At 64.8% G+C, this 115343-nt stretch carries 104 protein-coding genes, 2 tRNA genes and 2 pseudogenes (2 of these 108 only partly in view); 64 read left to right on the forward strand and 44 right to left on the reverse strand.

The features are described 5' to 3' along the window. From murA to EAV90_RS01020, 3 genes are all read left to right on the forward strand, one after another. Positions 1 to 938: the 3' portion of a UDP-N-acetylglucosamine 1-carboxyvinyltransferase gene (gene murA / locus EAV90_RS01010; protein WP_122400108.1), read on the forward strand. Its footprint begins 358 nt before the window's first position; the window shows 938 of its 1296 coding nt (coding positions 359–1296); its start codon lies beyond the left edge, outside the window; the stop codon is at positions 936 to 938. A 160-nt stretch (positions 939 to 1098) separates the two neighbouring features. Next, positions 1099 to 2493, forward strand: a complete 1395-nt coding sequence (locus EAV90_RS01015) for an MATE family efflux transporter (RefSeq protein ID WP_129142326.1) — start codon at positions 1099 to 1101, stop codon at positions 2491 to 2493. Beyond that, on the forward strand, positions 2490 to 2978 hold the full coding sequence (locus tag EAV90_RS01020) for a DUF2867 domain-containing protein (RefSeq protein WP_122400110.1): 489 nt from the start codon (positions 2490 to 2492) through the stop codon (positions 2976 to 2978). The genes EAV90_RS01015 and EAV90_RS01020 overlap by 4 nt, the downstream gene beginning before the upstream one ends. Before the next feature lie 102 nt (positions 2979 to 3080). Here the strand turns inward: EAV90_RS01020 and EAV90_RS01025 are convergent, their stop codons facing one another. Next, the gene (locus EAV90_RS01025; RefSeq protein WP_122400111.1) at positions 3081 to 4196 is read right to left on the reverse strand and encodes an FUSC family protein; all 1116 of its coding nucleotides are present in this window, start codon (positions 4194 to 4196) and stop codon (positions 3081 to 3083) included. Positions 4197 to 4314: 118 nt separating this feature from the next. Between EAV90_RS01025 and EAV90_RS01030 the strand changes: the two genes are divergently transcribed. Next, positions 4315 to 5682, forward strand: coding sequence for an MmgE/PrpD family protein (locus tag EAV90_RS01030; protein ID WP_129142327.1), 1368 nt, complete (start codon positions 4315 to 4317; stop codon positions 5680 to 5682). A gap of 242 nt (positions 5683 to 5924) precedes the next feature. On the opposite strand, the gene EAV90_RS01035 is transcribed toward EAV90_RS01030, so the two are convergent. Beyond that, complete coding sequence (locus EAV90_RS01035) at positions 5925 to 7352, reverse strand: serine hydrolase domain-containing protein (protein ID WP_129142328.1); 1428 nt, start codon at positions 7350 to 7352, stop codon at positions 5925 to 5927. 195 nt (positions 7353 to 7547) lie between these two features. Further along, positions 7548 to 8201 (reverse strand): annotated as a pseudogene (locus EAV90_RS01040) (helix-turn-helix domain-containing protein); the annotation flags it as partial. Positions 8202 to 8371: 170 nt separating this feature from the next. Between EAV90_RS01040 and EAV90_RS01045 the strand changes: the two are divergent. Together EAV90_RS01045 and EAV90_RS01050 are read left to right on the forward strand one after the other, a co-directional pair. Then, the gene (locus EAV90_RS01045; protein WP_129142329.1) at positions 8372 to 9289 is read left to right on the forward strand and encodes a pirin family protein; all 918 of its coding nucleotides are present in this window, start codon (positions 8372 to 8374) and stop codon (positions 9287 to 9289) included. Positions 9290 to 9409: 120 nt separating this feature from the next. After that, the gene (locus EAV90_RS01050) at positions 9410 to 10324 is read left to right on the forward strand and encodes a phosphoribosylaminoimidazolesuccinocarboxamide synthase (RefSeq protein ID WP_129142330.1); all 915 of its coding nucleotides are present in this window, start codon (positions 9410 to 9412) and stop codon (positions 10322 to 10324) included. Here EAV90_RS01050 and EAV90_RS01055 read toward each other — a convergent pair. Both EAV90_RS01055 and EAV90_RS01060 read right to left on the reverse strand, forming a co-directional pair. After that, positions 10321 to 10770: a nuclear transport factor 2 family protein gene (locus tag EAV90_RS01055; RefSeq protein ID WP_129142331.1), complete on the reverse strand. Its 450-nt coding sequence runs from the start codon at positions 10768 to 10770 to the stop codon at positions 10321 to 10323. The genes EAV90_RS01050 and EAV90_RS01055 overlap by 4 nt on opposite strands. Positions 10771 to 10779: 9 nt before the next feature. Continuing rightward, the gene (locus tag EAV90_RS01060) at positions 10780 to 11661 is read right to left on the reverse strand and encodes an NAD(P)H-binding protein (RefSeq protein ID WP_129142332.1); all 882 of its coding nucleotides are present in this window, start codon (positions 11659 to 11661) and stop codon (positions 10780 to 10782) included. A gap of 37 nt (positions 11662 to 11698) precedes the next feature. Between EAV90_RS01060 and EAV90_RS01065 the strand changes: the two genes are divergently transcribed. Together EAV90_RS01065 and EAV90_RS01070 are read left to right on the forward strand one after the other, a co-directional pair. Continuing rightward, positions 11699 to 12589 carry a helix-turn-helix transcriptional regulator gene (locus tag EAV90_RS01065; RefSeq protein WP_208738455.1) on the forward strand — a complete coding sequence of 297 codons (891 nt, stop codon included), beginning with the start codon at positions 11699 to 11701 and terminating at the stop codon, positions 12587 to 12589. Positions 12590 to 12806: 217 nt separating this feature from the next. Continuing rightward, positions 12807 to 13082, forward strand: coding sequence for a hypothetical protein (locus EAV90_RS01070; protein WP_129142334.1), 276 nt, complete (start codon positions 12807 to 12809; stop codon positions 13080 to 13082). 51 nt (positions 13083 to 13133) lie between these two features. Here the strand turns inward: EAV90_RS01070 and EAV90_RS01075 are convergent, their stop codons facing one another. The 3 genes from EAV90_RS01075 to EAV90_RS01085 all read right to left on the reverse strand — a co-directional run bounded on the left by EAV90_RS01075 (position 13134) and on the right by EAV90_RS01085 (position 16611). Then, positions 13134 to 14627 carry an NAD-dependent succinate-semialdehyde dehydrogenase gene (locus tag EAV90_RS01075; RefSeq protein WP_129142335.1) on the reverse strand — a complete coding sequence of 498 codons (1494 nt, stop codon included), beginning with the start codon at positions 14625 to 14627 and terminating at the stop codon, positions 13134 to 13136. A gap of 169 nt (positions 14628 to 14796) precedes the next feature. Next, on the reverse strand, positions 14797 to 15117 hold the full coding sequence (locus EAV90_RS01080) for a hypothetical protein (RefSeq protein ID WP_122400121.1): 321 nt from the start codon (positions 15115 to 15117) through the stop codon (positions 14797 to 14799). A gap of 492 nt (positions 15118 to 15609) precedes the next feature. Continuing rightward, the gene (locus EAV90_RS01085) at positions 15610 to 16611 is read right to left on the reverse strand and encodes an adenosine kinase (protein ID WP_129142336.1); all 1002 of its coding nucleotides are present in this window, start codon (positions 16609 to 16611) and stop codon (positions 15610 to 15612) included. Positions 16612 to 16736: 125 nt separating this feature from the next. On the opposite strand from EAV90_RS01085, the gene murJ reads away from it, so the two are divergent. The 16 genes from murJ to trmB all read left to right on the forward strand — a co-directional run bounded on the left by murJ (position 16737) and on the right by trmB (position 31799). Further along, positions 16737 to 18272 (forward strand): murein biosynthesis integral membrane protein MurJ, encoded by a 1536-nt coding sequence (gene murJ / locus EAV90_RS01090; RefSeq protein WP_129142337.1) that lies wholly within the window; start codon positions 16737 to 16739, stop codon positions 18270 to 18272. 110 nt (positions 18273 to 18382) lie between these two features. After that, entirely contained in the window at positions 18383 to 19435 is a 1053-nt protein-coding gene (trpS, locus tag EAV90_RS01095) for a tryptophan--tRNA ligase (RefSeq protein WP_129142338.1), read from the forward strand. A gap of 82 nt (positions 19436 to 19517) precedes the next feature. Then, positions 19518 to 20012 carry a universal stress protein gene (locus EAV90_RS01100; RefSeq protein WP_129142339.1) on the forward strand — a complete coding sequence of 165 codons (495 nt, stop codon included), beginning with the start codon at positions 19518 to 19520 and terminating at the stop codon, positions 20010 to 20012. 181 nt (positions 20013 to 20193) lie between these two features. Next, the gene (locus EAV90_RS01105) at positions 20194 to 20763 is read left to right on the forward strand and encodes a NifU family protein (protein ID WP_129142340.1); all 570 of its coding nucleotides are present in this window, start codon (positions 20194 to 20196) and stop codon (positions 20761 to 20763) included. A gap of 157 nt (positions 20764 to 20920) precedes the next feature. Further along, positions 20921 to 21613, forward strand: a complete 693-nt coding sequence (gene tsaB, locus EAV90_RS01110) for a tRNA (adenosine(37)-N6)-threonylcarbamoyltransferase complex dimerization subunit type 1 TsaB (protein ID WP_129142341.1) — start codon at positions 20921 to 20923, stop codon at positions 21611 to 21613. Next, entirely contained in the window at positions 21610 to 22095 is a 486-nt protein-coding gene (gene rimI, locus EAV90_RS01115) for a ribosomal protein S18-alanine N-acetyltransferase (RefSeq protein WP_129142342.1), read from the forward strand. The genes tsaB and rimI overlap by 4 nt, the downstream gene beginning before the upstream one ends. Before the next feature lie 37 nt (positions 22096 to 22132). After that, a complete protein-coding gene (locus tag EAV90_RS01120) occupies positions 22133 to 22588 on the forward strand; it encodes a Fur family transcriptional regulator (RefSeq protein WP_027572387.1) in 456 nt (151 codons plus the stop codon). 4 nt (positions 22589 to 22592) lie between these two features. Next, positions 22593 to 23273 (forward strand): HAD family hydrolase, encoded by a 681-nt coding sequence (locus EAV90_RS01125; protein WP_129142343.1) that lies wholly within the window; start codon positions 22593 to 22595, stop codon positions 23271 to 23273. A 192-nt stretch (positions 23274 to 23465) separates the two neighbouring features. Continuing rightward, a complete protein-coding gene (miaB, locus tag EAV90_RS01130) occupies positions 23466 to 24860 on the forward strand; it encodes a tRNA (N6-isopentenyl adenosine(37)-C2)-methylthiotransferase MiaB (RefSeq protein ID WP_129142344.1) in 1395 nt (464 codons plus the stop codon). Positions 24861 to 24924: 64 nt separating this feature from the next. Further along, positions 24925 to 25920, forward strand: a complete 996-nt coding sequence (locus EAV90_RS01135; RefSeq protein WP_122400131.1) for a PhoH family protein — start codon at positions 24925 to 24927, stop codon at positions 25918 to 25920. A 58-nt stretch (positions 25921 to 25978) separates the two neighbouring features. Further along, entirely contained in the window at positions 25979 to 26488 is a 510-nt protein-coding gene (gene ybeY, locus EAV90_RS01140) for an rRNA maturation RNase YbeY (protein WP_129142345.1), read from the forward strand. Position 26489: 1 nt separating this feature from the next. Beyond that, the gene (locus tag EAV90_RS01145) at positions 26490 to 27608 is read left to right on the forward strand and encodes a hemolysin family protein (RefSeq protein ID WP_162500040.1); all 1119 of its coding nucleotides are present in this window, start codon (positions 26490 to 26492) and stop codon (positions 27606 to 27608) included. Then, positions 27605 to 29218 (forward strand): apolipoprotein N-acyltransferase, encoded by a 1614-nt coding sequence (lnt, locus tag EAV90_RS01150; protein WP_129142346.1) that lies wholly within the window; start codon positions 27605 to 27607, stop codon positions 29216 to 29218. The genes EAV90_RS01145 and lnt overlap by 4 nt, the downstream gene beginning before the upstream one ends. 216 nt (positions 29219 to 29434) lie before the next feature. Further along, entirely contained in the window at positions 29435 to 29848 is a 414-nt protein-coding gene (locus tag EAV90_RS01155; RefSeq protein WP_024338547.1) for a helix-turn-helix domain-containing protein, read from the forward strand. Positions 29849 to 29934: 86 nt separating this feature from the next. Beyond that, entirely contained in the window at positions 29935 to 31092 is a 1158-nt protein-coding gene (locus tag EAV90_RS01160; protein WP_129142347.1) for a M20 family metallopeptidase, read from the forward strand. Next, positions 31089 to 31799 carry a tRNA (guanosine(46)-N7)-methyltransferase TrmB gene (gene trmB, locus EAV90_RS01165; RefSeq protein WP_122400136.1) on the forward strand — a complete coding sequence of 237 codons (711 nt, stop codon included), beginning with the start codon at positions 31089 to 31091 and terminating at the stop codon, positions 31797 to 31799. Before EAV90_RS01160 ends, trmB begins: the two co-directional genes overlap by 4 nt. A gap of 131 nt (positions 31800 to 31930) precedes the next feature. On the opposite strand, the gene EAV90_RS01170 is transcribed toward trmB, so the two are convergent. Beyond that, on the reverse strand, positions 31931 to 33013 hold the full coding sequence (locus EAV90_RS01170) for a DUF2336 domain-containing protein (RefSeq protein WP_129142348.1): 1083 nt from the start codon (positions 33011 to 33013) through the stop codon (positions 31931 to 31933). 358 nt (positions 33014 to 33371) lie between these two features. Here EAV90_RS01170 and rimP point away from each other — a divergent pair, with 358 nt between their 5' ends. The 8 genes from rimP (at position 33372) to pnp (ending at position 43773) form a co-directional block, all read left to right on the forward strand. After that, positions 33372 to 34127 (forward strand): ribosome maturation factor RimP, encoded by a 756-nt coding sequence (rimP, locus tag EAV90_RS01175; RefSeq protein ID WP_129142349.1) that lies wholly within the window; start codon positions 33372 to 33374, stop codon positions 34125 to 34127. A 2-nt stretch (positions 34128 to 34129) separates the two neighbouring features. Next, on the forward strand, positions 34130 to 35740 hold the full coding sequence (gene nusA / locus EAV90_RS01180; protein WP_129142350.1) for a transcription termination factor NusA: 1611 nt from the start codon (positions 34130 to 34132) through the stop codon (positions 35738 to 35740). Between the two features lie 87 nt (positions 35741 to 35827). Beyond that, the gene (locus EAV90_RS01185) at positions 35828 to 36511 is read left to right on the forward strand and encodes an RNA-binding protein (protein WP_129142351.1); all 684 of its coding nucleotides are present in this window, start codon (positions 35828 to 35830) and stop codon (positions 36509 to 36511) included. A 69-nt stretch (positions 36512 to 36580) separates the two neighbouring features. Then, on the forward strand, positions 36581 to 39262 hold the full coding sequence (gene infB / locus EAV90_RS01190; protein WP_122400140.1) for a translation initiation factor IF-2: 2682 nt from the start codon (positions 36581 to 36583) through the stop codon (positions 39260 to 39262). A gap of 155 nt (positions 39263 to 39417) precedes the next feature. Next, positions 39418 to 39849, forward strand: coding sequence for a 30S ribosome-binding factor RbfA (gene rbfA, locus EAV90_RS01195; protein WP_122400141.1), 432 nt, complete (start codon positions 39418 to 39420; stop codon positions 39847 to 39849). Beyond that, on the forward strand, positions 39846 to 40961 hold the full coding sequence (gene truB / locus EAV90_RS01200; RefSeq protein WP_164936720.1) for a tRNA pseudouridine(55) synthase TruB: 1116 nt from the start codon (positions 39846 to 39848) through the stop codon (positions 40959 to 40961). Before rbfA ends, truB begins: the two co-directional genes overlap by 4 nt. Positions 40962 to 40963: 2 nt before the next feature. Continuing rightward, positions 40964 to 41233, forward strand: coding sequence for a 30S ribosomal protein S15 (gene rpsO / locus EAV90_RS01205; protein WP_008540131.1), 270 nt, complete (start codon positions 40964 to 40966; stop codon positions 41231 to 41233). Between the two features lie 377 nt (positions 41234 to 41610). Then, positions 41611 to 43773, forward strand: coding sequence for a polyribonucleotide nucleotidyltransferase (pnp, locus tag EAV90_RS01210; protein WP_129142352.1), 2163 nt, complete (start codon positions 41611 to 41613; stop codon positions 43771 to 43773). A gap of 118 nt (positions 43774 to 43891) precedes the next feature. Here the strand turns inward: pnp and katG are convergent, their stop codons facing one another. After that, a complete protein-coding gene (gene katG, locus EAV90_RS01215) occupies positions 43892 to 46057 on the reverse strand; it encodes a catalase/peroxidase HPI (protein ID WP_162500042.1) in 2166 nt (721 codons plus the stop codon). Positions 46058 to 46171: 114 nt separating this feature from the next. On the opposite strand from katG, the gene EAV90_RS01220 reads away from it, so the two are divergent. The 3 genes and pseudogenes from EAV90_RS01220 (at position 46172) to EAV90_RS01230 (ending at position 48158) form a co-directional block, all read left to right on the forward strand. Then, on the forward strand, positions 46172 to 47098 hold the full coding sequence (locus tag EAV90_RS01220) for a hydrogen peroxide-inducible genes activator (RefSeq protein WP_129142353.1): 927 nt from the start codon (positions 46172 to 46174) through the stop codon (positions 47096 to 47098). A 7-nt stretch (positions 47099 to 47105) separates the two neighbouring features. Continuing rightward, on the forward strand, positions 47106 to 47570 hold the full coding sequence (locus tag EAV90_RS01225; RefSeq protein WP_129142354.1) for a GNAT family N-acetyltransferase: 465 nt from the start codon (positions 47106 to 47108) through the stop codon (positions 47568 to 47570). After that, positions 47567 to 48158 (forward strand): annotated as a pseudogene (locus EAV90_RS01230) (glutathione S-transferase family protein). Before EAV90_RS01225 ends, EAV90_RS01230 begins: the two are co-directional and overlap by 4 nt. An 87-nt stretch (positions 48159 to 48245) precedes the next feature. On the opposite strand, the gene fabI reads toward EAV90_RS01230, so the two are convergent. From fabI to fabA, 3 genes are all read right to left on the reverse strand, one after another. Beyond that, positions 48246 to 49046 (reverse strand): enoyl-ACP reductase FabI, encoded by an 801-nt coding sequence (gene fabI, locus EAV90_RS01235; protein WP_129142355.1) that lies wholly within the window; start codon positions 49044 to 49046, stop codon positions 48246 to 48248. A 137-nt stretch (positions 49047 to 49183) separates the two neighbouring features. Continuing rightward, positions 49184 to 50407, reverse strand: a complete 1224-nt coding sequence (gene fabB / locus EAV90_RS01240; RefSeq protein ID WP_027572364.1) for a beta-ketoacyl-ACP synthase I — start codon at positions 50405 to 50407, stop codon at positions 49184 to 49186. Positions 50408 to 50446: 39 nt separating this feature from the next. Further along, positions 50447 to 50968 carry a 3-hydroxyacyl-[acyl-carrier-protein] dehydratase FabA gene (gene fabA, locus EAV90_RS01245; protein ID WP_027572363.1) on the reverse strand — a complete coding sequence of 174 codons (522 nt, stop codon included), beginning with the start codon at positions 50966 to 50968 and terminating at the stop codon, positions 50447 to 50449. A 353-nt stretch (positions 50969 to 51321) separates the two neighbouring features. On the opposite strand from fabA, the gene irrA reads away from it, so the two are divergent. Continuing rightward, the gene (irrA, locus tag EAV90_RS01250; protein ID WP_027546833.1) at positions 51322 to 51813 is read left to right on the forward strand and encodes an iron response transcriptional regulator IrrA; all 492 of its coding nucleotides are present in this window, start codon (positions 51322 to 51324) and stop codon (positions 51811 to 51813) included. Between the two features lie 112 nt (positions 51814 to 51925). Here irrA and EAV90_RS01255 read toward each other — a convergent pair whose 3' ends face one another. Further along, on the reverse strand, positions 51926 to 52456 hold the full coding sequence (locus EAV90_RS01255; RefSeq protein ID WP_122400148.1) for an SH3 domain-containing protein: 531 nt from the start codon (positions 52454 to 52456) through the stop codon (positions 51926 to 51928). Positions 52457 to 52780: 324 nt separating this feature from the next. Here EAV90_RS01255 and EAV90_RS01260 point away from each other — a divergent pair, with 324 nt between their 5' ends. Then, a complete protein-coding gene (locus tag EAV90_RS01260) occupies positions 52781 to 53782 on the forward strand; it encodes a 2-hydroxyacid dehydrogenase (RefSeq protein ID WP_122400149.1) in 1002 nt (333 codons plus the stop codon). A gap of 211 nt (positions 53783 to 53993) precedes the next feature. On the opposite strand, the gene EAV90_RS01265 is transcribed toward EAV90_RS01260, so the two are convergent. Next, positions 53994 to 54797, reverse strand: a complete 804-nt coding sequence (locus tag EAV90_RS01265; RefSeq protein ID WP_129142356.1) for a HesA/MoeB/ThiF family protein — start codon at positions 54795 to 54797, stop codon at positions 53994 to 53996. A gap of 123 nt (positions 54798 to 54920) precedes the next feature. On the opposite strand from EAV90_RS01265, the gene EAV90_RS01270 reads away from it, so the two are divergent. Then, positions 54921 to 56282 carry a serine protease gene (locus EAV90_RS01270; protein ID WP_164936721.1) on the forward strand — a complete coding sequence of 454 codons (1362 nt, stop codon included), beginning with the start codon at positions 54921 to 54923 and terminating at the stop codon, positions 56280 to 56282. A gap of 479 nt (positions 56283 to 56761) precedes the next feature. Here the strand turns inward: EAV90_RS01270 and mutM are convergent, their stop codons facing one another. Then, positions 56762 to 57643, reverse strand: a complete 882-nt coding sequence (gene mutM, locus EAV90_RS01280) for a bifunctional DNA-formamidopyrimidine glycosylase/DNA-(apurinic or apyrimidinic site) lyase (RefSeq protein WP_122400151.1) — start codon at positions 57641 to 57643, stop codon at positions 56762 to 56764. 81 nt (positions 57644 to 57724) lie between these two features. On the opposite strand from mutM, the gene ubiE reads away from it, so the two are divergent. The 12 genes from ubiE to EAV90_RS01340 all read left to right on the forward strand — a co-directional run bounded on the left by ubiE (position 57725) and on the right by EAV90_RS01340 (position 76016). Next, positions 57725 to 58486: a bifunctional demethylmenaquinone methyltransferase/2-methoxy-6-polyprenyl-1,4-benzoquinol methylase UbiE gene (gene ubiE, locus EAV90_RS01285; RefSeq protein ID WP_129142357.1), complete on the forward strand. Its 762-nt coding sequence runs from the start codon at positions 57725 to 57727 to the stop codon at positions 58484 to 58486. Further along, a complete protein-coding gene (ubiB, locus tag EAV90_RS01290) occupies positions 58483 to 60057 on the forward strand; it encodes a 2-polyprenylphenol 6-hydroxylase (protein ID WP_122400153.1) in 1575 nt (524 codons plus the stop codon). Before ubiE ends, ubiB begins: the two co-directional genes overlap by 4 nt. Positions 60058 to 60113: 56 nt before the next feature. After that, complete coding sequence (gene coaBC / locus EAV90_RS01295; protein ID WP_129142358.1) at positions 60114 to 61565, forward strand: bifunctional phosphopantothenoylcysteine decarboxylase/phosphopantothenate--cysteine ligase CoaBC; 1452 nt, start codon at positions 60114 to 60116, stop codon at positions 61563 to 61565. Beyond that, complete coding sequence (gene dut / locus EAV90_RS01300; RefSeq protein WP_129142359.1) at positions 61562 to 62020, forward strand: dUTP diphosphatase; 459 nt, start codon at positions 61562 to 61564, stop codon at positions 62018 to 62020. Before coaBC ends, dut begins: the two co-directional genes overlap by 4 nt. Before the next feature lie 275 nt (positions 62021 to 62295). Next, positions 62296 to 64800 (forward strand): sensor histidine kinase, encoded by a 2505-nt coding sequence (locus tag EAV90_RS01305; protein WP_129142360.1) that lies wholly within the window; start codon positions 62296 to 62298, stop codon positions 64798 to 64800. Further along, complete coding sequence (gene tsaE, locus EAV90_RS01310; protein WP_129142361.1) at positions 64797 to 66329, forward strand: tRNA (adenosine(37)-N6)-threonylcarbamoyltransferase complex ATPase subunit type 1 TsaE; 1533 nt, start codon at positions 64797 to 64799, stop codon at positions 66327 to 66329. The genes EAV90_RS01305 and tsaE overlap by 4 nt, the downstream gene beginning before the upstream one ends. An 87-nt stretch (positions 66330 to 66416) precedes the next feature. Beyond that, positions 66417 to 66734, forward strand: a complete 318-nt coding sequence (locus EAV90_RS01315) for a PilZ domain-containing protein (RefSeq protein ID WP_122400158.1) — start codon at positions 66417 to 66419, stop codon at positions 66732 to 66734. Between the two features lie 119 nt (positions 66735 to 66853). After that, on the forward strand, positions 66854 to 67576 hold the full coding sequence (locus EAV90_RS01320; protein ID WP_129142362.1) for a nucleotidyltransferase family protein: 723 nt from the start codon (positions 66854 to 66856) through the stop codon (positions 67574 to 67576). Between the two features lie 247 nt (positions 67577 to 67823). Then, positions 67824 to 70970, forward strand: a complete 3147-nt coding sequence (gene addB / locus EAV90_RS01325; RefSeq protein ID WP_129142363.1) for a double-strand break repair protein AddB — start codon at positions 67824 to 67826, stop codon at positions 70968 to 70970. Next, entirely contained in the window at positions 70964 to 74473 is a 3510-nt protein-coding gene (gene addA, locus EAV90_RS01330; protein WP_164936722.1) for a double-strand break repair helicase AddA, read from the forward strand. The genes addB and addA overlap by 7 nt, the downstream gene beginning before the upstream one ends. 70 nt (positions 74474 to 74543) lie before the next feature. Continuing rightward, positions 74544 to 74864 carry a thioredoxin gene (gene trxA / locus EAV90_RS01335; RefSeq protein WP_074121876.1) on the forward strand — a complete coding sequence of 107 codons (321 nt, stop codon included), beginning with the start codon at positions 74544 to 74546 and terminating at the stop codon, positions 74862 to 74864. A gap of 144 nt (positions 74865 to 75008) precedes the next feature. Further along, on the forward strand, positions 75009 to 76016 hold the full coding sequence (locus EAV90_RS01340; RefSeq protein WP_129142390.1) for an ATP-dependent DNA ligase: 1008 nt from the start codon (positions 75009 to 75011) through the stop codon (positions 76014 to 76016). Positions 76017 to 76088: 72 nt separating this feature from the next. On the opposite strand, the gene EAV90_RS01345 is transcribed toward EAV90_RS01340, so the two are convergent. The 12 genes from EAV90_RS01345 to aroA form a co-directional block, all read right to left on the reverse strand. After that, positions 76089 to 76829 carry a metallophosphoesterase family protein gene (locus EAV90_RS01345; protein ID WP_129142391.1) on the reverse strand — a complete coding sequence of 247 codons (741 nt, stop codon included), beginning with the start codon at positions 76827 to 76829 and terminating at the stop codon, positions 76089 to 76091. A gap of 157 nt (positions 76830 to 76986) precedes the next feature. Then, complete coding sequence (locus tag EAV90_RS01350; RefSeq protein ID WP_129142365.1) at positions 76987 to 78330, reverse strand: bifunctional folylpolyglutamate synthase/dihydrofolate synthase; 1344 nt, start codon at positions 78328 to 78330, stop codon at positions 76987 to 76989. Next, complete coding sequence (gene accD, locus EAV90_RS01355) at positions 78327 to 79268, reverse strand: acetyl-CoA carboxylase, carboxyltransferase subunit beta (protein WP_122400164.1); 942 nt, start codon at positions 79266 to 79268, stop codon at positions 78327 to 78329. The genes EAV90_RS01350 and accD overlap by 4 nt, the downstream gene beginning before the upstream one ends. A 111-nt stretch (positions 79269 to 79379) precedes the next feature. After that, positions 79380 to 80216, reverse strand: coding sequence for a tryptophan synthase subunit alpha (trpA, locus tag EAV90_RS01360; RefSeq protein WP_129142366.1), 837 nt, complete (start codon positions 80214 to 80216; stop codon positions 79380 to 79382). Further along, on the reverse strand, positions 80213 to 81427 hold the full coding sequence (trpB, locus tag EAV90_RS01365; RefSeq protein WP_129142367.1) for a tryptophan synthase subunit beta: 1215 nt from the start codon (positions 81425 to 81427) through the stop codon (positions 80213 to 80215). Before trpB ends, trpA begins: the two co-directional genes overlap by 4 nt. Next, on the reverse strand, positions 81424 to 82095 hold the full coding sequence (locus EAV90_RS01370) for a phosphoribosylanthranilate isomerase (protein ID WP_129142368.1): 672 nt from the start codon (positions 82093 to 82095) through the stop codon (positions 81424 to 81426). Before EAV90_RS01370 ends, trpB begins: the two co-directional genes overlap by 4 nt. Positions 82096 to 82158: 63 nt before the next feature. Further along, the gene (locus tag EAV90_RS01375; protein WP_129142369.1) at positions 82159 to 82545 is read right to left on the reverse strand and encodes a lipopolysaccharide assembly protein LapA domain-containing protein; all 387 of its coding nucleotides are present in this window, start codon (positions 82543 to 82545) and stop codon (positions 82159 to 82161) included. 71 nt (positions 82546 to 82616) lie between these two features. Beyond that, entirely contained in the window at positions 82617 to 82922 is a 306-nt protein-coding gene (locus EAV90_RS01380; protein ID WP_008539997.1) for an integration host factor subunit beta, read from the reverse strand. Between the two features lie 172 nt (positions 82923 to 83094). Continuing rightward, positions 83095 to 84075, reverse strand: coding sequence for a signal peptide peptidase SppA (sppA, locus tag EAV90_RS01385; RefSeq protein ID WP_122400169.1), 981 nt, complete (start codon positions 84073 to 84075; stop codon positions 83095 to 83097). Between the two features lie 207 nt (positions 84076 to 84282). Further along, on the reverse strand, positions 84283 to 85989 hold the full coding sequence (rpsA, locus tag EAV90_RS01390) for a 30S ribosomal protein S1 (RefSeq protein WP_162500044.1): 1707 nt from the start codon (positions 85987 to 85989) through the stop codon (positions 84283 to 84285). Positions 85990 to 86258: 269 nt separating this feature from the next. Continuing rightward, a complete protein-coding gene (cmk, locus tag EAV90_RS01395) occupies positions 86259 to 86897 on the reverse strand; it encodes a (d)CMP kinase (RefSeq protein ID WP_129142370.1) in 639 nt (212 codons plus the stop codon). Continuing rightward, positions 86894 to 88231, reverse strand: coding sequence for a 3-phosphoshikimate 1-carboxyvinyltransferase (gene aroA / locus EAV90_RS01400; protein ID WP_129142371.1), 1338 nt, complete (start codon positions 88229 to 88231; stop codon positions 86894 to 86896). Before aroA ends, cmk begins: the two co-directional genes overlap by 4 nt. 158 nt (positions 88232 to 88389) lie before the next feature. Here aroA and EAV90_RS01405 point away from each other — a divergent pair, with 158 nt between their 5' ends. The 3 genes from EAV90_RS01405 (at position 88390) to EAV90_RS01415 (ending at position 89405) form a co-directional block, all read left to right on the forward strand. Further along, positions 88390 to 88794, forward strand: a complete 405-nt coding sequence (locus EAV90_RS01405) for a TIGR02300 family protein (protein WP_122400173.1) — start codon at positions 88390 to 88392, stop codon at positions 88792 to 88794. 96 nt (positions 88795 to 88890) lie between these two features. Next, positions 88891 to 88966, forward strand: a tRNA-Ala gene (locus tag EAV90_RS01410). Positions 88967 to 89168: 202 nt separating this feature from the next. Next, a complete protein-coding gene (locus tag EAV90_RS01415; RefSeq protein ID WP_122406301.1) occupies positions 89169 to 89405 on the forward strand; it encodes a GIY-YIG nuclease family protein in 237 nt (78 codons plus the stop codon). Between the two features lie 3 nt (positions 89406 to 89408). Here the strand turns inward: EAV90_RS01415 and EAV90_RS01420 are convergent, their stop codons facing one another. Further along, a complete protein-coding gene (locus EAV90_RS01420) occupies positions 89409 to 89870 on the reverse strand; it encodes a MarR family winged helix-turn-helix transcriptional regulator (RefSeq protein WP_122400174.1) in 462 nt (153 codons plus the stop codon). 156 nt (positions 89871 to 90026) lie between these two features. Between EAV90_RS01420 and EAV90_RS01425 the strand changes: the two genes are divergently transcribed. The 9 genes from EAV90_RS01425 to EAV90_RS01465 all read left to right on the forward strand — a co-directional run bounded on the left by EAV90_RS01425 (position 90027) and on the right by EAV90_RS01465 (position 97763). Continuing rightward, positions 90027 to 90452 carry an organic hydroperoxide resistance protein gene (locus tag EAV90_RS01425; protein ID WP_018645071.1) on the forward strand — a complete coding sequence of 142 codons (426 nt, stop codon included), beginning with the start codon at positions 90027 to 90029 and terminating at the stop codon, positions 90450 to 90452. A gap of 175 nt (positions 90453 to 90627) precedes the next feature. Then, the gene (locus EAV90_RS01430) at positions 90628 to 91830 is read left to right on the forward strand and encodes a CaiB/BaiF CoA transferase family protein (protein WP_129142372.1); all 1203 of its coding nucleotides are present in this window, start codon (positions 90628 to 90630) and stop codon (positions 91828 to 91830) included. 220 nt (positions 91831 to 92050) lie between these two features. Next, on the forward strand, positions 92051 to 93367 hold the full coding sequence (ugpB, locus tag EAV90_RS01435; RefSeq protein WP_122400176.1) for a sn-glycerol-3-phosphate ABC transporter substrate-binding protein UgpB: 1317 nt from the start codon (positions 92051 to 92053) through the stop codon (positions 93365 to 93367). Positions 93368 to 93418: 51 nt separating this feature from the next. After that, positions 93419 to 94300 (forward strand): sn-glycerol-3-phosphate ABC transporter permease UgpA, encoded by an 882-nt coding sequence (gene ugpA / locus EAV90_RS01440; RefSeq protein ID WP_122400177.1) that lies wholly within the window; start codon positions 93419 to 93421, stop codon positions 94298 to 94300. After that, positions 94300 to 95148 carry a sn-glycerol-3-phosphate ABC transporter permease UgpE gene (gene ugpE / locus EAV90_RS01445; RefSeq protein WP_122400178.1) on the forward strand — a complete coding sequence of 283 codons (849 nt, stop codon included), beginning with the start codon at positions 94300 to 94302 and terminating at the stop codon, positions 95146 to 95148. The genes ugpA and ugpE overlap by 1 nt, the downstream gene beginning before the upstream one ends. A gap of 6 nt (positions 95149 to 95154) precedes the next feature. Continuing rightward, positions 95155 to 96243 (forward strand): sn-glycerol-3-phosphate import ATP-binding protein UgpC, encoded by a 1089-nt coding sequence (locus EAV90_RS01450; RefSeq protein WP_122400179.1) that lies wholly within the window; start codon positions 95155 to 95157, stop codon positions 96241 to 96243. Positions 96244 to 96584: 341 nt separating this feature from the next. Continuing rightward, positions 96585 to 97010 (forward strand): Hsp20 family protein, encoded by a 426-nt coding sequence (locus EAV90_RS01455; protein ID WP_122400180.1) that lies wholly within the window; start codon positions 96585 to 96587, stop codon positions 97008 to 97010. A gap of 50 nt (positions 97011 to 97060) precedes the next feature. Further along, entirely contained in the window at positions 97061 to 97333 is a 273-nt protein-coding gene (locus tag EAV90_RS01460; RefSeq protein ID WP_035704148.1) for a BQ00720 family protein, read from the forward strand. A gap of 121 nt (positions 97334 to 97454) precedes the next feature. Next, positions 97455 to 97763 (forward strand): type II toxin-antitoxin system Phd/YefM family antitoxin, encoded by a 309-nt coding sequence (locus EAV90_RS01465; protein WP_129142373.1) that lies wholly within the window; start codon positions 97455 to 97457, stop codon positions 97761 to 97763. A gap of 208 nt (positions 97764 to 97971) precedes the next feature. Here the strand turns inward: EAV90_RS01465 and EAV90_RS01475 are convergent, their stop codons facing one another. The 12 genes from EAV90_RS01475 to EAV90_RS01530 all read right to left on the reverse strand — a co-directional run bounded on the left by EAV90_RS01475 (position 97972) and on the right by EAV90_RS01530 (position 111055). Beyond that, positions 97972 to 98994 (reverse strand): glycoside hydrolase family 5 protein, encoded by a 1023-nt coding sequence (locus EAV90_RS01475; protein WP_129142374.1) that lies wholly within the window; start codon positions 98992 to 98994, stop codon positions 97972 to 97974. A gap of 14 nt (positions 98995 to 99008) precedes the next feature. Further along, positions 99009 to 100301 carry an O-antigen ligase family protein gene (locus tag EAV90_RS01480; RefSeq protein ID WP_129142392.1) on the reverse strand — a complete coding sequence of 431 codons (1293 nt, stop codon included), beginning with the start codon at positions 100299 to 100301 and terminating at the stop codon, positions 99009 to 99011. Between the two features lie 421 nt (positions 100302 to 100722). Beyond that, positions 100723 to 101136, reverse strand: a complete 414-nt coding sequence (locus tag EAV90_RS01485) for a winged helix-turn-helix domain-containing protein (protein ID WP_129142375.1) — start codon at positions 101134 to 101136, stop codon at positions 100723 to 100725. 203 nt (positions 101137 to 101339) lie between these two features. After that, the gene (gene ptsN / locus EAV90_RS01490; protein WP_008141251.1) at positions 101340 to 101801 is read right to left on the reverse strand and encodes a PTS IIA-like nitrogen regulatory protein PtsN; all 462 of its coding nucleotides are present in this window, start codon (positions 101799 to 101801) and stop codon (positions 101340 to 101342) included. Positions 101802 to 102019: 218 nt separating this feature from the next. Beyond that, entirely contained in the window at positions 102020 to 102625 is a 606-nt protein-coding gene (gene hpf / locus EAV90_RS01495) for a ribosome hibernation-promoting factor, HPF/YfiA family (RefSeq protein ID WP_122400186.1), read from the reverse strand. A gap of 81 nt (positions 102626 to 102706) precedes the next feature. Next, complete coding sequence (gene rpoN / locus EAV90_RS01500) at positions 102707 to 104338, reverse strand: RNA polymerase factor sigma-54 (protein WP_129142376.1); 1632 nt, start codon at positions 104336 to 104338, stop codon at positions 102707 to 102709. A 90-nt stretch (positions 104339 to 104428) separates the two neighbouring features. Beyond that, positions 104429 to 105439 carry an LPS export ABC transporter ATP-binding protein gene (lptB, locus tag EAV90_RS01505; protein WP_129142377.1) on the reverse strand — a complete coding sequence of 337 codons (1011 nt, stop codon included), beginning with the start codon at positions 105437 to 105439 and terminating at the stop codon, positions 104429 to 104431. A 222-nt stretch (positions 105440 to 105661) separates the two neighbouring features. Further along, a complete protein-coding gene (locus EAV90_RS01510) occupies positions 105662 to 106369 on the reverse strand; it encodes an LptA/OstA family protein (RefSeq protein ID WP_162500045.1) in 708 nt (235 codons plus the stop codon). A 5-nt stretch (positions 106370 to 106374) separates the two neighbouring features. Then, the gene (gene lptC, locus EAV90_RS01515; protein WP_122400190.1) at positions 106375 to 107106 is read right to left on the reverse strand and encodes an LPS export ABC transporter periplasmic protein LptC; all 732 of its coding nucleotides are present in this window, start codon (positions 107104 to 107106) and stop codon (positions 106375 to 106377) included. Positions 107107 to 107248: 142 nt separating this feature from the next. Further along, complete coding sequence (locus tag EAV90_RS01520; RefSeq protein WP_122400191.1) at positions 107249 to 107863, reverse strand: ribonuclease D; 615 nt, start codon at positions 107861 to 107863, stop codon at positions 107249 to 107251. Positions 107864 to 108011: 148 nt separating this feature from the next. Then, complete coding sequence (locus EAV90_RS01525; protein WP_245163292.1) at positions 108012 to 109478, reverse strand: glycosyltransferase family protein; 1467 nt, start codon at positions 109476 to 109478, stop codon at positions 108012 to 108014. A gap of 62 nt (positions 109479 to 109540) precedes the next feature. Then, the gene (locus EAV90_RS01530; protein WP_129142379.1) at positions 109541 to 111055 is read right to left on the reverse strand and encodes a hypothetical protein; all 1515 of its coding nucleotides are present in this window, start codon (positions 111053 to 111055) and stop codon (positions 109541 to 109543) included. 521 nt (positions 111056 to 111576) lie between these two features. Between EAV90_RS01530 and EAV90_RS01535 the strand changes: the two genes are divergently transcribed. After that, positions 111577 to 112848, forward strand: a complete 1272-nt coding sequence (locus tag EAV90_RS01535) for an MFS transporter (RefSeq protein ID WP_129142380.1) — start codon at positions 111577 to 111579, stop codon at positions 112846 to 112848. A 238-nt stretch (positions 112849 to 113086) separates the two neighbouring features. On the opposite strand, the gene EAV90_RS01540 is transcribed toward EAV90_RS01535, so the two are convergent. From EAV90_RS01540 to EAV90_RS01545, 3 genes are all read right to left on the reverse strand, one after another. Further along, complete coding sequence (locus EAV90_RS01540; protein ID WP_245509433.1) at positions 113087 to 113428, reverse strand: hypothetical protein; 342 nt, start codon at positions 113426 to 113428, stop codon at positions 113087 to 113089. A gap of 603 nt (positions 113429 to 114031) precedes the next feature. Beyond that, positions 114032 to 114139, reverse strand: coding sequence for a DUF6538 domain-containing protein (locus EAV90_RS41385; RefSeq protein ID WP_347338793.1), 108 nt, complete (start codon positions 114137 to 114139; stop codon positions 114032 to 114034). Between the two features lie 223 nt (positions 114140 to 114362). Continuing rightward, positions 114363 to 114449: transfer RNA gene (locus tag EAV90_RS01545), tRNA-Leu, on the reverse strand. Between the two features lie 152 nt (positions 114450 to 114601). Here EAV90_RS01545 and EAV90_RS01550 point away from each other — a divergent pair. Next, positions 114602 to 115343, forward strand: partial view of a complex I NDUFA9 subunit family protein gene (locus EAV90_RS01550; RefSeq protein ID WP_129142381.1) — the 5' portion only. It continues 224 nt past the right edge of the window; 742 of the gene's 966 nt are visible here — the first part of the coding sequence; it begins with the start codon at positions 114602 to 114604; the stop codon falls past the right edge of the window.

Here is a 115343-nt window from a genome sequence, read left to right on the forward strand (position 1 = left end):
TCATCGGCCGCCGCCGTCTGGACACCCATGTGCTGGCGCTGGAGCAGCTGGGGGCCAAGGTCACCGCGACCGACCGGCTCGAGTTCCGCGCGCCAAAGCTCGCCGGCGCGGACGTGTTTTTGGACGAGCCGAGCGTCACCGCGACCGAAAACGCGCTCGTTGCAGCGGTCGCCGCCGAAGGCGTCACTTACTTGCGCAACGCCGCCTCCGAACCGCATGTGCAGGACCTCGCCAACTTCCTGGTCGCGCTCGGCGCGAAAATCGAGGGCATCGGCACCAACACCATGACCATCCATGGCGCGGCGACGCTGGGGGAAGCGAGCTACAGGATCCAGCCCGACCACATCGAGGTCGGCTCGCTGATCGGACTTGCCGCGGTGACGCGCTCGCCGCTGCGCATCACGCGCGCCGGTGTCGAGCATCTGCGCTCGATCCGCATGGGTTTCGAGCGGCTCGGCATCGTCTGCCGAATCGAGGGCGATGACCTCATCGTGCCCTCCAATCAGACATTGAAGATCCAGGACGATTTCGGCGGCCATGTGCCCAAGCTGGAGGACCAGCCCTGGCCGGCCTTCCCGGCCGACCTGATGTCGATCGCGATCGTCACCGCCACGCAATGCGAGGGCGTGATCCTGATGTTTGAGAAGATGTTCGAATCGCGGATGTTCTTCGTCGACAAGCTGATCGCGATGGGCGCGCGCATCGTGCTCTGCGACCCGCACCGCGCCATCATCGCCGGCCCCAGCCGCCTGCGTGGTGCGCCGATGACCTCGCCCGACATCCGCGCCGGCATGGCGATGCTGCTCGCCGCCGTCTGCGCCGAGGGCACCTCCACCATCAACAACGCCGACCAGATCGAGCGCGGCTACGAGCGCATCGAGGAACGGCTGAATGCACTGGGCGCGAAGATCAAGCGCGTGCCGGAAAGGAAGAGCTGAAGGCTCTTTCTTCATTCTCCCCCTGTGGGAGAAGGTGGCGCGAAGCGCACAATATCGTAGATTCCATGGGCGGTGGCTCCTGTTGGGTCCCGGCTCGCGCTTCGCGCGTCCGGGACACGTGGGCCATGTTTTCGACGTGTGGCCGTGCTATTGACCGGCGATGCTCGACACCGTGCAACATCATTCGCAGCCGCAGGCCGGCGTGCCGCCAAATCATCTCGCCGAAGAGTTCGTCCAGACGCTGCGCCTCGCCGTGCCGATGATGCTGACGCAACTCGGGCAGATCGCGATGATCACGACCGATCTCGCGATGATCGGCCACCTCGGCGAGAGCGCAGTGGCCGCGGCGGCGCTGGCGCATACGGTCTATTTCGTCAGCTTCACCTTCGGGCTCGGACTGATGTCCGCGGTGTCGCCGCTGGCCGCGCAGGCGTTCGGCGCCGGCGATATCAGGCGCATCCGCCGCTCCCTGCGCGTCGGCCTCTGGGCCGCGCTCTTGATCTCGCTGCCGATGATGGCCTCGCCGCTCTATGGCGAGCAGATCCTGCTCGCACTCGGACAAGTGCCACAATCCGCCGCGCTGGCGCAGCGCTACCTGAACGGCCTCGCCTGGGGAATCGCGCCGGCGCTGGGCTTCATCGCGCTGCGCAGCATGATGAGCGCGGTGAACCGGCCGCAGGCGCCGCTCTGGATCACGGTGGCGGCGATCCCGGTCAACGCCGCGCTGGTCTACGCCCTGATCCACGGCCTGTTCGGCCTGCCGGAGCTCGGCCTGTTCGGCGCGGGACTTGCGACCACGCTGGTCAATCTCGGCACCTTCCTCGCTGCGCTCGCCATCGCGGCATGGCGAAAACCCTTCGCCGGCTATCATCCCCTCGCCCATCTCTGGCGGATCGACTGGCCGCTGATGCGTCAGCTGGTTGCGGTCGGCGCGCCGATCTCGTTTTCCCTGCTGCTGGAATACGGCCTGTTCTCCTCGGCCGCGCTGCTGATGGGGCTGATCTCGACCACGGCGCTCGCCGCGCACCAGATCGCGCTCCAGGTCACCGCCGTGCTGTTCATGGTGCCACTCGGCATCGGCATGGCTGCGACGGTGCGGGTCGGTCATGCCTTCGGCCGCCGTGATCCGGCGGCGGTGAAGCGCGCAGGGCTCGCCGCAGCCGTTCTCGGTGTCGCGCTGGTCTTCGCGCTGACGATCGCCATCGTGATCGGGCGCTATCAGCTCGGCCGGCTGTTTTTCGGCGGCGCCAGCGAAAGCGCGGCCACCGTCGAACTGACGGGGACGCTGCTCCTGGTCGGCGCCACCTTCTTCATCGCCGACGGCCTGCAGACCATCATGGGCGGCGCGCTGCGCGGCATCAACGACACCAGGATGACACTGCTGTTCGCGGCGATCGGCTATTGGGGCGTCGCCTTTCCCACAGGCTGGATGCTCGCGTTCCACGCAGGGTTGGGCGCGATCGGCGTCTGGATCGGCTTCTCGATCGGCACATTCGTCTATGCCGGGCTCCTGGTCTTGCGCTTCCGAATGCTGACGCGCAGATTGGTGGAATGAAGGGGACGGTCCACGAAGTCACGCCTGAGGTCGATGCCAATGCATTGCTGCCCGGCGCGCAGTTCATCGACGCGTTTCGCGTCGAGATCGGCGCGGCGGCGGTCGATGCCCGCCAGGCCTGCGTCCGGATGGTGCTGCACGGGCCGCGCTGGGTCGACGGTCTGGTGCACCTGCGCAACATTCTGGTGACGCCGTTCGGGCTGAAGACCTCGGGCGAAGGCGCGCCGGCGCCGCACGGCCTGATCGGCCTTTTTCCGGTGGTGAGCGAGACGCCGGAGCGGCTCGTCGCGGGCTTCAACGATTCTCATCTCGACTTCCGCCTCGTCGTCGACGTGACGGGCGATGCCGCGAGCCGCCGGGTGACCTCGACCACGCTGGTGCGCACGCACAATCTGCTCGGCCGCACCTACCTCGCCCTCATCACGCCCTTCCACAAGCTCGTGGTCCGCGGCATGATGGGACGGATCGTGGAGCCGGCCCGTTAAAGCGCGATGAGATTTGGATGAATCGTCATCGCGCTTTAGCTTGTTGTTTACGCATGATCTTTCCGGAAAACCGCTTCGCACTTTTCCGGATCATGCTTTAGCTTACTCCGCCACCCGCGCGGACTTGTTGCGCGACGCCTCCGACCATTCGCCGACGACGCGATCGAGATCGCACAGATTCTGGTGCATCTGCTCCAGGGAGAAGCCGAGGGCGAAGAAGCGCTCGGCGGTGTCGCCGGGCTGGCCGCGGATCAGGCCGTCCTGGCGGACAGAGGCGACCGCTTCGGCGTAATGCTGGAGCGCGAGGTGGACGGGATGGATCGGCGGCGCGCCGGCGCCTTCGCGCAAGGCGGCAGCGGCCGAGCGCAGGAAGCGCGCGATCACGGTCGAGACTTCCGTGAGCGGGCCCGATAGGCGCGTCTGCACCTCGATCGGCAGTGGCACGACAGTCGCTCGGCCAATCATCACGACGTCATGGCGCAGCCGCAGGATCGTTCGCAGCAACGGGCCGGTGTCCGGGCCGCTCGACAGGCGCGCGGCGCGCTCGCGCTCGGCTTCGGAGCCGATCGCATTGAGGCTGACCATGGCCGTGCCGATGCCGTCCTGGATCCTATGCAGCGCGTCATTGTCGCGTCCACGGGTGAGACCCGCGAGCAGCTCGGTGAAAGCATCCGCGATCAATTCGAGCAGCGTCGCCGCGCTGGCGCGGATCTGCCGCACCGCGCGCGAGGGCAGCACCAGGAAGGAGACCAGCAGACCCGTGATGGCACCGACCGCGACCTCGCTGACCCGATCGATCGCCGAGGTCATGGGATCGGAGTGATGCATGGTCGGCACCAGGAGCACGATCACCGCGGTGACCGTGGCCGCGCTGAGGCTCGGATTGATCGCAGCGATGAAGGCGAGCGGAGCGACCGACAGCACGAGGAGGCCGAGAAGGCCGGCTTCGCTGGAATAGGGGATCAGGATCGCAATGGCACCGCCATAGACGGCGCCGCCGATGGTGCCGAGCATGTAGTCGCGCGTTGCCTTCAGCGAGCGGCCAACGCTCATCTGGGTCACGATCAGCGAGGTCAGCACCGCCCAGAGCGGCAGCAACAGATGCAGGGCGGTCGCGATCGCATAGGCCGCTGTCGCGGCCACCGTGACCCGGATCGCCAATCCCAGCTGGGTCCGCCGCGACCGGATGCGAGCGAACAGCGCTTTTGCGAATGCCATCGGCGGAAGTCTCGATCCTTTTGAAGCCAAGCAAAAGCATGGCTGATGCCCGCGGCCGCAAGGCCGCTTGAAAGGCCAAATCAGCCCGCTTAACTTGCGCGCCAAACGAGGAAACACGATGGCCCACGAAACTGCAACGCTCGCCGCGTACGTCTTCAACCTGAAATACCAGGATATTCCGGCGGAGGTGCTGGAGCGCGCCAAGGTGCTGACGCTGGACTTCCTCGGCAGCGCGATACGGGCTCGGCGCGAGGCCGAATCGACCCCGTCGATGCTGAAGATGCTGGAGGCGCTGGCGCTCGACACCAAAGGCGAGTCCACCGTGTTCGGCGACACCAAGACCTGGACGCCGGCGGTCGCGGCCCTGCTCAACGGCGCGCTCGGCCATTCCCTCGATTTCGACGACACCCACGCCGATTCCTCGCTGCATCCGAGCGCGCCCGTGGTGCCGGCCGCCTTCGCCGTCGGCGAGATGGTCGGGGCGTCGGGCCGCGACGTGCTGACGGCGATCGTCGTGGGCTATGAGGTCTGCTGCCGGCTCGGCAACGCGCTCGACCCGACCTCGCATTACGCGCGCGGCTTCCACCCGACCGCGACCGCCGGCACTTATGGCGCCGCTGCCGCGGCAGGAAAGCTGTTCGGCCTCAGCGAGAAGCAGCTGATCGCCGCGTTCGGCGTTTCCGGCAGCCAGGCCGCGGGCTCGCTGCAATTCTTGGTCAACGGCGCCTGGAACAAGCGCTACCAGGTCGGCGCGGCCGCGATGAACGGCGTGATCGCAGCGACCCTGGCACGCAACGATTTCGTCGGCGCGACCGAGTCAGTTGAGGGCAAGCACGGCCTGCTCGCCGGCTACACCGACGACGCGCATCCGCAAAAGGCGGTGGCCGATCTCGGCAAGACCTATGAAACGATGAAGATCGGCGTAAAGCCCTATCCGAGCTGCCGCTACACCCATGCCGCGATCGACGCGCTGATCGCCTTGCGGCGCGAGCACAATCTGACGCCCGATCAGGTCAAGCGTGTCGAGATCGGCCTGCATCGCAACGGCATCACGCTGACCGGCGATGCCGCGACCAAGCGGCATCCGCGCTCGATCGTCGGCGGCCAGTTCTCGATGTTCTTCACCGGCGCGCTCGCGCTGGACCAGGGCTCGTTCGGCTGGGACGATTACAACCGGCTCGGCGATGCAGCCATCGACGCGCTCGCCGACAAGTTCGACGTGGTGCAGGACGACCGGCTCGAGATCGGCCGCACCCATCCGTTCGGCGCGCGCGTGAGCATCACCACCGACGATGGCGTGCACGAGCGGCTCTATGCGGATCCGTCCGGCGAGCCGACGTCCTTCCCGGATACGCAGGCGATGCAGCAGAAGTTTTTGACGCTGGCTCGCCCGGTGCTGAACGCGCGCGCAGAGAAGTTTGCCGATGCGATTCTGGCGCTGGAGCGGTTCGACCGCGTGGCGAAGGCGACGGAATTGGGGAGGTAGAAGCTAAGCCGCAGCCGCATCTTACCCTCCCCTGGAGGGGTCCGGGACGAGCGTAGCTCGCCCGTGGGTCGGCACGCGATCGAGCGACGCGAGATTGCGTGACGGGGTGGGGTGATCTCTCCACTCGGGCACTGTTCGTCGCGGAGAGACCGTCACCCCACCCCGCTCGCGGTGCGCGCGATCGACCCTCCCCCTCCAGGGTCCCTCCAGGGGAGGGTAAGAAGCGGCGCGGTCCGCTCTTCTCAATCCGCCCCCGCCAGCTTCCCCTTCTCGCGCGTGGCCGCGACCACATCGTGCACGAGATCGAACACGCCGTCGGCTTGCGGCGGCCAGTTCGGCGAGCGCCCCATGCGCACGATCACCAGCTGCTCCGACGGAATCACGATGGTGTATTGCCCGATCGTGCCCTTGGCGAAGAAGGCATCGCGCGGCCAGCCGTGCTCCACGCGAAAATTTGCGCCAAAGCTGTCGCCCTGGTTGGTCCAGAAGCCGGCGCCGATGCCGACCCACGCATTCGGCGTGGCCCTCGACGAATAGTTCACCCACCCTTCCGGCAAGATGCGCTTGCCGCCGGCGACGCCGCCATTGAGATAGAGCTGGCCGAAGCGCGCCCAGTCGCGTGCGGAGGCCAGCATCTCGCTCGATCCCTCGATCGTGCCGGCGCCGTCGAGCTGGAGCACGACACGACGCATGCCGAGCGGGGCGAACAATTCGCGGCGCGCAAAGGCAAGCGCATCTGCGGGACTGCCGCCGGCCGCAGCACGGATCAGATGCGAGAGGATGAGCATATTGCCATCGTGGTAATTCCACGCCGCGCCCGGTGCGGTCTCGACCGGAATGGTCTCGGCATAGGCCACCATGTCGGTCTCCACGAACTTCATCCGGTTGACGGGCTCGAAGGCCGAGCCGAGCGAGGCTTGCAACGAACTGCCGAGCGCAAGGCCCGCGGTGTGACGCAGCAGCTGATCGACGGTGATGGCATGGCGCGGATCATCGGGGTTCTTCCAGGCTGCGATCGGCGCAGGCCCCTCGAGCTTCAGCTTGCCCTGGCGCACCAGCACACCGATCAGCGCCGATATCACCGACTTTGTCATGGAGAAGCCGAGCAGCGGCGTCTCCGGCCCGATGCCATCCGCGTAGCGCTCGGCGATGATACGGCCGTCCTTCATCACGACGATGGCACGGGTGCGGCGGTAGGGCGGCTCTGCGGGTTCGGTGAAGGCACGGTCGAGCGCGGCGGCGAGTGAGGGGCTTTGCGGCGGCACGATCGCGGGGCCGGCGATCTCGGGTAGCAACGCCGGCCGTTCGTCGTCAGGCAGCGGTTCGACGGCAGTCATGCCAGCGCCATGTTCGAGCGTGCAGCCGAGTCCCTCGCGGTAGACGGCGTGGCTGCGGCCGAGGCCGAACAGCGTCACCGTGACGTCCTTGCGGACGCTATCGACCCTGTAGTCCATCGCCCAGCTGATCAGGCTGGTCCCGGGCATGGCATCGGTGGTCTCGGCGAAGTTGCGTTGGGGATCGAGGCCGGAGACGAACGTCTCGGAGCAGAGAATGTCAGCGACGAAGCCGGTCGCGACCTCAGGCAAGTCGCGGGCCCGGGCGGCGCCGAGCGCAAGGCCGGCTGCGGCAATGGTGGTGGCGAGGAGGACGATCTTGCGGCGGCGGGTCACAGGCTTTCTCCGGCTGGGGCGTATCGCGGGAGGAAGCGGAAGGCGGACGGTGGATGCTCGCCGGATTCGGAAAATGGGCTGGCCTAAAACTGAACGAGACTGGCCGGTTCTGGAATAAGTCAGTTATTTCAGAGTAATACGAGAAATGCCGCCGCAGCTGCGGTGGCCTCCCCGGGGAGAGGCGAAGCGGGCGCGTCACGCCGCATTCACCTTGAGCCGCCGGTATTCCGTCGGTGTCACGCCGGTGACTGCCTTGAAGGCACGGTTGAATGGACCCAGCGACTGGAAGCCGGCATCCATGGCGATGGTGATGATTGGGACTTCGGCCTGGGCGGGATCGGCGAGCGCGGCCTTGGCTTCCTCGATCCGGTGGTTGTTCAGAAACACATTGAAATTGCGATAGCCGAGCCGCTGGTTGATCAGCCGGCGCAACCGGTATTCGGGAATCTTGAGCCGGGTCGCAAGCACGCCGATGGTGATGTTCTCCTGGCGATAGACGCGCTCGTCCGCCATCAGCCGCATCAGGGCGTCGATGAGCTTCTGGTCGGCGGATTCATCGCTCCTCGCGGGTTGAGGAAAAATTGCCGGCGCGGACGTTGACGCCGGAAACAGATCGGCGCCGTCGATGCGCATCATCGCACAGGCAATGGCCGCAACGATGCAGGCGAGCACACCGGCGTTGATCGTGTTGGCGACATCGCCTGCACTGCCGGCAGCAAGGATCTGAAGCAGCGCATTCAGCCCGCCATAGAGCGCGGCGGCGCACACGATGAAGACGCGCACGCGACGGCGACGCTCGACCAGATCGGCGGACCACGATCGGATGGTCTGCGCCACCGCGAGCGCGACGTCCCGGCTCCGCCAAGCTACGCCGGGCCTACACGCGCTCGGCCGGCGAAGCTTCAGCGAAGACGGCAAGCCGGGGCATGACAGCGGAATTTGAGGAGCGACCTTTGCCGCGACGACGATGCGAAACCCTGCTAGGCTCCCGCTCAACAAAGTCAAAACGGAGTCCACCCATGAGCTGGCAGCCCTCGAACGACCCCGTGCTCGGCGATCCCATGTCCTGCGATGCGCTCGATCTGGTCATCGTGCCTCGCACGCGCGATCTCGGCGACGGATTTGCGGTGCGGCGCGCGCTGCCGCATGGCAAGCGGCAAATGGTCGGGCCCTTCATCTTCTTCGACCATTTCGGCCCGGTGCAGTTCGTCTCCGGCAAGGGCATGGACGTGCGGCCGCATCCGCATATCGGGCTCGCCACCGTCACCTATCTGTTCGACGGCGCGATCATGCATCGCGACAGTGAGGGCAACGTCCAGGAGATCCAGCCTGGCGCGATGAACCTGATGACGGCCGGGCGCGGCATCGCCCATTCCGAGCGCACGCCGGATGCACAGCGCGCCTCGGGCCAGAAGATGCTGGGACTGCAAAGCTGGATCGCGCTGCCGGCCGGATCGGAAGAGATCGCGCCGTCGTTCCAGCATTATGCGGCGGGCGACTTGCCTATGATCTCCGAGCGCGATTTTACCGCACGCGTGATTGCGGGCTCGTCCTTCGGCATCGCCTCGCCCGTGTCGATGGTCTCGCCCTGGTTCTACACCGAGGTCACGGCGGTCGCGGGCGCGACGGTGCCGCTCGACCCTGATCATGAGGAGCGCGCGATCTACCTGGTTGACGGCGAGGTCGAGATCGCGAACGAACGTTACGAGGGGCCGCGGCTCCTGATCTTCCGACCCGGCGATCGCATCACCGTGAAGGCGCTCGAGGCGACGCGGATGATGTTTCTCGGCGGCGATGCATTGGAGGGCCCGCGCCACATCTGGTGGAATTTCGTCTCCTCCAGCAAGGAGCGGATCGAGCAGGCCAAGCAGGACTGGAAAACCGGCCGCTTCGCCGCAGTTCCGCAGGAACACGAGTTCATTCCGCTGCCGGAATAGGCTAATCCGGTTTCCGGCTGCGCCATCCGGCGCGTCCGGACTCTCTGCCCGAAGGCCATGTCTGCAAAGACTTGCCTGCAAAGACTTGCCTGCAAAGACTTGCCTGCGAAAGATCTGCCGATGACCACCATGCTCTCCAGTGACCTGCCCCTGCCCAAGATCGGACGCGGCAAGGTGCGCGATATCTACGCCGTCGATGATGACCGCCTGCTGCTCGTCACCACCGACCGCATCAGCGCCTTCGACGTGGTGATGGGCGAGACCATTCCGATGAAGGGCGCGGTGCTGACGCAAATCAGCGCGTTCTGGTTCAATGAGCTCGAGGGCGTGGTGCCGCATCACATGATCAGCGCCGATACCGACGAGATCGTAGCGGCCGTGCCGGCGTTGAAACCGCATCGCGCCGAGATTCTCGGCCGCGCCATGCTGTGCAAGCGGACCACCGTGTTTCCGATCGAGTGCGTGATCCGCGGCTACCTCTCGGGCTCCGCCTGGAAGGAATATGCCGCCAGCGGTACGCTGGCGGGCGAGAAGCTGAAGGCAGGCCTCGTGGAGAGCGAGAAGCTGGAGCCTGCGATCTTCAGCCCGGCGACCAAGGCCGAGAGCGGCCATGACGAGAACATCACCATTGCGAAGATGCGCGCGGTGGTCGGCGACGAGGTCGCCTACACGCTGGAGAGCATGACGCGCGCGATCTACACGCTCGGCGAGGAGCTCGCCCGCGAGCAGGGCATCATCATCGCCGACACCAAGTTCGAGTTCGGCCGCGACAAGGACGGCCGCATCATCCTGATCGACGAGGTGATGACGCCGGATTCCTCCCGCTTCTGGGCTGTCGATTCCTACAAGCCCGGCCAGCCGCAGGCGAGCTTCGACAAGCAACCCTTGCGCGACTATCTCGACGCCGAGCGCCGCGCGGGCCGCTGGAACGGCGACGCCCCGCCGCCGCCACTGCCGGCGAGCGTGGTCGAGGCGACCAGCAAGCGGTATCTGGAAGCGTATCGCCGCGTGACGGGCAAAGAGCTGAAGATTTAAGTCCGGCTGTCGTCACTCACTCCTTCATTGCGAGGAGCCCTCGCGACGAAGCAAATCCAGGCTGTTTCCGCCCGCGGATTTACGAATCCGTGGAGCCGCCCAATGCGGCCGCCATCCAGCACCGCCATGTCGATGCCTGTGGCAGCGGGTGTTGTAGCCCCCGGCGCAGCCAGCCTCCAGCCGAACAAGACCTGATCGTGATGCGCGTTCACGGGACCTGCGAGCGTGAAGCGCAGGTCCGGGACCCTCGCTTGCAAGGCTTCCACCAAGTGTTCGATTGCATCCTTTCCCGCGACCGAGTCATTCGGATCGATATAGGCACAGGCATCGTTGAAGACCGAATCGATCAGCCGCCGGCGTTTCCCGGCATCTCGTTCGTTCCACACCGCGATGTAGTCCTGAACAAGTTTTGTCACCTGCGCGCTCATGTTCTTTCCCATATCCATGCGTGCCACCTACGAAAGGGTGTCACGAACCATCGTGTCCAGGCTGCTCGCGGTGACGCCCAGCAGTTTCTCGGTCTCCCCGGCATCGAGCAGAAGCGGCTTTTCGAACAGATAGGCCATCTCGATCCCTTCGCCGAAGCCGATGCGTTCCAGATCGGTCGCGGTGAGCCGAAGCAAATCCGGAACGTCAATCTTCAGCGCGACCGCGAATCTTCGCACGAGCTCGCGCACGGACGCGGACTGCGACGGCACGTGAAAGGCGCGGCCCCATTCTCCGGTGAAGCGCGACGCCGCGATCAGCGTCCTCGCCGTGTCCTTGGTGAACGTCCAGGCGTGGGCCACATCGGGATCGCCGAGGAAAGATACCGGCTCGTTCCTGAGCAGCGACGGCAGGGCCAGCAGCGAGAAATACGCAACCGCATCCTTGCCCAGATAGTCGCTCGCGCGGACTTCGATGGCGGGAACGTTCGATCGCAACGCACGCTGCCACATGATGTGCCGGGTCGTGCCCTTGCGGCTGGTCGGGTCCGGCTCGAGCTCCGGAGTGAGAGGACTAGCGGCCGCGGCGCCATAGCCATAGACATTCCCGACTACGAGCAGTTTGGCGCCAACCTGCTCGGCCGCCTTGACGGTTCCGTCCATGATCGGGAAGAAATCGGTTGGCCATCGATGATAGGCCGCCATAGCGCACATGAAGATCGCATCCGCACCCTTGCCGAGAGCCGCCAGTTGCGCGGCGTCGGTGGCGTCGGACGAAACCGTTCGGACGTCTCCGGCATCGAGCGATCCGGCATTCCTGCTGGTCAGGATGACACTATGCCCTTCCTCCGCCAGAAGGCGCGCGGTTTCGCGCCCGACAGGGCCGGCTCCGACGATCACGTAATGACTCACTTGGCATCCTCATTGTCACGAATGACGGATGAGTTCTTTGCCGTCGGCGCGGTTGAAAATCGCGCACGATGCGCCAAATATCGAACACGTTCCGCCAAGATCTGGAGCCCGGCCCATGCGAGCGAGACCGAGTTCGGCGCCAACATCAGCCGGCGTCGCCGCCGCTGCCAGGCGGACCGAGCCTGATGCCGTTGCGCTCGAGCCGATCGGCGACCATCGGATCATCATCCATCTCAGCCCCGCGACGCGCTCGTTATGCATCGAGACCGGGGACGAGTTCCTGCGTCAGGCCGGCGACATCGACGTGATTCCCTCTGGTGCGTTCGGCGGCTTCGTCGCCGAGACACCCTACCAGTCGCTTCAGATTCGGCTGGCGCCGAGCATGCTCGACCATGCTGCAGCAAGGAGCCGGCAGCCGGCATCTGCCCGCCTCGCGCATCATCATATGCTGCGGAATGACCGCATCGTTCTGCTTGGACAGGCCCTCGAAAGCGACGTCAGGGCAGGCTCGCCGAGCGGCCCGCTATTTGCCGAAAACGTTGGCATGGCCCTGGCGGTCGAATTGCTCAACCTGGCGAACGATCCGCCAGGTGACCCCATCCGCCTCTCGGACGCGCAGCTCCAGAGAGTGCTCGCCTATATCGACGCAAATCTCGACCAGCCGCTCACCATTGACATTCTCAGCCGCGAGGCCGGCGTCAGCAACTCACATCTGCGGACCTGGTTCAAAGCGGCGATGGATGTCACGATCCATCGCTATATCCTGAGAAGGAGAGTGGAGCACGCACGTCGGCTTCTCCTTCAAGGCAACCGCAAACTAAGCGATATTGCCGCCGAAGCCGGCTTTGCCCACCAGTCTCATCTGGCGAAATGGATGCGGCACGAGCTCGGATATAGCCCCAGCGAACTGCGTCGAAGCAGGAATTGATCGAGCGAGGCCCCTAGACCCCGCCATCATCGCGTATTTGATCTCGACATACTCTTCCATGCCGTGACGCGAGCCTTCGAGGCCAAGGCTGCTTTCCTTGACGCCGAGGCGCTTTGCGACCCTGCGATATCGCCTCCATTGATCCAGATCAAACCGGGAGCCAACGATAAGAGAAAGCTGATCACCTCGGCTTGATACAACAACGAGGGAGATCGCCATGACGCTGGTCGGCACCAAGCGAATGTTACTTTTTACAGCCGTCCTGAGCTGCGGAATTTTCGGCTCGACCAACTGGTCAAAAGACGCCGGCATCGCGTTCGGCGTTCCAAGCGCTGAAGCCAGGGTCGGCCGGCCGGCAACCCCCGTGAGCGTTGCCGGCGTAGCACGTCGAACCACGCGACGCGCGGTCGTTGGGGGAGCGGCGGTGGGTGCGGCGGCTGCCGGCGCGGCATGCGTCCGTGTCTATGTGAACGGCGCCTACGTCTGCCGCTGATGCGATTCGCGCCGGCACACTCAAATCGCCGGCGCGCATCTCGATTGCCGGTTAGACCCCCGCCATCATCACGTATTTGATCTCGACATATTCATCCATGCCGTGATGCGACCCTTCGCGCCCCAGGCCGCTTTCCTTGACGCCGCCGAAGGGGGCGACCTCGGTGGTGATGAGGCCGGTGTTGACGCCGACCATGCCTGACTCCAGCGCTTCGGCGACACGCCAGACGCGGCCGAGATCGCGGGAATAGAAGTACGAGGCGAGGCCGAACGGCGAGGCGTTGCACATCGCGATGACGTCGGCCTCGTCCTTGAAGCGGATCACGGGTGCGAGCGGGCCGAAGGTCTCTTCCTGCGACACCAGCGAGTCCGGCTTGACGTCGGCGAGCACCGTCGGCTCGAAGAAGGAGCGGCCGAGCTCGCTGCGCTTGCCGCCGGTGACGACCTTTGCGCCGCGCTCGACGGCATCGGCGATGTGACGCTCGACCTTGTCGACCGCCTTCATGTTGATCAGCGGCCCTTGCGTGACGCCGCTCTCGGTGCCGTCGCCGATCTTCATCGCCGCGACCTTCTTCGACAGTTTCTGCACGAACTCGTCATAGATCCCGTCCTGGGCGTAGATGCGGTTGGCGCAGACGCAGGTCTGGCCCATGTTGCGATATTTCGAGACGATCGCGCCTTCGACCGCGGCATCGATGTCGGCGTCGTCGAACACGATGAACGGCGCGTTGCCGCCGAGCTCGAGGCCGAGCCGCTTCACGCCGACCGAGGCCTGCTGATAGAGGATCTTGCCGACCGCGGTCGAGCCGGTGAAGCCGACAAAGCGCACCGCCGGATGCTCGCACAGCACCTTGCCGATCGGCGGCGCGTCACCGGTGATGATGTTGAGCACGCCCTTGGGGATGCCGGCCTTCTCGGCGAGCACGGCGAGCGCCAGCGCCGAGAGCGGCGTCTCGTTGGCGGGCTTGAGCACCACGGTGCAGCCGGCCGCCAGCGCCGGCGAGACCTTTCGGGTGATCATGGAGTTCGGGAAATTCCACGGCGTGATCGCGCCGCAGACGCCGATCGGCTGCTTGATCGCGAGCAGGCGCGCATCGGGCCGCTGCGTCGGGATGGTCTCCCCATAGACGCGGCGAGCTTCCTCGGCGAAGAACTCGATATAGGCGGCGCCGATATCGACCTCACCCAGCGCCTCGGTGAGTGGCTTGCCCTGCTCGGAGGTGAGGATCAGCGCGAGATCCTCGCGGTTGGCGACGATCAGCTCGAACCATTTGCGCAAGATGTTGGAGCGCTGCTTGGCGGTGTGCTTGGCCCAGCCCGGAAAGGCGCGCTGGGCGGCTTCGACCGCCCTGGTGGTATCGTCAGCACCAAGCTGCGGAACCTTTGCGAGCTCGACTCCGGTGGCGGGATTGTTGACGGCAAAAACCGGCGTGCCGACCCAGGCACCGTCGATGTAGCAGGCCTCCTTCAACAACGAGGGGTCCTTCAACCGGTCGCGCAGGGAGGCGGTGGCTTGCGGGGCACGTGCAGCGGCAGTCGAGGTCATGGCGTTACTCCCTGAGACGATCGGATCGGCCCGGAATATAGGGACAGGTGGCGCGCAATGCACCGCCCGGCAACGCACATCTGCCGGGAATTATACTGAGAGCCGTGGGTCCCTTACCTCTCCCCTGTTCAGACCGGGGAGAGGTGTGGCGTCGCGATCGAGCAAGCAGTCAGGCCGCGCCGCTGATATAGGTCTCGCGGCGACCGATCATGCGCTCGGCCGCGGCCTTGGCGTCCGCCTTCGTGGAGGTCGCGCATGTCCGGTATTCGAGATCAGGCACATGAGAGGTATCCCGACGGCCGAACCAGGATTTTGAGCCGACCGGCAGCAGCGCCAGCGCCTGCGCCAGATTGTCGACGGCGCCGAAGGAATAGAGTGCGCCGGTGCCGGCGATGCGGACCTCGTAAATGCCGGGCGAAATCGGCGCCTCCAGGTTCTCGCCGCGCCCCGGACGGGGATAGCGCTTCCATTCGCTCCAGGTCGAAATCATCTGAGGTCCCCCTCGCCGCCCATCCGCGGCCGGCAACATTTTGCATCAAGTCTTAATCGGCCCATGGATCGGACCGGGTGCTGAACGCGGCAGCTCGCGAAATGTTTCAGGTGTCCGAAAACTCACGAAACATACGCCTGCAGCCCGTCTCAGGTGAGAGCGAATTCCGGCAATCCACCACAGATTGTGAGGGCGCATCACCGTTCAGCCCCGTTGTCGTCCTGCGTGGGACCAAGACCGTCAAGTCACGACATCGCGACCGGCGCAGGACCATAGATGCGCTGGCCGCGCCGGGCATGCAGGAGGACAATCGATCACTTCCAACAATAATCAAACCCGAGGAAACCCCACGCAAAGCCAAGCACAGTCCCGGCCATCCACGTCTTAGCGGCGCGAGACGTGGAACGTGGATGCCCGGGACAAGCCGGGCATGACTACCAAGCATGAAGCGCGAGCATCGATCCACCGCAATGACGGGGAACGAGCCGCGCCTTAAGCCGTCAACCCGCGCTGCTGCGCGAGCTCCTTCAGCGATACAAGCGGACGCGCACCGATGTGCTGGATCACTTCGGCGGCGGCAAGCGCGCCGAGCTCGCCGCACTGCTTGTAGCCGAAATTGCGCGCCAGGCCGTACAGGAAGCCTGCAGCGAAAAGATCGCCAGCGCCGGTGGTGTCGACCACCTTGTCGACCGGGGAGGCGGGCGCCGCGATGGCGTCTTCCGACGACACCACCATGCAACCTTTCTCGCTGCGGGTGACGACGCCGAGATTGACGTCGTTGCGCAGCTGCTTCAGCGCGGTGTCGAAATCCGAAGTCATGTAGAGCGAATGCAGCTCGGACTCGTTGGCGAAGACGATGTCGACCGTGCCGTTGCGCATCAACGAGAGAAATTCGTCGCGATAGCGGTCGACGCAGAACGAATCCGACAGCGTCAGCGCCACCTTGCGCTTGGCATCATGTGCGATCTTGGCCGCCTTGACGAACGCATCCTTGGCGTTCTTGGGGTCCCAGAGATAGCCTTCGAGATAGACGATGGCGGCGCCGGCGATCTCGGCCGGGTCGATGTCGGCGGGCGACAGGTCCTGCGCCGCGCCGAGATAGGTGTTCATGGTACGCTCGCCGTCGCCGGTGACCAGGATGTAGGAGCAACCGGTGGCGGGACCGTCCTTGGCGGCGGGCGTGTTGAAGGCGACGCCGGCGGCACGGATGTCGTGCACATAGAGATTGCCGATCTGATCGTCCTTGACCTTGCCGACATAGGCGGCGCGTGCCCCCAGACTGGCGATGCCGACGATGGTGTTGGCGGCAGATCCGCCCGAGACTTCCGTGGCCGGGCCCATGTCCTTGTAAATGGCCGCCGCGCGCGCCTCGTCGATCAGCGACATGCTGCCCTTGGTCATGCCATGCTTGGCCAGAAAGGCCTCGTCGGTCCTGACCAGCACGTCAAAGAGCGCGTTGCCGATGCCGAGAACGTCATATTTCACGTCAGCCATTCACCTTGATCCTGTTTGGCGGATTGCGATCCCTGCGGAAATCCGCTTCCTGTCGGCCTGAAATCTGAGCTCGCGGCCTATCACGACCGGGCCTTGGCGGGCAAGCAACGGTAATCTCGACGGCAATGATCCGCTCCTTCCTCACCGTGTCGACGGGAACATTGGCCTCGCGGCTGCTGGGTTTCGCCCGCGATTCCCTGATCGCGGCACTGCTCGGCACCGGCGCCGTGGCGGACGCCTTTCTGGCGGCATTTCAGCTCGTCAACGTGGTACGCCGGCTGCTCAGCGAGGGCGCGCTGAACGCGGCGCTGATCCCGGCCTGGCTGCGCGCCCGCGATCGCGACGGGGCCGCGGCCGCAGCGGCATTCGCCGGACGCGTGCTCGGCACGGTTAGCGCCGCTCTGATCGCGATCTCGATCGTCATTGCGCTTCTGATGCCGGTGATCATCGCGGTCATCGCGCCGGGATTCCTTGGCAGCGGCACGCTCGATCGCGCGGTGGAGAACGCGCGGCTGATGCTGCCTTATCTCGCCTTCGCCGGTCCCGTCACTGTGCTGATGGGGCTGCTCAATGCGCAGGGCCGCTTCGCGCTGACGGCGTTCTCACCGCTGCTGTTCAACATCGCGCTGATCGCCGCGATCGCGGTGCTGCTCGTCTGGCATGCTGACGCGGATTTCGCTGCGCGGATTCTGGCGGCCACCGTCGGCATCGCCGGCCTGCTGCAGCTCCTGATGCTGCTGTCGCAGCGAAGCGCGCGTCTTGCGACGCCGCTGCGCGCCAGTTTCGACAAGGAGATGCGCGGCTTCTTCGCCAAGGCGATCCCCGGCATGATCGCAAGCTCGGGCCCGCAATGGCTGACGGTCGCGGGCGCGATCATCGCCTCGGCGACGCCGTCCGCGGTGTCCTGGCTCTATTTCGCCAACCGCTTGATCGAGCTGCCGCTCGGCATCGTCGGCGTCGCCATGGGCACGGTGCTGGTGCCGGAGCTGACGCGCTCCGTGAGTAGCGGCGATCGCGACGCGGTGGCGCATGCCGAATCACGCGCGCTGGAGCTTGCGACCGGGCTGGCGCTGCCGGCGACGCTCGGCCTGATCGTGCTGGCAGAGCCGATCGTGAGGCTGTTGTTCGAGCATGGCGCCTTCGGCGCGGAGGACAGCACCGCCACCGCGCATGCGTTGATGTGGCTGGCGCTGGGCCTGCCGGCGCATGTGCTGATCAAGGCGCTATCGCCAGCGTTCTATGCCCGCAGCGACACGATGACGCCGCTGCTCGCAACCGCGATAGGTTTCGTGATCGCTGTGGTGCTCGCGCTGCTGCTCGGCCATGTCTTCGGCGCCAGCGGGATTGCGATGAGCATCGCGGCCGGCGCCTGGAGCAGCGCACTTTCGCTGCTCCGGAAGGGCACGAGCGAGTTCGGCTTCTCGGTCGATGCGGCCGCCCGCACGCGATTGCCACGGATCGTGCTGGCCGCGATCGCCATGGGGGCCCTGCTCCGGCTGACCACGGGTCTGGTGCCTGTCGAGACCCATGGCGTCATCAAATTCGTCGCGCTGGGCGTGCAGATCGCCGCCGGAATCGCCGTCTACGGCCTGCTGCTGCAAATCCTCGGCGCAGCCTCCTGGCGCGAAGCGGTTAACGCCTTGAAACGACCGGGTCGTTAGAGCGCTCGGCGCCGGCCTCTTCACCTCTCCCGATGGGAGAGGTGGAATTGCCCTTGACGGGGGAGCGCCGCTGTTGGAAACGACGGCCGTGTCTTCCAGGAAAGCTGACCATGCCATTCGTTGAACGGGTCTTTTCGGGCGTCCAGCCGACGGGCAATCTGCATCTCGGCAATTATCTCGGCGCGATCGTCAACTTCGTGAAGATGCAGGAAACCCACAACTGCATCTATTGCGTCGTCGACATGCACGCGATCACGCAAGGCGTCGAGGTCTGGGGCGGACCGGCCGAGCTCACGCGCAACACCCGCGAGGTCACAGCGGCGTTCATCGCGGCCGGCATCGATCCCAAGAAGCACATCGTGTTCAACCAGAGCCAGGTCTCGGGCCATGCCGAGCTCGCCTGGATCTTCAACTGCGTCGCGCGCATGGGCTGGCTCGGCCGCATGACCCAGTTCAAGGAGAAGGCCGGCAAGGATCGCGAGAATGCCTCCGTCGGGCTGTTCGATTATCCCGTGCTGATGGCGGCCGACATCCTGCTGTATCGCGCGACCCACGTTCCGGTCGGCGAGGACCAGAAGCAGCATCTCGAGCTCTCGCGCGATATCGCGCAGAAGTTCAACAACGATTTCGGCGATTCCATTCGCGCGCAGGGACACAGTGACGGCCTGTTCTTCCCGCTGCCGGAACCGTTGATCACGGGCCCGGCGACGCGCGTGATGAGCCTGCGCGACGGCACCAAGAAGATGTCCAAGTCGGATGCCTCGGACAATTCGCGCATCAACTTGACTGACGATGCCGACACCATCGCGCAGAAGATCCGCAAGGCGAAGACCGATCCGGAGCCGCTGCCGACGGAGGAAAAGGGCCTGGAAGCGCGCCCCGAAGCCGACAATCTCGTCGGCATCTTCGCCGCGCTCTCCGGCCGTTCCAAGGCCGACGTGCTCAGGGATTTCGGCGGCGGCCAGTTCTCCAGCTTCAAGAACGCGCTGGCGGAGCTGTGCGTCACCAAGCTCGCGCCGATCGCCGGCGAGATGAAGCGCCTCGTCGCCGACCCCGGCCATATCGACGCGATTCTGAACGAGGGGTCCGACCGTGCGCGCGCGATCGCCGACGAGACGATGAAGCTCTCCAAGGACATCGTCGGCTTCATCCGCCGGCGCTAGGCGCCGAGGTGCCGGCCGCGTCTCCTCTCCCCAAGCGGGAGGGAGTGTGGCAGCATGCGGCGATGCGCACGCCGGGACATGCATGACCAGCAAGCGACTTTGCTACGAGCCGGGTCACAAGCCCAAATGCCTCGTCGTCGTCGACGACAGCGCCGAATGGGATCGCGCGGTCTATTACGCCAGCCGCTGGGCGATCCGCGCCGGCGGCGGAGTGGTGATGCTGCGCATCATCGAGCCCGAACCGCAGAGCCAGGAATGGCTGGGGGTCGCCGATATCATGCGCGCCGAGGCGCAGGAGGCAGCGGAGGCCGCGCTCGACCGTGCCGCCGGGAGAGCCAACGGCATCGCCGCGATCACGCCGGAACGGGTGATTCGGGAAGGCGCCGCGATGGAACAACTGCTCGCGGTGATCGATGAGGATCCTGACATCGCCGTGCTGGTGCTGGCCGCCAATCCCGGCGCCGAGGGTCCCGGACCTCTGGTCACGCTGCTCGCGCATGAGCTGGGCACGTTTCCCGTGCCGGTGACGATCATCTCGGGCGCGCTAAGCGACCAAAGCGTGGATTCGCTGTCGTAGCCGGTGTGCGCCTTTCGCCTCTCCCCGCAAGCGGGTGCCAGCGGCGAGAAGGGAAGGAGAACCTAACCTACTGATCTAATAAGGAAATGCACTCCAACCCCCTTGATCGTGCGTTCGCCGTCGCCATCTGCTAGGGATGGAGCACGCGCCGGCCTTGAACCGGCGACGTCTGGAGAAAACCATGTTCATTCAAACCGAAGCCACCCCCAATCCCGCCACGCTGAAATTCATTCCCGGCCGCGTCGTGGTCGAGGGCACCCCGGTGGAGTTTTCGAGCCGCGAAGCCGCCGGCCGTTCGCCGCTCGCCGAAAAGCTGTTCGACGTACCCGGCGTCACCGGCGTGTTCTACGGATCGGACTTCATCACCGTGACCAAGGCGAGCGGTGAATGGCAGCAGCTCAAGCCCGCGATCCTGGGTGCCATCATGGAGCACTACATGTCCGGTGGGCCGCTGCTTGCCGACGGCACGGCCACGAGCGACGTCGATCTCGACGACGAGGACGAGTTCTTCGACGAGGCCGACGCCGAGACGGTCGACATGATCAAGGACCTGATCGAGACCCGGGTGCGGCCGGCGGTCGCCAATGACGGCGGCGACATCACCTTCCGCGGCTTCAAGGACGGCATCGTCTATCTCAACATGAAGGGCGCCTGCTCCGGCTGCCCATCATCGACCGCGACGCTCCAGCACGGCATCCAGAACCTGCTCAAGCACTTCGTGCCCGACGTGGTCGAAGTCCGGCCGATGTGAATTGCGCGGTCTGCGCACCGATTTTTCTCCGTCATGCCCGGGCTTGTCCCGGGCATCCACGTTTTTGAGGCTGCAAAGTCGTGGATGGCCGGGTCAAGCCCGGCCATGACGGCAAGAAGCTTGGGCATCATCCGATCGGCAATGCTATGATCAGGCCATGCTGATCCTTGCCATCGATACTGCGCTGGAAGCGTGCGCGGCCGCCGTGCTCGACACCGAGGCCGGCCAGCTGCTCGCTCAGGAATCGCTGCTCATGAAGCGCGGCCATGCCGAGGCGCTGATGCCGGTGATCGCGCGCGTAATGCAATCCGCCGATCTCGCTTTCACCTCGATCGACCGCATCGCGGTCACCGTCGGCCCCGGCAGCTTCACCGGCTTGCGCGTCGGCATTTCCGCGGCGCGCGGCCTTGCGCTCGCAGCCGGCAAGGCGGCCGTGGGGTTGACGACATTGTCGGCCTATGCGGCCGCCGTCGTCTGCCAGCGCAAGTCGGCACCCGTGATCTCTGCAATCGATGCACGGCACGATCACGTCTATTTCCAGATCGTCGCCGGCGACGGCAGCCAGCTGGTACGGCCGGGCGTCGCGTCCATCGACGAGGCGATCGCGGCCTCGCAATTCGGTGCGCCGCATCTGGTCGGCAATGCCGCCAAGATCCTCGCCGATCGCTGGCCGAAGGATGGACCGCAACCTGTTGCGGTCGACGCGCAGCCCGCGCCCGACATCGGCTGGGTCGCATGGCTCGGAGCCGCAGCCGATCCCGAGACGAACCCGGCGCGGCCGTTCTATCTGAAGGCGCCCGACGCAAAGCCCGCCGCAACTCCGCCGCTCGCCCAAGCCGCGAGCTCGTGATGAGATGGCTGTCGGAATGGTGGCGCGGCGGCACGGCCGCCGTCGAGCCGGCTTCCATGCACGATGCCGCACGGCTGGCGCAGCTGCACGGCGCCTCCTTCGCGCGCGGCTGGGGCGAAGGCGAGTTCGAGAGCATGATCAGCGAGCGCAACACGCTGGTGCATCGCTTGCGTCTCGGCCGCAAGACGATCGGCTTTGCGGTGTCGCGGACCGGCGCGGACGAAGCGGAAATCCTCTCGATTGCGGTGGACGGGGCCTATCGCGGCCGCGGTCTCTCCCGCACGCTGCTGATGACCCATCTCGGCCACCTCGCCGGGCGCGGCGTGCGCACAATATTTCTCGAAGTCGAGGAAAATAACCAGCCGGCGCGGCGGCTCTACGCCGGATGCGGATTCGTGGTGGTCGGACGCCGCGATCGCTACTATAAGCAGCCTGACGGGGAACAATTGAACGCCCTTCTGATGCGACGTGACTTGTCGTAACATTGGTGACAGAAAGCCCCGCCAGGCAGACAACGCTATGACCACACTGAAATCCTCCTCTGCATCCAAGGCGTCCGATATCGAGTCGCGCTGTGCCGCCACGGGTATGCGCATGACCGAGCAACGCCGCGTCATCGCCCGCGTGCTCGCGGAAGCGATCGATCATCCCGATGTCGAGGAACTGTACCGGCGCTGCGTTGCGGTCGACGACAAGATCTCGATCTCGACCGTCTATCGCACCGTGAAACTGTTCGAGGATGCCGGCATCATCGAGCGTCACGATTTCCGCGAGGGCCGCGCGCGCTACGAGCAGATGCGCGACAGCCATCACGACCATCTCATCAATCTGCGCGACGGCAAGGTGATCGAGTTCACCTCCGACGAGATCGAGAAGCTTCAGGCGGAGATCGCCCGCAAGCTCGGCTACAAGCTCGTCGATCACCGGCTCGAGCTCTATTGCGTCCCGCTCGACGACGACAAGCCGACGAATTGAATTCGTGCCCATCGACCTCATCATCTTCGACTGCGACGGCGTGCTCGTGGACAGCGAGGTGATCTCCTGTCGCGCGCATGCGGATGTGCTGACGCGCCACGGCTACCCGATCACATCGGATCAGGTGTTCGAGCGCTTTCTCGGCCGCTCGACGCGCCAGGCCAATCTCGAGATCGAGACCGAACTCGGCCGCAAGCTGCCCGAGGCCTATCACGGCGATCTTCAGGACGAGCTGTTCCGCTCGTTCGAGGCCGACCTCGAAGCGATCCGCGGCATCCATGATGTGCTCGATGTCGTCACCCAGCGCGTCTGCGTCGCCTCGAGCGGCTCGCATGAGCGCATGCGCGTGAGCCTGGGAAGCACCGGTCTCTACGAACGCCTGGCGCCGAATATCTTCTCGGCCTCGCAGGTGAAGAACGGCAAGCCGGCGCCGGACCTGTTCCTGTTCGCGGCGAGCGAAATGGGCGTGCCGCCCGAGCGCTGCGTCGTGATCGAGGACAGTCTGGCCGGCATCGCCGGCGCCCGGGCGGCCGGCATGACCGTATTCGGCTTCTACGGGGGCAGCCATTGCCGCGACGGCTACGCCGAGACGTTGCGCGAGGCCGGCGCCGACCTGCTCTTTGCCGACATGCACCAGCTGCCGGAGCTGGTCCGGCGGGTCGAGACGGACGTCCTGGCGGGCTGATTGTTGTCGTCTTGCCGTCATTCCGGGGCACGCGCGACGCGCGTGAACCCGGAATCCGGAGGTTTTGGCGCGGGATTCCGGGTTCGCGACTGTGCTGCGCCCCGGAATGACGACCTAAAGGCCCGCATTCGCTGGATTTCCGCCTCTCCAGCCTATATCTGAGGGCCGTCCTCCACCTCAATTTCGGGTTCCATGTCGCCGCCGCGCAAGCTGCACATCAAATCATATGGATGCCAGATGAACGTCTACGATGCCCAGCGCATGGTGGATACGCTGGCGCCGGAAGGATTCGTGGAGACGGCGAGCGCAGAGGATGCCGACCTCGTCATCCTCAACACCTGCCATATCCGCGAGAAGGCCTCGGAAAAAGTCTATTCCGAGCTCGGCCGGCTGCGCCTCGCCAAGGACGAGGCCGCGCGTGGGGGCCGGACGATGCAGATCGCGGTCGCGGGCTGCGTGGCGCAGGCCGAGGGCGAGGAGATCGTGCGCCGGGCGCCTGTCGTCGACGTCGTGGTGGGACCGCAGAGCTACCATCATCTGCCGGAGCTCTTGAAGCGCGCCGGCGACGAGGGCCGTGCGATCGAGACCGAGTTTCCCGCGGCCGACAAGTTCGGCTTCCTGGCCCAGCCGAAGCCCGATGCGATCCGCGCGCGCGGCATTTCCGCCTTCGTCACGGTGCAGGAAGGCTGCGACAAGTTCTGCACCTTCTGCGTCGTGCCCTACACGCGCGGCGCGGAAGTCTCCCGCCCCGTAGCGAAGATCGTCGAGGACGTGAAGCGGCTCGCCGACAACGGCGTGCGCGAGCTCACCTTGATCGGGCAGAACGTCAACGCCTATCACGGCGAAGGGCCGGACGGGAAAATCTGGCCGCTCGGCCGGTTGCTCGAACATCTGGCGGCGATTCCCGGCATCGCGCGGCTGCGCTATTCGACCAGCCATCCCCGCGACGTCGACGACAGCCTGATTGCGGCCCATCGCGATCTCGGTGCCCTGATGCCGTTCGTGCACCTGCCGGTGCAATCGGGCTCGGACCGGATTCTGGCAGCCATGAACCGCAAACATACCGCCGATGATTACCGCCGCGTCATCGACCGTTTCCGCAGTGCACGCCAAGACATTGCTTTTTCATCGGATTTCATCGTCGGCTTCCCTGGCGAGAGCGAGCAAGATTTTCGCGCCACTCTCGCGCTTGTCACGCAAATCGGCTACGCTGCGGCCTATTCGTTCAAATACTCCGCCCGGCCGGGAACGCCGGCCGCGGACATGCAGGAGACGGTGTCCCCCGCCGAGATGGACCAGCGATTGGAGCGGCTCCAGGAACTGATCGACAGCCAGCAATCGGCCTTCAACAAGGCCGCGATTGGCTCAACGGTCGACGTGCTGTTCGAGCGTCCGGCGCGCAAGGAAGGCCAGATCGTGGGCCGCACCGCCTACCTGCAGCCCGCCCATGTGATGGCATCAATCGACATCATCGGACAAATCCTGCCGGTGCGGATCGACAGCCTCGAGCGCTACAGCTTTCTCGGTGAGCTCATGACGCCGCATGGCGCGCGCGAGCCCGCTTTATCGCAAGCCACTGGAGCCTGAACCCTTGCCAAAAAGCGCATCGGATTCGTCTTCGTTCGCTCCCAGCCGCAAATTTGACCGCGACATGCAAGTTCCGCCCGAAACCCAGGTCGTCATCGATTTCGACGACAACCGCGCCGCTTCCGCGCTGGTCGGCCCGTACGGCCAGCATCTGGCGCAGATCGAGCGGCGGCTGGGCGTGATCGTCGATTCCAAGGGCAACCACATCACCATCGGCGGCACCCGCGACGGCTGCGACGCCGCGCGCCGCGTGCTGGAGATGCTCTACACGCAAGCGGTGAAGGGGCAAGATCTCGACCAGGGCGAGGTCGAAGGCGCAATCCGCGCCGTGATCGCGCAGGGCTCACTGTTCGAGTTCGACGCCAAATCGGCCAAATCGACGTTCGACAGCATCAATCTGCGCAAACGGCCGGTGCGTGCGCGCACGGCTGCACAGGACTCCTATATCCGCGCGCTGAAGCGGCACGAGCTGGTGTTCGGCATTGGTCCCGCCGGCACCGGCAAGACCTGGCTCGCCGTCGCCCATGCCGCGCAGTTGTTCGAGCGCAAGGAGGTCGATCGCATCATCCTGTCGCGTCCGGCGGTGGAAGCCGGCGAGCGGCTCGGCTTCCTGCCCGGCGATCTCCGCGAGAAGGTCGATCCTTATCTGCGGCCGATCTATGATGCGCTCTACGATCTCATGGATGCACGCATCGTCGAGCGCGCGCTGCAGACCGGCGAGATCGAGATCGCGCCGCTCGCTTTCATGCGCGGCCGCACGCTGACCAATGCCGCCATCATCCTGGACGAGGCCCAGAACACCACGTCGATGCAGATGAAGATGTTCCTGACGCGTCTCGGCGAGAACAGCCGCATGATCGTGACAGGCGATCCCTCGCAGATCGACCTGCCCAACGGCCAGACCTCGGGCCTGGCCGAGGCGACCCGCCTCTTGAACGGCGTCGAGGGAATTGCCCAGGTTCATTTCAAGGCCGAGGACGTGATCCGCCACGAACTGGTGGCGCGGATCGTCGCCGCCTACGAAGGGCCGCCGCAGCGGCCGGCCAGCGGTCAATCCTGACGAGGCAACACCGGACCCAAAGGGCGCGAACACGGCGCCTTTCGTCCCAGACAGCACAATGTCCCATCCCAATCTTCCCATGACCGAGGTCCTCGTCGTCGCCGATTGCTGGCAGCGCGAGCCTGATTCCGAAGCGGTGATCCAGCGCGCCGTGGCGGCCGCCGCCGAGAGCGTCGAAGACGACGTTGCCGACGCCGAAGTGGCTGTGATGCTGACCGATGACGCCGGCATCCGTGCCCTCAACAGCAACTGGCGCGGTATCGACAAGCCCACCAACGTGCTCTCGTTCCCCGCGCTCCAGCCGGAAGGCGAATGGAAACCGGGCGATGCGCCGCGCATGCTCGGCGACATCGCCATCGCCTATGAGACCACGCGGCGCGAGGCGGACGAGGAAGAAAAGCCGTTCGACCATCATTTGAGCCATCTCGCCGTGCATGGATTCCTGCACCTGATCGGTTACGACCATGAGAACGACGGCGACGCCGAGGAGATGGAAGCGCTCGAACGTGAGATCCTAGCTCATCTCGGCATACCCGATCCCTATGCAGACCGCCCGGGGACGCATTGAGATGCCGGATTCCGATCCGATCCAAGACAATCCGCGCAACACCGCCAATTTGCCGGCCGTGGTGACGCAAGGCGAGGTGATGCGCCCGACGGCGGACAACTGGCTGCTGCGCGCCATCCGGACGCTGTTCGGCTGGAAGGCGGGATCGGTCCGCGATGACCTGCAGGTCGTGCTGGACGCGACGACACCCGACGACACCGGCTTCTCGGCCGTCGAGCGCACCATGCTGCGCAACATCCTCGGCCTGCACGAGCGCCGTATCGCCGACGTCATGGTGCATCGCGCCGACATCGTCGCAGTGAAGCGCGACATCCCGCTCGGGGAATTGATGGACCGCTTCGAGAGCGCCGGCCATTCCCGCCTCGTGGTCTTCAACGAGACGCTCGACGATCCCGTCGGCATCGTCCACATCCGCGACCTGCTCGCTTTCATGACCGCACGCGCCCGCGTGCCGGAAGCCACCAAGACCAAGCGCAAGAAGCCGCTGCCGGCCGGGCTCGACTTGCGCACCGTCGATCTCGCGCTGCCGCTTCATGACGCGCACATCATCCGCAAGCTGCTCTACGTGCCGCCCTCGATGCGGGCGATCGACCTGCTCGCGCAGATGCAGGCCTCGCGCATCCATCTGGCGCTGGTGGTCGACGAATATGGCGGCAGCGACGGGCTGGTCTCGATCGAGGACATCGTCGAGCAGATCGTCGGCGAGATCGACGACGAGCACGACAGCGACGAGCCGCCTTCGATCGTGCGCCTGCCCGACAACGCCTTCATCGCCGATGCCCGCGCCAGCCTCGACGACGTCCGCTCGGTGATCGGCGAAGACTTCGTCACCGGCGAGGCCGGCGAGGAGGTGGAGACGCTGGGCGGCTATCTCGTGAGCTTCGTCGGACGCCTGCCGGTGCGCGGCGAGGTGATCTCGGGTCCCGGCACCTACGAGGTCGAGGTGCTCGATGCCGATCCGCGCCGTGTCAAGCGGCTGCGCATCTCGACGCGGAAGGAGCGTCCGGCGCCGCGCACCCAGCGCGAGAGCCGGCGCCGTGAAGCCACGCCCGAGAGCGGACAACCGCCGGCCAGCGACACGCCCACGCCGCCCCCGAGCGACGGGGCCGGCCCGCAGTGAGTCCATCGCAGCGACTTCGGCAGATTGCGCTCGCCATCATCCTCACCTGGGGATGGCAGCGCGCCGTCATCGCCATGGCGGCCGGGGCACTGTCGGTGCTGGCGCTGGCGCCGTTCAATCTCTTCCCGGTGCTGTTCGTCACCTTCCCGGTGCTGGTATGGCTGATCGACGGCGCCGGCGGCGGACGCTATGGCGGCGTCCCCACCGCCGCGTTGACCGGCTACTGGTTCGGGCTCGGCTATTTCGTGCCCGGCCTCTACTGGATCGGCTACGCCTTCTTCGTCGACGCCGACATGTTCGCCTGGCTGACGCCGTTCGCCGTGCTGGGCCTGCCGGCCTATCTGTCGATCTTCACGGCGATCGGCTTTGCGCTGGCGCGCCTGCTGTGGACCAAGAACGCCACGCGCGTGCTTGCGCTCGCGGCGAGCCTCACCATCAGCGAATGGCTGCGCGGTCATGCGCTGACCGGCTTTCCCTGGAACGCGTTCGGCTATGCGCTCTCCGAGCCACTGCCGCTGGCGCAGACGGCCTCGCTGATCGGCCTGTGGGGCATGACGTTCCTGACGGTTGCGATCTTCGCAAGCCCAGCGACGCTGATCGACCGCACGGCCGATCGCCGCCTGCAATGGCGGGTGCCGGCGGCCGCCGTCGCGCTTCTGGTGGCCATGGGCATCTTCGGCGCAATCCGCCTGTCGCTGCATCCGACCACGATGGTGTCCGGCGCCAAGCTGCGCCTGATGCAGCCGAACCTGCAGCAGGACGCGAAATTCAACTACGCCGCCAAGGCGGAGGTGATGAAGACGTATCTCGCACTGTCGGACCGCGCCTCCGGCCCGCAATCAACCGGCGTGCGCGATGCCACCATCCTGATCTGGCCGGAATCCGCCTTTCCGTTCTTCCTGACCCGCGAAGCCGACGCGATGGCGCAAATCGCGGACCTGCTGCCGAAGGGCACCGTGCTGATCACGGGATCGGTCCGCGCGCCCGACCTGCCGCGGGGCACGCCGATCACGCGCGCCTATAACTCGATCTACGTGATCGATCACGACGGCAGCGTGCTCGCAGTGTACGACAAGCTGCATCTGGTCCCGTTCGGAGAATTTCTCCCCTACCAGGCGCTGATGGAGAAGCTCGGTTTCGAGCAACTGACGCGTGTGCGCGGCGGCTTCATTCCCGGCACCGTGCGGCATGCACTGACGGTGCCCAGCGCGCCGCCTGCGCTGCCGCTGATCTGCTACGAAGCCATCTTTCCCGGCGAAGTGGCTGGACGCAATGAACGTCCGGGCTGGATCGTGAACCTCACCAACGACGGCTGGTTCGGCATCTCGACCGGCCCCTATCAGCATCTGGAGCAGTCGCGGATGCGCGCGATCGAGCTCGGATTGCCACTGGTCCGCTCCGCCAATACCGGAGTGTCCGCAGTGATCGATCCGGTCGGGCGCACGGTCGCGAGCCTCGGTCTCGGCATCGAAGGCATTTTGGACGCAAACCTGCCCGCCGCAATTCCACCGACCGTCTATGCACGGGTGGGTGATGCGCCCGCAGCCTTGCTCGTCGCGGTGGCCGTGCTCCTGGCGGTCCGCCGACGCGTCGGCAAGCGTCAGCCCTGATCGCGCCGCCGCCGCGGCCAGAATCCTTTGACAACCGTAGTCCCACGGTTGACAGACTGCACGCGGGCTCCCCATTCTGCACCGGCTGCGAAAGACAGCGGCGCATTGCTAAATTTCTCCGCAATGTTTCCCAATAACAGGGTTCGATTTTGACGAGTTTGCACCCGAGGCAGGCGTGATGATTGCGCCGAAGGTGATGTTTGGAGGGCTGAGGAAATGTCGAAAGCGCCCAACCCTGTTGACAAATATGTCGGCAGTCGCGTGCGCATGCGCCGCATCATGTTGGGCATGAGCCAGGAGAAGCTCGGTGAAGCTTTGGGCCTGACTTTCCAGCAGATCCAGAAATACGAGAAGGGCACCAACCGGGTCGGCGCGAGCCGCATCCAGCAGATCGCCGAGATTCTGCAGGTGCCGGTGTCATTCCTGTTCGAGGGCGGCCCGAGCGGCGTGCCGGGTCCGGAAGGCTTCAGCGAAGGCGCCTCGCCCTCCTACGTCTCGGACTTTCTCGCGACCTCCGAAGGGCTCGCCTTGACCAAGGCCTTCACGCGAATCACCGATTCAAAGATGCGCCGTTCGATCGTCGATCTCGTCGAGCAGATTGCGGCCCGCGAAGGTCCCGACAAGCGCTAAAGCGCCATCTGCATGGCGATTTGAGACTGCATCAAATCTGGCCTATGTCGTCATTTACGACCGCGCTTTGATGCGCGTCCGCTTCGATGATGCGATTCAAAGGCACAGATGCGTCCATGACTGACTCCAATTGGTTCGACTCACAAACTATTCTCGATGGCATCCGCCGCTGGGTGGAGATCGAGACGCCGACCGAAGCACCTGAACAGGTCAACAAGCTGGTCTCCCTGGTCTCGGAGCAATATCGCGACCTGCCCGTCACGCTCGAGCGCATCGCCGGCGTGGACGGCTGTGGCGATCATCTCGTGGCGCGCACGAATTGGGGGCAGCATCGGCCAGGCATCCTGGTGCTGAGCCACCTCGATACCGTTCATCCCATCGGATTCATCGAGCGCCTGCCGTTCAAGGTCGAAGGCGACGTCGCGTTCGGCCCTGGGATCTACGACATGAAGGGCGGCGCCTACATCGCCCATCACGCCTTTCGCGCACTCTGCGCCACCGGCGACGGTTCGCCGCTCGGCATCACCCACATGTTCACCTCCGACGAGGAGATCGGCAGCCCCACCTCGCGCGCGCTGATCGAGCGGGAGGGACGCAAGGCCAAATATGTACTGGTGACCGAGCCGGCGCGTGACGGCGGCAAGATCGTCACCGGACGCAAGGGCGTCGGACGCTTCCAGGTGTTCATCACAGGCGTGCCCGCACATGCCGGTACGCGTCCCGAGGACGGCCGCAGTGCCGTTCGCGAGCTCGCCAACGTGATCCTGGAGCTGGAAGGGATGAACGATCTGACGCGCGGCGTCAGCGTCAATGTCGGCGTGGTGCGCGGCGGCACGCGCCCCAACGTCACGCCGGAAGCGGCCTATGCCGAAGTCGATCTGCGCGTCGTGAGCCTCGAGGATGCGGACGAGTTCGTCGGCAAGATTCTCTCTCTGAGATCGAAGACCGACGGCGTTACCGTTGAGGTCACCGGCGAGCTCAATCGACCGCCTTACGAGAAGAGCAATGCAGGCGCCTCGCTGTACGAGCATGCGAAGGCGCTCGCCAGCGAGATCGGCTTCGAGCTGATCGATACCCACACCGGCGGCGGCTCGGACGGCAATTTCACCGCCGCGCACACCGCAACGCTCGACGGGCTCGGCGTCGACGGCAAAGGCGCGCATACCCATTATGAGCAGCTCTACGTCTCGTCGCTCGCGCCGCGCGCGCGGCTGCTCCATCGCCTGTATCAGACGCTGCGATGAGCGAACGCAAATCAGATCCCGATCGCGAGGACAGCGAGCGCGCCTTCTTCGGGCGCCGCAAGGGCCACAAGCTCAGGCAACACCAGGCCGGATTGATCGAGCAGCTGCTGCCGCATCTTGCGCTCGACATCGACCGTGAGGCGCCGGCGGACGCCCGCGAACTCTTCGACCCGGCAGCCGAAGATGTCAGGCTCGAGATCGGATTCGGCGGCGGTGAGCATCTCGCGGCCGAAGCGAAGAGCTTCCCCACGACCGGCTTCATCGGCTGCGAGCCCTATGTCAACGGCATGGCAAAGATCCTGGCGCAGATCGAGGCCGCCAACATCGGCAACATCCGCCTGTTCGCGGGCGATGCCGCCGAACTGCTGGCCTGGCTGCCGAAGGCTTCGCTGTCGCGGATCGACCTGATCCATCCCGATCCCTGGCCGAAGCGGCGGCACTGGAAGCGGCGTTTCGTGCAGGACCGGACCATCGCCGCGATGGCGCGCGTGCTCAGAAGCGGCGGCGAATTCCGTTTCGTCTGCGACATCGACGATTACTGCGCCTGGACGCTGTCGCATCTTGCGCGCTCGCCGGACTTCGTCTGGCTTGCCGAGCGCGCCGACGATTTCCGGCGGCCGTGGCCGGGCTACACCATGACGCGCTACGGCCGGAAGGCCGCGCGCGAAGGACGCAAGGCGGCTTACTTGCGGTTCAAGCGGGTGTAGATTTCGCGCGGCCCATCCGCAGTGGTCATGCCCGGGCTTGTCCCGGGCATCCACGCACTTTCTTTCGGTGGCACGAAGAACGTGGATGGCCGGGACAAGCCCGGCCATGACGGCGAAGACCTGAACCTCGATCAAATCGTCTGCCGGTTGCGCCAGAAATTCACGACCCGTTCGGCGGTCGTCGGCATAAGGCGCGTGAAGTTCAGGCGTGCGGCCTCGATGTCGGCATCGGCGGGCGTACGGTTCGATCCGTACCAGAGCAGGATCAGCGCGCGCACCGTGGGCCAGCCCAGGTTCAGCACGCGGCCAAGGATCAGAAGCGGATCGTAGCGGTCGCCCCCGATCAGGCGGTCGAGGACCTGGAGGCGAACGCCGGACATCGCCGACAGCGCGGCGATCGATTCCTCGGATTTGTTCGCCTTGGCGAAGCCGAGCAATGCGCTCTCGCCGAGATGGCCCTCGCGATGCAGGGTCAGCACGGTGCGCTGTGCCGCGGAGAAATCGCGCCGCGGCCCCGGCGGCCGAGCAGCTTCCTCCATCGCCGACATGGCGCGCTTGATCTCGGCCTGGCGCGCGGGATTGACCACGGTGGAGAGGCGGCGGCGGATGACGTCGAGCGTGCCGTCGAGCAGCCGCTTCAGGTTCTCGCCTGAGAGATCATTGCGCTGGCCGATCTTGAGCGTCAGCACGCCGTCCTGCGCCGCGCGCTTGATCAGCTCGGAATAGCTGCTTGGCGAGAACACCGCACCGGCATTGGCTGCGGCGCGCCGCACCACGTCGCGATCGCCGCGCTCGACGAGCACGTCGGTGACGACGGCAGACAGAGCGGGGCGCTCTGTCATCGCCAGGAGATGGCCCTGCCCTTTCAAGCGCGCGATCTCGACCAGAGCGACGTCGTCGAGCACGGGCGAGCGGCGCAGCACGGGACCGGCCACCATGATCTCGTTTTCGCGCGCGAGCTGATTGACGAGGTGCGGCGGCGCGTTGTTCAGGCGCGAGAAGCGCTCGGCCAGATCGATGCGCGAGGCGAGTTCGGCATGCGGGACGAGATCGATGAGGAGATTGTCGAAGAGATCGATCAACTCGGGGCGGAGCTTCTCCGCGCCCTGGAAGAACAGCTGGGCGATGGCACGCGCGATCTCGCCGCGTCGCCGCGGATCGCCGCGTTTGACGATATCGTCCAGTCCAGGAATGAGCGACGTGGCAACGGCCATGAATACGCAACTCGAACGGGGCACGCCGCGGGTGCGCCCTTGGTTCAAGCCGCCCCACAATCCGGCAATCTAGGCCTGCTTGATGAAGGAAGCGTTGCGCGGGATCCGCGGATCGGCGCAAAAAGGCCCGTTCCGGCTGCAATGGGCCTTGTCCGGGAGCTGGGAAAGCGCTATATCAGCGCCAATTCATCTTCTCATACGATCCGCGTAGTGAGAGTGGGCCCGCAAGGACCCGCTCTTTTTTATTACCTGAACGCGGCTTGGCGGAAGATGCGGCCCGACGCGTCGTCGGGAAAGTTCCGAAACGGGCTTTGACGTCGTAACCAAGCCTTAACCATCGAGCGCCCTGACCCTGGACATGACCGAACCGACCCCTGGTTCCACGGATGCCGAATTGTTGGCCGAGCCGCGGCTCGTGGTCGAGCCCGGCGTCGCGGCACGGGTGTCGGCGGTGGCGACGCCCGTGCTCCAGGGCATGGGCTACCGCCTGGTTCGAATCCGCATTTCCGGAGAGGCAGGCTGCACCGTGCAGATCATGGCCGAGCGGCCGGACGGCTCGATGCAGATCGAGGATTGCGAGGCGATCTCGCGGGCCTTGTCGCCCGTGCTCGACGTCGCCGATCCCATCGATCGCGCCTATCGCCTCGAGATCTCCTCGCCGGGCATCGACCGTCCTCTGGTGCGCCGCTCCGATTTCGAGCGCTATTCCGGACATCTGGTGAAGATCGAGATGGCGGTCGCGCATGAGGGGCGCAAGCGTTTCCGCGGCACGCTCGGCGCGGTCGAAGGCAACCGCGTGCATCTGCATCGCGACGACGTCAAGGCGGGCGACGATGCCGACGTTCTCCTGACCATGGAGGATATCGGCGAGGCACGCCTCGTGCTGACCGACGAGCTGATCGCCGAATCCATGCGTCGCGGCAAGGCCGAGGCGCGCGAGATGCGCCGCAATCTCGGTCTCGAGCCGCCGCAGGCGCCACACGCCAAGATCAGCGAGAAGACCACCAAGAACACCAAGCCGAAGAAGAAGCCGGCCCCCACCAACACGAAGAAACATCGCCTTGCCGCCGAACGCGCGCGGCGCGGCGAGACCGAGCCTGACCAAGGAGACTAGCCATGGCAGTCAGCGCCAACCGACTTGAATTGCTTCAGATCGCGGATGCCGTCGCTCGCGAGAAATCGATCGACCGCGGCATCGTCATCGCGGCGATGGAGGACGCCATCGCCAAGGCCGCCAGGGCACGCTACGGCAGCGAGACTGACGTTCATGCCGAGATCGACCCGAAGAAGGGCGAGCTGCGGCTGTCGCGCCACATGCTGGTGGTCGACAAGGTCGAGAACCATGCCAACCAGATCTCGCTGGTCGACGCGCAGCGCGCCAATCCCGGCGCCCAGGTCGGCGACACCATCGCCGACACCCTGCCGCCGCTGGAATATGGCCGCATCGCCGCGCAATCGGCCAAGCAGGTGATCGTGCAGAAGGTGCGTGAGGCCGAGCGTGACCGGCAGTACCAGGAATTCAAGGACCGCATCGGAGACATCGTCAACGGCGTCGTCAAGCGCGTCGAATATGGCAGCGTGATCGTCGATCTCGGCCGTGGCGAAGCCATCATCCGCCGCGACGAGATGCTGCCGCGCGAAGTGTTCCGCAACGGCGACCGCGTCCGCGCCTACATCTTCGACGTCCGCCGCGAGACGCGAGGTCCGCAGATCTTCCTCTCCCGCACCCATCCGCAGTTCATGGCGAAGCTGTTCGCGCAGGAAGTGCCGGAGATCTATGACGGCATCGTCGAGATCAAGGCGGTGGCCCGCGATCCCGGCTCGCGCGCGAAGATCGGCGTGATCTCCCGCGATTCCTCGGTCGATCCGGTCGGCGCATGCGTCGGCATGCGCGGCTCGCGCGTGCAGGCCGTGGTGAACGAGCTGCAGGGCGAGAAGATCGACATCATTCCCTGGTCGCCCGACATCGCGACCTTCGTCGTCAACGCGCTGGCGCCGGCGGAAGTGTCCAAGGTCGTCATCGACGAAGACCGCGAGCGCATCGAGGTCGTCGTGCCCGACACCAACAACCAGCTCTCACTGGCGATCGGCCGTCGCGGCCAGAACGTGCGTCTGGCCTCGCAGCTCACCGGCTGGGACATCGACATCCTGACCGAGCAGGAGGAATCGGAGCGCCGCCAGGCCGACTTCGAGAACTCCACCCGCGTCTTCATGGAATCGCTCAATGTCGACGAGGTGGTCGGCCAGTTGCTGGCGTCCGAAGGCTTCACCTCGGTCGAGGAACTCGCGATGGTGGACGTCAAGGAACTCGCCGGCATCGAAGGCTTCGACGAGGAGACCGCGCAGGAGCTGCAGAATCGCGCTCGCGAATATCTGGAGCAGCAGGAAGCCGAGCTCGAGGCCAGGCGCAAGGAGCTTGGCGTCGAGGACGCCCTCAAGGACGTGCCCGGCGTGACCTCGAAGATGCTGGTGAAGTTCGGCGAGAACGACATCAAGACCGTCGACGACCTCGCCGGCTGCGCTACCGACGATCTGGTCGGCTGGACCGAGCGCAAGGAAGGCGGCGAGCCGACCAAGCACGCCGGCGCGCTCGACGGCATCGACATCTCGCGTGACGATGCCGAAGCGATGATCATGCAGGCCCGTGTCAAGGCCGGCTGGATCACCGAGGGCGATCTCGCCAAGCTGGCCGAAGAGACCGAGGCGACCGAAGACCAGCCGGCCTAAGCCGGCCTAAGGCGTGTTCAGCAAAAGTGGAGACCGGCTTTGCGTAAAGATCACGCGATCTAGAAGGCCAAGGAGGATGTCGCCCGGATGCTCGCCAGCACTGACAGCGAACTCGACCATGGGCCGCGGACCGAAAGGTCCGCGACCATGCGCATGTGCGCGGTCAGTCGCGAGGTCCGGCCGATCGACGAGCTGATCCGCTTCGTCGTCTCGCCGGACGGGCACGTAGTTCCCGATCTCAAGCGCAAGCTGCCCGGACGCGGCATGTGGGTCACCGCCTCACGCAAGGTGGTTGCGGAAGCCGTGCGGCGTCACCAATTCAGCAAGGCCTTCAAGCGCGATCTGCGCGTCCCTCAGACGCTTCCCACTGACATCGAGGCGCTCCTGGTTCGGAGCGTGACGGAAGCCCTTGGGATCGCCGCCAAGGCGGGCCAGGTCGTGGCCGGCTTCGGCAAGGTCGAGAGCGCCCTTCGGGAAGGAACGGTCGAGGTCCTGATCCATGCCAGCGACGGGGCCGCGGACGGAATCCGCAAATTGGACATGCTGGCGCGTCAAAATGCCGGAAATCGCGGCGCCAAGCCGCAGATTCCCGTCGTCACCGCACTGAAATCATTAGAATTGGATTTGGCACTGACCCGGTCAAATGTGATACATGCTGCCCTGCTCGCGGGCCCGGCGAGCAAGTCATTCCTGTCACGTAGCCAGATGCTGGTCCGATACCGGATGGCGGACGATGACAAGACTGCCGACAAGCCCGGCCAGGATTTCTGAGAGACAAGACGACCCGATAGGACGGTGCGGCAACGCACAACACTGACAAATCAGGATTAGGACTGCTGAATGGTTGATACCAAGACCCCTGGCGACAAGAAGCTGAGCGTTCCGAGCAAGACGCTATCGCTCAAGCCGCGCGTCGAAACGGGCACCGTGCGCCAGAGCTTCAGCCATGGCCGCAGCAAGCAGGTCGTGGTCGAGAAGCGCGGCAAGCGCCGCATTGGCGACGGCCCCGAGCCGCACGCGCCCGAGGTGACTGCAAAGCCCGCGCCGGCCGCACCCGCCGCTCCGTCGCGTCCGGCTCCGCCCGCCCCGCCCCGCAACGCCGGTTCCGGCGTGGTGCTGCGCACCCTGACCGAGGACGAGCGTTCCGCCCGCGCCAGCGCACTGGCCGATGCCAAGCTGCGCGAGATCGAGGAACGCCGCCAGGCCGAGGAAGAGGCCCAGCGTCGCGCCGCCCGCGAGGCCGCCGAACGCGCCGAGCGCGAAGCCGCCGAAGCCCGTCGCAAGGCCGAGGAAGAGCGGCATCGCCATGAGGACGAAGCCAAGCGGAAGGCCGAGACCGAGGCCAAGAAGCGCTTTGGGGAAGGCGAGCAGCCGGCCGCCGCGCGTCCCACAACCGCGGCACCGGCCGCGCCTGCGCCGCGGCCCGGCACCACGACGGCACGCCCGGGAACAACGCCGGCGCGGCCTGCAACGACGACCGCGCAGCGTCCGGGTGGCCCCGGTCGCGGCCCCGCTGTTGCGGCCGAGCCGGACGAAGACGAGGCTCCGCGCCAGGTTCGTCGCGGCCCCGGCGGCGCGATGCGTCCCGCGGCAGCCCCGAAGACCACACACAAGCCCGGCCCTCAGAAGGAACGCGGCCGCCTCACCGTCGTCACGGCGCTCAATGCCGATGACGTGCGCGAGCGCTCGATCGCCTCGTTCCGCCGCCGCACCCAGCGCCTGAAGGGCCACGCCTCGAACGAGCCGAAGGAGAAGCTGGTCCGCGAGGTGACGATCCCGGAAGCGATCACCATCCAGGAACTCGCCAACCGCATGTCCGAGCGCGCGGTCGACGTCATCCGCCTGCTGATGAAGCAGGGCGCGATGCACAAGATCACCGACGTGATCGACGCCGACACCGCCCAGCTGATCGCCGAAGAACTGGGCCACACCGTCAAGCGCGTCGCCGCATCGGACGTCGAGGAAGGCCTGTTCGACACCGTCGACGATTCCACCGATACCGAGACGCGTTCGCCTGTGGTGACCGTGATGGGCCACGTCGACCACGGCAAGACCTCGCTGCTCGACGCGCTCCGCCATGCCAACGTGGTCTCCGGCGAGGCCGGCGGCATCACCCAGCACATCGGCGCCTATCAGGTGGTGTCGCCCGAAAGCGGCAAGAAGATCACCTTCATCGACACGCCCGGCCACGCCGCGTTCACCGCGATGCGCGCTCGCGGCGCCAAGGTCACCGACATCGTCGTGCTGGTGGTCGCGGCCGATGACGGCGTCATGCCGCAGACGGTCGAAGCCATCAACCACGCCAAGGCGGCAAAGGTGCCGATCATCGTTGCCATCAACAAGATCGACAAGCCCGACGCCAAGCCCGAGCGCGTGCGCACCGAACTGCTCCAGCACGAGGTGCAGGTGGAGTCCTTCGGCGGCGAGGTCGTCGACGTCGAGGTGTCCGCCAAGAACAAGACCAATCTCGACAAGCTGCTCGAGATGATCGCGCTGCAGGCCGAAATCCTCGACCTGAAGACCAACTCGCAGCGTCCGGCCGAAGGCACCGTGATCGAGGCCAAGCTCGATCGCGGCCGCGGTCCGGTCGCCACCGTGCTGGTGCAGCGCGGCACGCTCCGTGTCGGCGACATCATCGTCGCTGGTGCCGAAATGGGCCGCGTCCGCGCGCTGATCTCCGATCAGGGCGAGACGGTGCAGGAGGCCGGTCCCTCGGTGCCGGTCGAAGTGCTCGGCTTCAACGGTCCGCCGGAGGCCGGCGATCGGCTCGCGGTGGTCGAGAACGAAGCCCGCGCCCGTCAGGTCACCAGCTACCGCGCGCACCAGAAGCGCGAGAACGCGGCAGCCTCGATCTCCGGCATGCGCGGCTCGCTCGAGCAGATGATGTCGCAATTGAAGACGGCGGGCCGCAAGGAATTCCCGCTGATCGTTAAGGCCGACGTGCAGGGCTCGCTGGAAGCGATCCTCGGCTCGCTGGAGAAGCTCGGCACCGACGAAGTCGCCGCCCGCATCCTGCATGCCGGCGTCGGCGGCATCTCGGAATCCGACGTGACGCTGGCTGAAGGCTTCAACGCCGCGATCATCGGCTTCTCGGTTCGTGCCAACAAGGAAGCCGCTGCGGCCGCCAAGCGCAACGGCATCGAGATCCGCTACTACAACATCATCTACGACCTCGTGGACGACGTGAAGAAGGCGATGAGCGGTCTGCTCGCGCCGACCTTGCGCGAAACCATGCTGGGCAATGCCGAGATCCTGGAGATCTTCAACATCTCCAAGGTCGGCAAGGTCGCCGGCTGCCGCGTCACCGACGGCACCGTGGAACGCGGCGCCAATGTGCGCCTGATCCGCGACAACGTCGTCGTGCATGAAGGCAAGCTGTCGACGCTGAAACGCTTCAAGGACGAAGTGAAGGAAGTCCAGTCCGGTCAGGAATGCGGCATGGCCTTCGAGAACTACCACGACATGCGCGCAGGCGATGTCATCGAGTGCTATCGCGTGGAGACGATCCAGCGCTCCCTGTAAGTCCAAATCTTACCGAAGCGTTCGGATTTTTTTGAACTGAGATTGCGGGAGTGCGATGGCCGGATTTTTCCGGCCATCCACCCCACTTCGTTTCAACGGGACAAATGACAATGCCCGTGTCCCAGGCACGGGCATGACGAGGTGATTTTCGACAAATGCCACGGCATCATCAGAAGAAGAGTTCCGCGCCCGGCGGCTCGCAGCGTCAGTTGCGCGTCGGCGAGCAGGTTCGCCACGCGATGGCCGATATTCTGGCGCAAGGCAATGTGCATGATGCGGATCTCGAAGGTCACATCATCACCGTGCCGGAGGTACGGATGTCGCCCGACCTGAAGCTCGCGACGGTCTACGTGATGCCGCTCGGTGGCCGCGACACCGAGGTCGTGATCGCTGCGCTCGAGCGCAACAAGAAATTCCTGCGCGGCGAAGTCGCGCGGCGCGTTAACCTGAAATTTGCACCTGACATTCGCTTCCGCGTCGATGAGCGATTCGACGAGGCGGAACGGATCGAGAAGCTTTTGCGAACACCTGCGGTGCAGAAGGACCTGGAACAGGATCCGGCTTCGGATCGGGAAGAAGAGCAATGACGATGAACCCGGCTCACGGCACGATCGGCGGCAATGATGCCGATCAGCGCGACGTGCAGAAAAATAATCTTGCGGATCTGGAGAGCGATGCCCGGCCGCATCAGGAGCCGCGCCGCGTCAACAACGATCCGCGTGCCAAGCAGAAGGGCAACCAGGTTCGCCGCGACCGGCGCGACGTCCATGGCTGGGTCGTGCTCGACAAGCCGATCGGCATGACCTCGACACAGGCGGTCGCCGTGCTCAAGCGCCTGTTCAACGCCAAGCGGGCCGGGCACGCCGGCACTCTCGATCCGCTCGCCTCCGGCGGGCTGCCGATCGCGCTCGGTGAGGCCACCAAGACCGTTCCCTTCGTCATGGACGGCCGCAAGCGCTATCAGTTCACGGTATGCTGGGGCGAGGAGCGCGACACCGACGATATCGAGGGCCGGGTGACCGCGACCTCCGACCAGCGCCCGACGCGGGAGGCGATCCTGGCCCTCCTGCCCCGCTTCACCGGGGTGATCGAGCAGATCCCACCGCGCTATTCCGCGATCAAGGTCCAGGGCGAGCGCGCCTATGACCTCGCCCGCGACGGCGAAGTCGTGGAACTGGCGCCCCGCCCGGTCGAGATTCACCATTTAACCCTTGTAGATCAACCGGATAACGACCGGGCCGTGTTCGAGGCCGAATGCGGCAAGGGCACCTATGTCCGGGCGCTGGCCCGCGACATGGGCCGGCTTCTCGGCACCTATGGCCATATCTGCGCGCTCAGGCGGACCCTGGTCGGTCCATTTGGCGAGAACGACATGATTCCGCTGGATCAGTTGGAGGCTTTGTGCCATAGAGCCGCGTCCGGCGAGGGCAGCCTCGCCGACGCGCTTTTGCCCGTTGAGACCGCGCTGGACGACATCCCGGCACTGGCCGTCACTCGGGCTGATGCGGCAAGGCTCCATCGGGGCCAGGCCGTTTTGTTGCGCGGACGGGATGCGCCCACTTGTAGCGGCACAGTCTATGTCACGGTGGCAGGCCGTCTTTTGGCGCTTGCCGAAGTCGGCAATGGCGAAATCATCCCCAAGCGTGTGTTCAACCTGACCGGCCTGACTGCCAGCCCCGGTCGCAACGAGAGAAATTGACGATGTCGATTGCCGCAGAACGCAAAGCGGAAGTCATCAAGACGAATGCCACCAAGGCCGGCGACACCGGCTCGCCCGAGGTTCAGGTCGCGATCCTGTCGGAACGCATCAACAACCTCACCAACCATTTCAAGACCCACGTGAAGGACAACCATTCGCGTCGCGGCCTCTTGAAGCTGGTCTCGACCCGCCGCTCGCTCCTCGATTACCTGAAGAAGAAGGACGAGGCACGGTACAAGGCGCTGCTCGAGAAGCACAACATTCGTCGTTAACGGTTCCTGCGCGCGCCACCGGCGCGCGTTTTTGCGCGTGGTTTCGAACGAAAGCGCTTCCTTAAAGGTTTTTGATCGAGGCTGCGTGCGCGTCGGATGCGAGTCGTTGAGGATTCGCATCCGGGCATGAAGAGCGAAGACCGCGATTCGGTGTTCGCGTTCGTGCCGACTGACAGTCCAGCAGCAATCCGGCGGCTGGGCACAACGGGCAAGGCGCCCGTATGACCGAAAGGATGGACGCCATCCGACATCCAAAGACCATGGCAGGATCGCAGGACGCTGATAATCCGCTCCGATCAGCGCCCCGCAATCTTGCGCATGGTTTTTGTTTTTCGAGAGCCGTCCCTTCTTTCGAGAACCCATGAAAGAAGACCTCCATGTTCAATAAGCATTCAGTCGAGATCGACTGGGGCGGACGCCCACTCAAGCTCGAAACCGGCAAGATCGCCCGCCAGGCCGACGGCGCCGTCGTCGCCACCTATGGCGAGACCGTGGTCCTCGCCACCGTCGTTGCGGCCAAGGCGCCGCGCGAAGGCGTCGACTTCCTGCCGCTGACCGTCGACTACCAGGAGAAGGCCTACGCTGCGGGACGCATTCCCGGCGGCTATTTCAAGCGCGAGGGCCGTCCGACCGAGAAGGAGACGCTGGTCTCTCGCCTGATCGACCGTCCGATCCGCCCGCTGTTCGTCGACGGCTGGCGCAACGAGACCCAGGTGATCGTCACCGTGCTGTCGCACGACATGGAGAACGATCCTGATGTCGTGGCGATGGTTGCGGCCTCCGCCGCCCTGACGCTGTCCGGCGTGCCCTTCAAGGGGCCGATCGGCGCGGCCCGTGTCGGCTTCGCCAATGACGAATTCGTCCTCAACCCGACGCTCGACGAGATGGTCGACACCCAGCTCGACCTCGTCGTCGCCGGCACCGCCGACGCCGTGCTGATGGTCGAATCGGAGGCCAAGGAGCTCAACGAAGACGTGATGCTCGGCGCCGTGATGTTCGGTCACCGCCACTTCCAGCCGGTCATCAACGCCATCATCGAGCTCGCCGAGAAGGCCGCGAAGGAGCCGCGCGAAGTCACCGCGATCGACAATTCGGCGCTCGAGAAGGAAATGCTCGGCCTGATCGAGCAGGAGCTGCGCGCCGCCTATGCGATCCCGATCAAGCAGGAGCGTTATGCCGCCGTCGGCGTCGCCAAGGAAAAGGTGATGGCCCACTACTTCCCGGAGGGCCAGGAGCCGAAATACGACAAGCTCCGTGTCGCCGGCGTGTTCAAGGAGCTGGAAGCCAAGATCGTTCGCTGGAATATCCTCGACACCGGCAAGCGCATCGACGGCCGCGACGTCAAGACCGTGCGCAACATCATCGCCGAGGTCGGCGTGCTGCCCCGCGCCCATGGCTCGGCGCTGTTCACCCGCGGCGAGACCCAGGCGATGGTCGTGACCACGCTCGGCACCGGCGAGGATGAGCAGTATATCGACGCGCTGTCGGGGACGTACAAGGAGACGTTCCTGCTGCACTACAACTTCCCGCCCTATTCGGTCGGCGAGACCGGCCGCCTCGGCGGCACCAAGCGCCGCGAGATCGGCCACGGCAAGCTGGCCTGGCGCGCGATCCATCCGGTGCTGCCGCCGCACCATGAATTCCCCTACACGGTGCGCGTGGTCTCGGAGATCACCGAGTCCAACGGCTCCTCCTCGATGGCCTCGGTCTGCGGCGCCTCGCTGGCGCTGATGGATGCGGGCGTGCCGTTGAAGCGGCCGACCGCGGGCATTGCGATGGGCCTGATCCTCGAAGACAAGCGCTTCGCGGTTCTCTCGGACATCCTTGGTGACGAGGATCATCTCGGCGACATGGACTTCAAGGTGGCCGGCACCGAACAGGGCATCACCTCGCTCCAGATGGACATCAAGATCGAGGGCATCACCGAAGAGATCATGCGCGTCGCCCTTGGCCAGGCCAAGGAAGGCCGCATCCACATCCTCGGCGAGATGGCCAAGGCCCTGAACGCGGCCCGCGCCGAGCTCGGCGAATACGCGCCGCGCATCGAGAGCTTCAAGATCCCGACCGACAAGATCCGCGAAGTGATCGGCACCGGCGGCAAGGTGATCCGTGAGATCGTCGAGAAGACCGGCGCCAAGGTCAACATCGAGGACGACGGCACCGTGAAGGTCGCCTCCAGCGACGGCGAGGCGATGAAGGCCGCGATCAAGTGGATCAAGTCGATCGCGTCCGAGCCGGAAGTCGGCCAGATCTACGACGGCACCGTCGTCAAGGTGATGGAGTTCGGCGCCTTCGTGAACTTCTTCGGCTCCAAGGACGGCCTCGTCCACATCAGCCAGCTCGCGGCCAATCGCGTGCAGAAGACCTCCGACGTCGTCAAGGAAGGCGACAAGGTCAAGGTCAAGCTGCTCGGCTTCGACGACCGCGGCAAGACCCGCCTGTCGATGAAGGTGGTCGACCAGACCACCGGCGAAGACCTCGAGGCCAAGGAGAAGGCCGCAGAGGGCGAGAAGGCCCCGCGCGAAGCGGCGGGCGAGTAAATCTCGCTACGGTCCGGAAAAACGAAGGGCGGCCGAAAGGCCGCCCTTTTTGTTTGTGGCTTCGATCGGGCAGCGCGCTGATCTTCACCTCTCCCCAGCGGGGAGAGGTGAATCGGCCTCACGCCGCGATGTCGTACCGGTCGAGGTTCATCACCTTGGTCCAGGCCTTGGCGAAGTCCTTGACGAACTTCTCCTTGGAGTCCGAGGTCGCATAGACCTCGGCGAAGGCGCGGAGCTGGGAGTGTGCGCCGAAGATCAGATCGACGCGCGTGCCGGTCCACTTCACCGCATTGGTCTTGCGGTCGCGTCCCTCGTAGCTGCCGTCGGCGACGGGCGTCCACTGCGTGCTCATGTCGAGCAGGTTGACGAAGAAGTCGTTGCTCAGCGTTCCCACCTTCGCGGTGAGCACGCCGTGCTTCGAACCGTTCGCGTTGGCGCCGAGCACACGCAGGCCGCCGACCAGCACCGTCATCTCGGGGCCGGTGAGCCTCAAGAGCTGCGCGCGATCGACGAGGGCTTCTTCCTGCTGCAGGAACTGATGCTTCTTGCCGACATAGTTGCGGAAGCCATCGGCGCGCGGCTCCAGCGGTGCGAACGAGGCCGCATCCGTCTGCTCCTGCGAGGCATCCATGCGGCCCGGCGTGAAGCCGACCTTCACGTCGACGCCGGCATCCTTGGCGGCCTTCTCGACCGCGGCGGTGCCGCCGAGCACGATCAGGTCCGCGAGCGAGACCTTCTTCGCACCTGACGATGCGTTGAACTCCTTCTGGATGGCTTCGAGTTTGCCGAGCACCTTCGAGAGCTGAGCCGGCTGATTCACCTCCCAGTCCTTCTGCGGGGCAAGCCGGATGCGCGCGCCATTGGCGCCGCCGCGCTTGTCCGAGCCGCGGAACGTCGAGGCCGACGCCCAGGCGGTCGAGACCAGCTCCGGCACCGAGAGTCCCGAAGCGAGGATCTTCGTCTTCAGCGAGGCGATATCCTGCTCGCTGACCAGCTCGTGGTTCACGGCCGGAATCGGATCCTGCCAGATCAGCGTCTCCTTCGGCACCAGCGGGCCGAGATAGCGCTGGATCGGTCCCATGTCGCGGTGGGTCAGCTTGAACCAGGCGCGGGCGAAGGCGTCCGCGAACTGATCCGGGTTCTCGAGGAAACGACGCGAGATCTTCTCATAGGCTGGATCAAAGCGCAGCGAGAGGTCCGTCGTCAGCATCGTCGGCCGATGCTTCTTCGATTTGTCGAAGGGGTCGGGAATGATCGCCTCGGCGCCCTTGGCCACCCACTGGTTCGCACCGCCCGGGCTCTTGGTCAGCTCCCATTCGTACTTGAACAGGTTCTCGAAGAAGTTGTTGCTCCACTTCGTCGGGGTCTGCGTCCAGGTCACCTCGAGGCCGCTGGTGATGGCATCGCCGGCGATGCCCGACGCGTGCTTGCTCTTCCAGCCGAGGCCCTGATCCTCGAGCGCGCCCGCTTCCGGCTCCGGGCCGACCAGCGAGGGATCGCCCGCGCCATGGGTCTTGCCGAAGGTGTGGCCACCGGCGATCAGCGCGACGGTTTCCTCGTCGTTCATCGCCATGCGGAAGAAGGTCTCGCGGATATCCTTGGCCGCGGCGATCGGATCCGGCTTGCCGTTCGGGCCTTCCGGATTGACGTAGATCAGGCCCATCTGCACCGCGCCGAGCGGCTCGGCGAGCTGGCGCTCACCGCTATAGCGTTCATCGCCGAGCCAGGTGCCTTCGGGGCCCCAATAGAGCTCTTCCGGCTCCCAGACGTCGGCGCGGCCGCCCGCAAAGCCAAAGGTCTTGAAGCCCATCGATTCCAGCGCGACGTTGCCGGCCAGCACCATCAGATCGGCCCAGGAGATCTTGCGGCCATATTTCTGCTTGATCGGCCAAAGCAAACGGCGCGCCTTGTCGAGGTTGGCGTTGTCGGGCCAGCTGTTGAGCGGCGCGAAGCGCTGCTGACCGGCGCCGGCGCCGCCGCGACCATCGGTGATGCGGTAGGTGCCCGCGCTGTGCCAGGCCATGCGGATCATGAGGCCGCCATAATGACCGAAGTCGGCGGGCCACCATTCCTGCGAATCCGTCATCAGAGCGGTCAGGTCCTTGATGACCGCGTTCAGGTCGAGCGATTTGAATTCCTTGGCGTAGTCGAATTCCTTGCCCATCGGGTCGGACAGGTCGGAATTCTTGTGCAGCATCTCGATGCTGAGCTGGGTTGGCCACCAGTCGCGGTTCACGCGCGTGGGTTTTCCGCCCGAAAACGGGCACTTCGAAGTGTCATCCATGATTACCTCCTCTGGTGGCGTCCGACGGCGCCATTTGACCAGGTAGAGCCACTCTAAGCGCCAGGTCCTATCAGGTGAAGTTGACTTTAATGATCGCTGCGATAGGATTTTCTGATGATGAATCTGACGCTGCGCCAGCTCCGCTATTTCGATGCGCTGGCCCGTCACGGCCATTTCGGCCGCGCGGCCGAGGCCTGCTCGATCTCGCAGCCGGCTCTGTCGATGCAAATCAAGGAACTGGAGGAGACGCTCGGCGGCCTGCTGCTGGAGCGCAGCGCACGGCAAGTGGCGCTGACCCGTTTCGGCGAGGAGCTCGCTCAGCGGGTCCGCGACATCCTGCGCTCGGTCGACGAGCTCGGCGATTTCGCGCGGGCGTCCCAGGACCGCTTCGCCGGCCGCCTGCGCATCGGCATGATCCCGACCATCGCCCCTTACCTGCTGCCCAAGATCACCAAGAATCTCACGCGCATGCATCCGGAGCTCGACATCCGCGTGCGCGAGACCATGACGCCGCGGCTGATCCAGGAACTGGTGGAAGGCCGGCTCGACACCGCCATCGTGGCACTGCCAGTGTCGGAGCCCTCGCTCACCGAGGTCGCGCTGTTCGAGGAGAAATTTCTGCTGGTGCGGCCGGGTGCGGATGAAGGCACACCGGTGCCGTCGCGCGAGATGATGCGCGAGATGCGGCTTCTGCTGCTCGAGGAGGGGCACTGCTTCCGCGACCAGGCGCTCTCGTTCTGCAACATGCAATCGGCGCCTCCGCGCGAGATGCTGGATGCGAATTCACTCTCGACGCTGGTGCAGATGGTCAGCGCCGGTATCGGCGTCACCTTGATCCCGGAGATGGCGGTGCCGGTGGAGACGCGATCGGCCTCGGTCTCGCTGGCGCGCTTCCGCGACCCCGAGCCCTCGCGTATCATCGGCATGGTCTGGCGCAAGACCAGCCCGTTGGCGCGGCAGCTGCTGCAGATTTCCGAGGTGGTGTGCCTGTCGGCCGGCAAGGTGCGCGCGCGGCAATCCGTGCGCAGCCAGCGGGTTTGAGCGGCGTATGTCGCATCCGATCATCCGCCCCGCCTGCCCAGAGGAGTATGACGAGATCGGCCGTGTCTGGATGGAGAGCTGGGTCTCGACCGGGCTTGCCGAAGCGAGCGGCTTCCTCCTCGCCAATTTGCGTGCGCGCATCAGGCGCGAGATCGAGAACGGCTGGAGCCTGTTCGTCGCCGACGATAAGGGCACCATCGCTGCCATGCTGGCGCTGCATCTGCCCAAGCTCGATCTCGACATGCTCTTCGTTGCGCCCGCCTATCAGGGCCAATCGCTCGGCCGGCAGCTGCTCGCCTTCACGCGCACGCAGCTGCCCGACGAAATCTGCCTGCGCTGCGTCCGCGAGAACGAAAAGGCCTGGCGCTGGTACGAACGCGAAGGTTTCGTGTTCGAAAAGGAAGAGACCGAACCGTCGAACGGTTTCGTGATGAAGTATTACCGGTGGAAGAACGAACGAAATGCCCCATGATCAAGCTCTACTGGTCGCCTCGCTCACGCTCGTTCACGACGCTCTGGCTGATGGAGGAGAGCGGCCTGCCCTATGAGCGCGTGCTGACCGACATCTCGACCGGCGCGCAGAAGGCGCCGGACTTTCTCAAGATCAACCCGATGGGAAAGGTGCCGGCGCTGACCGACGGCTATGCTGCGCTCGGCGAAGCCGCGGCGATCTGCGCTTACATTGCCGATCGCTATCCCGAGACCAAGCTCGCGCCCGCCGTGACCGATCCGCGCCGCGCGCGCTATCTGCAATGGCTGTTCTTTTGCCCTAGCTGCATCGAGCCCGCCATCATCCAGATCTTCACCAAGATCGAGATCCCGACCTCGACCGCGGCCTGGGGCAGCGCGACGCAGGTCTTCGACGTACTGGAAGCCGCGCTCGCCAAGGGTCCGTGGATCCTCGGCGAGGAATTTTCCGCTGCCGACGTCACGGTCGGCTCGGGCCTGAATTTCGCGGTGCGCCTGTTCAAGATGGTGCCGTCGCGCCCGGCCTTCGATTCTCGCCCGCTGCATGGCGCGGCCGGCGTTCCAGCGCGCGGAGAAGATCGCGGCGGGATAGATGGGAGATTCGTCCGTGCCCACCGTCTCTCGACGACAGTGAGGAAGAGGTGGGCACGCTTCGCTTTGCCCACGCTACGAAGGCATCCTATTCCGACACCTTCAGATCATCCGGCCTCGGCATCAGGATGACGTTGTAGCCGGAATCCACATAATGGATCTCGCCGGTCACGCCGCCGGAGAGATCCGACAACAGATACAGCGCCGAGCCGCCGAGGTCGTCCAGCGTGACGCCGCGGCGGAGCGGCGCGTGCTTCTGCATGAAGGCGAACATCGCCCGTGCCTCGCCGATGCCGGAGCCGGCGAGTGTGCGGATGGGGCCTGCGGAGATCGCGTTGACGCGGATGCCGCGCGGGCCGAAATCAGCGGCAAGATAGCGCACGGAGGCTTCCAGTGCCGCCTTGGCTACGCCCATCACGTTGTAGTTCGGCATCGCGCGCTCCGAGGCGCCGAACGTCAGCGTGATCATGCTGCCGCCTTCGGTCATCAGCTCGGCGGCGCGCTTTGCGACTTCCGTGAACGAAAAGCAGGAGATCACCATGGTGCGCGAAAAATTCTCGCGGCTGGTGTCGGCGTAGCGGCCCTTGAGCTCGTTCTTGTCGGCAAAGCCGATCGCATGGATGATGAAGTCGAGCTTGCCCCATTTTTCGCGTAACGCAGCGAAGGTGGCATCGACGCTGGAAATGTCCTCGACGTCGCAAGGCAGCACCAGATCCACGCCAAGCGATTCAGCCAGCGGCTTGACGCGCTTGCCGAGGGCCTCGCCCTGGAAGGTAAAAGCGAGCTCGGCGCCGTGGGCATGCAGCGTCTTCGCCATACCCCAGGCGATCGAATGATCATTGGCGATGCCCATGACCAGACCGCGCTTGCCTTTCATAAATCCTTCCATTGCGAAACTACTCTCCGCTCTGCGTCATGGCCGGGCTTGTCCCGGGCATCCACGCCCTTTGCAGCCAGAACCTAAGACGTGGATGGCCGGGACAAGCCCGGCCATGACGAGAAATCACGAACGCGTCGACAACGTCGTCACGCATCCAGCCGGCTGAACACCAGCGTGGCGTTGGTGCCGCCGAAGCCGAACGAGTTCGACAGCACGGTGCCGATCTTGGCGTTGTCGATGCGCTTGCGCACGATCGGCATGTCGGCGAACACGGGATCGAGCTCCTGGATGTGCGCGCTCTCGCAGATGAAACCGTTGTTCATCATCAGCAGCGAATAGATCGCTTCCTGCACACCGGTGGCGCCCAGCGAGTGGCCGGTCAGCGCCTTGGTCGCGGAGATCGGCGGGCACTTCTCGCCAACGCCAAAGACCTTGCGGATGGCCTCGATCTCCGGCGGATCGCCGGCCGGTGTCGAGGTCGCGTGCGGATTGATGTAATCGACCTTGGTCTTCACCGTCGACATCGCCATGCGCATGCAGCGCTCGGCGCCTTCACCCGATGGCGCGACCATGTCGTAGCCGTCGGAGGTCGCACCGTAGCCGACGACCTCGCCATAGATGCGTGCGCCACGCGCCTTGGCATGCTCGAGCTCTTCCAGCACCAGCACGCCGGCGCCGCCGGCAATGACGAAACCATCGCGATTGAGGTCGTAGGGACGTGAGGCCGTGGCCGGCGTATCGTTGTACTTCGAGGACATCGCGCCCATGGCGTCGAACAGCACCGACAGCGACCAGTCCAGCTCCTCGCAGCCGCCGGCGAAGATGACGTCCTGCTTGCCGATCTGGATCGTCTCATAGGCATTGCCGACGCAATGGTTCGACGTCGCGCAGGCCGAGGAGATCGAATAGTTCACGCCCTTGATCTTGAACCAGGTCGCAAGCGTCGCGGAAGCCGTGGAGGACATCGCCTTCGGCACCGCAAACGGGCCGACCCGCTTCGGTCCCTTGGAGCGGGTGATGTCGGCGGCTTCGACGATGGTGCGCGCCGAGGGACCGCCGGAACCCATGATGATGCCGGTGCGGATGTTGGAGACTTCATCGGGCGACAGGCCGGAATCCTGGATCGCCTGCTCCATCGCGATGTGATTCCACGCCGCGCCCTGGCCGAGGAAACGCATCGCGCGGCGATCGACCACCGTCGAGGGATCGAGCGTGGGCTCACCTTGCACCTGCGAACGGAAGCCGAGCTCGGCATATTTCTCAGCCCGCGAAATGCCCGATTTCGCCTCGTGAAGGCTCGCAAGCACTTCCTGGGTGTTGTTTCCGATGGACGAAACGATGCCCATTCCGGTGACCACAACCCGCCTCATGTCAGCCTCGCCTCGTCGTTGTCTTCTTGGATAATGCGCTCAGCCCAGGCTCGTGCCCTGCTTGAACAGGCCGACCTTCAGATCCTTGGCGCGATAAATAATCTGGTCATCGACCGAAAGCCACCCGTCGGCAATCCCGAGCACGAGCTTTGAGCGCATCACGCGTTTGATATCGACGTTGTACACAACCTTGCGGGCGTCAGTCAGCACCTGGCCGCCGAACTTCAGTTCGCTCAGACCGAGCGCCCGGCCCCGGCCTTCGCCGCCGATCCAGCCGAGGTAAAAGCCGACCATTTGCCACAGCGCATCCAGGCCGAGGCAACCCGGCATCACTGGATCGTTCTTGAAGTGGCAGCCGAAGAACCAGAGGTCGGGCTTCACGTCGAGCTCGGCGCGCACGAGACCCTTGCCGAACTCACCGCCATTGTCGTTGATGTCCGTGATGCGGTCGAACATCAGCATCGGCGGCAGCGGCAGCTGGGCATTGCCCGGGCCGAACATCTCGCCGCGGGCACAGGCCAGCAGATCTTCGTATTCGTAACCGTTGCGCCTGTTCAGCATTCACGAGCCTCTGTTCAAATCCCGGTTAAGCGGCGTTTTTCTGGCGAAATGGGCCCCGTCTCGATCGGAGAGCAACGCCAATTGCCACCGCCGGCCGCGACTCGCGCAAGCCCCGAATGGACTGCGCCCAAGCTTTCATGCCCGGCTGCGCCAAAATCGGCTAAGCGGAACCGCGCGCTCTCTAACACAGGCTATTTCGGGTGGCAAAGCGCATCGATGAAGGTAAAATGACGCGCTCCCCAGGCCGGTTCCAACCCTGATTAGAACCTCTCTAGTTGCGAGAAACTTGCATCTGCATCTTTCTGTTCTTATATTACTGGGAGATATTGTTCACGCGTGCCCGAAATCTGGAAATGAGCGAGAATACCGCGCCCCATCACGACGATGACGTCCATGCCGCGGCCCTCCTGTCCGGCCGCCAGCCGGCCTTGACCGGCTGTCCCTGGCACGACGTAAACGAAATGCTCCAGTCCGCGGGGCTGCGTCCGACGCGCCAGCGCATGGCGCTCGGCTGGCTCCTGTTCGGCAAGGGTGCGCGTCACCTCACGGCCGAAATGCTTTACGAGGAAGCGACGCTGGCCAAGGTCCCGGTATCGCTGGCGACCGTCTACAACACGCTGAATCAGCTCACCGATGCCGGCCTGCTCCGCCAGGTCAGCGTCGACGGCACCAAGACCTATTTCGATACCAACGTCACCACCCATCATCACTACTATCTCGAGAACAGCCACGAGCTGGTCGACATCGAGGATCCGCATCTGGCGCTGTCGAAGATGCCGGAGGTGCCCGAGGGCTATGAGATCTCCCGCATCGACATGGTCGTGCGCCTGCGCAAGAAGCGCTGAGATCGTCTTAAACTGCTGAGATCGTCATGGCCGGGCTTGTCCCGGCCATTTCCTTTTTCCCGTCATCCCGGATTCGATGCTACGCATCGCTCCGGGATGACGCCTGTCGGCGTCAATTCACCTGCTCGTCCGCGTAGACGCCCCAGAGGCGCTCCTGCTGGATCCAGCCGTCAAAGCCGTTGCCGATGACGCGGCACCAGCTTGCGGCGCACTTCTTCACCTGCGTGACGACGCCAGCCTGGAGCCTTGCCGCAACCGCGCTGTCGGGATCGGGCCGGTCATAGATCGGGGCGAGGTCGTCCTTGTGCTTCATGGTGACGACAGCGGTGCGGCGGCCCGACAGCAGCGAGTGATACACCCAGCCCTCGGCGCCTTCGGAATCACGCACCCGGCGCCAGTTCTCGAATTCGGCGGTGATTTCGACCGGCAGGCCGGCGCGGGTGTAGACCCAGGCGACGTCATTGTCCTTGGTCGGGCCGGCGCGGACGTTCACGTGATCCGATTTGAGGCTGACATAGCGCGGTACCGGCAACCCGCTGGCGGTCTGCGGAGTATTATCCTTCGCCGAATGCGAGGGGCCGACCGAGGCGCTCAACCAGGTGCAAACGAGCGCCATCACCGAACAAAAACGCCCCAACGCCATCAACCCGTCTCCTGTCGAAGACCCGGCCAAGCCGGATCCTCACCCCAAATTCCAAAACCCTGCCGCGTCTGCCCCTGCTTCCCGCCCCACGCGGGTTCCAACCCTCGGCCCGTGGTTCTTGTCTTGGCCCGGCCTTCTGCTAGAGAGGACGAGCACTTGAACAACCAGTTTGCCCCGATTTTCCGGCCGGAAATGTCGGGAGAGCTTGGAGGAAACACCGGGGACGGACACGGCAAGGGCAGTGTCGAACAACCGGGTTAATGAGGCCTCAACGACCGGCCTTTGGCGACAGAGGCGGCTTGCTGTGCCTCATGAGAGCAGGACATGTCGGTGAAGAAAAAGCCCCTCGTCGTGGTGACGCGCAAGCTGCCGGATTCGATCGAAACGCGAATGCGCGAGCTGTTCGATGCGCGGATCAATCTCGATGACACGCCGATGTCGGCCGATCAGATCGCGGAAGCCGCGCGCACCGCCGACGTGCTGGTTCCGACCGTGACCGATCACATCAGCGCCGATGTCGTGAACCAGCCCGACTGCAAGCTCCGCCTGATCGCCAATTTCGGCAACGGCGTCGACAATATCGACGTCGCAGCCGCCCATGCCCGCGGCATCACCGTCACCAATACGCCGAAGGTCCTGACCGAAGATACCGCCGACATGACCATGGCGCTGATCCTCGCGGTGCCCAGGCGAATGATCGAAGGCGCCTCGATCCTGACCGAAGGAAAGCTCTGGGCGGGCTGGTCGCCGACCTGGATGCTCGGCCATCGCATCGGGGGCAAGCGTCTCGGCATCATCGGCATGGGCCGCATCGGCCAGGCGGTGGCGCGCCGCGCCCGCGCCTTCGGCCTGCAGATCCACTATCACAACCGCCGTCCCGTCGCGCCCGTCATCGCCGAAGAGCTGGGCGCGACCTATTGGGAAAGCCTCGACCAGATGCTGGCGCGGATGGACATCATCTCGGTGAACTGTCCGCACACGCCGGCGACCTATCACCTGCTTTCGGCGCGACGGCTGAAGCTGATCCGCAAGGACGCCTATATCGTCAACACCGCGCGCGGCGAGGTCACCGACGAGGACACGCTGATCAAGCTGATCGAGGGCGGCGAGATCGGCGGCGCCGGCCTCGACGTCTACGAGCACGAGCCCGCGGTGAACCCGAAACTGGTGCGGCTCGCCAAGGCGGGCAAGGTGACACTGCTGCCGCATATGGGCTCGGCCACGATCGAGGGCCGCGTCGAGATGGGCGAGAAGGTGATCATCAACATCCGCACCTTCCTCGACGCCCACAAGCCACCGGATCGCGTGCTGCCGAGCATGCTGTGAGTGTCTGCGCTCCGGCGGACGGATGGTGTATCCTATCTGCCCCCGGGCAAATTGAACCTAGCTCGCGATTTCAAGACTAGCCGCCACGTCCTCACCTGTACGTGCAAGTCGACGTATTCGCGTCTCCTCCATGCGTGTTTTCCAATTACTTGCGTCGAGTTCTACTGTTTGCATAGTGCTCTCGGTGCCGCCCGAATTTTGGGCCGCTGTCCTACTCGCGATGGATGCTCAGATCCTCGATCACGGGCCCATCGCCGTTGAGCGGATTGGCGGGATCGCGGGCGTAGCGCAACGTCTCGAAGCGCATCGCGCGCGCGTCGATCATCAGGAGGCGGCCGACGAGGCCGTCGCCGAAGCCGACGATCTCGCGGATCGCCTCCAGCGCCATCATCGAGCCGAGCACGCCCGCCAATGCGCCCATGACACCGGCCTCGGCACAGGCCGGAACGGTCCCAGGCGGCGGCGCTTCCGGAAACAGGCAGCGGTAGGTCGGATTGAACTCGCCCTGCTCGTTCCTCTCATGCGCGCGGATGGTGGTGAGCGAGCCGTCGAAGGTGCCGAGCGCCGCCGTGATCAGCGGCCGCTTCGCGAAGAAGCAGGCATCGGAAACGAGGTAACGCGTCGAGAAATTGTCGGAGCCGTCGAGCACGAGGTCGTAATCGCCGATCAGGCTGAGCGCATTGTCGGCGTTGAGCCAGGTGGCGTGACCGACAAAGCGGACATGCGGATTGAGCGCCGCGATCCGCTCGGCGGCGCTCTCGACCTTGTGCCGGCCGATATCGGGCGTGGCGTGGATCACCTGGCGCTGCAGATTGGACAGCGACACCACATCGTCATCGACCACGCCGAGTGTGCCGACGCCGGCAGCGGCCAGATACATCAGAGCGGGCGCACCGAGCCCGCCGGCACCGATCACCAGCACGGAGGCTCGTTTCAGCGCAGCCTGGCCGGGACCGCCGACATCGCGCAGCACGATATGGCGGGCATAGCGTTCGAGTTCGTCGGGGCTCAGCATCGTTCTTCGTTCCTCTCAACCCTCATGGTGATGAGGATCAACACCTGAACCAGCCCAACATTGTTCGCGACCAACGAGATGTGCTTCAATGGCATTGCGTTCAATGGGCTGGCTGGATTTGTCATGAGATCGACGCTTGCGGCAACACTGATGTTTGCGGCGGCCACGGCTGCGAACGCCCAGATGACGCCGCCGCAGGTCCCCAGCACCAAGCCGAAAACGGTCCAGACCGTTCCGATTCGCCCGCCAACCGTTCAGACGGCATCGGAAACAGCCGACGCCATGGCACAGGCCGAGCGCCTGTCGCTGCAATCCGATCTCGCCTGGGTCGGCCAATATAACGGGGCCATCACCGGCGACGTCAGCGAGCGCATGGTCAACGCCATCAAGGAATACCAGAAGGCCAAGGGCGGCAAGCCGACCGGCGTGCTCAATCCGCAGGAGCGTGCGGCGCTCGCCGAGACCGCAAGGCGGAAACAAGACAGTGTCGGCTGGAAGATCGTCATGGAGCCGACCAGCGGTGCGCGGCTCGGCATCCCCGGTAAGCTTGTGCCGCAGCAGGCGAGCGACGCCAACGGCTCGAAATGGACCTCGCCGACCGGAACCGTGCAGGTGCTGCTCAGCCGCCGCAAGGAGGTGAACCCGACCACCGCGAAGATCGCGGAGGCCGAGAAGAAGGAGCCCGCCGGCCGCAAGGTCGATTACACCGTGGTGAAGCCTGACTTCTTCGTGCTGTCCGGGCTTCAGGGCCTCAAGAAATTCTACGTGCGCGGCACCTTCAGAGGCGATGAGGTCCGCATCATGACCATCCTCTACGACCAGGCGATGGAGAACACGGTCGAACCGGTTGTGATCGCGATGTCGAGCGCGTTCAACGCGTTTCCGTCCAGCCCGATGGCCGGACCGCCGCCGCGCAAGACTGTCGAATACGGCACCGGCATCGTCGTCAGCGACGACGGCGCGATCGTCACGGACCGCCTCGTCACCGATGGCTGCCTAGCAATCACGATCGGCGGTCATGGCAGCGCCGACCGCCTCGCTGAGGACAAGGAGCACGATCTCGCGCTGCTGCACATCTACGGCGCGCGCGGCCTGAGGCCGCTCAGCGTCGCGAGCGGCGCGGCGAAGACGAATGTCGACGTGATCGGCATCGCAGACCCACAGGGTCAGGGCGGTGCGGCCCGCGTGTCGAGCGTGAAGGCGGCGCTGGCGCCTGTGACAGCGAGCGACTCCGCGCTGTCGCCTCCACCGTCGGTGGGTTTTTCCGGCAGCCCGGCCATCGACGCCGACGGCAAGTTCGCCGGCATTGCGCTGCTGAAGCCGGCAATGGTTGCAGGACCTGCAACGTCGGTGCCGGCCTCGCAGGCGGTAATGGTCTCCGCGGAGACGGTGCGCGATTTCCTGAAGGCGAATGGCATCACTGCGAATGGCTCATCGATGGATGCGAAAGCCGCTGTCGTGCGCGTGATCTGCGTGCGGAAGTAGGCTCGCCAACAACTACGCGCTATCGTGTCCCGGACGCGGTGCGGCGTGAAACGCCGCGCCGCTGAGCCGGTACCCATGTCACCAACAGTCGCACTTGGGGCTTTCCGGGCCCCGGCTCTGCAGCGCATCGCTATGCGCTGCGCTTCGTCCGGGGCACGGTTGCGCATCCATCCCACGTGCGACTACGCCGCGGCCAGCGCATCGATAGCGCCGCCAACACCCTCGCCGAGGGCACTGGATCGAGACCCGGCTCGAGCTCGAAGCTCCGAACGATGCCCTGATCGACCAGGTGATGTCGCCTGCGCATGACATGCTGAACGTCGCCGCGGAGCTTGCGGCGGACGAGACCACGACACTGGCAGCCCGGCCGGATTGCTTTGCTTCGCGGTTCCAGACGTTCCATCCACTGGTCATTGACGGGCGTGGTGCTGTCGTCGCCCTCACCAAGCCTCACGGCCTCTCGGCAACAAGCCTGATGGTCACTTCTGACATTTCGGACACCAGAAGGTCGACCGACCATTCTGCGTGAACCGTTTGATCGTGCCGCCACAGCGCGGCGTGGTGCATGTCTCGCCTTCGCGGTCGTAGACCTTGAACGAGTGCTGGAAATAACCGAGTTCGCCCGAGGTCTGGCGGTGATCGCGCAAGCTGGAGCCGCCAGCCCTGATCGCATCGTTCAGCACGGTATGGATCGCGCCGACCAATCGCTTGGCATGATCGGTCGGCTCGCCCTTCTTGGTCGATAGCGTCGCGGCGATCCGGCGCGGCGACAGATGCGAGCGGTGCAGCGCCTCGCAGACATAGATGTTGCCGAGTCCCGCCACCACGCGCTGGTCGAGCAGCGCGGCCTTCAGGCTCGTGGTCTTGCCTTCGCAGGAGCGCGCCAGCATCGCGGCATCGAATTCGTTGCCGAGCGGCTCGGGTCCGAGCCCGCGCAGCAGCGGTTCTTCCTCGAGCGCGTTGCGCGCAATCACTTTCATGTAACCGAAACGGCGCGGATCGTTGAACACGATGTCGGCGCCCGAGGACATCCGAAACAGCACATGATCGTGCGCGGAATCCTTGGCCTTCGGATGGTGAAACGCGCCAGGCTGCACGTCGTTGTCCGGCTTGATGACACGGAACGAGCCCGACATGCCGAGATGCATCAGCAGCACGTCGCCCGAGGCGAGATCGGCCATGAGATATTTTGCACGGCGGCCGAGGCCCGTGACAACCTGCCCCTTGAGCCGGGCCACGAAGTCCGGCTGGAACGGAAAGCGCAAATCCGGCCGGCGGGCCTCCGCATTGAGGATTTTTGCACCCTCCATGACGGGCTGAAGGCCGCGGCGGACGGTCTCGACTTCGGGCAATTCGGGCATCGTCGGGCATTCACCTTATGAGGGCGGTGTGATAGCGCCATTGCGGCGGCCGCGCTATGGTCCGCCATGCGGAGTAGAGTAATGGATCGGCCGGGCGAAACCACGCATTTTGGCTTCAGGGACGTTCCCCTCGGGGACAAGCAGACGCTGGTGAACGACGTGTTTCACAGCGTGGCGTCGCGTTATGATTTGATGAATGACCTGATGTCCGGAGGTCTGCACCGGGTCTGGAAGGACATCATGATCACCGCGCTCGACCCGCCGAGGGGCGACCGGCCGTTCGCGCTGCTCGATGTCGCCGGTGGCACCGGCGACATCTCCTTCCGCGCCGCCAGGGCGGCCGGTCCCGGCTTCCATGCCACGGTCTGCGACATCAACACCGATATGCTGGCCGTGGGCCGCGAACGCGCCGCCAAGCAGCATCTCGAGACCCAGGTCGATTTCGTCGAAGGCAATGCCGAATCGCTTGGCTTCGCCGACCGCAGCTTCGATGCCTATACGATCGCTTTCGGCATTCGCAACGTGCCGCGGATCGACCTCGCACTGCGCGAGGCCTATCGCGTGCTCAGGCCCGGCAGCCGCTTCCTGTGCCTGGAATTCTCCACCGTCGAGATGCCAGGGCTCGACAAGCTCTATGACTTGTTCTCGTTCAAGGTGATCCCGCCGCTCGGCCGCATGGTCACGGGCGACGCCGAATCCTACCAATACCTCGTCGAATCGATCCGCAAGTTTCCCAAGCCTGCCGTCTTCGCCGACATGATCCGCGAGGCCGGCTTTTCCCGCGTCAGCTGGCAGACACTCTCCGGCGGCATCGTCGCACTGCATTCGGGCTGGCGTTTGTGATCTCTGCCATCACCCACATTGCGCGCCTGATCCGCGCCGCGTTCGTCTTTGCGCGCGAGGGCGTGTTCGGCTCGGTCGATCCGAGCCTGGTGCCGCCACCGGGCCAGCTTGCGCTGAAGCTCGCGCGCCTCGTCGAACGGCGCAGCGCCAAGCACGGTCCGCGGATCTCTCGCGCGCTGACGCGAATGGGCCCGGCCTATCTCAAGCTCGGGCAATTCCTGGCGACGCGCCCCGACGTGGTCGGCGTCGTCATGGCGCGCGATCTCGAAAGTCTCCAGGATCGCCTGCCGCCGTTCTCGCAAGCCGAAGCCGAAGCGGCGATCACGACGTCACTGGAACGACCGCTGAGCGACGTATTCGCGAGCTTCGGCCCGCCGGTCGCGGCCGCCTCGATCGCGCAGGTGCATCGCGGCGAGGTGTTGCGCGACGGCATCCGCAAGCCGGTCGCGATCAAGGTGCTCCGGCCCAATGTCGCCGCACGCTTCCGCCGCGATCTCTCCGACTTCTTCTTCGTCGCGCACAAGGCCGAAGCCTATTCGGCCGAGGCGCGGCGCCTGCGCCTGATCGAAGTCATCAACACAATGTCGCGCTCGGTCGCGATGGAGATGGACCTGCGACTGGAAGCAGCGGCGCTATCCGAGATGGCCGAGAACACGCAGGGCGATCCTGATTTCCGCGTGCCGGCCGTCGACTGGGATCGCACCACGCACAACGTGCTGACCATGGAGTGGATCGACGGCATCGCGCTGAACGACCACAAGGGCCTCGCAGAGGCCCAGGTCGATTTGCCAGATCTCGGCCGCAAGGTGATCCAGAGTTTTCTGCGCCATGCACTGCGCGACGGCTTCTTCCACGCCGACATGCATCCGGGCAATCTGTTCCTGGATGATACCGGCCGTCTCGTCGCGGTCGATTTCGGCATCATGGGCCGGCTCGGCATGAAGGAGCGGCGCTTCCTGGCCGAGATCCTGCTCGGCTTCATCACCCGCGACTACCGCCGCGTCGCCGAGGTGCATTTCGAGGCGGGCTATGTGCCCGCGCACCATTCGGTCGAGAATTTCGCCCAAGCCATCCGTGCCATCGGCGAGCCCATTCACAACCGTACCGCCGAGGAGATCTCGATGGCGCGGCTGCTGACCCTGCTGCTCGAGGTCACCGGCCTGTTCGACATGAGGACGCGGCCCGAGCTGATCCTGCTGCAGAAGACCATGGTTGTGGTCGAGGGCGTGGCGCGCGGCTTCGATCCCAAGCTCGACATCTGGAAGATCGCCGACCCCGTGGTGCGCGAATGGATCGAGCGCAATCTCGGACCCCTAGGCCGGGTACAGGGCGCACTTGCCGGAACCGGCGACATCGCGCGCGTGCTGATGCGCCTGCCGGAGATCGCGGAGCGATCGGTGAAGGTCCTCGAGCAGCTCGAGACCATGACGCGGGAGGGCATAGGCCTGTCGCCGGAGAGCATCGCGGCCATGGGGCGCAGCGAGGGCCGCAAGAACCGCTGGCGCACCGTGGCGCTCTGGATCATCGCCGCGACCTTTATCGGGATCCTGGTTGCCGTCCGGAATCTTTGATTGCACTGCAATCACGCGGATGATAGCATCGCTATCATTTCGTGCTGGAGAGCGTCATGGCAAGCCTGACCATCCGCAAGCTCGACGACGCCGTCAAAACCTATTTGCGGCTGCGCTCGGCCAGGAACCGCAGGTCGGTCGAGGAAGAGGTCCGGGTCATCCTGAGGGAGCTGATCGAGGGCCGCGAGGAGCCGCTGACGCCGTTTTCGGCGCCGCCCGCTCCATCTACCGCCCCGACGCCCCAGCGCACCGGTGCCCTCCCTGAGGCCAGCGTCACCCTGATCATCGGCGGCGGGATCGCGGCCTATAAGTCGCTCGACCTGATCAGAAGACTCAAGGAGCGCCGCATCGAGGTCCGCTGCGTGCTGACCAAGGCGGCGCAGCAATTCGTGACGCCGCTGGCGGTGAGCGCACTCTCCCATGAGCGCGTCTATACCGACCTGTTCGACCCGCAGAGCGAGTTCGACGCCGGCCACATTCGCCTGGCGCGCGACTGCGACCTGATCGTGGTGGCGCCGGCGACGGCTGACCTGTTGGCGAAGATTTCGAACGGCCATGCCGACGATCTCGCCAGCGCCATCCTGCTCGCCACCAATCGAAAAATCCTGCTGGCGCCGGCGATGAATCCGCTGATGTGGAGCAACGCGGCGACGCGGCGCAACGTCGCGCAGCTCCAGCGCGACGGCGTGGCGCTGATCGGCCCGAACTCGGGTGAGATGGCCGAAGCCGGCGAAGCCGGTGTCGGTCGTATGTCGGAAGCCATCGAGATCGCCAACGCCGCCGAACGGCTGCTGCGACCGCCCATGCCGAAGCCGCTCGCCGGCAAGCGCGTGCTGATCACCGCAGGCCCCACGCACGAGCCGATCGATCCGGTGCGCTACATCGCCAATCGTTCCTCCGGCAAGCAGGGCTTTGCCATTGCAGCCGCCGCACAGGCCGCGGGCGCTGACGTGATGCTGGTGAGCGGCCCGGTCGATCTCGACGATCCCGCTGGTGTCACCGTCAAGCATGTGGAATCCGCGCGACAAATGCTGGAGCAGGTGCAGGCCGCGCTGCCCGCCGACGTTGCGATCTTCGCCGCTGCGGTCGCCGACTGGCGCGTCGCCAATGAGGGCGAGCAGAAGCTGAAGAAGACCGCGGCCGGCATGCCACAGCTTCAACTGGTCGAGAACCCCGACATTCTCGCCACGATCTCGAAGCTGACCGACAAGCGCCCGCCGCTGGTGATCGGCTTTGCCGCCGAGACCGAGCATCTCATCGAGAACGCCAAGGCAAAATTCGCGCGCAAGGGCTGCGACTGGATCGTCGCCAACGACGTTTCGCCCGCCACCGGTGTGATGGGCGGCGACCGCAACACGGTCCACCTCCTCAGCCGCAAGAACGGCGCGAAGGACGGCGAGATTGCAGTTGATTCCTGGCCGGTGATGACCAAGGAACAGGTCGCCATCGAACTGGTCGCGCACATCGCCAGAATCGCGACCGATAAATCCCGGGAGCCGGCATCTTGAGCACGAAGGTCACCGTCGAACTGCAACGCCTCGCCCATGCTGACGGCCTGGCGCTGCCGGCCTATCAGACCAGCGAGGCCGCCGGCCTCGACCTGATGGCAGCCGTTCCGGACAGCGAGCCGCTGACGCTCGCACCTAGCCAATATGCGCTGGTGCCGACGGGCCTGGCGATCGCCCTGCCGCCCGGCTACGAGGCGCAGGTGCGGCCGCGCTCCGGGCTGGCGGCCAAGCACGGCGTCACCGTGTTGAACTCGCCGGGAACCATCGACGCCGACTACCGCGGCGAGATCAAGGTGATCCTGATCAATCACGGCGCGGCGTCCTTCGTGATCAAGCGCGGCGAACGTATCGCCCAGATGGTGATCGCGCCCGTGGTGCAGGCCGTCCTGGTTCCGGTGGCCACCTTGTCGGCGACCGATCGCGGCGCCGGCGGCTTTGGTTCCACCGGCCGTTAGCGTCTTACTTCTCTCGTTTGCAAGCGGGAGAGGGAACGCCCCCGCTCGCGTGGCGATCTCGCCCAAATCTTCATTGCCGCTAACATACGACAGCTCCTGCCGAATCACCCGAAGAATTACGTGACTCCAGAACCGCGTGCCCCCGGCATTTTTGTGGGGCCGCTTTGCGTTCACGATCTGGACTCTTACCGGTGGAGTCGCGGTGAGGGTATTGTCTCTTGATTCGCGCGCGACGGGGGTCGCCGCGCGTAGATTCGTGCGGTCTTGGGGCAACTATGTCAGGCGTGATCGTGTCGATGCGTCGGACGCTGCTGTCGTGCACATCGCTGGCGCGCAACGGCTTGGTGGGAGGCGCTTTCGCGGCGCTACTGTCGGCTGCGCCGGCCAAGGCCGCCGATGTCGTCGACACCCTCTCCATCATGCTGGATTTCAACCGGCAGGAACTCGCGGTGCTCGCCACCGCGCTGGCTTTGCTCGGTTTCTCCGTGGTGGCCGCGATCCTGCTGATGCGCACGCGGGTGCGCACGGCGAACAACGAGGCGCGGCTGCGCACCCGGATCGGGGAACTGCAACTCCAGGCCGACCGCTTCGGCGCGCTGCTGTTCGCCGAGCCGCAGATCCTGATCTCCTGGCCGGCCGGGGACAATCGCGCCCAGATTTCCGGCGACATCTCGATGGTGCTGCCGCGCGACGCCTCGCCGCAGCGCGTGCTGGCGTTCGGAACCTGGCTGCCGCCGGAACCCGCGCTGCAGATGGACCATGCGGTCGATGCGCTGCGCGACCGCGGCGACGGGTTCCAGCTGACGCTGACAACGGCGCACGGCCACACGCTGGAGGCTATCGGTCGTGCCATCGGCGGCCAGGCCATTGTCCGGATTCGTGAACTTTCCGGACTGCGGCGTGAACTGGCCGAAACCAATCTGCGTTACAACGCGCTCTGCTACGAGACCGAGATGCTGCGCGGCTTTGCCGCCGCCGCACCCTGGCCGATCTGGGCCAAGGGCGCGAACGGCGCGCTGACCTACGCCAATCCGGCCTATGTCCGGGCCACCGAGGCGACCAGCGTCACCGATGCCCAGGAGCGGAAGCTCGAGCTGCTCGACAGCGCCGACCGCAGTGCGATGGAGCGGGGGCTGAAGGACACGGCCAATTTCACGTCGCGGCTGCCGATCGTGATCGGCGGCGAGCGGCGCATCTACGACGTGCGGGCCGTCAATGTCGGCAGCGGCAGCGTCGGCGTCGCCATCGATGCCAGCGAGGCGGATGCGCTGAGCGCGGCGCTGGTGCGCATGGCGGAGGCGCATCGCCGCACGCTGGACCAGCTCTCCTCCGGCGTCGCCGTGTTCGACGGCCACCGGCGCCTTGCCTTCTACAACGATTCCTACCGGCGGCTGTGGGACCTCGACCGCAACTTCCTCGACGCCAATCCCGACGATTCCAGCATACTCGACCAGCTCCGCGCCGCGCGCAAATTGCCGGAGCAGCCGGACTTCCGCGCCTGGAAAGCCAAGCTGCACGAAGCCTATCGCGCGGTCGAAACCGCCAAGGACACCTGGTTCCTGCCTGACGGCCGCGCGCTCTCGGTCGTCACCACGCCGAACCCGGAAGGTGGCGTCACCTATCTGTTCGACGACGTCACCGAGAGCCTCGACCTCGCCCGCCGCTTCGACGGCCTGATCCGGGTCCAGCGCGAGACGCTGGACAGCCTCGCCGAGGGCGTCGCGGTGTTCGGCAGCAACGGCAAGGCGCAGCTATTCAATCCGGCCTTCGTCCGGATGTGGAAGCTGTCGAGCGACGCCATGCGCGACGAACCGCATATCCAGACGGTGGAAGGCTGGTGCCATCAGCTGTTCGACGACCCCGTGGTCTGGCGCCAGATCCGCGAGGCCATCACCTCGATCGAGAACCGCGCCGACGTGCCGCTGAAGCTGGAGCGCAAGGACGGCAGCGTGCTCGACGGCATGATCCGGCCGCTGCCCGACGGCGCCACCATGCTGACGTTCCAGGACATTACCGATACCGAGAATGTCGAGCGCGCGCTGCGCGAGCGTAACGAGGCGCTGGAAGCCGCCGACCAGATGAAGGTGGATTTCGTCCACCACGTCTCCTACGAGCTGCGCTCGCCGCTCACCACCATCATCGGCTTCGCGCATTTCCTCAGCGATCCCTCGACCGGGCCGCTGACGCCGAAACAGGCCGAGTATCTCGACTACGTCACAAAGTCGACCAACGCACTGCTCGCGCTCACCAATAACATCCTGGATCTCGCCACCATCGACGCCGGTGCGATGAAGCTGGAACTCGGGCAAGTCGATGTCAGCAAGGCCATCGAGCTCGCCGCCGAGGGCATCCAGGACCGGCTCGCCACCGACCGCATCCGCCTCAAGGTCGAGATCGCGCCCGATGTCGGCAGCTTCATCGGCGACGAGAAGCGCGTGGTGCAGGTGCTCTATAACCTCCTCGCCAACGCCGTCGGGTTTTCTCCACAGGATTCCACCGTCGGAATCAGCGCCCGGCGCACCGAACGCAGCGTGGTCTTCACCGTGACAGATTCCGGACCTGGAATACCTGCCGACATGAAGGACAAGGTGTTCAACTGGTTCGAAAGCCGCTCGCAGGGCTCGCGTCACCGCGGCGCCGGGCTCGGCCTGTCGCTGGTGCGCTCCTTCGTCGAGCTGCATGGCGGCAAGGTGCGGGTGGATTCGATCGTCGGCCGGGGCACGGTCGTGATCTGCGACTTCCCGACCGACCAGGCGGCGCACCGCGACGCCGCAGAATGACAGCGCCCAGCACATTCTCCGTCGCGCTTCACAACGAGACGGCCACTGCCCAGCTGATGGCCGATCTCGCGCTGCTGGTCGGATCCGGCGATGTCATAACCCTCACCGGCGATCTCGGCGCCGGCAAGACGGCTGCCGCACGCGCGCTGATCCGCTACCTCGCCGGCGACGAGGTGCTGGAAGTGCCGAGCCCGACCTTCACCCTGGTGCAGGGCTACGAGCTGCCGCCCTTCCCGGTGCTGCATGCCGACCTCTACCGCGTCGAGGACGAGAGCGAGCTCGAGGAGATCGGGCTGTCGCCGCTGCCGGACGCCACGCTGGTTCTGATCGAATGGCCGGAGCGTGCGCCGTCGGCCATGCCCGCGGATCGGATCGACATCGCACTGACGCACCGGCCGGCACTGGGCTCGAATGCGCGCGCCGCCGACATCACCGGTCATGGCAAGTGCGCCGCGCAGGTCGCGCGGCTGAAGGCGCTGCGCGAATTCCTCGACGCATCCGGCTATATCGACGCGACGCGACGGCGTATGAATGGCGACGCCTCGACGCGTTCCTATGCCCGGCTGCTGCGCGACGACGAGATCGTCATCCTCATGAATTTTCCGCAGCGGCCCGACGGCGCGGCCCTCTACAATGGAAAATCTTACAGTGCCGCCGTGCACCTCGCCGAAAATGTAAGGCCGTTCGTCGCGATCGACGAAGGCCTGCGCGCGCAGGGAATCTCCGCGCCCGCGATCCATCATTCCGATCTGGACCACGGCTTCCTGATCACCGAAGACTTCGGCGGCGAAGGCGTGATCGAAGGCGATCCGCCGCGCCCGATCGCCGAGCGCTACGAGGCCGCCACCGATGTGCTGGCGATGCTGCACGGCAGAGCCTTGCCGGAGACGCTGCCGCTGGACGGGCAGACCTACGAGATCCCCCTTTTCGACATCGAGGCGCTGCTGACCGAGATCGGATTGATGCCGGAATGGTATCTGCCTGACCGCAACGCGCCGCTGAGCGAAGCAGCGCGCACCGAGTTTTTCGCGATGTGGCGCGAGCTGCTGAAGAAGCCGCTGGCGGCGCCGCGGACGTGGATCATCCGCGACTATCACTCGCCGAACCTGATCTGGCTCGGCAATCGCAGCGGTATCGAACGTGTCGGCGTGATCGATTTCCAGGACACCGTGCTCGGTCCGCAATCCTACGACGTGGTGTCGCTGCTGCAGGATGCCCGCATCGACGTGCCGGAGACGCTCGAGCTGACGCTGCTGTCGCGCTACATCAAATCGCGGCGCGCGCAGGACACCAGCTTCGACGCCGCCGGCTTCGCCGAGCTCTATGCAATCATGTCGGCGCAGCGGAATACGCGCCTGCTCGGCACCTTCGCCCGGCTCAACCGCCGCGACGGCAAGCCGCATTATCTGCGCCATCAGCCGCGGATCTGGACCTATCTCCAGCGCTCGCTGGCACATCCCGCGCTCGGCGCTTTGCGCGACTGGTATCTCGCCAACGTGCCGCCGCCCCAACGCCCGCCACAAGCCTGATCCGGGCTCGATTTACCGCCTGTTAGCCAAGACTCCGCTATTCTGGCGGAGAGACAGCCGGATAAATACGGGGCTGGAGCGAGGCAGATGGCGGCGAAAGCGGATCAGCGCGTCAACAACCGGGTTGTTTTCGAACGCGGGATTCCGGCCCAGATGATGGGAATCGACGGCACCTGGCGGCGCGAGTGCACCATGGAGGACGTCTCCGAGACCGGCGCCAAGCTGACCATCGACGGTTCGGTCGAGGGCCTGCACCTGAAGGAATTCTTTCTCCTGCTGTCGTCCACCGGCTTGGCGTACCGGCGCTGCGAACTCGCCTGGGTCAATGGCGACCAGATCGGCGTCAATTTCCTCAAGCTCGGCGACAAAAAGAAAAAGGTCCGTTCCGCGACCGTTGGGGCGTAACGGCAACACCCGTCGTACAACCGTCACGGCGAGTGGTTAAGGCGGTTCAGATGCGGTGCGGCTGATCGAACCTCGTGCTAGGATTTGCTGCGAACGCGAGAGGTCTGAGAAAGCGAAGGATGTCCGTCAAACCGACCAAAGCCATGGTGCTCGCTGCGGGCTTCGGCCTGCGCATGCGTCCGCTGACGGACAAGATGCCGAAGCCGATGGTGCCGGTGGCGGGCCAGCCGCTGCTCGACCACGTGCTCGACAAGCTCGGTCAGGCGGGCGTGACCGAAGCAGTGGTCAACGTGCACTATCTGCCGGACCAGATCATCAACCACACCGCATCACGTCAATCTCCGCGCGTGATCATCTCCGACGAGCGCGACCAGGTGCTCGGCACCGGCGGCGGCGTGGTCAAGGCGCTGCCGCTGCTCGGCGACGCGCCGTTCTTCCACGTCAATTCCGACACGCTGTGGATCGATGGCGTGCGCTCCAATCTGACGCGGCTGGCTGAAAATTTCGACCCGGCGCGCATGGATATCCTGCTGCTGATGGCGCCGACCGCGACCAGCATTGGCTATAGCGGCCGCGGCGATTACGGCATGCTGCCCGACGGCGCCCTGCGCAAGCGCAAGGAAAAAGAGGTCGTTCCGTTCGTCTATGCCGGCGCGGCGATCATGTCGCCGTCGATCTTCGCCGATGCCCCCAAGGGCGAGTTCTCGCTGACCAAAATGTTCGACCGCGCCAACGAGCAGGAGCGGCTGTTCGGCCTTCGCCTCGACGGCGTCTGGATGCATGTCGGCACACCCGATGCCGTGCATGCGGCGGAAGAGGCGTTCCTGGAGAGCGTGGCGTAGGTCCGCTCTCGTGTCCCGGACGCGGTAGCGGCACAAGGTGCCGCTCCGCAGAGCCGGGACCCAGTCCATCCTCACTTGCGGAACGAAGTAATCTGGGCCCCGGCTCAACAGCGCATCACTACGTGCTGCGCTGCGTCCGGGCCACGAGAGCGGATGTGTAGCAAACAGCGGGGAAAGACCTCACATGCACCCATGACCGTTCGAGTCCGCCTGCCTATATTGCCCCGATTCCCGAATCAGGCAGCCCATGCGCGTTTTCAGCGTTCCCATCTCAGTTCCGTTCCTGCGCACGGTCGTCACGGCCCTGCTCGACGGCCGGCTGGTCGAGGGATTCGAGGCGCGCAAGGAACCGGCGCGGCTGGCCGACGCCACGCTCTATCTGCCGACGAGGCGCGCCATGCGCGTCGTGCGCGAGATCTTCCTCGACGAGATGAAGGCAGATGCCGTGGTGCTGCCGCGCATCGTCGCGCTCGGCGACATCGATGAGGACGAGCTCGCTTTCGCCGACGAGGACGAGCAGTTCTCGACCGCCGCCCCGCTCGACATTCCACCGCGGCTCGGCGAGCTGGAGCGGTGGCTGACGCTGGCGCAGCTCGTCGCGGCCTGGGCCAAGGGCCCGGTGCTGGCGCCGCTGGTGGTCGGCGGCCCCGCCTCGACGCTGGCACTTGCCGGCGACCTCGCGCGTCTGATCGATGACATGGTGACGCGCGGCGTCGACTGGAGCGCGCTCGACGCTCTGGTGCCTGACAACCTCGATCGCTATTGGCAGCACTCGCTCGAATTCCTGCGCATCGCGCGCATCGCCTGGCCCAATCATCTCGCCGAGATCAACCGCATCGAGCCCGCGGCGCGGCGCGATCTCCTGATCGCTGCGGAAGCGAGGCGCTTGACCGCGCATCCGAACGGGCCGGTGATCGCGGCCGGCTCGACCGGCTCGATGCCGGCCACCGCAAAGTTCCTGCATGCGGTCGCCGCGCTGCCGCATGGTGCGGTGGTGCTGCCGGGCCTCGACACCGATCTCGATGACGACGCCTGGCGCAGCATCGGCGGCGTGCGCGATTCGCTCGGCAAGTTCGCCGAGCATCCGGCCTCGAACCATCCGCAATATGCCATGCACGCCCTGCTGCAGCGCTTGGGCATCAAGCGCAGCGACGTCGAGATTCTTCAGCCGCCGGCGGAAGGCGGCCGCGACCTGCTCGCGTCGGAGTCGATGCGGCCGTCGGCCAAGACGGAAGTCTGGCACGACCGGCTGAAGCAGCCCGAAGTCGCCGCAAAGATCGCGGGCGGCATGAGAAATCTCGCAGTCGTCGAGGCTCCCAATCCCGAGATGGAAGCCCTCGCGATCGCGATTGCGATGCGTGAGGCGCGGCATCTCGACAAATCCGCGGCGCTGGTGACGCCGGATCGCGCTTTGGCGCGGCGGGTGATGGCGGCGCTGACGCGATGGGATCTCGCCTTCGACGATTCCGGCGGCGACGTCTTGATGGAAACCTCGGCCGGCGTTTTTGCGCGCCTTGCCGCAGAGGCCGCGACCAAGGGCCTGGAGCCGCCGACATTGCTCGCGATGCTGAAGCATCCGCTGTGCCGGCTCGGCCGTGCGCCCGGCGCGTGGAGAGCGGCGATCGAAGGCCTGGAGCTGGCGGTGCTGCGCGGCACGCGCCCACCGCCGGGCACAGCCGGCCTCTTGCGCGAGTTCAACCGCTTTCGCGACGAGCTGGCAAAGCTGTGGCGCAGCGAGCTCTCCGCGCTCCACAAGGCCGAGCCCCGAGCACGTCTCAAGGCCGAGGATCTCGATCGCATCCAGGCGCTGATCAGTGCTTTGCAGAAGGCACTGGCGCCGATCGAGAGCCTTCCGACGTCGAAGCCATATGATTTCGCCGAGCTCGCGCACCGGCATCGCGAGATCATGATCGAGCTGTCGCGCGACGAGCTGGGCATTCCGCTCGCCTTCGAGGAGCGCGAAGGCCTCGCGCTCGCCAGCGTCCTCGACGATCTCCTGCGCGGCGGCACGACCAGCGGATTGATGGTGCCGCTGCCTGACTATCCAGACGTGTTCCAGACCGCCTTCGGTGACCGCGCGGTACGTCGTCGCGACAGGCCGGGCGCACGCTTGCAGATCTACGGCCCGCTGGAATCGCGCCTGATGCAGGCCGACCGCATCATCATCGGCGGCCTGATCGAAGGCGTCTGGCCGCCGGCGCCGCGCATCGATCCCTGGCTCAGCCGGCCGATGCGGCACGAGCTCGGGCTCGATCTGCCGGAGCGCCGCATCGGCCTTTCCGCACATGACTTCGCGCAGCTGCTCGGCGGCGACGAGGTGATCCTCACCCATTCGGCGAAGGCCGGCGGCGCGCCGGCGGTGGCCTCGCGCTTCCTGCATCGATTGGAAGCGGTTGCCGGCGACGAGCTCTGGAAGGCGGCCGTTCGCGCCGGCGAGAAATACGTGCAGTTCGCAGGCGCGCTGGACCAGCCCGACGAAGTCAGGCCGATCAAGCAGCCCGAGCCGCGCCCGCCGCGCGCGACGCGGCCGCTGAAAATGTCCGTGACCGCGATCGAGGACTGGCTGCGCGATCCCTACACGATCTACGCCAAATACATTTTGCGGCTCGATGCGCTCGACCCCGTCGACATGCCGCTGTCGGCCGCCGACCGCGGCTCGGCGATCCACGAGGCAATCGGCGAATTCACGGAAACCTATGCAACGCGCCTGCCCGACGATCCCGCGCGCGTGCTGCGCACGATTGGCGAGAAGCATTTTGCGCCGCTGATGGAGCGGCCCGAGGCCCGCGCGTTGTGGTGGCCGCGCTTTCAGCGCATCGCGCGCTGGTTCGGCGAATGGGAGACGGCACGGCGCGATGCAATCGAGGCGATCGTCGCGGAGACCCATGGCGAGATCTCGATCATGCTTGATCATCAGCGCAGCTTCCGTCTCTCCGCGCGCGCCGACCGCATCGAGCGGCGCCAGGGCGGCAGCTACGCCATCCTCGACTACAAGACCGGCCAGCCGCCGACCGGCAAGCAGGTCCGCATGGGCCTGTCGCCGCAGCTCACGCTGGAAGCCGCGATCCTGCGCGAGGGCGGTTTTCCCGATATCGATGCCGGCTCCTCCGTGAGCCAGCTCGTCTATGTCCGGCTCAGCGGCAACAATCCGCCGGGCAAGCAGCGTATCCTAGAGCTCAAGTATAAGCAGGGCGACGAGCCGCAGCCGCCGGATACCGCAGCCGCGGAGGCGCGCGCCAAGCTGGAAGCGCTGATCCGGGCCTTCGAGGACGAGAACCAGCCCTACACCTCGCTGAACCTGCCGATGTGGGCGAACCGCTACGGCACTTATGACGACCTCGCCCGGATCAAGGAATGGTCCGCGGCCGGCGGCCTGGGAATCGAGGAATGGTGAAGCTGCCACGTCCCATCCCCGACGAGGTGCGCGCGCGGCAGGCGCGTGCGTCCGATCCGACTGCGTCGGCCTTCGTGTCGGCCAATGCCGGCTCGGGCAAGACCCACGTGCTGGTGCAGCGCGTGATCCGCCTGCTGCTGTCGGGCGTGCCGCCCGAGAAGATTCTCTGCATCACCTTCACCAAAGCCGCCGCCGCCAACATGGCTGAGCGCGTGTTCACCACGCTCGGGCACTGGGTGACGCTGGATGATGATGCGCTCAAGAAGGCGATTGTCGCTGTCGGCATCCCGCACCCGAGCGCGAAGCTGTGCCGCGAAGCGCGAAAACTGTTCGCCTGTGCGCTGGAGACGCCGGGCGGGCTGAAAGTGCAGACCATCCACGCGCTGTGCACGCGCCTGCTCCAGCAGTTCCCGTTCGAGGCCAACGTGCCGGCGCGCTTTGCCGTGCTCGATGAGCGCGACCAGACCGACATGATGGAGCGCGCCAATCTGAAGGTGCTGCTGGACGCCGCGCGAGATCCTGACAGCGTCACCGGCCGCGCGCTGCTGACGGCGATGGCGAGCGCCGCCGATGTCACCTTCAAGGAGGTCGTGCGCGAGGCGTGTCTCAGCCGTGATCATTTCATGGCCTGGACCGACGAGGCCGGCAACGCGGAAGCCGCTGCGGCGCAGATGGCTGCGGTGCTGGGCGTTGACGTCAGCGAGCGCATCGAGGACGTCGAGACCGACATTCTGGATGGCCCGTTCCTGCCGCGCTCGCGCTGGGACGAGATCGCATTCGCGCTGGAGGATGGCAGCAAATCCGACAATGACCAGGCTGGCCGGCTCCGCGAGGCGAAGGTGTTTTCCGGCAGCGCTCAGGTCGACGCCTATCTCTGCGTCTTCCTCACCGACGACAAGCTGCCGCGCAAGGCGGTGCTTACCAAGAAGTTTTGCGACCAGAATCCGTCCGTCGCCCGCCTGTTCGAGGCCGAGGCGCAGCGGCTCGGTGGGTTGATCGAAAAGCGTCGCGCCGTGACGATTCGCGACCGCACCGCGGCCCTGCTGCAGATCGCGACCGCCGCTGCCGCGAACTACCGGCGCGAGAAGCAGGAGCGCGGGCTGCTCGATTATGATGATCTGATCGACAAGACGCTGGCGATGCTGGATCGCGTCGCCTCAGGCTGGGTGCATTACAAGCTCGACCGCGGCGTCGATCACGTGCTGATTGACGAGGCGCAAGATACCAGCCCTCGGCAATGGGACATCGTCGCGCACATCATCTCCGAATTCACCGCCGGCGAAGGCGCGCGCGAAGGGCTGAACCGCACCATCTTCGCCGTCGGCGACGAGAAGCAATCGATCTTCTCGTTCCAGGGCGCGGCTCCGCACGAGTTCGACGCGCGCCGGCGCGAGTTGCACCGCAAGTTCACCGCGGCCGGGCTGAAGTTCGATCCGGTCGCCTTCACCTATTCGTTCCGTTCGGGCGCGACGATCCTGCATTCGGTCGATCACGTCTTCCGTGACCCCGCGATCTACAAGAGCATTCATTCGGTCGAGATCGGCCATCCCCTGCACAACGCGCTCGCCGATGCCGGTCCGAGCGTGATCGAGTTGTGGGATCTCGCTGAAGCCGACGACAGGCAAGACATCGAGGGCTGGCGCGCGCCGTTCGACGGCGTCGCCGTCACCAGCCCCGAGGTCAAGCTTGCGCGCCGCATCCAGGCCGAGATCAAGCGGCTGGTCGAGAGCGGCACGCTGACGGGGCACGAGGGTGAACGTCGCCCCCTGCGTTATGGAGACATGCTGATCCTGGTGCGCCGGCGCGGTAACGCGTTCGACGCCGTGATCCAGGCGCTGAAGCACGCCGGCATTCCGGTCGCCGGCGCCGACCGGCTCAAGCTCACCGAGCACATCGCCATTATCGATCTGATGAACCTTGCGGATGCGCTGCTGCTGCCGCAGGACGATCTCGCGCTGGCGGTGGCGCTGAAGAGTCCGCTATTCGGGCTCGATGACGACGATTTGTTCCAGCTTGCCTGGGACCGCAAGGGATCCTTGCGCCGCGCGCTCGGCGAGCATGCAGGCACAAGCGGTAAGTTCGCCGCCGCGCTGCGGCGCCTTGAAGCCTGCGAGATTCGTGCGCGCGAGGAGACGCCGTTCGCCTTCTACGCCTGGCTGTTAGGGGGCGACGGGGGCCGTGCCCGCATCCTGCGCCGGCTCGGCCATGAAGCCAATGACGCGCTCGACGAATTCCTGGAGCTGGCGCTGAACTACGAGCGCAAGGCGCCGGCCTCGCTGCAGGGCTTCATGGCCTGGCTGCGCTCGGCCGACACCGAGGTGAAGCGCGACATGGAGATCTCGCGCGACGAGGTGCGCGTGATGACCGTGCACGGGGCCAAGGGCCTGGAGGCGTCCGTCGTGTTCATGGTCGACACCACGTCGTCGCCGGCGGACTCGCAGCGGCTGCGGCTGATCCAGGTGCCGCGTGGCAACGGCGGTGAGATCGTGGTCTGGGCCGGCCGCAAGGCAGACGATCCCAAGCCTGTCGCCGAGGCGCGCAAAACCATGATCGAGGAGACCGAGGACGAGTACCGCCGCCTGCTCTATGTCGCGATGACACGCGCGGCGGACCGGCTGATCGTCGGCGGCTGCATGCCCGGCAACATGAAGACGGTGCGCAAGCTGAGCTGGTACGACCTCATCGGCACCGGGCTCGCCGGCTCGGGCCTCGACAAGCAGGTGATCGAGACGCCGCTCGGCAAGGTCACCCGCTTCGCTCGGCCGGAGGATGTCGCGGCCCTGGGCACGCCCGCGACGTCGGTGCAGCAGACCATCGCGTTGCCGGACTGGCTGCGAACACCGGCTCCGCGCGAGACCATCGACGACGATCCCGTGCGACCCTCGGGCCAGTCAGCCGAAGAGGGCCGCAGCGTACGGTCAGGCGAATCAATCCAGTCGCGCGCGCTGGCGCTGCAGCGCGGCACGCTGGTGCACCGTCTGCTGCAATCCCTGCCCGACATCGCCATTGAGCGCCGGCGCGAGGCCGCGCTCGGTTTCATGGCGCGCAACGCCTCGGACTGGCCGGAGGCCGACCGCACCGCACTGGCCGACAAGGTGCTCACCTTGATCACTGACCCGCGTTTCGGCCCGGTGTTTGCCGCCGGCAGCCGGGCGGAGGTCGCCATCGCCGGCCGGCTGGAGCGGCCGGGCCGCACCCCGGCCCTGGTGTCGGGGCAGATCGATCGGCTGGTCGTGGGCCCCGATGAGGTCCTGATCGTCGATTTCAAGACCAACCAGGCGGCTCCCAAGAGCGCGGCTGAGGCGCCCGCCGCCTATGTCCGCCAGCTTGCGCTGTACCGGGCGGTGCTGACGCGGCTTTACCCCCAAAAGCCCATCCGCGCCGTGCTGCTCTGGACCGAGGCCCTTGAATATATGGAGATTTCGGCCCCCGCGCTGGACGCGGCGCTGTCATCCCTTCATCTCGATGTGAGCGTCCTTGACCCGGCAAGGAGCCGTTCATAGGTTGACCGCATGATCCCGGCCGCGATTCCGGGTCGCGCCGATTCTCTTTCAACCGAGTGAGGTATTCCCAATGGCCGTTAGCAAGGTTTCCGACGCCGATTTCGAAACCGAAGTGCTCAAGGCGAACGGCCCCGTGGTCGTCGATTTCTGGGCCGAATGGTGCGGCCCCTGCCGCATGATCGCGCCCGCTCTCGACGAGATCGCCGGTGCGATGGGCGACAAGGTCAAGATCGTGAAGCTCAACGTCGACGAGAGCCCGAAGACCGCGTCGAAGTACGGTGTGATGTCGATCCCGACCCTGATGATCTTCAAGGGTGGCGAAATGGCCTCGCGTCAGGTCGGCGCCGCGCCGAAGGCGAAGCTGCAGCAGTGGATCACCTCCGCGGTCTGATCCGCGCTGCATCCATTTATTTTCGACAACGGCCGGCGAAATGCCGGCCGTTTGCGTTGATGGGACATGTTCCGCGTGTGACGAGTCCCGCCCTTGCCAGCCTCTCCCCGAAAGCGCGATCGAAGATCGTCCCCTCTCGTTGCGATGGAGGCGCGCTCGGTCGACGAGATCCCGCGCGGCAAGCAATGGCAATACGAACCCAAGTGGGACGGCTTCCGCTGCCTGCTGTCGCGCGACGGCAGCAGCGTCGATCTGCGCTCGAAGTCTGGTGAGGATCTTGCGCGCTATTTTCCTGAGATCGTTGCCGCTGCGCTGAAGTTGAAGGCAGATCGCTTCACGCTCGACGGCGAGATCGTCGTGCCGCACCGAAAGAGCTTTTCCTTCGACGCGCTCCTGCAGCGCATTCATCCGGCTGCGAGCCGCGTGAAGAAGCTCTCGGAAGAAACACCGGCGCTCTATCTTGTGTTCGATTTGCTCGCGACGTCCCGGCAGAAAGATCTGGCCAAGAGGACGCTGCACGAGCGCCGGCCGGCGCTGGAGACGTTTGCGAAAGCCAACCTCGAGGGCAGCATCTTCCGGCTCTCACCGGCAACGGCCAGCTACGCCACGGCCAAAAAATGGTTGGCGCAATCCGGCGGCGGCTCGGACGGCGTCATCGCCAAGCGCATCGACCTGCCCTACCAGGCCGGCACGCGCGATGGCATGCAGAAGATCAAGAAATTCCGCAGCGCCGATTGCGTGGTCGGCGGCTTCCGCTATGCCAACAACAAGATGGCCGGCCGGAAAGTCGTCGGCTCGCTGCTGCTCGGTCTCTACGACGACAAGGGTCTGCTGCACCATGTCGGCTTCACCTCCGCGATCAAGGCTGAGGAGAAGCCAGCCTTGACCGGTCGGCTCGAAGCATTGATTGGCGAGCCGGGCTTCACCGGCAATGCGCCGGGCGGACCGAGCCGCTGGTCGACCGAGCGCTCGGCCAAATGGTGCCCGCTGAAGCCGAAGCTGGTGATCGAGGTCTGCTACGACCATTTCAGCGGCGAGCGTTTTCGCCACGGCACCTCGATCCTGCGCTGGCGCCCGGACAAGGCGCCGAGGCAATGCACATTTGAACAGCTGAAGCAGAAGGCGGCCGAGCCGATGAAGCTGCTCGGGTGAGGTTCGCTCTCGCGTCCCGGACTAGGTGCAGCGTGCAAGCGATGCACCGCAGAGCCGGGACACGAGGCATGACTACGCAATCCATCCCGTCGCGAGCGCGTTCGCCAGTTCAGGCTGCCCATTGCGACGGGCCAGCGCCGCCATGGCCTCGTGATCATACGCGATGTGGCGGAACGTGACCTGCCAAACACCGCTCACCAACTCGAGGATCGCATAACGCGCGTGCGGCGTGCCGGCTTCGACGACATGCGGGAATGGATGCTTGTCGCGAAAACCAGGACTGCCGACGCTGCCGGGATTGACGATCAGCCGGCCATCGCGCAAGCGCACGGCACGGGCGAGATGAGTGTGGGCGCAGAGAATCAGCGATTGCGTGATGCCTTCCGCGAATTGCTCGATCCGGTCAAGCTGCGACAGCGCCACCGCGCCGTCCGCATGCACGGTGTCGAGCCAGTACACCTCGTCGCTGCCGGGCGTCGCGTGGCAGAGGAAGACCCTGTCTCGGAACACGCGCGTCATCGGTTGCACGCGCAGCCAGTCGAGTTGTGCGGCATTGAGCTGTGCATGAGCCGGGCGATCCCACGAGCCCATCTTCTCGGGTGGGCGGTCGAGCAGATAGCGGTCGTGATTGCCGCGCACGTGCACGGCGTCGAGCGTCATCAGGATCTCGATGGTTCGGCGCGCATCGAGCGGACCGCTCAGCATGTCGCCGAGATTGACGATGTCTGTGATCCCCAGCGCGTGGATGTCGGCGAGCACGGCTTCGAGCGCGAGGTAGTTTCCGTGGATATCGGCAATCGCGGCGAAACGCATCGTTGTGCTCCCCACTCTCCTGCTCCGGACCGAGCGCAGCGCGCAGTGGTGCTGCTGAGCCGGGCCCATGCTGCGGCGTTCTGAATCCCGGATCAGCGCTCCGCCCTGGACAACGCTACGCGTTGCCAAGAGCTGCGCTTGTCCGGGACACGGAAACTCATGCAGGAGGCGTGCCGTTGATCGCCAGCACGTGGCCGGCGAGATACAGCGAGCCCGTGATCAGGATGCGCGGCGGCACCTCGTAGGCGAGTTTCGCCAAGGCGCGCAGGGCGGCCTCGATGCAGGGCGCGGGCTCGACGCGCATGCCGAGGCTGCGCGCGGCATCCGCAAGGCGGTCGACCGGCATCGCGTTCTCGATATCGGGAATCGGCACTGCGATGATGTGCCGGGTGAGACCGGCGAAGTTGGCGAGAAAGCCTTGCGCGTCCTTGTTGGCCATCATACCCGCGATCACGACCAGCGGCCGCGACACGCGCTCCTCGAGATCGCCGAGCGCGGCGGCCGCAACGCGCCCGCCTTCGGCATTGTGGCCGCCGTCGAGCCAGATCTCCGAGCCCTGCGGACCCCAGGACTGCAGCTCACCCGAGGTGAGGCGCTGCATCCGCGCCGGCCATTCGGCGCCGACGATGCCGGCCTCGAACGCGGCGTGAGGGATCTTGAAGGTCGGAATCGCGCGCAGAGTCGCGATCGCGAGCCCGGCGTTGGCGAATTGGTGGCGGCCGAACAGGCGCGGCGCCGGCAGATCCATCAAGCCGCGATCGTCGGAAAAGACCAGTCGCCCGCGCTCGACATTGACGTGCCAGCTCTCGTTTGCGGCAAACAGCGGCGCACGCATTCGCTTCGCCTGCGCTTCGATCACGGCCATCGCCTCCGGCATCTGCTCGGCGCAAGTCACGGGCACGCCGCGCTTGATGATCGCGGCCTTCTCGCCGGCAATCGACGCCAACGTATCGCCGAGAAAATCCACGTGATCCATGCTGACCGGCGTGATCACGCAGGCCGCCGGCGCATCGATCACGTTGGTCGAATCGAGCCGGCCGCCGAGGCCGACTTCGAGCAGCACCACGTCGGCCGGATTCTGCGCGAACAGCACGAAAGCGGCGGCGGTCTTCAGCTCGAAGACGGTCGCGGCCTCGCCGGCATTGACGCGCTCGACCTCTTCCAGTGCAGCGCGCAGTTCGTCGTCACCGACGAGCACGCCGCCGCCCACGCGGCCGAGCCGGAAGCATTCGTTGATGCGGACGAGATAGGGAGAGGTGTAGGCGTGAACCCGCAAGCCCGCAGCTTCCAGCGTCGCGCGCAGATAAGCGAGCGTCGAGCCCTTGCCGTTGGTGCCGGCGATATGGATCACCGGAGGCAGCTTGCGTTCGGGATGACCGAGCCGTTCGAGCAGGCGGTGCATCCGCTCCAGCCCGAGATCGATGCGCTTCTGATGCAGGGCCGACAGCCGCCCGATCAATTCACCGAGCGGTGTCTTTGCAGTGTCAGGGGAGGCGTTCACGCGTGCGGCGCGGCCGGCGCCGTCTCGGCGGCCGATACGATCTGCGCCGGACTCGTCACCGGCTGCGCCGGCTTCGAAGCGCCTTCCTGCGCCGGCGCCTTGGTCAGCAGGCGGCAGAGCCGGGCGAGGGTCGGGCGCAGCTCGTGACGGTGCACGACCATGTCGACCATGCCGTGCTCCTTGAGGTACTCGGCGCGCTGGAAACCCTCGGGCAGCTTCTCGCGGATGGTCTGCTCGATCACGCGCGCGCCGGCAAAGCCGATCAGCGCGCCGGGCTCGGCGATCTGCACATCGCCCAGCATCGCGTAGGACGCGGTGACGCCGCCGGTCGTGGGATTGGTCAGCACGACGATGTAGGGCAGTTTCGCCTCGCGCAGCATCTGCACCGCCACGGTGGTGCGCGGCATCTGCATCAGCGAGAGGATACCCTCCTGCATGCGCGCGCCGCCCGATGCGGCGAACACGATGAACGGCGACTTCTTCTCGACAGCGAGCTCCATGCCGCGCACGATGGCTTCGCCCGCGGCCATACCGAGCGAGCCGCCCATGAAGTCGAAATCCTGCACGGCAACGACGACGGCAGCGCCTTCGAGCTTGCCGTAGCCGACCTTGACCGCGTCATTCAGATTGGTCCGCGCCCGCGCGTCCTTGATACGATCGGCATATTTCTTCTCGTCGCGGAACTTGAGCGGGTCGGGCGTGACCTCGGGCAACGCGACATCGAACCAGGTCTCGTTGTCGAAGATCGACTTCAACCGGGCCACCGCGCCCATGCGCATGTGGTAGTTCGAGCCGGGAATGACGAACTGATTGGCCTCGACGTCCTTGTAGAACACGAGCTGTCCGGAATCCGGGCACTTGATCCAAAGATTCTCCGGCGTCTCCCGCCGCAGCATGTTGCGGATCTTCGGCCGGACCACGTTGGTAAGCCAGTTCATGGTTTGCTCCGATGTGCGATCCCGCCTCGCGGATCGCCTGAAGGGTTATATGGCGCCCGGGCCTCTCCCCGGCAAGCCGCCGTGCCGCCCGCTCCAAAGCGGAATTATGGCCTATTCCGCCGCCTGCTGTGCGCCCTTGACGCCCTGGGCCAGGGCCGCCGTCAATTCGGCGACGGCATTAACGGTTTTGGCGGTCGCCCGCCCCTCGGCATCGAGGCTGTTCTTGAGCGCGTCGACCAGCGCGGTCCCGACCACCGAGCCATCGGCCTTCTCGGCAATGGCGCGCGCGGCCTCCGGGGTGCGGATGCCGAAACCGACGCAGATCGGCAAGCCGGTATGCCGCTTGATGCGCGCGACAGCTTCGCCGACGGCATTGGCGTCCGCCGCCGCCGCACCGGTGATGCCAGCGATCGAGACGTAATAGACAAAGCCTGACGTGTTCGCGAGCACCGCGGGCAGGCGCTTATCGTCGGTGGTCGGGGTCGCCAGGCGAATGAAGTTCAGCCCCGCCTTCAGCGCGGGAATGCAGAGCTCGTCATCTTCCTCCGGCGGCAGATCCACGATGATCAAGCCATCGACGCCTGACGTCTTGGCATCAGCCAGAAACTTGTCGACGCCGTAGATGTAGATGGGATTGTAGTAGCCCATCAGCACCAGCGGCGTGACATTGTCGCCCTTGCGGAAGTCGCGCACCAGCTCCAGCGTCTTCTTCAGGGTCATGCCGACCTTGAGCGCGCGCAGGCCTGCAGCCTGGATCGAGGGACCATCCGCCATCGGATCGGTGAAGGGAATGCCGAGCTCGATGACGTCGGCGCCGGACTTCGGCAGCGCCTTGACGATCTCGAGCGAGGTCGCAGGATCGGGATCGCCTGCCATCACATAGGTGACGAAGGCCGCGCGGCCTTGGCGTTTCAGCTCGGCAAAACGGGTGTCGATACGCGTGGTCACTTCTTGCCCCTCAGGATGTCGCCGACCTGCGGAACGTCCTTGTCGCCGCGGCCGGAGAGATTGACGACCATCAGGTGATCTTTAGGCCGCTTCGGCGCGAGCTCCATCACCTTGGCGATGGCATGCGCCGGCTCGAGCGCGGGGATGATGCCTTCGAGCTTTGACAGCAGCTGGAATGCGGCGAGTGCCTCATCATCGGTCGCGGAGAGATAGTTCACGCGGCCGACCTCGTGCAGCCAGGAATGCTCGGGGCCGATGCCGGGATAGTCGAGGCCGGCCGAGATCGAGTGCGCGTCCTGGATCTGGCCGTCGGCATCCATCAAGAGATAAGTGCGGTTGCCGTGGAGCACGCCGGGACGGCCACCCGCGATCGAGGCCGCGTGCAGCTGCGTCAATCCGTGGCCAGCGGCTTCGACGCCGAAGATCTCGACGCTGGGATCATCGAGGAACGGATGGAACAGGCCCATCGCGTTGGAGCCGCCGCCGATGCAGGCGACCAGCGAATCCGGCAGGCGGCCTTCGATCTCCTGCATCTGCGCCTTGGTCTCGTTGCCGATGACCGACTGGAAGTCGCGCACCAGGGTCGGGTAGGGATGCGGACCCGCCACCGTGCCGATGCAGTAGAACGTGTTGTGCACGTTGGTGACCCAGTCGCGCAGCGCCTCGTTCATGGCATCCTTCAGCGTGCGCGTACCCGACTGCACCGGAAACACCTTTGCGCCCAGCATTTCCATCCGGATGACATTGGGCTGCTGCCGCTCGACGTCGACGGCGCCCATATAGACCACGCATTCCAGGCCAAAGCGCGCGCACAGCGTTGCGGTGGCGACGCCGTGCTGGCCCGCACCGGTCTCGGCGATGATGCGCTTCTTGCCCATGCGCCGTGCCAGCATGATCTGGCCGAGCACGTTGTTCACCTTGTGCGAGCCGGTGTGGTTGAGCTCCTCGCGCTTGAGGTAGATTTTTGCGCCGCCGAGATGCTCGGTGAGGCGCTCGGCGAAATAGAGTGGTGAGGGCCGGCCGACATAGTTCTTGAGGTAGCCGTTCATCTCGGCCTGGAAGGCCGGGTCGGCCTTGGCGGCGGTGTAGGCCTTCTCCAGATCGAGGATCAGCGGCATCAGCGTTTCGGCGACGAAGCGGCCACCGAAAATGCCGAAATGGCCGCGCTCGTCGGGGCCGCTGCGATAGGAATTCGGTTTGGCGATGTTCATCGGACGCTCAACTCTTGACTTGCATCTTGGGTGGCGCGCGCGGCGCGGATGAAGGCCTGGATCATCTCGGGATCCTTGATGCCGGGGGCGCTCTCGACGCCCGAGGACACATCGACGCCGCCGGCGCCGGTGACACGGAGGGCTTCGGCCAGGTTATCGGCGTGCAGCCCGCCCGAGACCATGTAGGGCAGCTTCAGATCGAGATTTTCGAGCAGGTGCCAGTCGAACGGCTCTCCTAAGCCGCCGGGCCGCGTCGCGTCCTTCGGCGCACGCGCATCGAACAGGATGCGGTCGGCGACCGCGGCGTAGCCGGGCAGCACGGCGAGATCGGCTGCTGCTGCGACCGGCACCGCCTTCATCACGGGGCGGCCAAAGCGTTGCTTGATATCGCGCAGCCGAGCGACGCTTTCCTGGCCGTGGAGCTGGAAAATGTCCGGCGACAGCGCGTCCATGATGTTGTCGAGCGTGGCGTCGTCGGCATCGACCGTGAGCGCCACTTTGAGCGCGCGCTGCTTCACCAGGCGACCGAGGTCACGGCCAAGTTCCAGCGAGAGGTGCCGCGGCGACGGCGGAAAGAACACGAACCCCACCATGTCGGCGCCGGCATCGAGCGCCGTTTGAAGCGTCTCGCGCGTGGACAGGCCGCAGATCTTGACGAGCAGGGACATGATCTCAAAGCAAATGGAGGCCGCAAGGCGGCCGGAACGCAGGGTTTTTCGGTCGGGCCGCTTCTACAACGTCGCGCGCTGCTTGTCTCGCCCGATGGGCCCGTAAAGGCCTGTCCCGGAGGGAACGGGGAGGCGCTGCGCCTCGGGCCGTGCCGCCGCCGCATGGGCCTCGGCGAGTTCGCCCCGCGCAGCCCGGGCATCGGCCTCATGCCGGCGCGCGGCGCGCCGCCAGTGTCGCTGGCCGAACCAGACCGCACAGCCGCCCGCCACGACGCCCAGCCCCGCAACCAGGATCAGGAGCAGGAACAGCGGCATCGTAGCCGAGAACGAGGGGTCGTCGGAGACGAAGGGATCGAAGGAGACCGTGACGAATTGCCGGTTCGCCACCGCAAAGGTCACCATGATGAGGCCCAGCGGAATCACGATCAGCGCGGTCAGGAACTTTCGCATCTCGCTTCGCTCGCCTTGAATCCAGCTTCCGGCCGCATGCCGAGCGACCGCGGAAAACCCTGGCGCCGGCCTCAGTCCGCCGCGCCGGGATCCGGATGGTCGCGGTTCAGCCGCTCGCGCATTTCCTTGCCGGTCTTGAAGAACGGAACGCTCTTCTGATCGACGGGTACATGGGCGCCGGTGCGTGGATTGCGCCCTGCGCGCGCAGGGCGATGCTTGACCGAGAATGCACCGAAGCCGCGCAGCTCGACGCGATCGCCGCGTGCAAGCGCCGCTACGATCTCCTCGAGAATCGCATTCACAATGTTCTCGACATCCCGCTGGTACAGATGCGGGTTGTGCTCGGCGATACGCTGAACAAGTTCGGATTTGATCATCGAGAGATAGGACCCGGAAGCGTGCGGATGACCATTTCCGTGAAAATACCGTGATCTGTCAAGACGCTAAATCAAGGTTGAGCGTCGTGAAAATGCGTGACAAATGCCGAAAAAGCGGGCTGCGCCGGCACGCGTCAAACGGGAAAAACTTACGGAACTCGCCTGTCTCCGCTCAGTTTGACGCCGCCGGCTGCCACAACGCCAGCATTCCATCCATTCCGAGCCGATCGACCGCCTGCGCGACGCCGGTTTGCCCGATCTGGTGCGCAATCGAGCCCAAACCCAGCGCTTCCAGCGTCACGGCGGCCGCGGTCTTGAGGAACGACAGATCGCCAAAGCGCGGCTCGAGCTTGTAGTCGCGCACGGGAAGCCCCTTCTTGACGCTCTTGTGCTCGACCAGCCAGGTCACGGCCGTCTTCTCGTCGCCGATCTGGTCGATCAGCTTGAGATCGATCGCCTGGCGGCCGGTGAAGACGCGGCCATCGGCGACTTTTTCGAGCTGCGTGTCATCCATGCCACGCCTCTCCTTCACGAGGCCCTTGAACCAGGCATAGGAGTCCTTCACCAGCGCATCGAGCGCCGCGCGCGCTTCGGGACTTGTCGGCTCGAATCCGTTGGGTGCCGCCTTCAGCGGCGAGGACTTCACCTCCTCGACCTTGACGCCGATCGTCTTCAAGAGCTCGGAGACGTTGGGGTACTGGAACAGCACGCCGATCGAGCCCACCAGCGAGCTCTGCTGGGCGACGATGTGATCGCTCGCGATCGCCGTGATGTAGCCCCCGGAGGCGGCGAGGCCCTCGACCACGACGACGAGCGGCTTCTTCGCCTTCAGCCGCACGAGCGAGTCATAGAGCTGCTCGGAGCCGGCGGTGGTGCCGCCCGGTGAGTTGATATGAACGATCACGGCAGCGGCCTGCGAATCCTCCAGCCGCTCCAGCGCCTGCGTGCGATCGGAATCGCTGCGGATCAATCCCTCGATATGAACGCGCGCGATCGAGCCGGCGGATGCAAAGGTGCCGCGTGCTCCGGGTGTCGCAATCAGCGCGAAGCTCGCAATCGCCGCGATCGCGATCAGCGCGGCCATCACGCGCCAGAACGTCAGCTTGCGGCGGATCCTGCGGCGATCGACGATGATGTCCGAATCAAGCGACATCGGAATGTCTCCAAATGAAAGGCTGGGCGCGTTGTGCCGTCACAGCGTGACCAACGGCTTATCTGGATACATCAATTGGGGCGCAATTTGAAGAAATGAAGGCTTGGGAGCCCTGGTAGATGGGGTAACGGGCAATACGGCCGCCAAGCCAAACAAAAAAGCCCCGGCTCGCGCCGGGGCTTCGATGCAGCGAAACGAACGTTTCGCTTACTTGTTCTCGCGGTTCTTGAGCGCGGTGCCCAGGATGTCGCCGAGCGTCGCACCCGAATCGGAAGAGCCGTACTGCGCGATGGCTTCCTTCTCTTCGGCGACTTCGAGCGCCTTGATCGACACCTGGACCTTGCGGGCCTTCTTGTCGAACTGGATCACGCGGGCATCGACCTTTTCGCCGACAGCGAAGCGTTCGGCGCGCTGGTCGTTGCGGTCACGCGCGAGCTCGGAGCGCTTGATGAAGGTGGTGAAGTCGGTACCGGCGATCTTCACCTCGATGCCGCTCTCCTTCACTTCGAGCACTTCGCAGGTCACGACCGCGCCCTTCTTGACATCGCCCGGCTCGGCAAAGGGGTCGCCTTCGAGCTGCTTGATGCCGAGCGAGATGCGCTCCTTCTCGACGTCCACATCGAGCACCACGGCCTTCACCATGTCGCCCTTCTTGTAGTTGTCGATCACCTGCTCGCCCGGAAGCTTCCAGTCGAGGTCGGAGAGGTGGACCATGCCATCGACGTCGCCCTCGAGGCCCAGGAACAGACCGAACTCGGTCTTGTTCTTGACCTCGCCCTCGACCACCGAACCGGTCGGGTGCTTCTCGACGAAGACCTCCCAGGGGTTGCGCATGGTCTGCTTGAGGCCGAGCGAGATGCGGCGCTTGACGGAATCGACTTCCAGCACCTGCACGTCGACTTCCTGCGAGGTCGAGACGATCTTGCCGGGATGCATGTTCTTCTTGGTCCACGACATCTCGGAGACGTGGATCAGGCCTTCGATGCCCGGCTCGAGCTCGACGAACGCACCGTAGTCGGTAATGTTGGTGACGCGGCCGGTGAAGCGGGCACCCAGCGGGTACTTGGCTTCGATGCCCTGCCACGGGTCGTCCAGCAGCTGCTTCATGCCCAGCGAGATGCGGTGCGTCTCGTGGTTGATCTTGATGATCTTGACCTTCACGGTCTGGCCGATCGAGAGCACCTCGGTCGGATGGTTGACGCGGCGCCATGCGATGTCGGTGACGTGCAGCAGGCCGTCGATGCCGCCGAGGTCAACGAACGCACCGTAATCGGTGATGTTCTTGACCACGCCGTCGATGACCTGACCCTCTTCGAGGTTCTGCACCAGCTCCTGGCGCTGCTCGGCGCGGGTCTCTTCCAGCACCGTGCGGCGGGACACGACGATGTTGCCGCGGCGGCGGTCCATCTTGAGGATCTGGAACGGCTGCGAGTTGTTCATCAGCGGCGCAACGTCGCGGATCGGACGGATGTCGACCTGCGAGCGCGGCAGGAACGCCACGGCACCGTCGAGGTCGACGGTGAAGCCGCCCTTGACCTGGTTGAAGATGACGCCGTTGACCTTCTCGTTGTTCTGGAACGCCTTCTCGAGCTTGCCCCAGCTCTCTTCGCGACGCGCCTTGTCGCGCGACAGCACGGCTTCGCCGAGGGCGTTTTCGATGCGATCGAGGAACACTTCCACCTCGTCGCCGACCTTGAGGTCGCTCTCACGGCCGGGGCCCGAAAATTCGCGCAAGGCAACGCGGCCCTCGGTCTTCAGGCCGACGTCGATGACGGCCATGTCCTTTTCAATTGCAACCACCTTGCCCTTGACGACGGAGCTTTCCTGCAGGTTGCCGCCTGCGAAGGACTCGTCGAGCATCGCGGCGAAATCGTCGCGCGAGGGGCTATAGGTATCAGCAGAAGTCGAAGCCATTTGTTCTCCAGTTGCGGATGTCTTGCCGGCCGTTGGGTTCATGGGCGCATCGCACACGCAGTGTCGGAAGGTCCGCAAAACCTTCGAGCGACCGCTCGCTGCTCCGGCTTTGCAGCGGAACAGCGGAGGCGGGCCGGCTGAGGCCCGCGCGTTCGATACGTGGAAATCTTTGTCCGGAGCCTGGATCGCGCCGGCCCCGAAACGAGGGGACCGAAGATATCGACATCAAAGAGACGGGAGCGGGCGCTTCCTCCAATGACGGCTGCGGCTTAACCCCGCGACCGGCCCGCTCGGACGGCCTCGATAATGTCGATGGCGGCCCGGACGCCGCCTTCTATATCCAGTTGGGAGTTATCTAGCAAGTAAGCATCCGGGGCCGGTCTTAAAGGCGCAACCGGCCGGTTCTTGTCGCGTTCGTCGCGCTGGATGATGTCCGCGAGCACGGCCGCCTCATCGGCCTCTTCCCCCCTCGCCCTGGCCTCCATGGTCCGGCGATGGGCGCGGACCTTGGGATCGGCGACGACGAATATCTTCACGTCGGCATGGGGGCAGATCACGGTTCCAATGTCCCGGCCATCGAGCACGGCGCCGGGCGGATCGGCAGCGAATTGCCGCTGGAAATTGACCAGGACCTCGCGGACCCGCGAGATCGCCGAGACGATCGAGGCGCCCTCGCCGACCTTCTGGGTCTTCAGCACCGGATTGCCGAACTTTTCGGGATCGAGCTCCAGCGCCGCCGCCACCGCCGCCGCTTCATCGCGGAGATCGTGACCGGACTGCATCAGCTCGTAAGCCACGGCGCGATAGATGACCCCGGTATCGAGATGACGATAGCCGTAATGGTGGGCGAGGCGCTTGCCGAGCGTCCCCTTGCCCGAGGCTGCGGGCCCGTCGATGGCGATGATCATGAAAACTCGGCCCCTAGCGAACGCATCATCGGAATGAAGTCCGGGAAACTGGTGGCGATGAAGGCGGTGTCGTCGACGGTCACCGGCTGATCGGAGGCACAGCCCATCACCAGCGCGGACATCGCGATGCGATGGTCCATGTGGGTGGCGACAGTGCCGCCGCCGGGGACATGGCCGCGGCCCTCGACGATAAGATCGTCGCCGGAGACCCCGACCTTGACGCCGTTGACGCGGAGCATGGCGGCGGTGGCCTCCAGGCGGTCGGATTCCTTGACGCGCAGCTCCTGCAGGCCGCGCATGATCGTCGTGCCTTCGGCGAAGGACGCCGCCACTGCCAGCACCAGATATTCGTCGATCATCGACGGCGCGCGCTCCGGCGGCACCTCGACGCCGCGCAGCTTTGACGCGCGCACGCGCAGGCGCGCCATCGGCTCGCCGGCATCGCCGCGCACTTCACGCTCCTCGATGAAGGCGCCCATTTCGCGTAGCGTCGTGAACAGGCCTGTGCGCAGCGGATTGGTCATGACGTCGGACAGCACGATGTCGGAGCCCTCGACGATCAGCGCCGCGACGATTGGGAAGGCGGCCGATGAGGGGTCGGCGGGCACGACGACATTGGCGCCATGCAGCTCGGGCTGACCCACCAGCGTGATGCGGCGGCCGTGCTGACCTTCCTGCACCGAGGTGATGTCCGCGCCAAAATGCTTCAGCATCAGCTCGGTGTGGTCGCGGCTGGCCTCGGTCTCGATCACGGTCGTGGTGCCCGGCGCAGCCAGGCCTGCCAGCAGCACGGCCGACTTGATCTGGGCGGAGGCGACCGGGGTCTTGTACGTGATCGGAAGCGGATCGCGCGCGCCCTGGAGGGTCAGCGGCAGACGCCCGCCCTCTCCGCCGGAGACGACCTTCGCACCCATCTTTTCGAGCGGATCGAGGATCCGGCGCATGGGGCGGCTGCGCAGCGAGGCGTCGCCGTCGAACACCGCCGAGATCGGGCAGCCGGCAACGGCGCCCATGACGAGGCGGCAGCCGGTGCCGGAGTTGCCGAAATCCAGCGGCGCCTTGGGCTGGGCAAATCCCCCGACTCCGACCCCGTTTACCTTCCAGGCGAAATCTCCGGTCCGTTCGACGCTGGCACCGAGTGCCTGCATGGATTTGGCGGTGTTGAGGACGTCCTCGCCCTCCAAGAGGCCCGAAATCCTGGTCTCGCCGACCGCGAGCGCACCCAGGATGAGGGCACGATGGGAGATCGACTTGTCGCCGGGCACCCGTACTTTCCCGGTCAGGGCACCGCTGGCGCGAGACTGGAGCGGCCTCGGTTGGTCGGAATGGGTCAAGATTGTGTCCTTGAATAGGCCCTATGGGGCTGGGCGCACCTACCACATGGTCCGAGCCCCGTCACGAGCATGTCTTTCTCTCGTAATGCGCTATTGACAGCCGGCCGCCAACTAGCCAAGTGAAGCACCGCTTTTCAGACATTCCCAGGATTCCTGCCGTGGCCAAGTCCGAACTCGGAACCAAACGTATTTGCCCGACCACGGGCAAGAAGTTCTATGACCTCAACAAGAATCCGGTGATCTCGCCCTACACCGGCGAGGTGGTGCCGATTGCGCCGATTGCGCCCGCGCGCGCACGGGGCGGCGATACCCGCAACATGGCCCAGGACACCGCGCCGGAGCCGGCCGAGGCCGAGGAGTTGGTCTCGCTCGAGGAGGCCGATGCCGAGGAGAGCACCGGCAAGGTCAAGGCTGTCGTGCCCGAATCCGAGGACGATATCGAGGTCGATGAGACCCTCGACGACGACGATGACGATGATTCGACCTTCATTGCCGACGAGGAAGAGGGCGATGAGGACGTGACAGACATCATTGGTGATGTCGGAGGTGATGAAGAGACTTGAGATCAGCCCTGATCTGTGAAAAAGGGTGCACCGCGCGAGTCGCCAAGGGCTCGCCGGTCCGGGGGATCAACCAGGTTCACCCCGGTTAAGGACTAAGGGGCCATAGCTCAGCTGGGAGAGCGCTTGCATGGCATGCAAGAGGTCGGCGGTTCGATCCCGCCTGGCTCCACCAGCCTTCGCTGGCTTCGCCGGCTTCGGCTCGGCAAGCCCTATCGTAGCGAGGGCTGCCGCGGCGTAGCCCGAAGAGCGAAGCCGGGCTTTATTCGCAAGCCTTCAGTTCGCGAGCTTCGGCTCCGCAAGCGCTTCATGGCGAAGCCAGGCTTTTGCAGGACAAAAGCGGGTGTAAGCTCTCCTCGACAACTGAGGAGTGTGCCGTGAAGTACGTCTACATCCTTGAGAGCCTTAATTCCCTTCATTTCCACGTCGGGATCACCGATGATCTGCGCGCCCGACTGACAAAGCACAATGCTGGCGAGGTGCCTCACACCTCGAAGTATGGGCCTTGGCGTCTCAAGACTTACATCGCGTTTAGCAACGAGAAGCAGGCCATCGCATTCGAGAAGCACCTGAAGTCGGCACCCGGCCGCGCCTTCGCCAAGAAGCGCCTCTAACCCCTAATCCCCGATCACCGCATTCAGCCGATCGCGCAGCGCGACGATCTCGTCTTTCATGGCGACCAGCTCCGGCACCGAGCAGTCCGTCGCCGCCAGAATCGACTGCGGCACGCTGCGCGCCTTCTCCCTCAGCGCATGGCCCTGCGGCGTCAGCGCGATCAGCACCTGACGCTCGTCCTCGCTCGAGCGGGTGCGCTTGACGAGATGGGCGGCCTCGAGCCGCTTGAGCAGCGGCGTCAGCGTGCCCGAATCCAGGAACAGCTTCTCGCCGATCTCCTTGACCGGCACGTCGTCGCGCTCCCACAGCACCAGCATCACCAGATATTGCGGGTAGGTCAGGCCGAGCCGGTCGAGCAGCGGCTTGTAGACGCGGTTGAAGGCGTGCGCGGCGGAATAGACCGCGAAGCAGATCTGGTTGTCGAGCCGCAGCGGCGCGTCCGCTGCCGATGGTTTCCGGGCCATGGGAATCTCATGAGGATAGCCCCATTGTGGGACCGCGCGGCACGACATTCAATTGCGAACAATTAAATGTGAGGCCTGACAATTTCAATTGCACACAATCTAATTGCCTGCAATAAAAGATCGCACCCCAACCCGGAAAGACCCGAGGAGACGAAAATGTCCGTGAACGTCCTCTACAAGACCAGCGCCAAGGCGACCGGCGGCCGCGACGGCCATGCCGCCACCCTCGACGGCGCGCTCGACGTCAAGCTCACCACGCCGAAGGAGCTCGGCGGCGGGGGCGGCGCCGGCAACAATCCCGAGCAGCTGTTCGCTGCCGGCTATGCCGCCTGTTTCATCGGCGCGATGAAATTCGTGGCCTCGCAGGGCGGCCCCAAGGTTCCCGCCGACGCCTCCGTCACCTCGACCGTCGGCATCGGCCCGCGCTCCGAAGGCGGCTTCGGCCTCGACATCGATCTCGCCGTCTCGCTGCCGGGCCTTGCCCGCGCGGAGGCCGAGGCGCTGGTCGCGAAAGCGCACCAGGTGTGCCCGTACTCCAATGCCACGCGCGGCAATGTCGACGTTCGCCTGACGGTCGTCTGATCGAAAGGGCGGATGGGCTGGCCCGGGATCCCCTCGGGCCGGCCGCTTCCGTTGATTTCCCACATCGCGGGATTGCGCGGCGGCGGTGCATGCGGCCCTACGTGCGGCGCCATTGCGGGCGCAAAAAAACCTCGCTAGGCCTGTGATCAAACGTCGATACAGGAGAAGCGAAGGCATGACTGAAGCGGCAACGGGTGCCATGAGCGGACTGCGCGTCATCGATCTCACGCGCGTGCTCGGAGGTCCCTACTGCACCCAGATCCTCGCCGACCACGGCGCCGACGTCATCAAGGTCGAGCCGCCCGCGGGCGACGAGGTGCGCGAATGGGGCCCTCCCTTCCATGAGGAAGACGCGGCCTATTTCGTCGGCATCAACCGCAACAAGCGCTCGATCGGCCTCGACCTCGCCTCCGAGGGCGGCCGCGTCGTGCTGCTGAAGATGCTGGAGACGGCCGACGTCCTGATCGAGAATTTCAAGCCGGGCACACTGGAGAAATGGGGCATCGGCAACGAGGTGTTGCGCGAAAGATTTCCGCGCCTCGTGCATTGCCGGATCTGCGGCTTCGGTGCCGACGGCCCGCGTGGCGGCAATCCGGGCTATGACGCCATCGTCCAGGCCATGACCGGCATGATCGCGGCGACCGGATCGCCCGAGAGCGGGCCGATGCGGATCGGCGTGCCCTTGGTCGACATCACCACGGGACTTTATGCGGCGATCGGCATCCTGATGGCGCTGTCGGAGCGGCAGCGTTCGGGCAAGGGCCAGTTCCTGGAGACGACGCTGTACGAGACCGGGCTTGCCATCATGCATCCGCACACCGCGAATTATTTCATGCATGGCAAGCCGCCTGGTCTCACCGGCAACGAGCATCCCAACCTCGTGCCTTACGCGATCTTCCCTACCAAGACCGACGACATCTTCATCGGCGTCGGCAATGACGGCACCTTCCGCAAGCTGGCGAAAGAGATCGGCAAACCCGAGCTCGGCACCGACCCGCGCTTTGCCCGCAACAAGGACCGCATCGCCAATCGCGAGGCGCTGCGCGCCGAGCTTGCCGCAGTGTTCAGTCAGCACGAGGCCGAGCCGCTGTGCAATCGCCTGCTCGCGGCCGGCCTGCCCGCAGGTCCGGTGCAGAAGATCGATCAGGCGTTGACGAATCCGCACACGATCTACCGCGGCGATATCATCGAGAAGGACTGGTACAAGGGCGTGGCCTCGCCGATCCGGCTCGACCGCAGCAAGCCGAGCCTGCGGCGCGTGCCGCCGAAATTCAGCCAGCACGCCGCGGAGGTGCTGGGTGAGTTCGGCTACTCCAGGGCCGAGATCGACGCGATGGTCGAGAAGGGCACCGTTTGCGGTCCCGAGCGCAAGCGCTAGCGACCACCTCCTCCGTCAACGAATGATGCCGCAGTGCGGCGCGGGCACGATAATGCACCGCGAACGGACGAGGCTGCCCGATCCGTCTTCGCCTATTTGACGACTTCCCATTTGGCAGCGCTTGCTGCTTTCGTTTCTCCCGCTTACACAGTCATGTGAACGTCATATGGCGCTGCTAGCGCAAGCGCTTCTTTAGTGACGGGCAAGGGAGGTTTTCTTGATGGCTCTTCGACATATTGGCGCGGCTGCTGCTGTTGCACTCACGGTTGGTCTCGGCTCCTCGCCGGCACTCGCCGTGACCGAAATCCAGTGGTGGCACGCGATGACCGGCGCCAACAACGACGTCATCGTCAAGCTCGCCAACGATTTCAACGCCGCGCAGAGCGACTACAAGGTGATCCCGACCTACAAGGGCAACTACGCCGACACGATGAACGCCGGCATCGCCGCGTTCCGCGCCGGCAACGCGCCGCACATCATGCAGGTGTTCGAGGTCGGCACCGCCACCATGATGGCCGCGACCGGCGCCGTGAAGCCGGTGTACAAGCTGATGGCCGAGACCGGCGAGAAGTTCGATCCGAAGGCCTATCTGCCCGCGATCACCGGCTATTACTCGACCTCGAAGGGCGAGATGCTGTCCTTCCCCTTCAACTCGTCGTCGACGGTGATGTGGGTCAACCTCGATGAGCTGAAAAAGGCCAATGTCGCGATTCCGAAGACCTGGCCCGAAGTGTTCGACGCCGCCAAGAAGCTGAAGGCGGCCGGCCACGCCACCTGCGGCTTTTCCAACTCCTGGGTCACCTGGGTCAATCTCGAGCAACTCTCCGCCTGGCACAACGTGCCGTTGTCGACGAAGGCCAACGGGCTCGACGGCTTCGACACCGTGCTGGAGTTCAACGGACCTCTCCAGGTCAAGCATCTCGAAAACCTGGTCGAGCTCCAGAAGGACAAGACCTACGACTATGCCGGCCGCACCAACACCGGCGAGGGCCGCTTCACGTCGGGCGAATGCCCGCTCTACCTGACCTCGTCGGCGTTCTTCGGCAACGTCAAGGCGCAGGCCAAGTTCGCCTTCACCGCGGTGCCGATGCCCTATTATCCCGACGTCAAGGGCGCGCCGCAGAACTCGATCATCGGCGGTGCCTCGCTCTGGGTGATGGGCGGCAAGTCGGCTGACGAATACAAGGGCGTCGCAAAATTCCTGACCTTCCTCTCGGATACCGATCGCCAGGTCTACATCCACAAGGCTTCGGGCTATCTGCCGATCACCAAGGCGGCGTATGAGAAGGCGAAGGCGGAAGGCTTCTACAAGGACCAGCCGTATCTGGAGACGCCGCTGCTCGAGCTGACCAACAAGGAGCCGACCGAGAATTCGCGCGGCCTGCGCCTCGGCAACATGGTGCAGCTCCGTGACGTCTGGGCGGAAGAGATCGAGCAGGCGCTGGCGGGCAAGAAGACCGCCAAGCAGGCGCTGGATGCGGCCGTCGAGCGCGGCAACACCATGCTGCGCCAGTTCGAAAAGACCGCCGTGAAGTAAGGCGACGAGCGGCAGGCCGGTCAACCCGGCCTGCCGCCCCCCGCGGGCATCATGCAAAAGCAAGCCATTTTCCAATCCAAGCTATTGCCTTATGCGCTGGTTGCGCCGCAGCTCGCGATCGTCCTGATTTTCTTCTACTGGCCGGCCTTGCAGGCGCTGATCCAGTCCTTCCTGCTCCAGGACGCCTTCGGCCTGTCGAGCAGCTTCGTCTGGTTCGACAACTATCTCGAGCTGTTCAGGGAGCGCGCCTATTTCGAGGCGATCGTCCGCACCTTCTTCTTCTCGTTCGCCATCGCGGTGTCGTCGCTGTCGTTTGCGCTGCTGCTCGCCGTGATGGCGGACAAGCCGCTGCGCGGCTCGCTGCTCTACCGGACGCTGCTGATCTGGCCCTATGCGGTGGCGCCGCCGGTCGTCGGCGTGCTCTGGATCTTCATGCTGCATCCCTCGCTCGGCGTGCTCTCGCGGTATTTGCGCGCCCTCGGCATCGACTGGAATCCGCTGCTCGACGGCGACCAGGCCGCAGCGCTGATCATCCTCGCCGCCGCCTGGAAGCAGATCTCCTACAACTTCCTGTTCTTCCTCGCCGGCCTGCAGAGCATCCCGAGAAGCGTGCTCGAGGCTGCCGCGATCGACGGCGCGCGCCCGATGCGCAGGTTCTGGACCGTGACCTTCCCGCTGCTGTCGCCGACCATCTTCTTCCTCTTGGTCGTCAACATCGTCTACGCCTTCTTCGACACGTTCGGCATCATCGACACCATGACCCGCGGCGGTCCCGGCAAGTCGACGGAAACGCTGGTCTACAAGGTCTATTCCGACGGCCTGCTCGGCGGCAATCTCGGCAGCTCGGCGGCGCAGTCGGTGATCCTGATGATCATGGTGATCGTGCTGACGGGCATCCAGTTCCGCTTCGTCGAACGCAAGGTGACCTACTGATGGTCGAGGAAGAAGGCTTTCGGCGCTACGTCGCGCATGTCATCCTCTGGATCGGGATCGCGATCGTCGCCTTCCCCGTCTACATCGCGATCGTCGCCTCGACCCAGGACAACGCGCTGATCGCGAACGGGCAGATGTCGCTGCTGCCCGGCGGCCACTTCTTCGAGACTTACTATCAGACCATCTTCGTCGGCACGAGCGGCTCGACCCGCGAGCCCGTCGGCAACATGATGCTGAACTCGCTGATAACGGCGCTGCTGATCGCGGTCGGCAAGATCGCGATCTCGATCATCTCGGCCTATGCGATCGTGTATTTCCGCTTCCCGTTCCGGATGCCGATCTTCTGGCTCATCTTCATCACGTTGATGCTGCCGGTCGAGGTGCGCATCTATCCGACCTACAAGATCGTCGCCGATCTGCATATGCTCGACAGCTATGCCGGCCTGTCGCTGCCGCTGATCGCATCGGCCACCGCGACGCTGCTGTTCCGCCAGTTCTTCATGACGGTGCCGGACGAATTGCTGGAGGCCTCGCGCATCGACGGCGCAGGTCCCTTGCGCTTCTTCTGGGATACGCTGCTGCCGCTGTCGCGCACCAACATGGCCGCGCTGTTCGTGATCCTGTTCATCCTCGGCTGGAATCAATATCTCTGGCCGCTCTTGATCACCACGCGCGACGACATGCAGACGATCCAGATCGGCATCCGCAAGATGATCACCACCACCGACGCGCTGACCGAATGGCCGATCGTGATGGCAACCGCCGTGCTCGCCATGCTGCCGCCGGTGTTCGTCGTCGTCGTGATGCAGAAGCTATTCGTGCGCGGCCTCGTCGAGACGGAGAAGTAGAGATTTATGGCTAACGTCACCCTGCGCAACGTCCGCAAGACCTACACCGGCGGCTTCGAGGCCATCAAAGGCGTCAACGTCGATGTCGGCGACGGACAGTTCTGCGTGCTGGTCGGACCAAGCGGCTGCGGCAAGTCCACGCTGCTGCGCATGGTCGCAGGGCTCGAGACCGTCACCGGCGGCGAGATCGACATCGGCGGGCGCGTCGTCAACCAGATCGAGCCCGCCGACCGCGACATCGCGATGGTGTTCCAGAACTACGCGCTCTATCCGCATATGAGCGTGTACAACAACATGGCCTATGGCTTGCGCAACCGCGGCATGGCGGAAGCCGAGATCAAGACGCGCGTCGAGGAAGCCGCGCGCGTGCTCGAATTGTCCGCCATGCTGGAGCGCAAGCCGCGCCAGCTCTCCGGCGGCCAGCGCCAGCGCGTCGCCATGGGCCGCGCCATCGTGCGCCAGCCGAAAGTGTTTCTGTTCGACGAGCCGCTCTCCAACCTCGATGCCAAGCTGCGCATCGCGATGCGGGTCGAGATCCGCAAATTGCAGCGCCGGCTCAACACGACGTCGATCTACGTCACCCACGACCAGCTCGAGGCGATGACGCTCGCCGACATTCTCGTCGTGATGAACGGCGGCCAGGTCGAGCAGGTCGGCAACCCGCTGGCGATCTACGAGAAGCCGGCGACCACCTTCGTCGCCTCCTTCATCGGCGCGCCGCCGATGAATCTGATGTCGACCCGGCCCGAGGAGATCCGGTCGCAGCTCGCCGGCAGTGCTGCGGCCGACGCCGGCATCCTCGGCATCCGCCCGGAGGATTTCGTCATCACCGACGAGACGCCCGCCGGCGGCGTCGCCCTGCCGCTCACCGTGGAGGCGATCGAGCGCGTCGGCGCCGAAACCTTCGTCTACGGCTCGCGCCAGCAGGAAGACCAGCGCGTCGCCGCCACGCCAGGCGAACTGCCGCCCGGCGAAGTCATCGTCCGCATTCCCGGAACCGAAGCCCCCGCCATCGGCGCGAAAATCCGCGTCGCGGCGGTGCAGAGCAAGCTGCATTTGTTCAGCGGCGACGGGCGGAAGCGGATCGAGGCCTGACGGGTTCCGAAAGGAGTCCGATCAAAACCGTGAAAACAACCCCATGCACAGTAGAAGGGGCTTTGTTTTCGTTGGGGAAATTCGGCGGCAGATTCGTCATGCCCGGGCTTGTCACGGGCATCCACATTCTTGGTGCCGCGAGGAAGGTCGTGGATGGCCGCGACGAGCCCGGCCATGACGCCTAATGCGATGCTCTGGGCCTGACGATGGTGGCGTCGGCCCATCCACAGGCCCCGGCTACGTCCTTGAACCCACACATGGATATGCCCATATTGCTGACCAAGGGGTGCCTTGACGGGCCCTGAAACACCAAAGTCGCTTCTGCGAGGACTTTGTAAACTATGTCTCGTGTTCCAACGCTCTCCAGTCCCTTCCTGCTGGGCTTCGACGAGATCGAGCGCGTGCTCGACCGCGTCGTCAAAGGCGCCGACGGCTACCCTCCCTACAATATCGAGAGGTGTGACCGCACGGACGGCCAGCCCGAGCGTTTGCGCATCACGCTGGCGGTTGCCGGATTCACGCGCGACCAACTCGATGTAACCATTGAGGAAAACCAGCTCGTGATCCGCGGGCGGCAGCAGGACGAAAAGACCCGGCAATACATCCATCGCGGCATCGCCGCGCGCCACTTCCAGCGCACCTTCGTGCTGGCTGAGGGGATGCTGGTGCTGGGTGCGGATCTGAAGAACGGGCTGTTGTCGATCGATCTGGCCCGGCCTGAACCGGAGCGGATCGTTAAGACAATCGCTATCAATGAGCACGAATAATGGAACGAGTAGCGGACTCGACCGCTTAGTGTTCCAGAGGAGTCGAGACCATGAGTGAAGGTCACGTTGCGTTCGAATACGAAGCCAAGAACGTCTCTCCGGAGACGCTAGCGACCCTGGGCGAAGGCCATATCGCCTATGTGAAGCAGATCCGCTCCGAGGACGTGCCGGACCTGTTCCCCGAGGCGCCCAAGATTGCGCCGGGTCTCAAGCTGTTCGCGCTCCACGCCGCCGACGGCACGCCGATCATGTTGACCGACAGCCGCGAAGCCGCAATCGCCAACGCCTGGAGCAACGAGCTGCAAGCGGTGAGCGTGCACTGAGCACGCGCGTCGCAGGAATAGAGTTTTGACGGGCATGCCTTCGCACGAAGGCGTGCCCGTTTCACTTTGACGACGAATTCGGATACTCTAAAATCTGGTTGATCCGACCAGAAAGCGCAACATGGCGGCAAAGCCCCCCTCTTCAAAGCCCCCCTCTTCGAAGAAGGGTCTTCAATCGAGACGATGGAGCCTTCAGGATGCGAAAACGCATCTGAGCCACATCGTCAGAGAGGCCCAACGCTCTGGACCACAGCGCGTGACGCCGCACGGGAAGGACGCCGCGGTGATTGTCGCGGCAGAGGAATTTGACCGCCTTCAGCGGCCCGTAAGCGGCCGCGATATCGCTGTCGCCCTTGCCAAGTCTCCATTGGGCGACCTGGAGTTCGAACGCCTGACGATCAAGTCCAAGGTTCGGGACGTCGAGCTTTGAGGGGATGGCTGCTCGATACCAAACGTGGTTTCGGAACTACGCAGGCCGAAACCCAATCCTGATGAGCCAATTTTGCCGCCACACGTTCGGACAACCGGATTTGTTCATCGCGTCCATCGCCGCTTCACAGGACCTGATCGTGGTTACACGCGATGTCGACGAATTCGTCGAGGCGCGCGTCCGGCTCAGGTCGCGAAAGTTTCAAACTTCAACGCCCCGCCGGGATCAGCGCCCGCATGATGTCCGGCTTCCAGCTTTGACGCGCGCTGTCGAAGGCGGCGAAATCATGGTCGAACTGCCAATAGGCCCATGCCCAGCCAAGCCGCTCCGCACCTCGCGCTATGAACGATAGGTATCTCGTCCGAGCTTCGGCTGGAGCGGCCTCGTACACGCCGAACTCGCCGAGATAGATTGGGCGCTTTTCCCGCTCGGACCAGATACGCACCTTCTCGAAATCGGCGAGAGCCTTCCGTTCGTCCTCCGGGGTGCCCCAATCAAGTGGCCCTACTCGCGAAAACGTTTCGGACCACGGTGCGCCCTGATGCGTGAAACGGATCGGCGCGTAATAATGAAACGTGACGATGAGGTTTCGGTCATCTGACGGCAGGACCAGGTCCTCGACAGGGATGTCATCGATGTTGAGAACCGCAGCGATCACTGCCCGCCGGGGATTGGTGGCGCGGATGATGCCGAGACACTCATTCAGAAGGGCGTTCCAGGCGGCAGACGTCATCTGCCCGCCCGGCTCGTTGAGAACCTCGAAGACAAGCCTCGGATATTTTCCGGCATAGCGCGCGGCGATTTGCGTCCAGAACGCTTTCAGCTTCTCGGCGCATCCGGACACGTCGCGCTGGCAAACACCGGTATCGTGTTCGTCGAGGACGGGGATGAGATTCCGGGCGAGCACTTCCTCGATAACGGCATTGAGCCGGCGCAAGACGATGTCATCCAGCAAATTCCCGGGGCCCATGAACTTGAAGGCAAAGAAATTGATCCGAACGTGCGAGAACCCGGCGTTTCTGATCGCAGTGAGGTTGTCCAGGCGGAATGGCGCGTTCCGGCCGCCTTCCCAGATACCGTCGTAGCCGAGGATGTTGATGCCGCGCCCCAATCTCGGGGGCGCAGGCGCGGTGCCCTGCCCGGCTGCCTCGGCGTGACGGCAGATCGCAAGCACGGATATCGCCAAGGCGAGACCCAAAGTGACCGGCCAGCGGGCGCAGATGGCCTTCATCCTGCTTGCCCCCATCATTGCTGCAGGGGTTGCTGCGGCACCGGCCTGCACACTGCGAAGAAGAATGCGACGAGAAGCACCGACGTGAACATCGTCGAGCGAAGCAACATCGTCTCGGTGAAATTCGATTGAAAGCTCAGGACGACGAATCCGATGATGAGCGCGCAGTGGCAACGATCGATCGAGCGAGTGGCGATCAAATACAGGACCTTTTCCGAGAACAGATAGACGCTCGCAACGAACAGAACGTATCCCAGAAATCCGGTTTCAATCGCCACCGCGACGTAACCGCTGTGATAATTGTCGAGCACCCAGCCATGGTTCTGATTGAAATAGTCGTAAATCGAAGGCCGCGTCCAGAATCCGTTGATGCCGAAGCCCAGCAGCGGCGCGTCGTTGAAATGGCTGATGGCGTACTGCCAAATGAAGGTCCGCTCGGTGAAATCGATGGTCGATTCGCCGATACGGATGGAATCGTACCCCGTCACATAGAAATACAGCATCAGCAGGGCGGCCAGGATGCACATGATGAACGGCAGCACCGCGTAGACTCTCATGCAGCGGATCGACCACATCGAAGTCACGAGCAGTCCGCCCGCGGCAAGCGCAACGGCACCGGCACCACGAGATCCCGAGGCGATGACGCAGGTCGATGCCAGGAGAAAGGTCGAGAGGAAAGCGATCCACCCCTGGCCCGTCATCTTCTGATAACAGGCGAAAAACATCAGATAGGCGCTGATGAAGCCGAGCGTCTGCTTCGATTCATATATTCCCTGCCACTGGCCATTGTGCATCCAGCTCTGGTCAACGCCGATCTCGGGCACGAAGACCGCACACAGGGCCGAGGCGGCGACCAGGATGAAGAGCCCCAGCGCCGTCGATCCGACGATCTCGTCGATGTCGATACGCGTGATGAGGCAGTAAGCACCGAAGGTCGTCACCACAAGTGCCGCGCTCTTCATGATCGCTGCGGTGGCGAGGCTGGTCCAGAGAACGGAAACGGCAGCGAGAGTATAGAATGCGACCAGCGCGATGAGATCGGGATTGGGCTGCACGCGCACGCGTGGACGCACGAAGACGCTGGCGTAGATCAGGATGACCCACATCAAGAGCGCGAGGGCCTGTTGCACATAGCTCCACTCTGCGGGGAGCAATGCCGGGTGGAAAACGCCCATCGACGCGATCACGTTGACGGTGATCGAGATGCGGATCACGTTTCTGGCAAGCGTTTCCACGCCGGCGCCGGGCGCTTTCCAGATCGCGCTGTCGTATGCCTCGGAATCCGCTACGGTGTGCAGGCTGGCCATGAGCCGACCTTCCGAAAGCACGGTTAATATTTCCCTTAAGGTTGCATCGCGACCCCTTCGCGCGGTCGGCGGCCTCAGGGCAAACCTTCGGCGAAGGTCATATCGCCGATGTGAAGCAGATCCCAGCCACGATGGATTCGAGACCGACAGGAGGCTTGCAGCCTTGTGAAGGCGCGCTTCGAGTCGTTCGTCCGCGGGTGTGCCGAGACCGGTGGAGGCGTCAATAAGGGCCTGCGACAGCGCTCCGATCACATCCGTCGAGACCCTGCTCGCTTCGGCCGTGAACGAGCCGGCGTCAGCCATGTCGAGCTGGAGCCGGAAGGCTTTCACGATTCGCCTTGAAGGCATTTCCCGCAAAGTGGCGGCACAATCGAGATGCTCGTCGCCAGCGAGAAAGCTCATCTGCAGGACGTAGCGCGCGTCAGCGGCGGCGGAGCGCCAGTCCTCGGCAACCAACGACCTTGCGACCAACGCCGGCGGCGATCTTGTCGCGGAGCTGGGCGACCAGGGACGAGGCCTGCTGGCTGAAGGGATGCCCCTGAGGTCCGAAAGCCGGGCCAATGACCAGGAATCCGCCGACCGCCGCCGAAGACGATGCGGCGATCCAGACATAGCCCTCGCCATATTGTGTGGCGATGTACTTTGGCGATTTGGCGCTGTCGCCAAGCTTGGTCCGCAGCCTGTTCACCAGAAAGTCGATGTTGCGGTCGGATATGTCGGATTCCGAAGCAACCTCATCGAGCAGACGGCCGCGGCGCGTGAGGCGGATGCGGATTCCGGGTGAGGGCGAGCAACAGCGCGCGCTCGTTTCTGGTGAACTTGATCGTCTGCCCATTGCGGCGCGAACAGGCACGTCTCGTCGAGGATCAGATCTCCGAAGCGGAGATCTGGCACTTTGTTCACTCCTGCCCCCTTAAGGCCAGTCAAGCGCCGATCAGAGACAGGTATCCTCGTGAACGGCCCTGCCGCAAGCCTTGCATGGAGTCGCCGAAAATGCCGCGGCAGTTGGACGCGATAACGACGGCTTGGCGCGGAGCTTTACGCCGCAGTCGCGGGCGGCAGAGCGAGCACCGAATAGATCGCCTGGGCGTCGCGCGAGGCGCGGAGCTTCTTGGCGATGTCCTGATCGCGCAGGAGACGAGCGATGCGAGCGAGCGCCTTGAGGTGATCGGCGCCGGCGCCTTCGGGGGCGAGCAGCAGGAAGACCAGGTCGACCGGCTGGCCGTCCATCGCCTCGAAATCGATCGGGCGATCGAGCCGCGCGAACAGGCCAAAGATCTTTTCCAGCTTGGGCAGCTTGCCGTGGGGAATGGCGACGCCATAGCCGACCGCGGTGGTGCCGAGCTTCTCCCGCTGCAGCAGCACCTCGAATACCGAGCGCTCGTTCTGCCCGGTCAGCTCGGCGGCCTTGGCTGCGAGCTCCTGCAGGGCCTGCTTCTTGCTGTTGACCTTCAATGCCGGGAGAATCGCCTCGGGTGCGACCAGATCGGTAATCGGCATGGAGGGTTTCCGAGGTGAATTAAACCGTCAGGTTCCGAATTGGCCAGCTTGATAGACCAAACTGAGCCGGCGTCAATAACATGAAGCAGGAGGCGGACTTAGCCCCGGTTCAGATGTGGGGGGCTTCTACTCCAACGCAATCCCGGTGCCAACTCCCGCATGCGGCTTTGCCCCCGTCATTGTTAAGGGGCCGGAATGCTACGGGCCCCGTCCCAGGCCTAACCATCCGACCGGCCGTCGACCTTCGCACCCGGCGGGTCAATCCAGCCCACATTGCCGTCCGCCCGGCGGTAAATGATGTTCACCCGGCCGGACGAACCATGCTGGAACACCAGGCAGGGTGCCCCGCTGAGGTCGAGTTCCATGACAGCTTCGCTGACCGAGAGCCGCTTCAGCGCCGTGGTTTGCTCCGCAATGATGACGGGGCTGTAGCCGGTGACTTCCTCTTCACCCTCCCCAGGCGCTTCCAGCACATAGCTGGTGGCATCGAGCGCAGCCATCGCCTCGGAGGCGGCATGGGCCTTGCGGGCGGAGCGGTCCTTGAGCCGGTTCTTGTAGCGACGCAGCCGCTTCTCGATCATCAGCAGCGCCTGGTCAGCGCTGGCATAAGCATCCGGCGCGTTCGAATCGGCCTCCAGCGTAATTCCCGAATCGAGATGCAGGGCGCAATCGGTGCGGAAACCGAAGCCGTCCTTGCTCAGCGTGATGTGGCCGGAATAGTTGCCGTCGAAATATTTGCGCAGCACCTCGTCGGTTCGGTCGGCGACGCGACCGCGCAGGGCCTCGCCGACGCTGATGCTCTTTCCCGAGATTCTGAGAGTCATGTGATGCCTCGCTTGGTTGGTGCCCAGCTTGGATCGGTCTCGATGGGGAATCGAGAGTAGCGCGATTTCGCTCCGGCGCAATCAGGCCAGTTCGGGGTTGCGGGAGCGATCGGACAAGGCGGTGGAGAGGACGTTACCAAGAGCGCTCTGCTTGTCGCGGCGGCGTTGCACCGAGGAGGGTATGCGCATGGCTTCGCGGTACTTCGCGACCGTGCGGCGGGCAATATCAATGCCCGAGGCGCGCAAGCGTTCCACGATGGTGTCATCCGACAGGATCGCGGAGGGCTCCTCCGAATCGATCAGCTGCTTGATGTGGTGACGCACGGCTTCCGCCGAATGCGCCTCACCGCCGTCGGCCGAGGCGATCGAGGCCGTGAAGAAATATTTCAGCTCGAACGTGCCGCGGTTGGTCGCCATATATTTGTTGGCGGTGACGCGCGACACCGTGGATTCATGCATCTGGATGGCATCAGCGACGGCCTTCAGATTGAGCGGCCGCAGGTGCGCGACGCCATGGGTGAAGAAGCCGTCCTGCTGGCGCACGATCTCGGTTGCAACCTTCAGGATGGTGCGGGCGCGCTGGTCGAGCGCGCGCACGAGCCAGGTCGCGTTCTGCAGCGCGTCGGTGAAATACGACTTGTCGCCGTCCTTGCCGATCTTCTTCGACAGCTCGGAATAGTAGGTCTGGTTGACCAGCACGCGCGGCAAGGTGTCGCTATTGAGCTCGACATGCCAGCCGCCGTCGGGGCCCGGACGGACATAGACATCGGGCACCATGGTCTGCAGGCGCGCCGAGCCGAACTTCATGCCCGGCTTGGGATTGAGGCGGCGGATCTCGCCGATCATGTCGGCGATGTCCTCGTCGTCGACGCCGCAGATCTTGCGCAAGGCAACGATGTCACGCTTGGCCAAGAGATCGAGATGCTCGACCAGGGCCTGCATCGCGGGGTCGTAGCGGTCGAGCTCGCGCAGCTGGATCGCCAGGCATTCGCTCAACGACCGCGCGCAGACGCCGGGCGGGTCGAATTTTTGCAGCACGGCAAGGACGTCCTCGACCTCCTGCTGCGTTGCGCCGAGACGCTCGGCGGCCTGGCCGAGATCGGGCGGCAGATAGCCGGCCTCGTCGACGAGATCGATCAGGTACTGGCCGATCAGGCGCTGGGCGGGGGCGGTGAAGGCGACCGAGAGCTGCTCGGTGAGATGATCCGACAACGTTGTCTCGGCCGCGACAAAAGCTTCGAGATTGTAGTCTTCGTCACCCGAGGCGCCGCCGCCCCATTCGGTATAGGTGGTCGGCACGGCATCCTGGGCGTTGCGCGCCGCAGCCTCGGCCGGCTCCTCGGAGAAGACGTTGTCGAGGCCGGTGTCCAGGGTCTGCTCGATCTCGGCGCGGGTGCCGAGATCCTTGCTCATCCATTCTTCCTGGCCCGGCTCGAAGGCCTCGCCGCTGCCGCCGAAGCCGTCGTCGCCAACACCGTCACCTTGACCACCGGAATCGTTGCCATCGCCGTACTGGCCGGCCTCGGCCGAGGCCTCGCCCGCGGGGGCCTCGTCATTGGCCCGCTCCAGGAGGGGGTTACGCTCAAGCTCCTCTTCCACGAAGGTGGTGAGATCGAGATTGGACAATTGCAGCAGCTTGATCGCCTGCATCAGCTGCGGCGTCATGACCAGCGACTGCGATTGCCGGAACTCTAATCTCTGCGTGAGCGCCATGAAGCAAGAACCGTTCCCAAAAATTGGTCCGATTTTTGCTTATCCTAGTCCGAGCCCGATGTACACGTCTTGACGGATTGGAAAAAAGGGCTAGAGGCGGAACTCCTCGCCAAGGTAAAGGCGGCGCACGTCCGGATCAGCAACGATCTCATCCGGCGTCCCCTCGGTCAAGATTTCCCCGGCATAGACGATATAGGCGCGATCGGTGAGACCGAGCGTCTCGCGGACATTGTGGTCGGTGATGAGCACGCCGATGCCGCGATTGGTGAGATGGCGGACGAGGTCCTGGATGTCGCCGACGGCGATCGGGTCGATGCCGGCGAAGGGCTCGTCGAGCAGCATGTAGTTCGGCCGCGTCGCCAGCGCGCGTGCGATCTCGACGCGGCGGCGTTCGCCGCCGGACAGCGCGATCGACGGCGATTTGCGCAGGCGCGTGATGTTGAACTCGTCGAGCAACGAATCGAGCTGCTGCTCGCGTTTCTTGCGCGAGGGCTCGACCACTTCGAGCACGGCGCGGATGTTCTGCTCGACGGTGAGGCCGCGGAAGATCGAGGCTTCCTGCGGCAGGTAGCCGATGCCGAGCCGCGCGCGCTGATACATCGGCAGCTTCGTCACATCATGGCCGTCGAGCTCGATCGCGCCGCGGTCGGCCTTGATCAGGCCGGTGATCATGTAGAACACGGTGGTCTTGCCGGCGCCGTTCGGGCCGAGCAGGCCGACCGCTTCGCCTCGGCGCACATAGATGCTGACGCCGCGCACCACCTGGCGGCTGCCGAAGGCTTTTTCCACATTATGCACAGCCAGGAAGCCGGGCCGCTTCAGCAGCTGCGGCCCGCCTGCGCCATTGGATTTGCTGGCGGCCCTGACCGGGTGGACCGGCTGCGGCCGCGGCGGCTCGACTTGATAGTCGGCCTGGTAGTCCGCCTGGAACTGGTCGGGCGCACGCATCGGCTGCTCCCGGGTGATCGGCGGCGCGTCCCTGACAGGACTGGCCATGAGGCCGCCGACGCTGTCACCGAGTGCGGTAATGTCCTGACGCGCAAATCCAGGCCGGCCACGTTTGGCGGGGCGCCGACGGAACATGCTGAAGAGATCGACCATCCCCGCCTTCTAGCCTTGCGCGTTTCGTGCGCGAAATTCGCGTGATCTGCCACGCCAGCCAGACCGATTCGCTGACGCAGCATGAGTGAAGGGATGTCTCATGCCCAGTGAAACACGCCCGAAAAGCGGCGAACCCCGCTTCGAAAGCCCTGCGCGCTAGATACAGTCTCGCCGCGCAGGCTTCAACCTCGGATCGGGAGCACCCGAGCCAAGTGATTGAATTTACTTTTGTTTGCTTGCGCCGGGCAGCTGCAAGGGCGGCGCCGCGCCGGATTTGCCGCCCTGGCCGCAATCATTGCTGCCACCCTGCGGCATCAGGACCTGGACTCCCCGTCCGCTGTCAGATTCCACGCGCGACACGCCGGTGGTCATATCGACGGTCAGGCGGTCGCCGCGCATGACGTTCTTGCACTGGGTCAGGACCACCTGGCCCGAGCCGCCGAGCATGGTGATGAGATTGGTCCGGGTGTCGAAGATGGCAGTCTCGCCTGTCACCACCTGGTCCTTCTGGGTGACCACGACATTGCCGCGTGCCTCCAACCGCTTGATCGAGGAGCTGCCGCTCGGTCCTGGCGTCGCCGACTGCATCGGCGCCGATTTCGCGCCCTTCGCCGGTGCGGGCTGCGGCGTGGCCGGCTTGTCGCCGCCCGAATCGTAAAACACCACGAGCGTCTTCGAGGTCATGGTGGTGTCGCCCTGCACGACCTTCACATTGCCGGCGAAGGTCGCCTCCTTCTTCTTGTCGCGCATTTCCAGCGACGCGGCCTCGATCTGGATCGGCTGATCGCGGTTCTGCGAAAAGCCCTGCATCGCGTTGGGCACGCCTTGCATCGCGCCCTGCGCGATGGCCGCACCCGTGACGAGCAGCGCGAGGCCGACGGCGAGCGCGGCCTTGCCGACGACAGCGTTGCGCGAAAAACGGTTCATCATGAAAATCACTTTGAATTGGCAGGCTTGTTCTGAGGCGTGCGTGTCTTCGCCGGCGCGGGCTCGGATGGAACGGGCTGGGCGGCAGCGGGCTCGTCCAGCTTGTCCAGATGCATCACCACATTGCCCTCGAAGCGGATGACGTCACCGCCTTCGGTAATTCGCAGGCGATCCGCGCTCAGCGTGCCATTGGTCAGCTTGACGTCGACGCGCTCGTCCGAGGTGACCGTGCCCTTGCCCATGTCGACGAAGGCCGAGTTCAGCCGCGCCTCATAGCCGGTCGAGGTGCGCAGGAAGATGTCCTCGTGCAGATCGAGCTGCTGCTGCTTATTGTCGAAGCGGCCGGTGCGGGCGTCGAGGAACAAGGTCGATTGATCCTCCATCAGCACCTTCGCCCGCAAATCCGAGAGATCGACATGATCGGGGTCGGTGATGTCCTGTGTCGCGGTCTTGGCCCAGAGCTCGTAAGGCCGCTGGTCCGGCGTGTAACCGGCGAGGTGCGGCGTCTCCATCGTGATCCTGGTGCCGGATACCACCATATTTCCGGAATCGAGCGGCAGCTTCGGCATCAGCATGCGGAACGGATTGAAGATCGAGACGCCGACGATGGCAGCCATGGACAGCAGCACCGCACCCGGTACCGCGATGCGCAGAATCCGCACCAGGCGGCTGTGGCGCGCCGCGCTGGCGAACTTCGCCGCAAGCGCGGCGTCGTAGGTGGGATTCTGGGCCGAATTCACCTGGGCTCCTACTTACCTCGGCTCCTGACTATCGCTCGGCCCCATTCTATCCGGCGCCGCCCAAATATGCAGCCGGCGACAGGCCGTTACGAAAGTGTCCGAAACGGGGCGGCAACCCCTGGCCAATCGCAGCGAGAGCCCCTTAGGAATGCGCGAAAATGTCCTCTTCCGCCCAGCCCTGGAGGTCGAGAAGAGCGCGAGTCGGCAGGAAATCGAAACAAGCCTGCGCCAGCGCGGCGCGGCCTTCCCGGACCAGCATGGCGTCGAGCCGCTCGCGCAAGGCATGCAGATGCAGCACGTCGGAGGCGGCGTAGGCGAGCTGCGGCTCGCTGAGGCTGTCGGAACCCCAGTCGCTGGACTGCTGCTGCTTGGAGAGGTCGATGTTGAGCACCTCGCGCACGAGGTCCTTGAGGCCGTGGCGGTCGGTATAGGTGCGGGTCAGGCGGGAGGCAATCTTGGTGCAATAGATCGGTCCGGTCATGACGCCGAAGGTCTGGTACAGGACCGCGATATCGAACCGCGCGAAGTGGAAGATTTTCGTGACCGCCGGATTGGCCAAAAGCGCCTTCAGGTTCGGCGCGTCGGTGTGCCCCTTGGGGATCTGCACCACGTCGGCGCTGCCGTCACCGGGCGAGAGCTGCACCACGCAGAGCCGGTCACGGTGCGGGTTCAGCCCCATGGTCTCGGTATCGATCGCCACCGCTCCGGTGTAGCGGGACAGGTCGGGCAGGTCGCCGCGGTGCAGGCGTACGGTCATGGCGGGTCAAAACCTCGGGTCGAATCGGTGCATTTTGCAGGCTAGAGCACGATCCGGAGAGTGCGAAGCGGTTTTCCGACGAGACCATGCGAACCGGCCGCGGCCGCGTTTATCTGCTGGCGGCGGACCGCGCAAGCGTCAGTCGCAGTCAGTCATTGAGACGCACCAGGACGTCGTTGATCCCGAAGGGGCCGGTCGTGAACGCATCGCAAGCGCCACGCCGGACGAAGACGCAGGTGTTGATGTCATGGCTCGCGAGGGCACAGGTTCGCTTGGAAAAGTCCGGGGGCAGTTCTCCGGCCAGCGACGCCGGGGCGATGATGCGGTTGAATTCGCGTTGGTGCTTTTGCACCAGCGCCGAAAGCTGTCCATTGACCAGAGGATCGTCCTGATAGAAGGAATAGACCGGACGACCGATCGCGAGTTGCCCGCGGCCCGGCAGGAACGGGTCGTGCATGCCGTACAGGGCGAGACCGCAGAATTCCGGATCGACGTCAAGGTCCGTCGCCAATTTCGCCTCGGCCGTGCCGAGCATCCAGTTGTGGCGCATGGTGTAGGTCGCGCCTGACAATCCCAGCGACAGCAGCACCCAACCCGCGCAGACGACGGGAAGGCCCCAGTGCCGCCACCCAGGGCGTTGGCGCATCAACTGGACCCAATCCGCCGAGCCAAGCGCCGCAGCGATGATCAGCAAGGGGATCGACAGGAAGATGAAGCGATATTCCTTGTGCGCGATCATGCTGTGAAATGCGACGTTCACGATCGCCGCGACGATCAGCAGCGGGGCATGTTGCCAGCCACGCCGGAGCGCCATCAGCATCAGCAGCGTCGCTCCCGACCACAGGATAGACATCAGCTGGATGTAAGCCATCGGCGGCGCGACGCCGAATTCCGACGCCCTGTCATGCAGGAGATTTTGCTGAATGTTGAGGACGAGCCACGCGAACGGAATCGAGCCGTTGGCGAGGTCGACGCCAGCCGCGACCGCCAGAGCGGCGCATCCGCCGGCAATCAGGGCAATTGCGTTGCGCAGATCCCGCCAGCAGGCGCCCAGCACGAACACGGCGCAGGCCGGCGCATATTGGAAGCGCCAGACGAAAGCGAGCCCGAGCAATGCGCCGCCGGCAAAGAGGCGGTTGCGCGAGGGTTCTCCGGTCAGCAGCAAGGCTGCCGGCAGGATGAGGGCCGTCGTCAGCGGTTCGCTCAGCGTGTGAGGCGCGAAATAGACGAGCTCGAACCAGACCGCGGCGGCAAGCGCCGCGACGATGGCATGCGCGCGCGAGATCCGCGCGCCGAAATGCCAGGCGGTTGCGACGATCGACAGCGACGCAAGGCTGACGAGCAGGCGAGGCGCGACGAAGGCACCCCAGCCGCCGGGTGCAAGCCAGTCGCCCAGCGCGACCGGGCCTGCGAACAAGGTCGGCAAGAACCAGCTTCGAATGCCGTCACGCCATTCCCAGGTGACGACGCCCTGATGACCGAGCAGGCGCCAGGCCGGCTCCAGATATTGATAGATCTCGTCGTTGTGATTGATGTTCGGCCAGAAGGCGAGCGGCAGCCGGATGGCCGCGGCGACCAGCAGCAACGCACACAGGACGCCGTATCGCGCTGCCAAGCTTTTGGATTCGCCGGCGGGAGCGCTGGCGGGAACGAACAGAACTGCGGCACTATCCGTCATTATTTCTTGGCCTCGCCGGCAAAATCGGGCCTGACGTAAACGGTTTCATAGGCCCCACTGTATTGCTCGCGCCAGCCACGCCGCTCGACCAGAAACCGCCGTAGCTGCTCATGCGTCCTGACCCACAGCACCGCGTCAATCCGGTATTTGTCGAGCACCATGTCCCAAGCCGCTTCGTCGATTTCCCAGCTCACCAGCTTGAAATAGTCGTGCAGCAGATCGTCCGGATAGGCGGTGGCGGCACGGCCGTCGACGAAGGGCGAGACGGTGCCGTGCGTCTTGAAGATCAGGTAGCCGCCGACATTCCAGTTGTTCAGGACGCGCGCGCCGGCAAGATTCTTTTGCAAATAGCTGGCGTCTTCGTTCGACAACATGTCCGGCATCGCGAACGCCGGAGCGGCGCGCAGGAAGACCATCGGCAAGGTGCACAGACCGACGATGCCGGCCGCGAGCAGCGGTCCCTTGACGTCGATATTGGTGAACCGCTCAGGCAGCAGCCGGCTGACGTGCAGCGCCATCGGTACCGCCGAGAAGATGAAGAAGAATGCGATGTACCTGAACTGATACAGGCCCAGTATCAGGAACAGCCACGACATCAATCGTGGTTCGAGCGGGATCGGCCTTGAATTCCGGAAGCGCAACTCGAGCACGACGAAGGCCAGCATGTAAAGAATGCCGGGAATGCTGCCCGGCATTTCCATGTTGTGATAGTAGGACAGCCACTCGCCAATATTGTCCTGCACGAAGTGCCCCATCGTCGCGGCGGTGCCGGCGTAGATGTTCCAGCCGAGCGGATTGACGAATGTCGCAGCAAGACACGCGATGCCGGCGCATGCGAAAATCTTGAGATCAGCCCAGGCACCGCGGAGCAAGGCTACGGCGAAGAACACGCCGATGACGAAGAAGCCGAGCAGGAAGCCGCCGTGCAAATTGGCCCAGAGCACCATCAGCAGCGGAAGCAGGAACCATCGCGAGCGTCGCAGGCATTCCCGGTAGAACACGACGCAGAGCAACATCGTGCAGGTGTTGGGCGACACCGCGAGATACACGTTCGGCGAGGCCTCGTAGAGGGGATAGAGCAGGCACGCCAAGAACACGGCGATGCACACCGCGACCGGCGATGCGCCGGTGCCGACACAGACGGATGTGAGATAGCCGACGATCGCCGCGCCACACGCCACTGCTAACACGACGAGCCCGCCAAGGCCTGCATATTGAAACGTGACGCTGGCGAGCGCGTCCCAGAGCCAGGACAGGTTGAACCATGTCTTGTCGCCGTGGGTGAAAGACCAGGGATCTTGCAAGGGGATGTTGCTGCTCGTCCGGATCAGATCTCCGGCCGCCAGATGCCAGCCGAGATCGTAGTGACCGAGCAGGACCGGCGCGTTCAGGACGTAGAACAGGGACATGAACGAGATCAGGAACAGATAGATTCCCGACCTCAGCGCGAACGGGCTGATCGCATTCGCAACTTTGTCGAATGTCGGCTCGCGCCAGACTTGGTGCTGATCCACCGATCCCCTCACGACGAAGCGAGCCCCAAGGGCTCTTGCGTGCCCGCCTGGTCGCCGGATGCGAGCTTCGCCGCTGACTTAGAGGCAAGTTATCTAAAGTGGAGTAAATCCGGACGGTGCAATCGAGGGGATTTGGCCGGCGAAAAGCTGAGGGCACCGGAGCTTGTGTAACGTCCAAGCGGTTGTTTTTACGTGATATTTCCTACCTAACGGCAGCTGGCGATGGAGCGGCCGACATGGCGCTGTCAGCGCTGATTTGGGAGGACGACCGAGAACGTGGTGAATGAACTCGTCGCCTTCGCGCCGCTCCCCCTTCCAAGTGTGCGAGGTGCTACGCGAAGGGTGCGGCTGATCCGGGAGCGCGAGGTGCGATAGGCCATCCTGGACGTCGCAATCGCACGCGGGCCCGAGGCCGCTGATGCAAGCCCTGGTTTTTCAGACACGCCCCCTGCAAATCGCCTTCAGCCGACCTTATCTCCCATTTTCTCGCGCCCCGCCCTGCTCATCCCGAATCGGATGCCATGACCGAACAGACGCTCGCTGCGCCAATCGACGACCAACGGGAACGCCAGCGCGGCTTCTCGCGCTACCAGGCGCTCCTCATCGCGCTGCTCGCGTTCACGCAGTTCACGATCATCCTCGACTTCATCATCATGTCGCCGCTCGGCGCCATCCTGATGCCATCGCTCAACATCACCGCGGGACAGTTCGGCGTCGCGGTGTCGGCCTACGCATTCAGTGCGGGAGTATCGGGCATCCTCGCCGCCGGCTTCGCCGATCGCTTCGATCGCAAGCGCCTCTTGCTGTTCTTCTATGTCGGCTTCGCGCTCGGCACCCTGCTCTGCGCCGCCGCGCAGAATTATCACATCCTGCTGCTCGGCCGGATCGTGACCGGATTGTTCGGCGGCGTGATCGGCTCGGTCGTGCTCGCCATCGTCACCGACCTGTTCCCGTTGCAGATGCGCGGCCGCGTGATGGGCTTCATTCAGACCGCATTCGCCGCGAGCCAGGTGCTCGGCATTCCCGCCGGGCTGTTTCTCGCCAATCACTGGAACTGGCATGTCTGCTTCGTCGCGATCGTCGTCCTGTCGATCGCGGCAATCGCGATCATCGCCTTCGCGATGGAGCCGGTCGACGCACATCTGACGCTGAAGCAGGACAGAAGCCCGTTCCACCATCTGGTCGCGACGATTGGTCAGCCGCGCTATACGCTCGCCTTCGCCGTCACGACGCTGCTGGCGACGGGCGGCTACATGCTGATGCCGTTCTCCAGCGCCTACACCGTGCACAATCTCGGCATCGACATCACGCATCTGCCGACGATCTATCTCGTCTCCGGCCTGTTCAGCATCGTCACCGGGCCGCTGGTCGGCAGGGCGAGCGACGCGTTCGGCAAGTATCCGACCTTCGTGTTCGGCTGCGCGATGACCGTCCTCATGGTGCTGATCTACACCCATCTCGGCCATGTCTCGCTGGTGACCGCGATCACCGTCAACGTGCTGCTGTTCGTCGGCATCTTCTCGCGCATGATCCCATCGCAGGCGCTGATGTCGGCGATCCCGGAGCCGAGCCAGCGCGGCTCGTTCAGCGCGGTCAGCGCCTCGCTCCAGCAGCTCTCCGGCGGGCTCGGCTCCGTGCTCGCCGGCGCGATCATCGCGCAGGCGCCTGATGGCGCGCTGATCCATTTCGACCGGATCGGCTACGTCGTCGTGACCACGACGATCGTGACGCTGGTGATGATGTATTTCGTGCAGAAGGCGGTGGCGGAGCCGGCGGGGAAGCGGGTGGTGTGAGGGTGCTTCACCTTATCGCGACCGATGGTCAAGCTCAGCTTCGACCCACCACGGTCGCAGCCGTTTGACTCAGACCGCCTTGAAAAGGAATGCCGATCAACAATAGTCATTGGTCAGCTAGACCGCATGGAAGAGTCGCATGGCGGTGAGTGCTGATCTGGGCGAAGCGCTCGAGAGCTTCGAATGACCCGGATCAGACATCAGCTAGGCTAATGAGATTCGATCACGGTCGTGCCTGTCAGGCCAACTGAACGGGCCCGTGGTCATCGCAATGATCACCATGCGGATGGTGCAGCCGACCGTCCACGAGATAGTCGACATGATCGCCATGCGGCACCTGTTCATGTCCGCAGTTTGGACCGTGTACGTGTGAACAGTGGACTTGAGGCGTGCACTTCACGGGATTTGCTGCGCTGACCGGAATGACATGTTCGTCCACGTGATCCCCGTGCATGTGATGGAGATGGCCGTCGTGAAGATAATCCACGTGGCCGTCATGACGGATCCCGGTGTGCCCGCAGTTGGGGCCATGCTTGTGGGGATGATTGGCGTGATGCTTCTCGGTGCAGGTTTCCATCATTGTGTCCTTTCTTCGCTCAGGAACCAGCTAGGGCCTCACTGCTTCTCTGTAGGCTCCTCGATCGGCGCACTGCAAAAATCTCAGACTAAAATCTCAGAAATGTGCTTCGCCGCCCGCCGGAGTATGGTTCCTTCGTGTTTGGAGACGAAGCGTCATTCCAGCCCTGATACGTTCCGTAGCTTCGGCCCTGCACGAAGTGGAAATACTTTTTGCAGGCGCCTGTTCCTTTCCCGGAATAATCGCCCTTCACATTTGAAGGACGAATTTGGCTGCGCACGACACTTGTGGCGGTTTCTCAAAGCCTCAGTGGCTGGCTTGTCCCAATGTCGCAGTGTGGCCCGTCGCGTCGATCTTGGCGCGTCCGCTATTGCGCCGCTCCTGTTGGCTGAGCGGGAATGATCGACCACCACCTTGCGAACCTGTGCGAGGTAGAAGCCCTCTGCCGTTCGTGGACTATCTACGATCGGCAACCATCAACGTGATGAAACGATCAGGCACCGTGCCGCGCGGTGAGCAATAGGTTGCCCGTCGGGGAAGAGGAAGCCGCCCGAGTTCTGCTCGGCCACACTCCCTTAGAACATCGCCACAACCCACCGCGTTCCCTCAGGCGTCATCGAGATAGGCGAGCGCCTTGGCTTGCCGTGCTTTGGCCTCCCGAGGGTCATGTGTGCGCAGCGACACTTTGATCGTGCCGGTGCCACCGACCTTCACCGTCGCCGTCTCATCCCCACGGGAACGCCCAGCACCAAGCCCACTGCCTGATCGGTCAGGTCAGCGGGGACGCGCTTTCGGAGGTAATGAACGGAGGAGCCGTCGCGGCGGATAGGAGAGGCCATTCGCAGAAGCATGTGTACCGTCTCTGTGTACCAGTTGAGACGGTCGATCACCCTTGAGTATCAGGGACTCCAGCGAAATCGAGGACATCGCGGAGCGGTGGTGCCCAGGAAAGGACTCGAACCTTCACGGCCGTTAAGCCACTGGCACCTGAAGCCAGCGCGTCTACCAATTCCACCACCTGGGCATGCCGTTTGGGGCACGGAGGGGGTTACTACGGTTCGGTGACGCCGTTGTCAATTCATGCTTGAAGCCCGGTTCGGGATGCCGATTGCGCATCGCAAACCAGGCCGATAAAAGCCTGACAAGACGCACTCTTTCCGCAGGAATGGACCCCCCATGGCATCGAATCTGGACACGCTCGTCACGGTTTTCGGCGGATCGGGGTTTTTGGGCCGCAGTGTCGTCCGCGCCCTGTGCAAGAGGGATTACCGGGTCCGGGTCGCGGTGCGGCGGCCGGAACTCGCCGGATACCTCCAGCCGCTCGGCCGGGTCGGGCAGGTCCACGCCGTGCAGGCGAATCTGCGCTATCCGGCCTCGGTCGAGGCGGCGCTGCGTGATTCGCACATCGTGATCAATCTCGTCGGCGTCCTCACCGAGGCTGGCGCGCAGACTTTTGATGCCGTCCAGGCCAAGGGCGCCGAGACCGTCGCCAAAGCGGCAGCCGCCGCCGGAGCCCAGCTGGTGCATGTCTCCGCGATCGGGGCCGACGCCGGTTCGCCCTCGCGCTATGCCAGAGCCAAGGCGGCGGGCGAAGCCGCGGTCCTGGCTGCGGTTCCCTCAGCCACGATCTTCCGCCCCTCCGTGATGTTCGGCCCCGAGGACCAGTTCACCAACCGCTTTGCCGCGCTGGCCCGGATGTCGCCGGTGCTGCCGCTGATCGGCGGGAGTACCCGGATGCAGCCGGTCTATGTCGGCGACGTCGCCACCGCGATCGCGGATGCTGCCGACGGCAAGGCCAGGACGGGCGCGACCTACGAGCTCGGCGGGCCGGAGGTGCTGACGATGCGCGAGATCATCCAGACCATCCTCGACATCACTGACCGGAAGCGGATGCTGATCTCGCTGCCGTTCGGCCTCG

It is taken from the genome of Bradyrhizobium vignae (assembly GCF_004114425.1).
GTDB lineage: Bacteria > Pseudomonadota > Alphaproteobacteria > Rhizobiales > Xanthobacteraceae > Bradyrhizobium > Bradyrhizobium vignae.

Coding starts and splice junctions, on each gene's coding strand:
- EAV90_RS01015 (WP_129142326.1), top strand. CDS start 1,099: ATGCTCGACACCGTGCAACATCATTCGCAGCCGCAGGCCGGCGTGCCG.
- EAV90_RS01020 (WP_122400110.1), top strand. CDS start 2,490: ATGAAGGGGACGGTCCACGAAGTCACGCCTGAGGTCGATGCCAATGCA.
- EAV90_RS01025 (WP_122400111.1), bottom strand. CDS start 4,196: ATGGCATTCGCAAAAGCGCTGTTCGCTCGCATCCGGTCGCGGCGGACC.
- EAV90_RS01030 (WP_129142327.1), top strand. CDS start 4,315: ATGGCCCACGAAACTGCAACGCTCGCCGCGTACGTCTTCAACCTGAAA.
- EAV90_RS01045 (WP_129142329.1), top strand. CDS start 8,372: ATGAGCTGGCAGCCCTCGAACGACCCCGTGCTCGGCGATCCCATGTCC.
- EAV90_RS01050 (WP_129142330.1), top strand. CDS start 9,410: ATGACCACCATGCTCTCCAGTGACCTGCCCCTGCCCAAGATCGGACGC.
- EAV90_RS01055 (WP_129142331.1), bottom strand. CDS start 10,770: ATGGATATGGGAAAGAACATGAGCGCGCAGGTGACAAAACTTGTTCAG.
- EAV90_RS01070 (WP_129142334.1), top strand. CDS start 12,807: ATGACGCTGGTCGGCACCAAGCGAATGTTACTTTTTACAGCCGTCCTG.
- EAV90_RS01075 (WP_129142335.1), bottom strand. CDS start 14,627: ATGACCTCGACTGCCGCTGCACGTGCCCCGCAAGCCACCGCCTCCCTG.
- EAV90_RS01080 (WP_122400121.1), bottom strand. CDS start 15,117: ATGATTTCGACCTGGAGCGAATGGAAGCGCTATCCCCGTCCGGGGCGC.
- EAV90_RS01085 (WP_129142336.1), bottom strand. CDS start 16,611: ATGGCTGACGTGAAATATGACGTTCTCGGCATCGGCAACGCGCTCTTT.
- murJ (WP_129142337.1), top strand. CDS start 16,737: ATGATCCGCTCCTTCCTCACCGTGTCGACGGGAACATTGGCCTCGCGG.
- trpS (WP_129142338.1), top strand. CDS start 18,383: ATGCCATTCGTTGAACGGGTCTTTTCGGGCGTCCAGCCGACGGGCAAT.
- EAV90_RS01100 (WP_129142339.1), top strand. CDS start 19,518: ATGACCAGCAAGCGACTTTGCTACGAGCCGGGTCACAAGCCCAAATGC.
- EAV90_RS01105 (WP_129142340.1), top strand. CDS start 20,194: ATGTTCATTCAAACCGAAGCCACCCCCAATCCCGCCACGCTGAAATTC.
- tsaB (WP_129142341.1), top strand. CDS start 20,921: ATGCTGATCCTTGCCATCGATACTGCGCTGGAAGCGTGCGCGGCCGCC.
- EAV90_RS01120 (WP_027572387.1), top strand. CDS start 22,133: ATGACCACACTGAAATCCTCCTCTGCATCCAAGGCGTCCGATATCGAG.
- miaB (WP_129142344.1), top strand. CDS start 23,466: ATGTCGCCGCCGCGCAAGCTGCACATCAAATCATATGGATGCCAGATG.
- EAV90_RS01135 (WP_122400131.1), top strand. CDS start 24,925: ATGCAAGTTCCGCCCGAAACCCAGGTCGTCATCGATTTCGACGACAAC.
- ybeY (WP_129142345.1), top strand. CDS start 25,979: ATGTCCCATCCCAATCTTCCCATGACCGAGGTCCTCGTCGTCGCCGAT.
- EAV90_RS01145 (WP_162500040.1), top strand. CDS start 26,490: ATGCCGGATTCCGATCCGATCCAAGACAATCCGCGCAACACCGCCAAT.
- EAV90_RS01155 (WP_024338547.1), top strand. CDS start 29,435: ATGTCGAAAGCGCCCAACCCTGTTGACAAATATGTCGGCAGTCGCGTG.
- EAV90_RS01160 (WP_129142347.1), top strand. CDS start 29,935: ATGATGCGATTCAAAGGCACAGATGCGTCCATGACTGACTCCAATTGG.
- trmB (WP_122400136.1), top strand. CDS start 31,089: ATGAGCGAACGCAAATCAGATCCCGATCGCGAGGACAGCGAGCGCGCC.
- EAV90_RS01170 (WP_129142348.1), bottom strand. CDS start 33,013: ATGGCCGTTGCCACGTCGCTCATTCCTGGACTGGACGATATCGTCAAA.
- rimP (WP_129142349.1), top strand. CDS start 33,372: ATGACCGAACCGACCCCTGGTTCCACGGATGCCGAATTGTTGGCCGAG.
- nusA (WP_129142350.1), top strand. CDS start 34,130: ATGGCAGTCAGCGCCAACCGACTTGAATTGCTTCAGATCGCGGATGCC.
- EAV90_RS01185 (WP_129142351.1), top strand. CDS start 35,828: ATGCTCGCCAGCACTGACAGCGAACTCGACCATGGGCCGCGGACCGAA.
- infB (WP_122400140.1), top strand. CDS start 36,581: ATGGTTGATACCAAGACCCCTGGCGACAAGAAGCTGAGCGTTCCGAGC.
- rbfA (WP_122400141.1), top strand. CDS start 39,418: ATGCCACGGCATCATCAGAAGAAGAGTTCCGCGCCCGGCGGCTCGCAG.
- truB (WP_164936720.1), top strand. CDS start 39,846: ATGACGATGAACCCGGCTCACGGCACGATCGGCGGCAATGATGCCGAT.
- rpsO (WP_008540131.1), top strand. CDS start 40,964: ATGTCGATTGCCGCAGAACGCAAAGCGGAAGTCATCAAGACGAATGCC.
- pnp (WP_129142352.1), top strand. CDS start 41,611: ATGTTCAATAAGCATTCAGTCGAGATCGACTGGGGCGGACGCCCACTC.
- katG (WP_162500042.1), bottom strand. CDS start 46,057: ATGGATGACACTTCGAAGTGCCCGTTTTCGGGCGGAAAACCCACGCGC.
- EAV90_RS01220 (WP_129142353.1), top strand. CDS start 46,172: ATGATGAATCTGACGCTGCGCCAGCTCCGCTATTTCGATGCGCTGGCC.
- EAV90_RS01225 (WP_129142354.1), top strand. CDS start 47,106: ATGTCGCATCCGATCATCCGCCCCGCCTGCCCAGAGGAGTATGACGAG.
- fabI (WP_129142355.1), bottom strand. CDS start 49,046: ATGGAAGGATTTATGAAAGGCAAGCGCGGTCTGGTCATGGGCATCGCC.
- fabB (WP_027572364.1), bottom strand. CDS start 50,407: ATGAGGCGGGTTGTGGTCACCGGAATGGGCATCGTTTCGTCCATCGGA.
- fabA (WP_027572363.1), bottom strand. CDS start 50,968: ATGCTGAACAGGCGCAACGGTTACGAATACGAAGATCTGCTGGCCTGT.
- irrA (WP_027546833.1), top strand. CDS start 51,322: ATGAGCGAGAATACCGCGCCCCATCACGACGATGACGTCCATGCCGCG.
- EAV90_RS01255 (WP_122400148.1), bottom strand. CDS start 52,456: ATGGCGTTGGGGCGTTTTTGTTCGGTGATGGCGCTCGTTTGCACCTGG.
- EAV90_RS01260 (WP_122400149.1), top strand. CDS start 52,781: ATGTCGGTGAAGAAAAAGCCCCTCGTCGTGGTGACGCGCAAGCTGCCG.
- EAV90_RS01265 (WP_129142356.1), bottom strand. CDS start 54,797: ATGCTGAGCCCCGACGAACTCGAACGCTATGCCCGCCATATCGTGCTG.
- EAV90_RS01270 (WP_164936721.1), top strand. CDS start 54,921: ATGAGATCGACGCTTGCGGCAACACTGATGTTTGCGGCGGCCACGGCT.
- mutM (WP_122400151.1), bottom strand. CDS start 57,643: ATGCCCGAATTGCCCGAAGTCGAGACCGTCCGCCGCGGCCTTCAGCCC.
- ubiE (WP_129142357.1), top strand. CDS start 57,725: ATGGATCGGCCGGGCGAAACCACGCATTTTGGCTTCAGGGACGTTCCC.
- coaBC (WP_129142358.1), top strand. CDS start 60,114: ATGGCAAGCCTGACCATCCGCAAGCTCGACGACGCCGTCAAAACCTAT.
- EAV90_RS01305 (WP_129142360.1), top strand. CDS start 62,296: ATGTCAGGCGTGATCGTGTCGATGCGTCGGACGCTGCTGTCGTGCACA.
- tsaE (WP_129142361.1), top strand. CDS start 64,797: ATGACAGCGCCCAGCACATTCTCCGTCGCGCTTCACAACGAGACGGCC.
- EAV90_RS01315 (WP_122400158.1), top strand. CDS start 66,417: ATGGCGGCGAAAGCGGATCAGCGCGTCAACAACCGGGTTGTTTTCGAA.
- EAV90_RS01320 (WP_129142362.1), top strand. CDS start 66,854: ATGTCCGTCAAACCGACCAAAGCCATGGTGCTCGCTGCGGGCTTCGGC.
- addB (WP_129142363.1), top strand. CDS start 67,824: ATGCGCGTTTTCAGCGTTCCCATCTCAGTTCCGTTCCTGCGCACGGTC.
- addA (WP_164936722.1), top strand. CDS start 70,964: ATGGTGAAGCTGCCACGTCCCATCCCCGACGAGGTGCGCGCGCGGCAG.
- trxA (WP_074121876.1), top strand. CDS start 74,544: ATGGCCGTTAGCAAGGTTTCCGACGCCGATTTCGAAACCGAAGTGCTC.
- EAV90_RS01340 (WP_129142390.1), top strand. CDS start 75,009: ATGGAGGCGCGCTCGGTCGACGAGATCCCGCGCGGCAAGCAATGGCAA.
- EAV90_RS01345 (WP_129142391.1), bottom strand. CDS start 76,829: ATGCGTTTCGCCGCGATTGCCGATATCCACGGAAACTACCTCGCGCTC.
- accD (WP_122400164.1), bottom strand. CDS start 79,268: ATGAACTGGCTTACCAACGTGGTCCGGCCGAAGATCCGCAACATGCTG.
- trpB (WP_129142367.1), bottom strand. CDS start 81,427: ATGAACATCGCCAAACCGAATTCCTATCGCAGCGGCCCCGACGAGCGC.
- EAV90_RS01370 (WP_129142368.1), bottom strand. CDS start 82,095: ATGTCCCTGCTCGTCAAGATCTGCGGCCTGTCCACGCGCGAGACGCTT.
- EAV90_RS01375 (WP_129142369.1), bottom strand. CDS start 82,545: ATGCGAAAGTTCCTGACCGCGCTGATCGTGATTCCGCTGGGCCTCATC.
- EAV90_RS01380 (WP_008539997.1), bottom strand. CDS start 82,922: ATGATCAAATCCGAACTTGTTCAGCGTATCGCCGAGCACAACCCGCAT.
- sppA (WP_122400169.1), bottom strand. CDS start 84,075: ATGTCGCTTGATTCGGACATCATCGTCGATCGCCGCAGGATCCGCCGC.
- rpsA (WP_162500044.1), bottom strand. CDS start 85,989: ATGGCTTCGACTTCTGCTGATACCTATAGCCCCTCGCGCGACGATTTC.
- cmk (WP_129142370.1), bottom strand. CDS start 86,897: ATGATCATCGCCATCGACGGGCCCGCAGCCTCGGGCAAGGGGACGCTC.
- EAV90_RS01420 (WP_122400174.1), bottom strand. CDS start 89,870: ATGGCCCGGAAACCATCGGCAGCGGACGCGCCGCTGCGGCTCGACAAC.
- EAV90_RS01425 (WP_018645071.1), top strand. CDS start 90,027: ATGTCCGTGAACGTCCTCTACAAGACCAGCGCCAAGGCGACCGGCGGC.
- EAV90_RS01430 (WP_129142372.1), top strand. CDS start 90,628: ATGACTGAAGCGGCAACGGGTGCCATGAGCGGACTGCGCGTCATCGAT.
- ugpB (WP_122400176.1), top strand. CDS start 92,051: ATGGCTCTTCGACATATTGGCGCGGCTGCTGCTGTTGCACTCACGGTT.
- ugpA (WP_122400177.1), top strand. CDS start 93,419: ATGCAAAAGCAAGCCATTTTCCAATCCAAGCTATTGCCTTATGCGCTG.
- ugpE (WP_122400178.1), top strand. CDS start 94,300: ATGGTCGAGGAAGAAGGCTTTCGGCGCTACGTCGCGCATGTCATCCTC.
- EAV90_RS01450 (WP_122400179.1), top strand. CDS start 95,155: ATGGCTAACGTCACCCTGCGCAACGTCCGCAAGACCTACACCGGCGGC.
- EAV90_RS01455 (WP_122400180.1), top strand. CDS start 96,585: ATGTCTCGTGTTCCAACGCTCTCCAGTCCCTTCCTGCTGGGCTTCGAC.
- EAV90_RS01460 (WP_035704148.1), top strand. CDS start 97,061: ATGAGTGAAGGTCACGTTGCGTTCGAATACGAAGCCAAGAACGTCTCT.
- EAV90_RS01465 (WP_129142373.1), top strand. CDS start 97,455: ATGGCGGCAAAGCCCCCCTCTTCAAAGCCCCCCTCTTCGAAGAAGGGT.
- EAV90_RS01475 (WP_129142374.1), bottom strand. CDS start 98,994: ATGAAGGCCATCTGCGCCCGCTGGCCGGTCACTTTGGGTCTCGCCTTG.
- EAV90_RS01480 (WP_129142392.1), bottom strand. CDS start 100,301: ATGGCCAGCCTGCACACCGTAGCGGATTCCGAGGCATACGACAGCGCG.
- EAV90_RS01485 (WP_129142375.1), bottom strand. CDS start 101,136: ATGGGCAGACGATCAAGTTCACCAGAAACGAGCGCGCGCTGTTGCTCG.
- ptsN (WP_008141251.1), bottom strand. CDS start 101,801: ATGCCGATTACCGATCTGGTCGCACCCGAGGCGATTCTCCCGGCATTG.
- hpf (WP_122400186.1), bottom strand. CDS start 102,625: ATGACTCTCAGAATCTCGGGAAAGAGCATCAGCGTCGGCGAGGCCCTG.
- rpoN (WP_129142376.1), bottom strand. CDS start 104,338: ATGGCGCTCACGCAGAGATTAGAGTTCCGGCAATCGCAGTCGCTGGTC.
- lptB (WP_129142377.1), bottom strand. CDS start 105,439: ATGGTCGATCTCTTCAGCATGTTCCGTCGGCGCCCCGCCAAACGTGGC.
- EAV90_RS01510 (WP_162500045.1), bottom strand. CDS start 106,369: ATGATGAACCGTTTTTCGCGCAACGCTGTCGTCGGCAAGGCCGCGCTC.
- EAV90_RS01520 (WP_122400191.1), bottom strand. CDS start 107,863: ATGACCGTACGCCTGCACCGCGGCGACCTGCCCGACCTGTCCCGCTAC.
- EAV90_RS01535 (WP_129142380.1), top strand. CDS start 111,577: ATGACCGAACAGACGCTCGCTGCGCCAATCGACGACCAACGGGAACGC.
- EAV90_RS01540 (WP_245509433.1), bottom strand. CDS start 113,428: ATGATGGAAACCTGCACCGAGAAGCATCACGCCAATCATCCCCACAAG.